The organism is Micromonospora sp. C28SCA-DRY-2 (assembly GCF_030519475.1).
GTDB lineage: Bacteria > Actinomycetota > Actinomycetes > Mycobacteriales > Micromonosporaceae > Micromonospora.
Map to the genome: position 1 here is coordinate 1074869 of NZ_JAUMKD010000001.1, position 115343 is coordinate 1190211.

The following is a 115343-nucleotide window of genomic DNA, read 5'->3' on the forward strand; positions in this document are numbered from 1 at the left end:
TCGTCCCAGAGGTCGGGGGCGGACGCCTCCTGCTCCAGGCGGGCCTTGTCCGCGCGGAGCCGGTCGATGTCGAGCACCGACTCGATGTTGCGCAGGGTGGCGTCGAGTTCCTTGAGCTGTTCGGCGTAATCGGCAGCGGTCACGACTGACAAGCGTACTGCGCGAGCGAGGAGTGAGCTTGCGAGCCCCGCAGTCGCGCGCCAATTCGGCACCGCGCGAGCGAGGAGTGAGCTTGCGAGCCCCGCAGTCGCGCGCCAATTCGGCACCGCGCGGGGGCGGGATCGGCGTGCGGGCCCCGCGGTTGGGGGCGGGCGGGTCGGCCGGCGGTCACCCGACGGGGGCGCTCTTGAGCCACGACAGGGCGGCCTTGTGGTACGCCACGGCGAACTCCAGCGCGCTGGCGTCGTACGTCTCGCCCTCCTTCTTGGCGTTCTTGACCTGCTCCCGGACCCGGGCGAGGGCCTCGGTGTGGTACTCGTTCGCCGCCGCCTGGAGGTTCTTGAGCTGGCTGGGCGAGTGCAGGTCGCCGAAGGCGATACGCAGCGCTATCGGGTTGCGGATGGTGTCCCGGCCGGGATCCTCCGCGAGCCAGCGGGAGAACGTCCGTTTTCCGGCTGCCGTGATCGCGTACGGCTGGCTCATGCGCGGGCCGGGCTTGCCCATCCGGACGAGCCCGCGCTCGGCCAGCACCGGCAACTCGCGGTAGACCTGGCTGCGGGTCATCGACCAGTACGGCGCCAGCCGGCGCTCGGCGGCGGCCATCAACTGGCCACCTGTCATGGGGCCCTCGTGGAGCAGCCCGAGCAGGGCCGCCGCCGTGGGGTTGACTCCGGAATCCGCCATGCCCCTCACGCTGCCACTTTGCCGACCCTCCGTCCAGGATTTCACGGTTTCGCCACCCGGTAGGGGTTCCTATGTGCACTGTCGGCGCGAGACAGTCCCTGCCGGAGTTGTCGATGTCTTACAGCCGGCTGCGCAACTCCCACAGCTCCGGGTAGAACCGGGTCTCCACCCGGGAGCGCAGGTACGCGCCGCCGGCCGAGCCGCCGGTGCCCGGTTTGGTGCCGATCTGCCGTTCGGCCATCAGCACGTGCCGGGCCCGCCACAGCGAGAACGCCTGGTCGTGGGCGACCAGCGCCTCGGCGAGGTCCCACAGTGCGCCGAACCGCTCCCGGTCCGCCGCGATGGCGGCGTACGCGGCGAAGCGCGCCTCCGCCGTGGCCACGTCGAAGCCGGCCCGGTCGAGCACGGCCAGGAAACCGTCCCAGAGGCTCGGCTCGGCCAACCGGCGCTCCAGCCGCTCCCGCTCCGGGGCGGCCAGCCCCCGGAACCGGCGCAGGAAGTCCGGGTCCTTCAGGCCGGAGAGGAACTCGATCTCCCGGAACTGCACCGACTGGAAGCCGGACGCCGGGGCGAGCTTGGTGCGGAAGACCAGGAAGTCCTGCGGGGTCATCGTGTCGATCACGTCGACCTGGCCGATCAGCACCCGCTCCACCACGTGGCAGCGCTCCAGCCGGATCCGGGGCAGGTAGGTCTCGCCGGCCAGCAGCCGGTCCCGGGCGTCGGTCAGCTCGGACAGCAGCAGCTTGAACCAGAGCTCGTAGACCTGGTGGATGGTGATGAAGAGCAGCTCGTCGTGGGAGGCCGGGTCGGACTCCGGCACCTGCGCGGCGAGCAGGTCGGTCAGTCGGAGGTAGTCGCTGTAGGTGAGCAGGCCACCCTGCTCACCGAACCGGGGGTCGTACGCGGGGGTGGGGTGGCTCATCGCGCCACGCTACCGCCGCGTCCGGACTCCCGCCGACCGCCGACCGAGCGGCCGGACCGGAGCCCGCCGGCGGCGCGCAACACGTGCCGCCGGCGGGCCGCCGCCGGTTCAGCCCATGTGGGGGTACGTGTGGTCGGTCGGCGGGACGAAGGTCTCCTTGATCGTCCGCGGCGACATCCAGCGCACCAGGTTGTGCCAGGAGCCGGCCTTGTCGTTGGTGCCGCTGGCCCGGGCGCCGCCGAATGGCTGCTGCCCGACCACGGCCCCGGTCGGCTTGTCGTTGATGTAGAAGTTGCCGGCCGCGTACCGCATCTTCTCCGCCACCGCGTCGACCACCTGGCGGTCGGTCGCGAAGATCGAGCCGGTCAGCGCGTACGGGGCGATCGACTCGGCCTGCGCGACCACCTCGTCGAACCGGGCGTCGTCGAAGACGTGCACGCCGAGGATCGGGCCGAAGTACTCGGTGGTGAAGGTCTCGTGGGCCGGGTCGGTGCACTCGAACAGGGTGGACCGGACGAAGTAGCCGACCGAGTCGTCGGCGGTGCCGCCGGCGATGATCCGGCAGGTGTCGTCCCCGCTGATCAGCTCCAGCGCGGCGGTGTGCCGGTCGAACGCCTTGGCGTCGATCACCGCGCCACCGAAGTTGCTGAAGTCGGTGACGTCACCGTAGGTGAGGGCGTCGGCGGTGGCGGCCAGCCGGTCGCGCAGCCCACCCTCCCAGATCGACCGCGGCACGTACGCCCGCGACGCCGCCGAGCACTTCTGGCCCTGGTACTCGTAGGCGCCCCGGATCAGGGCGGTGTGCAGGGCGTCCACGTCGGCGCTGGAGTGCGCGACGACGAAGTCCTTGCCGCCGGTCTCGCCGACCAGCCGGGGGTAGCCCCGGTAGCGGGAGATGTTGTCGCCGACGGTCTTCCACAGGTGCTGGAAGACCTTGGTGGAGCCGGTGAAGTGGATGCCGGCCAGGTCGGGGTCGGCCAGCACCACGTCGGAGACCTCCTCGCCCCGCCCGGTGACCATGTTGATCACACCGGGCGGCAGGCCGGCCGCCTCGAACAGCCGCATGGTGAAGTGCGCGGCGAACTGCTGGGTCGGGCCCGGCTTCCAGACCACCGTGTTGCCGAGCAGGGCCGGCGCCGAGGGCAGGTTGCCGGCGATCGCCGTGAAGTTGAACGGGGTGATCGCGTAGACGAACCCCTCCAGCGGCCGGTGGTCGAACCGGTTCCAGGTGCCCGGCGAGGAGAGCGGCTGCTCGGCGAGGAGCCGGCGCGCGAAGTGCACGTTGAACCGGAGGAAGTCGATGAACTCGCAGGCCGAGTCGATCTCGGCCTGGATGGCGGTCTTGGACTGGCCCAGCATGGTGGCCGCGTTCAGGGTGTCCCGCCAGGGGCCGGCCAGCAGCTCGGCGGCGCGCAGGAAGATCGCCGCGCGCTCCTCGAACGGCAACGCCCGCCACATCGGGGCGGCGTCCTTGGCGGCCTTGACCGCCGCGCGCGCGTCGTCGTGGGTGGCGTGCGCGGTGACCCCCAGCACGTGCGCGTGCTTGTGCGGCTGGACCACGTCGATCGACTCGCCGCCCGCCATCCGCTGCTCGCCGGCGATGGTCATCGGCAGGTCGATGCGCTCGGCCGCCAGCTCGGCCAGCCGCCGTTGGAGCCGTTCCCGGTCGGCGCTGCCCGGCTCGTAGTTGCGTACCGGCTCGTTGCGGGGCTCGGGTACGGAGAACACGGCGTCCATCAAGGCTCCTGGCGATCTCGACAGCGGTGGCGAAACCGGACCCGCTGGCGCGCGGCCGGGTGACCTGCGCCGGAACGCCGCGCGGCGGTAGCCGGTCGCGGCGGCGGGACCGAGCCCAATCTTCCCACGCGACCCCCTCCCCACCACCCTCCCCCGGACCCCTGCCCGTTGATCGCGGGGTGGGGGCTCGGGATGCGCGCCGGTCCCGACCCCGACCCATCGATCACCGCGGCGGCCGGGGGACGGCGGCGGGACGGGTGGGGTGGGTGAGCGCGTACGCTGGGGTGCCGGTGACCTGCCTGCCCCGGCCCGGCCGACCGCCCGGATGCCGGCCCGCCTCGAAGGGGAGACGATGACCAAGCAGCCCGGCGGCTCCGCGGCCGCGGAGTCGGACCAGCCGGTGGCCGACGACCCCACCACGGCTGCTGGATCCGGCGCCTCCACGACCGGCGCGACGACCGCCGCCGCCGTCCAGCGGGCGACCGGAGCGGACCGGGCGGGCGAGGCCGGCGACCCCGACACGGCCGACGCCGACCGGGACGCGGCCACCGACGACGAGCCCGCCGCGGTGCGCGGGCCGGCGCCCGTGCCGGGGGCGGCGCTGCTCGCGCTGCTCGCCCTGGGCTGGCTGGCCGCCATGCTCTGGTCGACCCGTGAGGCGATCACCTCGGCGGCGGCCGGGGTCACCGCGATCAGCCTCTCCGCCTTCGCGCTGCCCGGGGTGATCTCCGCCGCGCTGGTCGCCGGGGCCGCCTTCGCCCTCTTCGGCGTCGACCTGCTCGGTCACCGGGTCGGCGACCGGGCCACCCTGCGCTTCCTCGCGGCGATCGGCGCCGGCCTGTTGATCGGGCTGGCCACCGCGTTCGCGATCAACCTGACCTACGCCGACAACGCGACCACCAACGTGATCGCCGGCACCAGCGCCGCCGCGGCGATCATCGGCGGGGCCGCCGCCGGCGCGCGCAGCGCCCCGACCGTCGGCGCGGTGGTGGCCGCCGCGCTCGGCACGCTGGTCTTCGTGGTGGCGTTCAGCCGGGCCCGCGACCCGCTGTTCGACCTCTTCGGGGCCGGGGGCACCCAGGAGTCCCTGGTGAACGCGGCCAAGTGGGTGTCGCGTACCGAGTCGCTGCTCGCCGGGGTGGTCGCCGGCCTGCTCGCCTTCGGCTACCTGGCCTGGGCGCGCCGCCGGGCCGCCCGGCGGGACCCGGACGCCCCGGCGCTGCGCTGGCCGGCGTACCTGGCGGCCGGGGCCGGCCCGGGCCTGCTGCTGCTCGTCGCCGAGGTGATCATCCGGGTCGGCGGGCGCTCCCTGCTCGACCTGGCCGCCGCGCTGAGCGAGGCGGACGCGGTGGCCCAGACGTCGCTGGGCACCTCGCGGGTGGACAACGGCATCTGGGTGCTCTTCGTGGGCGCGCTGACCGCGCTGATCGCGTTCGGCCGCACGCTCGGCCCGGCCGCCGGCGACGACGACGAGCCGGTGGAGGTCACCGAGCGCTGACTCCGCCCGCCGTCAGCCGGCGGTACGCAGCAGCAGCTCCAGCTCGGTGACGTCGTACCACTCCAGCTCGTGGTCCTCGGCGCCGTCGACGGTGAACTGCGCGTCCGGGTCACCGGCGAGCGCCTCGGCGACCACCTCCGCGGCGGCGGCCACGTCCTCGGTCGCCTCCGACCCGTCCACGTGGATCGCCGCGACGGCGTCGATCGGCACCGGCCGGGTCAGCTCCACCGCGCTCGACCCCAGCTCGCCGTCGCCCCGCCCGACCGCGGCGGCCGGCAGGTCGGCCGAGACCACCACCCGGCGGCGGGGCGCGTCCGGGTCGGCCCGGAGCAGCTGCAACGCGTCCTGGGCGGCACGGGTGAAGGCGACGTACTCCAGCTCCTCCTCGTCGCCCTCGGCGTACCACTCCCGCAGGGCCGGGGTCACCGCGTGCGCCCGCTCCGCGCTGAGCCCCTGCTCGCGCAGCCGGGCCAGGATCGGGACGGTCGCCGGCACGTACACCCGGACAAGGTCGTCGGTCACCGGTGTCTCCCTGCTGAGATCCTCCGCCGGCGTCCACCGGCCCGGGCGCCGATCATGCCGTACGCCGTGACCGTCATACACCCCGCACCGCGCTGGTGGAAGTTCCGCCCCGGTGTGTCCCGCCCGGACGTCGCCCGGGCGGCCGGTCGGACGCTGGGCGGCGCGGGCGGGCGATGGCAAACTGAGCCAAACGACGCCAACCCCGGGAGTTTCCGTGGAGCCGAGGTTCCTGCTCCTCTCCGACGTGGCCGCCGAGCTGAACGTGTCGGATTCGCAGGTCTACCACATGGTGCGCAGCGGCGAACTGCCGGCGATCAAGATCGGCGGGCGTGGCCAGTGGCGCGTGGAGCGGGCCCAACTGGAGGAGTACATCCAGCGCAAGTACGCGGAGACCGCCGAGTGGGTACGCAGCAACCCGCTCGCCGACCGCGACCAGGAGTGACCCGACCAGTGCGCGGAGCCATTGACCACAGGCTTCGCCATGCCCAACAATGAGACTCGTTCGGAGGCAAACGAAGGCAAACGCAAGAACAAGGGGGTAGCGCGATGACGGACTCCCGCCGACCCGGCCCGTCGCGACCGCCGGTGCGGCTGCGGCCCGCGCCCTCCTTCGAGCCGCCCTACGCCGACGAGGACGGCAGCCACTGGCCGTCGCCCGGGCCGGGCCAGCTCGCCCTCGACCTGTTCGAGGCGGCCCGCCGCGAGCCCGGCCGCCCGCCGGACCGGCGACTGCGGGCCGGGCCGACCCCCGCCCGCCCCGGTCGGCACACCCCCGGCCCGCTGCCCCCCGGCGCCCTGGTGACCGCCACCCCGGAGGCGACCCGGGCCGCCCACCGGTTCGTCGGTACCTGCCTCGAAGTGCTCAACGGCTACCGCCCACCCGGCCAACTCCGGCCGCTGCTCGATCCCGGCCGGGCCGCCGAGCTGCTGCCCGAGCTGGCCCGGGCCGGCACGCGGACGGGCCCGGTACGCCGCCGGTCCACCCGGCCCGCGGTGCGGCTGCGCCGGCTGCGGGTCTGCGAACCCCGGGCCGCCGCCGTCGAGGTGGCCGCGGTGCTGGCCGGCGGCAACGGCCACACCTGGGCAATGGCGCTGCGCCTGGAACACCGCCGCGGCGCCTGGCTCTGCACCGCCCTCCAGGTCCTCTGACCCGGGCCCCCACCCCGGCCGCGGACGGCCACCTGTTGATCCACTCCGGATGCGGCATCCCGGGGCTTCCCCGCGACGAAAGACCACCAGATGCCGCACGCCGCGTGGGTCACCCGGTGCCGCCGTAACCGGTCGTCGGTCCCGCCGGCTCGGCGGCCGTTGGACCGCCCGGGGCGTCCACCTGGCTCGGTCGGTGGACGTCCCGGGTCTCCAGCTCTCCGCACGGCCGGCCGGGTGCGGATGGACCCGGGAACGCCGACGGGCCCCGGCCAGGTCGGCCGGGGCCCGTCGGGGCGACTGTCGGATCAGGCGCCGCCGTTGGGGGCACCGTGGCAGCGCTTGTACTTGCGGCCGGAACCGCACGGGCAGGGCGCGTTGCGGGACGGGCCGTTGCTCGCCTCCGCCTGCCCCGGGGCGGCCCGCCGGGCCGAGTTCGACGCCACGGCCGGGCCGCGCAGCCCGCTCGTCGGACGCTGCGGGGCGCTCGGCGCGGTGGTGCCCGGCCCGGCCGGGGCGGCCTTCGCGCCACGCCCGATGCCCAGCGCCGGCGCCTGCTCGTCGGCCTGCTCGACGGCCACCGAGCCGCGGCCCGCCTCGCCGTCGATGGTCGGCGCGGAGTACTGCAGGCCCTGCTGCTGGGGCGCCCGGTTCAGGCCCTTGGCCCGGATCTCCACCGGCTTGTCGAGCAGCTTGACCTCTTCGGCCTCCGGCTCCGGCTCGGCGACCTGGACCTCCAGGTTGAACAGGAAGCCGACCGTCTCCTCCTTGATGCCGTCCATCATGGTGGCGAACATGTCGAAGCCCTCGCGCTGGTACTCGATCACCGGGTCGCGCTGGGCGTACGCCCGCAGGTTGATGCCCTCCTGCAGGTAGTCCATCTCGTAGAGGTGCTCACGCCACTTGCGGTCGATCACCTGGAGCAGCACCATCCGCTCCAGCTGGCGTACCGCCTCCTCGCCGAGCTGCTCCTCCCGCCGGTCGTACGCGGCGTGCGCGTCCTCCTTGAGGCGGGACATCAGGAAGTCGGCGTCCATGCCGGCCCGGGAACCGCCGGCCTCCTCCTCCAGCTCCTCGATCGTGACGCCGACCGGGTAGAGCTGCTTGAGGCTGGACCAGAGCTGCTCGAGGTCCCAGTCCTCGCCGTAGCCCTCGGCGGTGGCCCCCTGCACGTACGCCTCGACGACGTCGTCGATCATGTTGCGGACCTGGTCGGAGAGGTCCTCGCCGTTGAGCACCCGGAGACGCTCGGCGTAGATCACCGTGCGCTGCTTGTTCAGCACCTCGTCGTACTTCAGGACGTTCTTGCGGATCTCGGCGTTCTGGCCCTCGATCTGGGCCTGCGCGTTCTTGATCTGCCGGGTGACCATCTTCGACTCGATGGGCACGTCCTCCGGGATGTTGAAGCGGTCCATGACCGCCTCGACCGCGCCGGAGCGGAACCGCTTCATCAGCTCGTCCTGCAGGGACAGGTAGAACCGGGACTCGCCCGGGTCACCCTGCCGGCCGGAACGACCGCGCAGCTGGTTGTCGATCCGCCGGGACTCGTGCCGCTCGGTGCCCAGCACGTAGAGGCCGCCGGCGGCGGCCACCTCCTCCGCCTCGGCGTCGCAGGCCTGCTTCCACTTGGGCAGGACCTCCTCCATCGCCTTGGCGTACTCCTCCTCGTGCTCGATCGGGTCGAGGCCGCGCTGGCGCAGCTCGCTCGCGGCGAGGAACTCGGGGTTGCCGCCGAGCAGGATGTCGGTGCCCCGGCCGGCCATGTTGGTGGCCACCGTGACCGCGCCCTTGCGCCCGGCCTGGGCGACGATCTCGGCCTCCCGGGCGTGGAACTTGGCGTTCAGCACCGAGTGCGGGATGCCCCGGCGGCGCAGCAGCTGGGAGAGGATCTCGGAGTTCTCCACCGAGACGGTGCCCACCAGCACCGGCTGCCCGGCCTCGTGCCGCTCGGCGATGTCCTCCACCACGGCGTTGAACTTGGCCTTCTCGGTCTTGTAGATGACGTCCGGGCGGTCCTGCCGGATCATCGGCCGGTGGGTCGGGATGGTCACCACGCCGACCTTGTAGACCTTGTTGAACTCGCCCGCCTCGGTCTGGGCGGTACCGGTCATGCCGGAGAGCTTCTCGTAGAGGCGGAAGTAGTTCTGGAGGGTGATGGTGGCCAGGGTCTGGTTCTCCTGCTTGATCTCCACCCCCTCCTTGGCCTCGATCGCCTGGTGCATGCCCTCGTTGTAGCGGCGGCCGTGCAGGATGCGGCCGGTGAACTCGTCGACGATGAGGACCTCGCCGTCGCTGACGATGTAGTCCTTGTCGCGCTTGTAGAGCTCCTTGGCCTTGATCGCGTTGTTCAGGTAGCCGACCAGCGGGGTGTTCACCGACTCGTACAGGTTGTCGATGCCGAGCCGGTCCTCGACCTTGGCCACGCCGCGCTCGGTGACCGCGATGGTCCGCTTGGCGTAGTCGACCTCGTAGTCGCCCTCGCCGTCCTTGCCGGGCTGGAGCCGGGCCACCACCGCGGCGAACTCGCCGTACCAGCGGGCGGAGTGCTCGGCCGGGCCGGAGATGATCAGCGGGGTCCGGGCCTCGTCGATCAGGATCGAGTCGACCTCGTCGACCACGGCGAAGTTGTGCCCGCGCTGGACCAGTTCCTCCCGGGACCAGGCCATGTTGTCGCGCAGGTAGTCGAAGCCGAACTCGTTGTTGGTGCCGTAGGTGATGTCGCACTCGTACGCGGCCCGGTGCTCGCTGGCCGGCCGGTTGGGCAGCACCACGCCGACGGTGAGGCCGAGGAACTCGTGCACCCGGCCCATCCAGGCGGCGTCGCGCTGGGCCAGGTAGTCGTTGACCGTGACCACGTGCACGCCCTTGCCGGAGAGCGCGTTGAGGTAGACCGGCATGACCGAGGTCAGGGTCTTGCCCTCACCGGTCTTCATCTCGGCGATGTTGCCGAAGTGCAGCGCCGCGCCGCCCATCACCTGGACGTCGTACGGGCGCTGGCCGAGCACCCGGGCGGCCGCCTCCCGGCACACCGCGAAGGCCTCGGGCAGCAGGTCGTCGAGGGTCTCGCCGTCGGCCAGCCGCTCCTTGAACTGCACGGTCATGTCGCGCAGTTCCTCGTCGGTGAGGTTGACGTAGTCGTCCTCGATCGAGTTGACGGCGGCGGCGATGGCCTTGAGCCGGCGCACCATACGGCCCTCGCCCGCGCGGAGGACCTTTTCCAGAATCGACACGGATCAACGCTCCCCTAGACAGTCTCGAACCATCGTAGGCGCTCCATCGGGGCGATGGTCACTGGTGGCGGCGGTCCGGCCCGGCGAAAACGACATAACGCGCAGCCGATCCGCCAGCGCCGGGATTATCCGTTACGCCGTCCGCGAACGATCCGGCACGATGACCCGGTGGACCCCGTGGAGATCACCGAGGACGGCCTGTTGCTGCGCCCGTGGCAGGCCACCGACGCCGACGCCGTGCACCGGGCGTGCCAGGATCCGGACATCCAGCGCTGGACCACCGTACCTCGCCCGTACCGGCCCGAACACGCCAGCGCGTTCGTCACCGAGGTGGCGCCGGGCGACTGGGCGGCCGGCCGGGGTGCGCCGTTCGCGGTCTGCGACGCGGTCACCGGTGAGCTGCTGGGGTCGTGCGGGCTGGTCTCCATCGACCCCGTCCTGCGCTCCGGCGAGATCGGCTACTGGGTCGCCCCCTGGGCCCGCGGGCGCGGGGTCACCGTCCGGGCCGCCCGGGCGGTCGCCCGCTGGGCCTTCGACAGCCTCGAGCTGCGCCGGCTGATCTGGCAGGCCGAGGTCGGCAACCACGCGTCCCGGCTGGTGGCGCTCCGCACCGGGTTCCGGATCGAGGGGCGGCTGCGGCTGGCGGACCCGACCCCGGAGGGCGGCAACCAGGGCTGGATCGGCTCGCTGCTGCCCGGCGAGGTGCCGGCCCCCGGCAGCACCGGTCCCGCCGGCCCCGGCACCCTGGAGGCCCGGCGGGCCGCCGTCTTCGGCCGCCCGCAGCCGGTCCTCTTCGCCACCGCCGGCGCCACCGAGCTACGGCTGCGCCCGGTGGAGGAACGCGACCTGGACGCCATCGTGGCCACCTGCCGAGACCCGGAGACGGTCCGCTGGACCACGGTGCCCGACCCGTACCAGCGCGAGCACGCCGAGGGGTTCCGCCGGGACGTCGCGGAGGCGGGCTGGGCGGGAGGCACCGGGGCGACGTACGCGATCGCCGACGCCGATGACCGGTACGCCGGCTCGATCGACCTGCGCATCTCCCCGGCCGACCCGCTGGTGGCCGACGTCGGCTTCATGACCGCCCCGCACGCCCGGGGCCGGGGCTACCAGCCGGCCGCCCTCGCCGCGCTCTGCGCCTGGGGCTTCGCCACGCTCGGCCTGGCCCGCGTCGAGTGGCGGGCCGACGTGGGCAACACCGCCTCCCGCCGGGTCGCCGAGAAGGCCGGCTTCACCGTCGAGGGCACCGCCCGGGGCGGGGTCAACCACCGCGGCCAGCGGCTGGACGTCTGGGTCGCCGGGCTGCTCGCCGAGGACCTGACGTGACGCCGAAGGTCATCGAGGCGTACGGGGTGCGGTTGCGGGAGAACCGGGCGGACGACGTCGCCGACACCGCCGCCGCCTGCGCCGACCCGTTGACCCAGCGCTTCATCTCCGGCCTGCCGTCGCCGTACACCGAGGCGGACGCCCGCTGGTGGGTCACCGAGGGGGCGCCCGCGGCCTGGGCCAGCGGCGGGGCCGCCTACGTGGTGGCCGACCCGGACACCGACCGGCTGCTCGGCGCGGTCGGGCTGGGCCACCCGGTGCCCTACCGGAGCCAGGCCGAGATCGGCTACTGGGTGGCGCCGTGGGCGCGCGGGCGGGGCGTGGCCAGCGCGGCGACCCGGGCGCTGGCGGAGCACGCGTTCGCCACCGGGACCGCCCGGCTGGAACTGTTCACCCACGAGGAGAACACCGCCAGCCAGCGGGTCGCGCTCGCCGCCGGCTTCCGCTACGAGGGCGTACGCCGCGCCGCCAGCCCGAACCGTGACGGCGGCCGGCACGACCTGCTCGCCTGGGTACGCCTCGCCGGCGACCCGCCCGGACCGGCCCCGCGCCCGCTGCCCGACCTGGCCGACGGCCGGCTCACCGACGGCGCGGTGACCCTGCGCCGGCTCGCCCCGGACGACGCGGACCTGATGTTCCGGCTGCACACGCTGCCCGAGGTGGTGGCGAACCAGGCACCACCCGTGCCGCCCACCCGGGACGCGATCGAGCGGCGTTGCCGACTCTCGGAGAGCGCCTGGCTCACCGGCGCCATCGCGCGGCTGCTGATCGTCGACGCGACCACCGGCGAACCGCTGGGCAGCTGCGGATTGTCGTACACCGACCTGCCGGCGGGTGAGGCGAGCCTCGGCTACGCGCTGCTGCCGGCCGCGCGGGGTCGCGGCCTCGCCACCCGGGCCGTCCGGCTGCTCGCCGGCTGGGCGTTCGGGCCGACCGGCATCGCCCGGCTGACCGCCGGCACCATGCCCGACAACATCGCCTCGCACCGGGTGCTGGAGAAGGTCGGGTTCCGCCGCGAGGGGCTGCTGCGCGGGCGGCTGCCCGGCCTGGCCGGAACGCGGATCGACGACCTGGTCTTCGGCCTGCTACCGGAGGAGCTGCGCTGACCCGCGCGGTCGCCGGGGGCGGTGCCGCCGCCGGCGACCGCGGACCGTCGAGCGGTGCCCACCGGGCCGCGCGGCCGGTCGTGGTGGCGGTCGGGTGCCGCCACCACGACGGCGCTCGACTGCTCAGATCGCCAGCGAGATGATCCCGTAGTCGTAGGCGTGCCGGCGGTAGACGACGCTCGGCCGGCCGGACTCCTTGTCCTGGAACAGGTAGAAGTCGTGGCCGACGAGCTCCATCTGGAACAGCGCGTCGTCGACGGTCATCGGCTCGGCGGGGTGCACCTTCTCCCGCGCGATGTGCCAGGGCTGGTCGTCGTACTCGTCCTCGGTGTCGACCCGTTCGGCGACCGCGGTGGCGGTGGCCGCGCTGGCGCCGTTCACCGGGGCGGACAGCGGCGGGGCGTCGAGATCCGCCACGGGCAGGCCGGCGGTGGCGGCGGCCACGGAGAGCGGCGCGTGCCGACCCCGGTGGACCCGACGGCGGTCGGCCGCCCGGCGCAACCGGGTGTCGAGCTTGGCGATCGCCGCGTCGAGCGCGCTGTAGAAGTCGTTCGTGCACGCCTCGGCCCGGATCACCGGGCCACGGGACACGCAGGTTATCTCCACTCGCTGGCAGTGGTCCGCCTGGCGCGGGTTGCGCTCGTGGAACAGCTCCACATCGACCCGAATGAGTTTGTGATCGTAGCGTTCGATCTTCGCGAGTTTCTCCGCGACGTGCACCCGGTAATGGTCGGGAACTTCGACGTTCCGGCCCTTGACCACGATGTCCACGTGACCTCCTTGCTCGGATGGTCGTTCGATCCGGCATCCGGTCGCACGCCCCGGGGAGGTCCCACTCGGCGTCGACCGGTCGATACGGCTACGCCTCCTTTCACCGCCGGGGGCGGGTGGGAAAGACCTCCTACCCCCGACAGCAAAACGCTAACTCCTGTTCCAGGCACAGTCACCCCTGGTTGCCGAGACGGCTCAGGAATTTTCACAGCTCGTACACCATCGGGTGAAACGGAAACACGAACGGTTACGACTGTTGCCGTTTCTCGGTCGCCGCGAGCACCGCGGCCACCGTGGGTGACAGTCCGGTCGCAACCAGCTCGCGGCTGACGGCGGCGATCGTGGCGCCGGTGGTGACGATGTCGTCCAGCACCACCACGGCGGTCCCCGGCGGCGCCGGCGGCACCCGGCCGCGCGACCGGAACGCCGACTCGGCCGCCGCGGCCCGGCCCGCGCTGTCCAGCGTCACCGAGTCCGGGCGGGGCAGGGCGCGCAGCGGGCGCGAGACCCGCACCGGCCAGCCGGCCCGCCGCAGCCGGTACGCGCAGTGCCGGGCCAGCCGGCCGAGGTGGTCGCCGTAGCGGGCCCGGGCCGCCGCCGCCGTGTCCGGCACCGGCACCAGGGTCACCGGGCGCGGCCCGCCGAGCGCGGTCGCCACCACCTCGGCGAGCAGTCCGCCCAGTGGCCGGGCCAGGCCGTGCCGGCCGTGTTCCTTGTAGGCCAGCAGCGTCTCCCGCAGCGGCCCGGCGTACGGGCCGAGGGCGACGCAGGGCGGCAGGCCGGGCGGGGCGGGTGTGGGTCGCGCCGGACGGGGCCGCAGCGCCTGCAACAGCCCGGCGCACGCCGGGCACACGCCGTGCCGCAGGCCGGGCCGGCGTTCCCGGCAACCCGCGCAGTCGGCGGGCAGCACCAGGTCGGCGAGGTCCGCCCAGAGCGCGCCGACGTCCCGCACCGGGATCAGTAGAGGAAGAAGGGGGCGGTCGGGTTGCCGGAGCGGTCCCCGGTCGGGTCCGGGTTGACGTCGAGCACCTGGTCCGACTGGATCCGCGTCGACCCGCTGTAGGAGACCCCGTTGGCCTCGTACATCACCGCGCTGGGCTGCGGTGCCACCGGGTTGACCGGGTACGCCACCAGGTGGGTCACCCGGGCGCCCACGTTCTCCTGCAGCGCGGTCTGCCGGGCGCCGTCGACGCTGACGTCGTAGACCGCCGGGCGGTCGGTCGAACCGCCCACCACCAGCCGGTCCTCGCCGGCCCAGTCGACCGCCGAGAGCGCGGTCAGCGAGGTGAACACCCGCCGCGCCGGCCCGACGGTGACGCTGTCGCCGTCCATGTCCACGGCGGCCACGTAGAGCCCGCCGCCGACGATGAGCGCGATCCGCTGGCCGTCCAGCGACGCCGCCACGGCGGTGACCGCCCCGGTCACGCCGTTGAGCTGCACCCTGCTCATCCGCGCGTCGCGGTCGAAGAGGTAGAGGCTCCCGTCGGCCACCACCAGCCCGCGCGGCTGCAGCGGGTCGAGGGTACGCAGCCAGACCGGCCGGCCCACCGCCGTGTGTACGGGCCCCTTGCGCAGGCCGGCCAGCGGGGCGGCGCCGCTGCCGACGGCCAGCCGCTGCCGCTTGTCCGGGCCGGTGACCACCAGCGCGGCCAGCGTCCGGTCGTTGATCCGGTCGAAGTTGGCCGACACCACGTTGCGGTTGTCGCCCTCGGCCAGCGGCACCGTTCCGGGCTCCCCCACCACGGCGAGCGGGTGCACGGCGCCGTCGTAGACGCAGAACCGGTGCGGGTTCTGCGCCAGCTCGTAGACCGGGTTGGCCCGCCGCTGGCCGGCCAGGTCGACCACCCGGCGGGACTGGTTCTGCACCTTCAGTTCCACCTGCCCGTCGAGGTTGGGCAGCGACCAGGCGAGTTGGGTCGCGAACTGGTCCAGCCGCTCCTCGTCGTTGGCGGGCAGCGCCAGGTTGACCTCCCACCGGTCGGCGCTGCCGGTGGCGTTGTTGATCAGCTCGGTGCGGTCGGGGAGCGGGACGACCGCCGTGCGCAGCCAGTCGGACGGGCCGCCGATCAGCCAGCGGACCACCTCGGTGACCTGCCGCTCCTCCGGCACCGCCTCGGGCAGGTAACGCAGGTCGGGCACCAGCCGGGCGCGGTCGGAACTCCAGAAGTAGACCGAGGACTCCTTGTAGTACTGGGCCAGCGCCACGTCGCTGAGCAGCAGCGCGTTCGGCGGGTCCTGCACGTACAGGCCGGCCTGCTCGACGTCGCCCTGGCCGGGGACGGCCGCGCTGACCAGCTTGAACTCGTAGCTGCGCTCGGTGGCCACCGGGGGCAGCAGGGTGCCGTTCGCCCGCAGCAGGCCGACCTGCTGCACGTTGATGGTCACCTTCGTGCTGTCGACGTCGGGCGTGATCACCGGATCGTCGGTCAGCCGTACCACGGTGAGGGCGACCTCGCTGCCCTGCTTCTCCTGGAGCCGGTCGTGGTGCCGCGGGTCGATGAACTCCTTGACCCGGTCGTAGGCGCGGTCCGGCTCGCCGGCGGCGGCGGCCAGGAAGTTGTTGACGAACGTCTGGGCGTTGCTCCCGGCGGCCGTCCGGGCCGGCGGCTGGAGGCTGCCGCCGCTGACGGACCCGGCCCCGGCCGTGGAGACCCGGCGCTCCACCTCGACATCGGTGCTGGCCGGGATGCCGCAGCCGGTCAGCCCGAGGGCGAGCAGTGCGACGCCCGCGACGCCGGTCAGCAGCGGGCGCCTCACGACCGCGCCTCCGCCCGCTCCCCGGCCGTCCCGTCACCGGCGGGCGCCGGCGTGACGGCCAGCGCGCCACCGGCGCCCGGCCCGATGGCCAGCAGCCCACCGTCGCGCGGGCCGCCGAACGGCAGCGCCGCGTCGGCCGGCACCAGGCGCAGCGGGGAGGTGGTGAGCCGGTCGCCGGCGCGGGCCGGCAGGGTGAGCCGGAACTGGGCACCCTGCCCCGGCGCCCCCCACGCCTCCAGCCAGCCGCCGTGCAGGCGGGCGTCCTCCAGGCTGATCGACAACCCGAGCCCGGTGCCACCGGTCTGCCGGGCACGGGACGGGTCGGCCCGCCAGAACCGGTTGAAGACCAGCTTCTCCTCGCCCGGCTTGAGCCCCACCCCGCGGTCCCGGACGGTGATCGCCACCGCTGTCTCGTCCGCGCCCAGGGTGATCAGCACCGGCTTGCCCTCGCCGTGCTCGACCGCGTTGCCGACCAGGTTGCGCAGCACCCGCTCGACCCGGCGCGGATCCACCTCGGCGATCACCGGGGCGGTCGGCACGTCCAGCTCGATGGCCACCCCGACCCGCTCCGCCAGCCCGGCCAGCCGGTCGGCGACCCGGTGCACCACCGGCACCAGGTCGGTCGGCTCGGCGTCGAGCATGGCGAAGCCGGCGTCGAAGCGGCTGATCTCCAGCAGGTCGGTGAGCAGTTCCTCGAACCGGTCCAGCTCGGCCTGGAGCAGTTCGGCGCTGCGGGCGACCGCCGGGTCGAACTCGTCGCGCTCGGCGAAGATCAGGTCGGCCGCCATCCGGACCGTGGTCAACGGCGTCCGCAGCTCGTGCGACACGTCCGAGGTGAAGCGGCGCTGCAACCGGGACATCTCCTCCAGGCGGAGGATCTGCCGTTGCAGGTTGGTGGCCATCTGGTTGAAGGAGGCGGCGAGCAGTGCCAGGTCGTCCTCGCCGTTGACCGCCATCCGCTGGTCGAGCAGCCCGGCGGAGAGCCGCTGCGCCGTCCGGGCGGCCACCCGTACCGGGGTCACCACCAGCCGGGTGACCAGCGCGGCCAGCAGGCCGAGCAGCAGCACCAGGGCGACACCGGTGGCCGCCACGGTGGTCCGGGCGTCGGCCGCGGCGGCGTCCTGCCGGGCCAGCGGTACGAAGTAGTAGATCTCGATCTGGCCGAACTCGGTCGGCACCGGGGAGCCGTACACCAGGTACTTCGTGCGCTCGCCGGTGAGCCGGCCGGTGCGGATCTGCTTGGCCACGTTGCCGTCGGCGACCGCGGCCCGCAGCTCCCGGCTGATCAGCGGCCGGACGTCGATCGCGGGCGAGCTGCGGGTCTGCAGGATGCCGGGGTGGTCGTCGGCGGTGATCGCCACCACCACGCCGCTGGTCTGCTGCGGGTCACCGCCGGCCAGGTAGTTGACGGTGCCCTCGATGGTGTCCTGGAGCTGGGCCTCCTGCGGCTGGCTGAAGAGCGAGACCTGCTTGGCGGTGTAGTCCGCCCCGCTGGTCAGCCGCAGCCGGGTGTCGGTGACCGCGTTCTCCAGCAGGATGTCGGTGATCTTGTTGGCGATCACGTACGCGAACCCGCCCACCAGCAGGCTGGAGGCGACCAGGGTGATGGTCACCACCCGCAGCTGCAACGAGCGCCGCCAGGTCTGGTGCAGGCCGGCGAGCAGCCGGGCACCGCGGGCGGCGAGCCCGCGCCACAGCTCCCACGCGGCGCCGCGGCGGCGGGGAGCTGGTGACGGGGAGTCCTGGACCGGGGAGGTGACCACAGTGCGACCAGGCTATCCGGTCCCCGCCTTGTAGCCCACGCCGCGAACCGTGAGGATGATTTCCGGCCGCTCGGGATCCGGCTCGATCTTGGCGCGGAGCCGCTGCACGTGCACGTTGACCAGCCGGGTGTCCGCCGCGTGCCGGTAGCCCCAGACCTGCTCCAGCAGCACCTCGCGGGTGAACACCTGGCGCGGCTTGCGGGCCAGCGCGACCAGCAGGTCGAACTCCAGCGGGGTGAGCTTCACCTCCTCGCCGTTACGGCTCACCGTGTGCGCCGGGACGTCGATGGTGATCTGGTTGCCGGGCGGCCCGATGGTCAGCATCTCCGGGGCGGCGTCCTCGCCGCGCCGCAGCCGGGCCCGCATCCGGGCGACCAGTTCCTTGGGCTTGAACGGCTTGACCACGTAGTCGTCGGCACCGGACTCGAGGCCGAGGACCACGTCGACGGTGTCGCTCTTGGCGGTCAGCATGACGATCGGAACGCCCGATTCGGCGCGGATCGACCGGGCCACGTCGATACCACTCATACCGGGCAGCATCAGGTCGAGCAGCACGATGTCGGGCCGATTGTCGCGGAAGGCGGCCAAGGCCCGCTCCCCGTCGGCCACGAACGAGGGCAGGAAGCCCTCGCTGCGCAGGACGATGCCGAGCATCTCGGCGAGCGCTGGGTCGTCGTCGACCACCAGTACCCGGGCTCTCATGGGATTAATTTTCCATCCCCGTTCAGTTCGGTGGGATCCACGTCACCCGGCACGGTACTGCCGCGGGACGCCGTCGCCCAGCAACCGGCCCCCCGGACACCGCCCGGCGTGCGGGTCCACCTCGGCGGACCGCGCGTGACACCATGATCCCCGCGTGCGCCGTCACGCGCCACCACCGTTCGTCCACCAGGAGTACGCGTGCCCGACGCCGGCCCGACCGCCGTGCTCCCGCGTCGCCCGCTCACCGTCGGTGAGCTGCTCGACTCGGCGGTCCTGCTGCTGCGCGACCACGCCCGGGTGCTGGTCCCTCTCGCCGCGGTGCTGGCCGCGGGCGAGCAGCTGCTGCTCCTGCCGGTACGCCTGGCGGCCGGCACGGAACCGCCCGTCTGGTTCGTCGAGTTCGGCCGGTTCGGCTGGTACTGGCTGCTGCTGGTCATCGGCGCGGCCACCGAGTCGATGATCATCGCGCTGCTCGGCAACCCGGCCGCACGGGCCGCCGGGGCGGCGCTGCTCGGCCGGCGCGCCGGCGCCCGGGACCTGCTCCGCCCCGCCGGGGCACGGTGGGGGGCGACCCTGCTGCTGGTGCCGGTGGTGGGTGCGGTGATGACCACCGCCGCCCTGCTCGGACCCACCTGGATCATCGGTTTCGCCCTGCTCGGCGCGGTGACCCCGGCGCTGGTCGTGGACCGGGTGCACCCGCTGCGCGCCCCGCTGCGCTCGGCCGCGCTCGCGGTCCGCGCCGGGGGCCGGGCCGGCGCCGTCCGGTTGCTCGGCTACCTCGCCTGGTGGCTCGTCCGGGTCGGCCTCGGGGTGGGCGTCTACTACGGGCTGGACGGGCTCGACCTGCTGCCCGAGGCGTGGCAGATCCCGGTGTCCCTGCTCGTCTGGGCGGGCGTGAACAGCGTGGCGTATCCGGCGATCGCCTGCCTGGACGCGGCGGTCCACCTGGAGACCCGGATCCGCACCGAAGGGCTGGACATCCTGCTCGCCCGCGCTCCGGCCGGCACGCCGGACGCCGCGCTGCTGGCGGCCGGGCGATGAGCTTCAGCCGGTGGTGGACCGAGACCACGGCGTCCCTCGGTGACCGGGTACCGCTGCCCCTGGCCGCGCTGCTGCTGGTGCTCGCGGCGGTGCTGGTCGCCGTCGCGTGGTACACCTACCCGGCCTGGGTGCCCCGCCGGCTGCCCCGGCTGTGCCGGCGGAGACGCCGGGCCCGGCCGGGCCCGGCGACCGCCGCGCCGGTCGTGCCCGCCGCCCGGGAGCCGGCCGAGGAGCCGGCGGCGGCCGTCCACCTGTCCCTGGCCGACCGGCTGGCCGCCGAGGGCCGCTACGCCGAGGCGGTCCGCGAGCGGTTGCGGGCCATGCTCCGCGAGCTGGTGACCCGCCGGATGGTGCGGCTGCGCTCCGGGATGACCGTCACCGAGGTGATCGCCACGGCGAGCGAGCACCACCCGCCGGTCGGCCCGCCGCTGCGCGCGGCCGGCGCGATCTTCTCCGAACTCTGGTACGCCGAGCGCCCCGCCACCGCCGAGCACGACCGCCGGATGCGGGAGCACGCCGGCGAGCTGCACCGGGTGCTGGCCGGGCCGGCCGAGCGGGAGGACCGGCCGTGACCGCGACGACGACAGCCGGCGCGCGGACCGGGGCCACCACCACCGCCAAGGGGCGCGGCGGGCGGGGCCGGCGGTGGCACCGGATCGTGATCCCGCTCGGGCTGGCCGCGCTGCTGCTCACCACCACCCTGGTCACCCATGCCGTCGACCAGCCCGATCCGGACGCCGGCTTCCTCTCCCCGGTGGCCACCGGCGACCACGGGGGCAGCCGCCTCGCCGCCGCCCTGCGCGAGCGCGGGGTCACCGTGCAGCGGGAGACCACCACGGCGGCGGCACTGGCGGCCGTCCGGTCCGCGCCGGCCACGCTCTTCGTCCCCGCGCCGGCGCTGCTGCGCCGGGAGACCGTCCGGGCCCTGGACCGGCTTCCGGCCCGGACCCGGCTGGTCCTGGTCGACCCGGCCCGCCCGGTGCTGGTCTCCGCCGGGCTGCCGCTGCTGCCCGGCGAGCGCCGCTGGGCGGCGCAGGCGCTCGGCCCGGCGGCCGGCGGGCTGCCCTGCCAGCTGCCCGAGCTGGGCGGGGTCGGCAGCGCGGCCGTCGGCCTGCAGCGCTACACCGCCGGCTCCTACCGGCCGGAGCAGGTCCAGTTCTGCTTCGCCGGCGCGCTGGCCCGGGTGTCCGGGGCGGTCGAGCAGGTGGCGGTCGGTGCCAGCGACCCGTTCCGCAACGACCGGATCGCCGAGTGGGACAACCTCGCCTTCGCCACCGGCCTGCTCGGGGTGACCGGCCGGGTGGTCTGGCTGGACCTGGCCGAGCCGGAGCCGCCGCCGGCCACCGGCACCGGCCGCCCGTCCCGGACGCCGGCCACCGAGGACGGTCCGGGCACCGGGACCGGTGACGGCAGCGGCGACGGCACGGGCACCGGCGACGGCCGGGGCGGCCCCGGAGAACCCGGCCAGCCCGGCGGCCCGGGCGGGGGCGACCAGTCCGGCTCCGGTGACGGCGACGGCGAGGCCGCCGACCGGGACGACCCGCCGAACCCGCTCTGGGCCGCCTTCCCGCCCTGGTTCTGGGCGTTGCTGGCCCAGCTCGCGCTGGCGGTGCTGTTCCTGGCGCTCTGGCGGGCCCGCCGGCTCGGCCCGCCGGCGGCGGAGCCGCTGCCGGTGACCGTCCGCTCCGCCGAGACGGTCCTCGGCCGGGCCCGGCTCTACCAGCGGGCCGGGGCGCGCGAGGCGGCCGCCCGGACGCTGCGGGAGGCCGCCCTGACCCGGCTGCTCCCCCGGCTCAACCTGCCGGCGGACGCGGCGCCGGACCGGGTCGCCGGCGCGGTCGCCGCCCGCACCGGCGCCGAGCCGGCCGCGACCGAGGAGCTGCTGTACGGCGGCGAGCCGGAGACCGACCAGGACCTGCTGGAGCTGGCGCGCGCGCTGGACGGGGTGACCCGTACGGTGGCACCGCCGGCCTCCCCCGACGTGCCACTGCCCGACCGAACCGAAGGAGAACCGCGGTGACCCGACCCGCCGGAACCGCCGAGCCGCAGATCGCCGACCCGGACGCCGCCCGAGCCGCCCTGCACCGGCTGCGCACCGAGGTGGCCAAGGCGGTCGTCGGGCAGGACGCGGTCGTCACCGGCCTGGTGATCGCCCTGCTCTGCCGCGGCCACGTACTGCTGGAGGGCGTGCCCGGGGTGGCCAAGACGCTGCTCATCCGCACCGTGGCCACCGCGCTGCACCTGACCTCGAAGCGGGTGCAGTTCACCCCCGACCTGATGCCCGGCGACGTCACCGGGTCGCTGATCTTCGACCCGCACACCGCCGCGTTCACCTTCCGGGAGGGGCCGGTCTTCACCAACCTGCTGCTCGCCGACGAGATCAACCGGACGCCGCCGAAGACCCAGTCGGCGCTGCTGGAGGTGATGGAGGAGCGGCAGGTCTCGGTGGAGGGCGACCGGCGGCCGCTGCCCGAGCCGTTCATCGTCGCCGCCACCCAGAACCCGATCGAGTACGAGGGCACCTATCCGCTGCCGGAGGCGCAGCTGGACCGGTTCCTGCTCAAGCTCACCGTGCCGCTGCCCAGCCGGGAGGAGGAGCTGGGCGTGCTGCGCGCGCACCACGCCGGCTTCGACCCCCGCGACCTGGCGGCGGCCGGCGTACGACCGGTGGCCGGGGCGGCCGACCTTGCCGCGGCGCGGGCCGCGGTGGGCCGGGTGCACGTGGCGGAGCCGCTCCTCGGCTACCTGGTCGACCTGTGCCGGGCCACCCGGGCCACCCCGGCGCTGGAGCTGGGCGCCTCGCCCCGGGGCGCGACCGCGCTGCTCGGCACGGCCAAGGCGTGGGCCTGGCTGGCCGGCCGGGACCACGTCGTGCCGGACGACGTCAAGGCGGTCGCCCGGCCCACCCTGCGGCACCGGCTGCGGTTGCGACCGGAGGTCGAACTGGAGGGCGTCAGCGTGGACGCGGTGCTGGACACGGTGCTCGCCACCGTGCCGACCCCGCGATGACCTGGCGGGCGGCGCTCCTGCTGGCGGCCGGTGCGCTGACCCTGCCGGCCTGGCCGTCGCCGCTCGCCGGGATGCTGGTGATGACCGGGGCGGTGCTGCTCCTGGTGGTGCTGGACCGGGCGCTGGCGGTGCCGCCGAGCGCGCTGACCGCCACCCGGGACGGGGACCGCACGGTCCGGCTCGGCGGCACCGCCACCGTCGTGCTGCACCTGGGCAACCCCTCCGCCCGTACGCTGCGCGCCCAGGTCCGCGACGCCTGGGTGCCGTCGGCCGGCGCCCGTCCGGACGTCCCGCCGACCCGGCTGGTCCGGGTCGAGCCCGGCCGGTCCGCCGCGCTGCCCAGCCGGCTCACCCCCACCCGCCGCGGTGACCGGCCGGCGGTGGCGCTGACCGTCCGCTCCCTCGGCCCGCTCGGGCTCGGATTCCGCCAGCGCTCGGAGCGCCCGGCCACGCCGCCGTGGACGCTGCGCGTGCTGCCCCGCTTCGACTCGCGCCGGCACCTGCCGGAGAAGCTGTCCCGGCTCCGGGTGATCGACGGCACCCAGGTCACCCGGGGACGCGGCCAGGGCACCGAGTTCGACACCCTGCGCGAGTACGTGGTCGGCGACGACGTGCGCTCGATCGACTGGCGGGCCAGCGCCCGCCGGGCCGACGTGCTGGTGCGCACCTGGCGGCCGGAGCGGGACCGCCGGCTGGTCTGCGTGCTGGACACCGGCCGCACCTCGGCGATCCGGGTCGGCGACGAGCCCCGGCTGGACACCGCGATCGACGCGGCGCTGCTGCTCACCGCCCTCGCCGCGCGTGCCGGCGACCGGGTCGACCTGCTCGCCGCCGACACCGCCGTACGGGCCACGGTGACCGGGACCGGGCGGCCGGCCCTGCTGCCCCGGCTGGTGCACGCGCTGGCCCCGCTGCAACCGGCCCTGGTGGAGACGGACTTCGACCTGATCGCCGGCGAGCTGTTGCGGCGGCAGCGGCAGCGCAGCCTGGTGGTGCTCTTCACCGCGCTGGAGGCCGGTGCGCTGAGCGCGGGCCTGCTGCCGGTCCTGCCCCGGCTGGCCGCCCGGCACCGGGTGCTGATCGCGGCGACCCACGACCCGGTGCTGACCGCGCTCACCACGGCCGTACCGGCGCAGCCCCGGGACGCCTACGCGGCGGCGGCCGGCTGGCGGGCGCTGGCCGAGCGGGACCGCATCCGCGCCGCCCTGGCCCGGCACGGCGTCCTGGTCGTCGACGCCCCCGCCGGCCGCCTGGCCCCCACCCTCGCCGACACCTACCTCCGCCTAAAATCCCAAGCCCAACTCTGACCACCCCACCCCACCCCACCCCGCCCTGCGGTACGGCTGGTTGATCATGAGGTTAGCGGCGGTTCTGGAGATCGAGAACGCCGCTAACCTCATGATCAACCGGGGTGGGGGTGGGGGTGGGGGTGGGGGTGGCGCGGGGGCCGAGGGTGAGGATGTAGGCGAGGAAGGCGAGCCAGATGGCGGCGCCGGCGGCGATGCGGAAGGGGATCGGCACGGGCGCGGGGGTGATGAACGCCTCGATGACGGCGGAGACCGCGAAGAGCCCGACCAGCCCGACGGCGACCAGGATGGCCTGGCGCCCGGCCCGGGCCACCGCCTGCCCCCGGGTCAGCCCGGCCGGTGGCGAGATCCACGCCCAGCCGGTCCGCAGCCCGACGCCGGCGGCCACGAAGACCCCGGTCAGCTCCAGCAGCCCGTGCGGGGTGATCAGGCCGAAGAAGACGTCGGCCCGGCCGTGGGAGACCATCACCCCGCCGGTCACGCCGATGTTCAGCGCGTTCTGCCACAACAGGTAGAGCACCGGGACGATGAGCACCCCGGCGGCCAGGCAGCGGGCGGCCACCCAGGCGTTGTGCGTCCAGAGCTGGACGGCGAAGGTGGGCGCGGAGTACTCGGTGTAGTAGTCGGCGAAGCCGGAGTCGGCCAGTTCGGCGGCCGCCTCCTCGCCGATGAACGCCGCCGCGGTATCGGGATTTCCGGCCACGAACCAGATCAGGAAGAAGCTGAGCAGGGTGAACCCGGTCGCCACACCGCACCACCACGGCCAGGCCCGGTAGACCGCGCCGGGGAAGCCGGCCACCAGGAAGCGACCCACCGCCGCCCAGGACGGCCGGGGTCGTCCGGTGAGCCGGGCCCGGGCCCGGAGCACCACCTGGGAGAGCTGGCCGACCAGCGCCGGGTCGGGCGAGCGGCTGCGCAGCACCGAGAGTTGCGTGGCGGCCCGCTGGTAGAGCACTACCAACTCGTCGATCTCGGCGGCGTCCAACCGCCGCCGGTCGGTCAGCGCCTCGAGCCGACGCCACTCCCCGCCGTGCTCCGCGACGTACGCGTCGAGATCCACCGTCCACCCCCGTTCGCGGATCATAGTGTTCACTGTCGGGGTGAGCGCGCAACCACGACCGCCGGCCCCGGGCTGGGGTGACGCCGGACTGGTCAGCGGAGAGGCCGTGGCGCTGGACGTGCGGGTCGCCCGGATCGGCTCCCGCGCGCTGGCGCTGCTGCTCGACGTGGTGACCCAACTGCTGCTCGCGCTGGTCCTGGCCATGCTGGTCGGCATCGTGCTCGCCGCGCTGCCGATGCGCCTGGTGGACGCGGCGCTGAGCAACGCCGTCGGCACCGTCGCGCTGGTGTCCGTGCTGGTCGGCTACCCGGTGCTCTTCGAACGGTTCAACCACGGCCGGACGCCCGGCAAGATGGCCGTCGGGTTGCGGGTGGTCAGCGCCGACGGCGCGCCGGTCGGCGTCCGGCAGTCACTGACCCGCGCGCTGGTCGGCGTCGCGGTGGAGTGGCCCGGGCTGGTGCTGCCGCTGCTGAGCTGGGTGGCGGGCGTGACGGTGATGCTGACCGACCGGCACGGCCGGCGGCTGGGCGACCTGGTGGCCGGCACGATGGTCGTGCACACCCGGTCGGCGATCATCTGGCGGCCGGTGCCGACCTCGGTGCCGGCGCTGGTCGGCTGGGCGCACACGCTGGACCTGAGCCGGCTCGACGACGGTCTGGCGCTGGCCGCGCGGCAGTACCTGGCCCGGGTGCACCAGTTGGCCGAGCCGGCGCGGGACCGGCTGGCCCGTGGCCTGTGGGCCGAGGTCGCGGCGGTGATCACCCCACCCCCGCCGCCCGGCCTGCCGGCGACGGTCTACCTGGCGGCGGTGCTCGGTGAGCGGCACCGCCGGGCGCGGCTGCGGCTGGCCCGGGGACGGGCGGTCACCGCGGCGCTCTGGCCGGAGCTGCTGCCCGGCCCGGCCACCCCACCGGCCCCCACCGCCACCTCCCCGGCCGCCAGCGCCGTTTCCCCGGCCCCCACCGCCGCCGCGCCGGCCGCCGGCGCCGCTTCCCCGGCCGTCGGGTCCTCTGCGGCCGGTGCCGCCTTCCTGGCCACGGCCGGCGCTGGGTCGACGCCCTCGGTGGTCGCACCGGCGGCGGCCGTCCGGCCGGCGGCGCCCGGCGCGGCGCCGGTGGCCGTGCCGGCGCAGGCCGGCCCGCCCACGGTACGACCGGCGACGGCGCCCGGAGACCGTCCCGACCGCTGACCACCGCCGCTCGCCGGTCGACGCCTCGGCCTGGCAACGCCGCCACGGCCGCGCCCCGGCCGGACAACACCGCCCCGGCCGCGCCCGCCGGGCAACGCTCCGCCGGTCGACGCCCCGGCCGGGCAACACCGCGCTGGTCGGGCTCCGGCCGGACACCGCCGCCCCGGCCCCGCCCCGGCCGGACAACGCCGCGCCGGCCGCGCTCCGGCCGGGCAACACCGCGCCCCGCCGGGCAACACCGCCCCGGGCGGGCAACGCCTCGACGGGGGCGGTGCCTCGGCGGCCCGCTGGCTCCCGCCCGGCGGGCGGTCCGCCTGGACGGGCCGGGTGTGGCAGTATCCGGCCTGCCCCTACCGCAGACAGGACGACCCGTGGCCGACGACCTGTTCACCCCCACCATCGCCCCGGCGGCGTACGAAGCGCGGCGCCCGCCGTGGCGTCCCCAGTCGTTGCTCTTCCCCGCCGTCTTCGGCGGCCCGACGGCGGTCACCGTGCTCGCCCTGGTCAACGCGGCCCGGTTGGGCCTGCCCGGCCGGGCCCGGCTGGCGGTGGCCGGCGCCGGGATCGCCGCGCTGGCCGCCCGGGTGGCGGTCACCCTGACGGTCTTCTCCGGCTCGGCGGACCGGCCCGTCCGGCTGATCGGCGCGCTGGCCGGCGCCCTGGTCTGGCTGGTCGTCTCGGTCACCCAGAAGGGCCGGTTCCGGGCGTACGAGCTGCGCGGTGGTGAGCCGGCGTCGCTCTGGCTGCCCGGCATCGCCGCGGTGCTGCTGCTCGGGGTCGCCGAGGCCCTGCTGATCGTCCTGCTGGCCGCCGCATGAGCGAGCGGATCGCGACGGCGCCGCACGGTGGCCCGGCGGGCACCGGGGTACCGGCGTGAGCGCCCCGGAGGCGGTGCTCATGCGGGCCGCCCAGCTGCTGGAACTCAACCGGGCCGAGCAGGCCCTGGCCGAGCTGAGCCGGCTGCCCGCCGCGCTGGCCACCGACGTGGCCGCGTTCCGGCTGCGCGCCGCCGCGCTGTCCGACCTGGACCGCTGGGCGGAGGTGGCCACGGTCGCCCGGCAGGGTCTCGCCGAGACCGGCCCGGACGCGGAACTGCTCGGCCGGCTCGGCCTCGCCCTGCGCCACCTCGACGAGTACGCCCCGGCGGAACGGGCGCTGCTCGACGGGCTGGCGGTCGAGCCGCAGAACCCCTGGCTGCTCTGCCAGTACGCCGACCTGTGCAGCGCGGTGGGGCAGACCGACAAGGCGGAGCGGCTGGTGGCCCGGGCCGCCGCGCTGGCCCCGGAGGCGCCGCCGGTCTTCGCCTCCCGCTTCCAACTGGCGTACGCCCGGGGCGACGACCGGGCTGCCGAGCGGGTGGCCCGGGAGTTCCTCGGCGCCTGGCCCGGCCATCCGGTGGCGCTCGCGCTGCACGGTGCCGCCGCGGCCCAGCGGGGCCGGGTGGACGCGGCGCACCGCTCGTTCGGCCAGGCGGTGGCGCACGATCCGACCGACGCCGACTACGCCGACGCGGCCTGGGAGTCCCGGGTGTACACCCATCCGCTGCTGCTGCCGCTGCGCCCGCTCTACCGGCTCGGCATCCTGCGCACCTGGCTGATCGCGGTGGGCGTGATCGTGCTGCTCAACCTGGCCGGGCTGGACCTGCTCGCCGGCCTGTTCGGGCTGGCATGGCTGCTGTTCTGCGTCTGGTCGTGGGTCGCGCCGCCGCTGGTGCGGCGGCTGGTGCGTGGCCGGTGGCGGGCGTGAGGGCGTTCGGGCCGTGGCTGGCGGTGCTGGCCGTGGTGCTGCTGCTCAGCGCGCTCCGGCTGCGGACGCTGGCCACCGTCGTGTCGCTGGCCTGGCTCGCCTGGTGCGTGTGGACGTGGGTCCGCCCCACCCGCCGCGACCCGCGCTGACCAGCCGGACGCTGGCGGGCACCACGGGGCGAGCCGGACGCTGACGGGCACCACGGGGTCGAGCCGGGCACGCACGGGCACCCCCGGGTCGAGCCGGTCGCCGGGCATCGGACGGGCCCGGCGGTGTCCGGCCGGAACGACGGACCGGGCCGGCCGCGGGTGCGGCCGGCCCGGTCGCCGAGTGCGTCGGATCAGTAGCGGTAGTGCTCCGGCTTGAACGGGCCCTCCACCGAGACGCCGAGGTAGGCGGCCTGTTCCTTGGTGAGTTGGGTGAGTTTGGCGCCGAGGGCGTCCAGGTGCAGGCGGGCGACCTTCTCGTCGAGGTGCTTGGGCAGCACGTACACGCCGATCGGGTACTCGTCGGTCTTGGTGTACAACTCGATCTGGGCGATGGTCTGGTTGGCGAACGAGTTGGACATCACGAAGCTGGGATGCCCGGTGGCGTTGCCCAGGTTCAGCAGCCGACCCTCGGACAAGACAATGATCGCGTGCCCGTCGTCGAAGCGCCACAGGTCGACCTGCGGCTTGATGTTCTCCCGGGTCACGTCCGAACGCTTGGCCAGCCCGGCCATGTCGATCTCGTTGTCGAAGTGACCGATGTTGCCCACGATCGCCTGGTGCTTCATCCGCGCCATGTGCTCGTTGGTGATCACGTTGAAACAGCCGGTCGCGGTGATGAAGATGTCCGCCTGCTCCACCACGTCATCCAACGTCGCGACCTGGTAGCCGTCCATCGCCGCCTGCAACGCGCAGATCGGGTCGACCTCGGTCACCACCACCCGCGCACCCTGACCCCGCAACGACTCCGCGCAGCCCTTACCCACGTCGCCGTAGCCCATCACCACGGCCATCTTCCCACCGATCAGCACATCGGTGGCCCGGTTGATCCCGTCGATCAACGAGTGCCGGCAACCATACTTGTTGTCGAACTTGCTCTTCGTCACCGAGTCGTTCACGTTGATCGCCGGGAACAACAGCGTCCCGGTGCGGTGCATCTCGTACAGCCGGTGCACACCGGTGGTGGTCTCCTCCGTCACGCCCTTGATCCCGGAGGCGATGCGGGTCCACCGCTGACCGTCCTCGGCCAGCGACCGGTGCAGCAGGCCGAGGATGACCGCGAACTCCTCCGAATCGGCGGACTCCACCGGCGGCACCACACCCGCCTTCTCGTACTCCGCGCCCTTGTGCACCAGCAGCGTGGCGTCACCACCATCGTCCAGGATCATGTTCGGGCCCTGACCGTCCGGCCAGGTCAACACCTGCTCGGTGCACCACCAGTACTCCTCCAGGCTTTCGCCCTTCCAGGCGTACACCGGCACACCCGCCGGCGCCTCCGGCGTGCCGTCCGGGCCGACCACGATCGCCGCGGCCGCGTGATCCTGGGTGGAGAAGATGTTGCACGACGCCCACCGCACCTGCGCACCCAACGCGACCAGGGTCTCGATCAGGACGGCGGTCTGAATGGTCATGTGCAGCGAGCCGGTGATCCGGGCCCCGGCCAGCGGCTGCGCCTCGGCGAACTCACGACGAATCGCCATCAGACCCGGCATCTCATGCTCGGCGAGGCGAATCTCCTTGCGCCCGAACTCGGCGAGCGACAGATCCGCCACCTTGTAGTCGCCCTCGGCGAGGGTGCGCGGCCGGGCCTCGGACGGCGTGCCGCTGGCGGACGCCGGGAGGGTGCTGGTCATGAAAGCTCCTGTCGAACGTTGTCCTGCGCGACCCCCCACCTTACGCGCGTCGGTGGACGGCGCAGGGGGCGGCCGGCGGACAGCGGCCAGGGGCGGTCGGGGTGGGCCCGACGGGGACGCCGGTGGACAGCGCACGGGGCGGTCGGTCATGGACGGACTTTCCGTCCACTCGCCGGCCGCCCCGTGCATCCCCCCGGTTTGGTTCCCCCGCGCGTTCTCGGACCGTCGTCGCGATAACGCTGCGCACTCATAGAGTCACACTGGGCGAGCACCGCGTCAAGCTATTTCGGGAAAGTCGGACTTGCCGCAGCGCTGTTCGCCGCCGGCAACCGCCAGCCGGCATTCGGCGGAGCGGGCGGACCGCTCAGCGCTGACCGGCGGTCGCCACGTACGCGTGGCCCGCGCCGGTGACCACCAGCGGCCCGCCGGCAGCGGACCCGACAGCGGCCCGGCCCGGCTCCAGCTTCACCGCGCCCGAGCCGTCGTCCACCACCAGTTCGCCACCGCAGCAGAGCACCACCCGGGGCCCGGTCAGCGTCAGCGTCACCTCGGGCACCTCCTGGTCCACGGTCACCCGGTGCAGCGCGAAGTCGTCCACCGGGACCGGCCAGCACACCACCCCCGGTGCCACCACCCGCGGCGTGACCACCGGGTCGGCCAGCACCTCGAACCGCAGCACCCGGAGCAGCTCGGGCACGTCCACGTGCTTGGGCGTCAAGCCGCCGCGCAGCACGTTGTCACTGGCCGCCATGATCTCCACGCCGGTGCCGCGCAGGTAGGCGTGCAGGTTGCCGGCCGGCATCCAGATCCCCTCGCCCGGCGCCAGCCGCACCCGGTTGAGCAGCAGCGCGACCAGCGCGCCGGGATCGCCCGGGTAGGCGGTGGCCAGGTCACGGGCCAGCTCCGCGTCCGGCCCGGTGATCCCGGAGCCCCGTACGGCCGCCAGCAGCTCGTCGCACTCCGCGCGCGGCCAGGTGAGCAGCAGCTCCACCGCGTCGCGCAGGCCCGCCGGCCCGGTGCGCAGCGCGGCCACCACCGGCTCCAGCTCACGTACGCCGAACGCGGCCAGCGCGGCGGCCGACACCACCGGGTCCCGGAAGCCGCAGAGCGCCTCGAACGGCGAGAGCGCGACCAGCAGCTCCGGCTTGTGGTACGGGTCCACGTAGTTGCGGTGCCCGTCGGTGCGGAGCGCGTCGGCGGCGTGGCCGGCGCGGGCCTGCGCGGCGTCCGGGTGCGCCTGCAGGCTCAGCGGCGCGTCGGCCGCGAGCACCTTGAGCAGGAACGGCAACCGGGCGCCGAACCGGTCGACCACCCGCGCGCCGAGCCAGTGCCCCGGCTCGGCGCGCAGCAGCTCGGCCAGGCTGACCCGGGCGCCGTCGCGGTCGACAGTGGCCGGGGCGCCCGGGTGGGCGCCCAGCCACAGCTCGGCCTCGGGGCCGTCGGCGGGCGCCGGGCGCCCCTGGAGCTCGGCGAGCGCCGAGCGGGAGCCCCAGGCGTAGTCCTTGATCGGCCCGTACAGCGGTTCCACGGTCAGCTTCCGGGCCGCCCGGCGGCCTCGTCCGGCTCGGTCTCCGGCTGGGGCACGGCGGTGTGCGCCACCGCGCCGGTGCCCGCCTGCGCGGCGGCGGCGCTGTAGATGTCCGGCTCGAGGTAGATGACCCGGGCGATCGGCACGGCGGCACGGATCCGGTTCTCCACGACGTTGATGCCCCGGGCCAGTTCCTCGGCGTTGTCGCACGCCGGCACGCCGATCTTCGCGGCGACCATCAGTTCCTCCGGGCCCAGGTAGAGCGTCTTCATGTGGATGATCCGCTCGACCTCGGGACCGTCGGTGATCGCCTTCTCGATAGCGGCGACGTCGTGCGCCTCGGCGCCCTCACCGAGCAGCAGGCTCTTGGTCTCGATGGCCAGCACGATCGCGATCACGACCAGCAGGATGCCGATCATCGCGGTGCCGATCGCGTCCCACTCGCCGTTGTGGGTGATCAGCGTCATGGTGACGCCGAAGAGCGCGAAGATCAGACCGACCAGCGCGCCGAGGTCCTCCAGCAGCACGACCGGCAGTTCCGGGGCCTTGGCCCGGCGGACGAAGTGCACCCAGGACTGGTTGCCCCGGACGTGGTTGGACTCCTTGATGGCGGTACGGAACGAGAACGACTCCATGATGATCGCGACCACCAGCACGGTCACCGGAACCCACTGCCACTCCTCGATCGGGTGCGGGTCCGACCACTTGTGCCACGCCTCGTAGAGCGCGAAGAGGCCACCGACGCTGAACAGCACGATGGACACGATGAACGCGTAGATGTAGCGCTCCCGGCCGTAGCCGAACGGGTGCTGCGGGGTGGCGGCCCGCTTGGCCCGCCGCCCGCCGAGCAGCAGCAGCGCCTGGTTGCCGGAGTCGGCGACCGAGTGGATCGACTCGGCCAGCATCGACGACGAGGCGGTCAGCAGGAACGCGATGAACTTGGTGATCGCGATGCCGACGTTGGCCAGCAGGGCGGCGACGATCGCCTTCGTCCCACCGTTGGCGCTCACGCCGCCGCTCCGCTCCGCTGCGCGGCGGCGCGCGGCGCCACGCTGCTGAGCCGGATGGCTCGCTCACTGCGTTCGCTCACTGGTTTGCCAGCTCCTTCATCTCGGTGATGGCGGGCACCGCCATCGGGTCCAGTCCGTGCGCGAGGGCGAGGTAGATCGAGGCGAAGTCGGGCACCGCGATCAGCGACGCGAGCCGCTCCAGCGCCGATCCGCCCTCGGCGGTCACCACGTCGCAGCGCACCCCGCGCCGCTCGGCGAGAGTCTGCACCGCCTCCGCGCGGCGCTCCTCGACGGCGAGCGGCTCGTCGGCGTCGTCCTCGGGGTTGAGACCGCCGTCGCGCAGCAGCACCAGCCGCAGCCGGGTGGCATCGCCAGCGCTCTCGTCCGGGTCGGCGAAGATGTCCCGCGCCCCCTCGACCAGCCCGCCGAAGACGCCGTCGAGCAGGCCGACCCGACCCCGGCCGGCCTCGCCGAGGGCCCCGCTGACCACCGGGTAGCGGGCGTTGGCGGAGAGCGTGTCACCGAACCGGCGGGCCGCGACGGTGGCCAGCGGCGACGACCCCCACACGATCGGGATCGAGCCGGCCAGGCCGAGCGCGAGGGACTTCGCCGGGTTGACGAAGGACTCCGCGGTGGGCCGGCACCGGTCGGCGTCCGCGTCCAACCGGGCCGCGGTCTCCGCCAGGTCCGCCTCGTTGACCTTGACCAGGCCGAGCGTACGGGCGGCCAGCAGGACCGGCACGGTGAGCGCCCAGAGGCTGGCCCGGGCCGGCGCGCGGCGCGGCACCGGGATGAACGGGGCGCGGGCCCGCTCGGCCACCGACTGCAACTGCGAGTCCGGCGCGCCGACGGCGACCAGCCGGGCGCCCCGGCGGTGCGCGGCCTCGGCGGCGCCGAGCGCCTCGGGGCTGCGACCGGAGGCGCTGACCGCGATCACCACGTCGGCGGCGCCCACCCAACCGGGCACGCCGGCGCTGCGGTGCGGGATGACCGGCACCGGGCAGCGCGGCCCGGCGACCGTGGCGAGCACGTCACCGGTACGACCGGCGGTGCCGATGCCGGCGATCACCACCGCCCGGGGCCGCCCCTCGTCGGCGAGTACCTGGAGGTTCGCCTCGGCGGCCAGGGCCGCGGACTCGCGGACCTGCGCCCCGGCGGACGCGGTGTGCCGCAGCATGCCGCCCGGGTCGCGCTCGGCGAGCGTCTCCGGGTCGTCGAGCAGTGCCTCGTCGGCGTCGCGCTGGCCGCTGACCCCGGCCGTACCGTCGATCACGACTGCTCCGTGGGGCGGCGCGCCTCGTCCAGCAGCAGCACCGGCACGTCGTCGCGGACCTCGAAGATCCGGCCGCACTCGGTGCAGGTCAGCGTCTGCGCCTGCGCGTCGTAGTCGAGCGGGGCGTGGTGCGTGTCCGGGCAGGCGAGGATTTCCAGCAACTGCGGGTCCAGGGCCACGGCGCGGCTCCTTCCACGTGTGCGGCATGACCGGACGGCGGTGCCGACCGGCGCAGGCGATCTTATCGGCGAACCCGGTCGAGCACCTCGTCACGGAGGGCGATCATCCGCTCCGTGGTGGGGGCCTCGACGTTCAGCCGCAGCAGCGGCTCGGTGTTGGAGGCACGCAGGTTGAACCAGGCGCCGTCCGGGAAGCGCAGGGTGAGCCCGTCCAGTTCGTCGGCCTCCGCGTCCGGGTACGCGGCCCGCACCTCGGCGACCTTCGCCGCCTGGTCGGACACCGTGGAGTTGATCTCACCCGAGGCGACGTACCGCTCGTACTCGCTGGCCAGCACGGAGAGCGGCTGCGACTGCTCGCCGAGCGCGGCGAGCGTGTGCATGGCGGCCAGCATGCCGGTGTCGGCGAACCAGAAGTCCCGGAAGTAGTAGTGCGCCGAGTGCTCGCCGCCGAAGATGGCGTTGGTGCGGGCCATCTCGGCCTTAATGAACGAGTGGCCGACCCGGGCCACCACCGGCTCACCGCCGTGCTCGCGGATGATCTCCGGCACCGCGCTGGAGGTGATCAGATTGTGGATCACCGTGGCGCCGGGGTGCTTGGCCAGCTCGCGGGCCGCGACCAGGGCGGTGATCGCCGAGGGCGAGACCGGCTCGCCGCGCTCGTCCACCACGAAGCAGCGGTCGGCGTCACCGTCGAAGGCGAGCCCGATCTCCGCGCCGTGCTCGACCACCGCCCGCTGGAGGTCGACCAGGTTGGCCGGGTCGAGCGGGTTGGCCTCGTGGTTGGGGAAGGTGCCGTCGAGTTCGAAGTAGAGCGGCACGATCTCCAGCGGCAGCGCCGGCAGGGCGGCGTCGCCGAGCACCGTCGGGACTGTGTAACCGCCCATCCCGTTGCCGGCGTCGACGACCACCTTCAGCGGCCGGATACCGGAGAGGTCGACCAACTTGCGCAGGTACGCCGCGTAGTCCGGAAGCAGGTCGCGCCGCTCGGCCGGGGCGGCCGGCTCGCCGGCCGGAGCGGACTCACCCTTGTCGAGCCGGGCCTGCGCCCGGTCGCGGATCTCGGCCAGCCCGCTGTCCTGCCCGATCGGGCGGGCGCCGGAACGGCACATCTTGATGCCGTTGTACTGGGCCGGGTTGTGGCTGGCGGTGAACATCGCGCCCGGCAGGTTCAGCGAGCCGGAGGCGTAGTAGAGCATGTCGGTGGAGGAGAGCCCCAACTCGATGACCGTGCGCCCCTCGGCGCGTACGCCGGCGGCGAAGGCGGCGGCCAGGCCGGGCCCGGTGGCGCGCATGTCGTGCGCGATGAGGACGGCCTCGCCCGGCTCACCGGAGCCGTTGAGCACCTGGGTGAAGGCCGCCCCGAGCGCCTCGGCGACACGCTCGTCCCACTGGTCAGGCACCGTCCCACGGACGTCGTAAGCCTTCACGATCTGGGACAGATCAGACACCGGTTCCACTCCTCGGCCGCTCGTCATCGACGGCCTGAGCGTATCGGAGGGTCACCGCGCCGCCCGGCTCAGCTGGGTAGCCGGGGCATGAAGACGGTGTGGTCGCCCCCGCCCTCGGCCTCGGGCGGGGTGCCGGGCTGCCCGGGAGGCGCGGAGGTCGGCTCGGCCGGCGACGCTCCGGGCTGCCGGGGCGCGGGCTGCTCCGCCCGGCCGGCCCACGGCTCGGCCGGCGGCGAGACCGGCCGGCTCGGCGGACCGGAGACCGGCGAGGTCGGCGCCCAGCGCTCCGTCGGCGGACCGGAGACCGGCGAGGTCGGCGCCCGGCCGTCCGCCGGAGAACCGGAGACCGGCGCGGCCGGCGCCCAGCCGTCCGCCGGAGAACCGGAGACCGGCGAGGCCGGCGCCCAGCGCTCCGTCGGCGGTCCGGAGTGCGCGGCGGGCGAGCCAGAGGGCGGGGCGGGCGAACCGGAGACCGGCGCGGCTGGCGAGCCGAAGGGGGCGGCGGGCGAACCGGGGACCGGCGGAGTGGGGGCGGCGTGCCGGCCGGGCATCACCTGGGTCGCCTCGGGGGTCGGCCGTGCGCCGTAGACGCCGCCGGTGGGACGCGGGGCGGACGGGCCGCCGTACACCGCGCCGGGGGCCGGCGGCTGCTGGCCGTACACCTGGCCGGGTCGGACCGGGGCGGCGGCCGGGCCCTGCGCGGAGCGGTAGGTGGTGCCGCCGGGGTTGCCCGGCAGCGGGACCGGCGGCACGGCGTCGACCTGTTCCTTGTCGGCGCGGGAGCGGCGGAACAGCAGCACGATGAGCAGGATCCCGACGGCCACCATGGCGATGCCGAAGAACATCACCACGGAGCCGAAGCCCGACGACCCCTCGGCCGCGTTCGAGGTGTTGCCGGCCGGATTGGCGAGCGCGGCCACGGGCGTGACGTCCTCGACGTTCTCCTCGGCGGCCACCGCGCTCGGGGTGGGCGACGGCTTCTTCGACGGCGTCGGCGACGCGGTGGCGCGACCGCCGACCACCCGGGAGGCGGCCGAACCACGGCCCAGCAGTTGGCCCATGGCATTGGTCGCCTCGGCGGTGACCGTGAGCCGGCCGCTCGGCGCTGCGGCGGTGAACGCCACCCGGTAGCGCACGGTGATGCTCTTGCCCTTGCACAGCCGCGGGTTCGGCGGCGAGGTGGTCGTGCTGGCCACGCTGCCCGCGCCGCCGCCCAGCGGCACCGGGAACCACTGGCCGTTGTAGCCGACCTGCACGCGCACCTGGTCGGCCCGGACACCGGCGAGGCGCAGCCCGAGCGCGGTACGCAGCAGCACACAGCCGTCCTTGCGCCGGCGTACCTCCATCGAGACGCCCTCGGCCGAACCACCGGCGGTGAAGCTGCCCGCGGAGCGCACCCGGACCTGGTCGTCGTCGGCCAGCGCCGGCGACCCGCCGAGCGCCACCAGGCCGCCCAGCAACGCGCCGACCGTCACCACCCGCACCGCGTGCCGACGCACCGCCATGATCACCTCGCCGTTCCTCCCCCGGGAGCGGGGGACCGTCGGTCAGGCTACTACCAGGGCCGGACAGCCCCTGGTCATAGAGCGCCCCAGATGTGTGCCGTATTACCCACCAACTGCGACACCGAAGCCCAGGTCGCGGCGGCCCTGCCGGCGCTCACTGTCGACGCCGGCGGGGCAGGTCGCGGTCCTGGCCGCTGGGGCGGGACGTCACGGCGACGCGGCGGCCAGGGCCTCGCGGCAGAGCCGGTCGGCGGTCCGGGTGGTCTCCGGCAGCCGGAAGCGCGGGGTCAGGGCCAACACCCGGGCGGTGGCATTGTCGAGACTCATCCGGTGGCCGACACTGACGAAGACCGGCTTCACCCCGGTCCGGGTCCGCAGCACCCGCCCGACCACCTCGCCGCCGTCGTGCAGCGGCGACCAGGCACCCCGGACGTCAGCCGGCGGCGTCCACTCGCCGACCAGCGGCGTCTTGCCCACCCCGATCGCCGGCAGCCCGGTCACCACGCCCAGGTGGCAGGCCAGCCCGAACCGTCGCGGGTGGGCCAGCCCGTGCCCGTCGCAGACCAGCAGTTCCGGGCGGGTGGCCAGCCGGTCCAGCGCGTCGAGCAGGGCAGGCAACTCGCGGAAGGCGAACAGCCCCGGCACGTACCCGAACGCCGGCCGGCCGACGACGACCGCGCTCTCCACCACGGCCAGGGTCCGGGCGTCCAGCACCGTGACGGCCGCCGCGAGCCGGTCGCCGCTCTCGGCGTACGCGACGTCGAGGCCGGCCACCGTCGCGGGCGCGGCGGGCCCCGGCCCGACCAGATCCACCAGCGTCCGCAGCCGATCCTGTACGGCCACCGCCTCCGCCACACTCCCCGGCACGCTGACCCCGCCCGGCGCGCCGGGCGCGGTCGGCGGGGTCGGCCCGGCCGGCGGTGGAGCTGGCACGGCCTGCGGAGTCGGCCCGGCCGGCGACGGAGTCGGCGCGGCCTGCGGGGTCGGCGCGGCCTGCGGGGTCGGCGCGGCCTGCGGGGCCGGCGCGGCCTGCGGGGCCGGCGCGGGCGGCGGGGCCGGCGCGGGCGGCGGGGCCGGCGCGGGCGGCGGGGCCGGCGGGGTGATCCACTCCGGTTCCCGGATATTGCGGTATCCCGACCGTCTGGACACCGCCACATCCGGGATCTCGTGTCGGTCACTACCCTGGCGGCCCGTCATGGGGTCTTGTCCGGCTCCTGCTCGTCGCCGCGGTTGCGGGAGGTGGCGCCGAGCGCGAGCGCGAAGGCGATCCCGATGGCGATGCCGAACGCGACACCGCCGGCGCCGCCCAGCGTCAGCAGGCCGATCACCAAGCCGAGCATCATCCCGACCAGCCAGGCCCAGAAATTCGACCCGCCCTGCGCCGACGAACCCTCCGACTTCGACGGCCCGTCCTGCGTCCGCGGCCCGGCGAGCGTCGGCGGGCCGTCAGGCCGGGACGGCTCGGTCGGATCCGGCGGCCCGTCCGTTGGCGGCGGCCCGTCCGGCCGCGGCGGTTCGACCGGGTCCGGTGGTCCGGCCGGCCTCGGCGAGTCCGCCAGCGCTGACGGTCCGTCCGGTCGTGGTGGCTCTGCTGGGGTCGGCCGCTCGTCCTTCTGCGCCATCGCCTGAGCGTATTCCGGCCCGGCAGCCGGACGCCCGGCGAGGACGGTCAACCGGACACGGCGGCCCGGTCCGGTCCGCGTGCCCGTCCGCGAGACCCTCCCCCTCGCTGCTTCGCCAGTCTCCGCCGCCTCGTTACCCCTCCGGCTCTTCCGAGTCGTCCTGCGCCGCGAGGTACGCCAGCCCGATCAGGTCCGCCGCGACGCCCGCGGCGAATCCCCGTTCCCGCCACTCGCGTCGGCTCGGTGAACAGCCCCGAGCGCGCCGACCCGGCCGGCACCGCAACGGTTTCGGCGGGAACTAGCCCTCGCTGGCCAGGGACGGATCGGCACCCGGGTCGCCAGCCCGCTGGAGCTGCTCCTCGAACATCACGAAGGTCCGGCGCCGGATGCCGGCAACCAAGGCAATCTCCTCTGGCGTGGGATAGCGCCGCTCGCTCGCCTGAGCGTCGGTGATCGCCCTCACGGTCTCGTACAGCGCGAAGATCGGACCGTCGCCGCGCAGGTAGTACCCGCGGTCATGCTCCGTCCGCTGAATGAACTCGTTGCGAGTCAGCCTGTTGACCTCGTCGTCTTCGATGAAGAGCAGTTTGTCGATGAGTTCATTGGCTGGCTTCCAACCGCCGCTGTCCTTCGACAGGCGCCAGGCAGCAATGCCACCGTCCGCCGTCTCCACCAGCTTCACTGGTGAGTCGTAATAGCTGAAGAAGGCAGGAAGCACGAGTCCCTTCGGTCGACTCACCGTCCCGATGCCTCGCTTCCCTCGTCACCCAGCGCGCGCCAGAAGGCCTCCTGCTCCCGTCGGAGCAGGCCATCCCTGATCGCCCGTTCACGCGCGGTGAGCGGGCGATCGTGAATCTCGGCGAGCGCTTCGAGATCCCGCCTGATCTTGTACAGAGCATGCTCCCACTCGGCCACCCGATCCAGCCGGTCGAGGTGCAGCCGGAGTTCCGCGACGTGCCCGTTGGACATGCGCAATCTCAGTAACACATCGCGGTATCCACTTCTCACCGGGTCGAGGAAGCGGTCCTCGATGCCGATGACCACGACATCCGGGTCGCGTCCCAACTCCCGGAGCGCGTCATAGAGGTCATCGAGCCGTTGAAACTGCACCTTTGCGGCCGCCAGGTCCTTCAGCCGTGAGGCGTCGTTCTCGTACTCGACGAGCTTGTCGAGCACCCGGCGGTGGTCCTTCGGTGCTCTTCTCCAACCAGCCGTACCCCGCCCGCCCGCCAACCGCAGAGCGACCCGGTTCAGCTCGCGCTGAGCAACCTCAGCCTGCGCGTAGAGCACCCTGACGTAGCCCAGCCGGTATTCCTCGTCGTTCCGCCGAGACCCATCAAAGTTCGGCTGGAGGGCCGCTTGTTCACGCGCCCGCAGGTCCACGCTGACGTGTCGTTGCTCGGCCGTCAGCAGGGTCGGCTGCGGCTTGGGTGTCCCGTCCGCGGCGACCGCCTCCGCCCCACGGCACGAAATCTCGCGCAACGTGTCGCCGAGGACGTCGATTGCCTGCTGGTGGCTGGCGAGGTGATGCAGGGTCAGCGGCCGCGCCGTCAACGAGGCCGACAGCTCCGGCGTCGCCAGCACCATCCGCACCAGGTCGGGCCGCTCGACCAGTTGCCGGACCAGCGTCTCGGCGAGCATCGGCTCGCCGCGGGGCGGCTCGCGCCAGGCGCGGTCCAGCATGTCCCGGACCCGTGGGTCGGCGAAGAGGCGTACGAGGTCGTCCGCCGCTGCCTCGTCCAGATCCGGTGTGAGCCGGCGCAGCGTCGGCTGGTCCACCTCCACGGCCAACTCGTAGGGGGTGACCCCGGCGGCGAAGACCTGGTCGAGCACCCGGCTCTCCGCGATCACCGCGCTGACCGGCGTCCCTGCGGACAACCGGTGACCCCGCGCCCGCTCGCGCTCCTCCCGCAGCCGGCCGGGCCGATCGCCATCCGTCCCGCCTGGTTCGCCATCGCCAGGCCCGATGGCGTCAGGGCCGGTGGGCACGGCGGAGCCGGGGCCGTCCAGCAGGTGCATGCGGTTGACGTACGGCTCGCCGTACCCCTCGTCGTCCACGGCCAGCGGGTATTGCGGCAGGTCGGGCCGGGCGCTGAACCGTCCCCGGCGCAACCCGGCCATCGGCATCGGCCGGCCGTCCGGGCCGAGGACGAGGACGTCGGCGTCCACCGCGTTACGCGGTTGCGGGGCGCCCGAGTGCCGGTACAGCGGCTGGTCGCCGATCCGGCCGGTCTGCGGGTCGAGGTAGAGCACCGTCCCGTGCTGGTTGAGGGCCACCCAGATGTGGGATCCGCCCTGTTCCCAGCTGTTGATGACGAAGGCGAAGCTGCCGTGGCCGCCGAGGATCAGCTGGTCGTGGAGGTTCCGGTAGCCGGTCTCCATGGCGTGCCGCCGCTCGCCGGCCGTCATCGCGCTGCCGGGCTGGCACAGCCGCTGGAAGCGACCGCCGGTGACGTCCTCGATCCGCCCGACGCCGTCGCGTTCACCGTCCAGCGGGCGGGTGACGTCGCCGTCCTGGTAGGCGTCGAAGGTACGGGGAGCCGACACCCGGGGCCGCCCGTGCACCCAGGTGTCGAAGAGGGACAGGGTGCAGTCGAGGCAGTTGATGCCGCGGGTCGGGTCGGCGGCCGGTCCGCCGTCGTTCAGCAGCCGGAACCAGTCGCCCCGCCGCGGATCGGCGGTGCGGGTGACGCTGCCGTCCGGCTCACGGGGCATCCGCCGCTCGACGTCGGTCTGGTGCAACGCCAACGGCGGGCGCAGCCCGCCCGGGCGGCCGTAGTGGCGGGACCGGTCGATCGGCGGTGGGTCGTCGTCGCCGGTGACGGCCGACCGGTCGGCCGTCTCGACCGCCCCGACGGCGAGATCGCCCACGTCGTCGTTGATCCGACGGAAGTCCAGCGGGTCGTGCACGCCCACCACCGACGGTACGGCGGTGCCGGCCAGCACCTCGTCCGCGAGGTCCAGGCACTCCCCGTACGCCCGGGTCTCGTCGTCGGCGTAGCGCTGCCACCTGTCGGCCAGGTACGGCTGGCCCGCGTGGTCCAGCCGGCGGGCCTGGATGGTGTAGTCCCGCGCCCGCTGGTGGTGTTCCTCCGCCCGGCCCCGCAGTCGCGCCGCCTCGTCCAGCCGGCGCTTCTCCTCGAACCAGGCCCGTTGGGACTCGTAGTAGCCCCGGTACCGGCGCCGCTCGAACGCCTCCCGGTCGATGGTCCACCGTTCGGCCCGCCGGTCGGCAGGGCCCGGCCGGGGCGGACCGCCGTGCTCCGGCGCGGTGGGGCCGGCGTGCGTCGGTGGTCGCACCGGAGCGAGCGCGGCGAGCAGGGGGAACCGGGTGGTCGGTGCCGGCGGTCCCGGGTCGATGGTGCCGCCGGCCGCCGGCGTCGGGAGGGTGACGGCCCCGGCGCTCGGCGGCAGGGACCGATGCGCCTCGCCGCCGGGCGTGGGCACACCCGCCGCCGGTGGCGCCGGCCGCGCCGTCGCCCCGCCGCCCACCGTGGTAACGCTCGCCGCCGCGGACACCGGACCGTTCGCTGCCCCGCCGCTCGACCCACTGCCCGCCGTAGGCACGCCCGCCGCACCGGACACCGGACCGGTCGCCGCCACGCCAATCGACCCGCTGCCGGCGGTGGGCATGCCCGCCGCAGGAGACACCGGACCGGTCGCCGCCGCGCGACTCGCCCCGCCACCTGCCGTGGTCGCACCCTCAGCAGGAGACGGACCGGTCGTCGCCACGCCGCTCAACCCGCTCCCGGCGGCAGTCACGCCCGCCGCGGCGGACACCGGCCCAGCGGTCGCCACGCCGCTCGACCCGCTACCGGGCATGGTCGACGCCGGACCGCCCGTCGCCGGCAGGCCGGCGCCGCCCCCCGCGTCCGCACCCGACGCCACCGAACCACCGGTCAGCGCCCCGGCCGCCGGCTGGGCCGGCGCGGCCGCCGACAGGGCCGGACCGGCCTGGGACGGAGCACCGTCCACGGTCGGGCTGCCGGCGAAGCGAGCGCCGTCCGCCACGGAAGCGCCGGCCCCACCGGACGCCGACGTAGCCGGCGCGGCACCGCCCGCGTCGGCAGCCGAAGGGCTCTGGTCGGCGGAGCGAGCGAGATCGGCCGCCGGCGCCGGGGACGACACCGTCTCGACCCCCGACCCGCTCCGCTGCGCCGGAACCACCCCCTCCGCCGGGAGCGCGGGCACCGGAGGCGCCGAGGGCTCCGCGTCGAGCCGGGCGGCAGGGGTGGGCAGGCTTCCCGCCGCCCCGGCCAGCGCGCTCAACTGCCCGTCCAGCCGGCTCCGCAGCGCCGCGTCCGCCTGCCCGGTGACCGAGCCGCGCGCCCCCGAGACGGCGGCGCGCGCGGCGTCCTCGACCGACGTGAGGCCCTGGCCGGTGGCCAGGCTGGCGGCCTGCTCGGCCAGCACCTCACCGGCCATCTCCCGGGTCAGGTGCTCGCCGACCCGCGCCGCGGGCCCGCTGGCATGCCGGCCCAGCCCGGCCAGCGGCGCCACCGCCCCGCCGGCCAGGCCGCCGACCGCCGAGGTGCCCAGGTCGGCGACATCCAGGCCGTGCCGGCGGCCGGTCGTGTTCTGGTACGCCTGGGTGGCGAGGTTGACCCCCGACTCCTCCCCCGCCTCGGCCAGCCCGCCGAGCGCGGCGCGCCGGGCCAGCCCTCGGGCGCCGTCCCGGGCGACCTCCTTGGCGGCCCGTTCGCCGGCCTCCTGGAGCCCCTGCCGCAGCGACTTGCGGGCCAGCTGACCCATCAGCCGCTGGAAGATCCGCTGCACGATCAGCCGGCTGGCGGTGATCGCCGCCCCGGCGGCCGGCGATGCCGCACCGGCGGTGAGCACGGTGGCGACGGCCAGCGTGAGCAGCTCGACCACCAGGATGCCCAGCTCGATCCAGACCTCGAGCTTGGCGGCCTCGATGTCGCAGCCGCACTCCTCCACCAGGCGGCCCAGGTCGGCGCTGATCGCCAGCAGCACCGGCAGCGGGGCGTCGTCCCCCTCGGCCACCCGGCGCCAGGCGGTGTCGAACGCGGCCGCGACGGCACCGACGCCGCCGTAGCCGTCGCGCACCTCGGTCGCGGCGGCGACCGCGTCGGCCCGCGGCCCGGCGAGGGCGGCGGCCACCGCGTACCACTGGTCGGCCAGGTCCCAGACCGCCCGCTCGTTCCCCTCCGGCCACTCCACCCCGACCACCCAGTCCAGGGCCTCGTAGACCCAACCGGGCAGCTCCCAGGGCGAGTAGTCGAGCGGGTGCGGGACGGGACTCGGTAACAGACTCATCCGGCTCTCCAGGAGGGGATCAGCGCTGGTGCGGCCGGTCCAGCCGGCCGGCGGCGGCCGCGTCGGCCGCCAGGTTGGCCTCGACCGAACCGACCACGTCGGCACCCAGCCCGGTCAGCTGGCGCCCGACACCCGCCCAGGCGCGCAGCACCGTCTCCTCGAACCCGCGGTACCGCTGCTCGAACGCGGCCCCGAGGTCGTCCCGGCCCCAGGGCCGCTGCGCGCTGGCCGCCGCGATCGCCCCACCGAGCCGCTCGCGGCGCGCGGTCACCGCCTCGCCCGCGTGGGTCAGGTCGGCGCCGCCGCGCCGGGCCCGCTGCGGGTCGAGCCAGAGCTGGCCGGCCATCACCGCTCCCCGCGCAGCGCGGCGTCGGCCCGGCCGAGCAGCGCCCCGAAGTCACCGGTACGCACGAAGTCGAGCGACCCGGAACCGGCGGGCAGGTAGCCGGCCACCAGTTCCTGGGTGGCGGCCACGGCCGCCGTGCTGGCCCGGTGCACGGTCTCGGTGATCTTACGGCCCAGCCCGGCCGCGTCCCGGTCCCGGTAGACCGCCGGACTCAGCTCCACCGCGATCAGCTCGCCCCGGGCGCCGACGGTCGCGGTGACCTGGCCGTCGTCGGAGTGCCGGGTGATCCGCAGCTCGGCGAGCTTGGCCTGCAGCTCGTCCAGACCGGACCGCAGCCGTCGGTACTGCCCGTACACCTCGTCGAACCGCGCCCGCAGCGCACGGTTGGCGTCGCGGTCCACGCTCTCTGCCAACGCCGGCCTCCCCGTCACCGTCAGTAGGGCGAACCATACCGGCTGCCACGGAATCTCGTTGTCCGGTAGGTTCGCAGGGGTGATCGACCGTCATCAGGCCGAGCAGCTCGCCGCGGTGTGGGCGCGTCGCGACTCACAGCGACTGGGATACGAGTGCACCCCGACGGTCGACGAGTTCGACCTCGGCTACGTCATCACGTCCACAGTGGCGCTGGCGGCGCGCACCGTGCCGGGCGACCTGCCGACCACCGTGGTCGACAAGGAGACCGGCGAGATCAGCACCTGGCCCCGGGTGCCGGTGCCGGCGGTGGCGGAGATGTACCGGCGCAGCCGGGCGACCGGGCCGGCCGCCCCGCGCACCGTCGACCCGGCCGGCCGGCTGCGCCGCGAGATCCGCCGGATCCCCACCCCGGACACGGCCGCGCACCTGACGATCGACGGCCGGATCTTCACCGCCCGGGGCGCCAAGGGCGACCTCACGCTCCACCACCACCCGCTGGTCCGGCGCTACCTGGACGGCCTACCGCCCGGTCATCTGGTCCGCGGCGCCGACCGGCACGCCGAACTCGTCGTCGTCTCCGACGTGCTGCACGAGTACGACCACCGCCGGGCCGCCGAGGGCATCGCCCCGATGGGCACGGCCGAGGCGCGGGATCTGCTGCGCTCGGCCCGGTTCGAGGTGTTCCGGGTGCGGGAGCCGGGCGACCCGCACGGCGGCCCCGCCGACCGTCCCTGCGACTCCTGCGTGGACGCGCTGGTCGAGTTCAACGTCCTGCCCTGGTCCGAGCGGGGCTACACCGTGCCGTGGCGTCCCGAGCCGCAGCCGGATCCGGAACCGGGTCGCTTTCCACCCGACGTCGCGCAGGCTCTCGTGGCGGCCGGCTGGCGCCCGCACGAGGGCGACATGATCGTCGCCGCCTCGGCCGTCCGGGACGTCAGCGCGGTGCGCGGCCGGGCCCACCGCCACGCCGCCTTCCCGGCCGCCACCTCGACCCTCACCGAGTTCCCCAGCCTGGTCGGCGCGCGGCGCGGTCCGGGCGAACAGGTGTGGATCTCCCGGTTCGACATCCGCCCGCGCCAGGTCGCGCACACCGCCGACACGCTGGCCGACTTCGCCGCCGTGCTCGGCGCGCGGCTCTTCCCGATCGGCACCGAGCGGCAGGACAGCATCATCGCCGTCGACGAGCACGGCCGGATCTTCGCGCTCGACCAGGCCGGTGAGTGGTTCCTCGGCGCCGACATCGACGCGGCGCTGACCACCCTGCTGCTCGGGCGCGCCCCGGCCCGGGTCCGCGAGGACGGCACCTGGTGAGCTAGAGGGTCACCCCGGTCAGCACCATGACCCGCGGCTCGGTGTAGTCCTCCATCGCGCTGCGCAGCCCCTCGCGCCCGACGCCGCTGCCCTTCACCCCGCCGTACGGCATCTGGTCGGCCCGGTACGACGGCACGTCGCCGACGATCACCCCGCCCACCTCCAGCGTCCGGGCGGCACGGAAGGCCGTCTGGAGGCTGTGCGTGAAGACGCCGGCCTGCAACCCGTACGCCGAGTCGTTGACCGCGGCGAACGCGGCCTCGTCGTGCTCGACCCGGGCGACCACCAGCACCGGCCCGAACACCTCCTCGGCGCTGACCTTGGCGTCCGCCGGCACCCCGGACAGCACGGTCGGCGGGTAGGTCGCCCCCTCGCGCCGGCCGCCCACCTCGATGGTGGCGCCCGCCGCGACCGCCTCGTCCACCCACGCCTCGACCCGGCGCGCGGCGTCCTCGGACACCAGCGGCCCGACGTCGGTCAGCTCGTCGGACGGGTCGCCGGTGCGCAACTCCTGCACCGCGGCGAGCAGCCGGGGCAGGAAACCGTCGTAGAGCCACTCGTGCACGTAGACCCGCTGCACGGCGATGCACGACTGCCCGGCCTGGTAGTTGGCGAAGGTGGCGATCCGGTGCGCCGCGAAGGTCAGATCCTCGTCGCTGTTCCAGTCCTCGCAGATCACCGTGGCGGCGTTGCCGCCCAGTTCCAGGGTGACGTGCTTGTCGGGCACCGACCGGCGGATCGCCGCGCCGACCGGCCCGGAGCCGGTGAACGACACCACCGGCAGCCGCGGGTCGGCGACGAGTTCGGCGGCCCGCTCGTTGGGCAGCGGCAGCACCGAGAACATCCCGGCCGGCAGCTCGGTCTCGGCGAGCAGCTCGCCGAGCAGCAGGGCCGACAGCGGGGTGGCCGGGGCCGGCTTCACGACGATCGGCGCGCCCACCGCGATGGCCGGCGCGACCTTGTGCGCGACCAGGTTGAGCGGGAAGTTGAACGGCGCGATGCCGAGCACCGGGCCCTTCGGCACCCGCCGCACCAGGGCGATCCGCCCGGTGGCGGCGGGGTCGGTGTCGAGCCGTTGCAGCTCGCCGGAGAACCGCCGGGCCTCCTCGGCGGCCCAGCGGAACGTGGAGACCGCCCGCCCCACCTCGGCCCGGGCCCACTTCAGCGGCTTGCCGTTCTCGGCGGTGATCAGCCGGGCCACCTCGTCGGCCCGCTCGGCGAGCCGCCGGGAGACGTGGTCCAGGGCCGCCGCGCGGGCGTGCGCGGGCAGGGCCGCGGCCGCCGCGGCCACCTCGGCCGCCGCCGCGACGGCGGCCTCGACCTGGTCGGGCGTGGCCTGGGTGGTACGACCGACAGCCCGCCCGTCGTACGGGTGGTGCACGGTCAGCTCGCCCTCGCCGTGGGCGGGACGGCCGGCGACATAGAAGGCAACGGGCTCCACGCTGAGCAGCCTAGACGACCAACCTGCCGACGGAAACAGTCGCGTTAACCCTTGTCTGCCGCGAATTCAGTAGCGAAGATGGCACACAGACTGCGATTACCGCCGCAGACCCGCACCCCCGGCCCCCCTTCGGAGAGATCGAGTCATGAGTGACCAGCAGAAGCTGCGCAACTTCGTCAACGGCGAGTACGTCGAGCCGGTGGACGGCGGCTACGCCGACCTGATCGACCCCTGCACCGGTGAGGTCTTCGCGCAGGCCCCGGTCTCCGGAGCCGCCGACGTGGACGCGGCGATGAAGGCCGCCGCCGACGCGTTCGAGGGCTGGCGGGACGCCACCCCGGCGGAACGGCAGAAGGCGTTGCTCAAGCTCGCCGACGCGGTCGAGGCCCGGGCGGCCGAACTGGTCGACGCGGAGGTGCGCAACACCGGCAAGCCGCGCCAGCTCACCGCCGACGAGGAGCTGCCGCCGGCGGTGGACGAGTTCCGGTTCTTCGCCGGCGCGGCCCGGCTGCTGGAGGGGCGCTCGGCCGGCGAGTACCTGGCCGGCCACACCTCGTACGTGCGGCGCGAGCCGATCGGCGTCTGCGCCCAGGTGACGCCCTGGAACTATCCGCTGATGATGGCGGTCTGGAAGATCGCCCCGGCGCTGGCCGCCGGCAACACGGTGGTGCTCAAGCCGTCCGACACCACCCCGGTGTCCACGCTGCTGCTGGCCGAGATCGCCGCCGAGTTCTTCCCGCCGGGGGTGTTCAACGTGGTCTGCGGCGACCGGGACACCGGTCGTACCCTCGTCTCGCACCCGACCCCGCAGCTGGTGTCGATCACCGGCTCGACCCGGGCGGGCATGGAGGTGGCCGCCGCGGCCGCGCCGGACCTCAAGCGGACCCACCTGGAGCTGGGCGGCAAGGCGCCGGTGGTGCTCTTCGACGACGCCGACGTGGCGGCGGCGGCCGAGGCGATCGCGGTCGGCGGCTACTTCAACGCCGGGCAGGACTGCACGGCGGCGACCCGGGTGCTCGCCGGCCCCGGCATCCACGACGACTTCGTCGCGGCCCTCACCGAGCAGGCCCGCAACACCAGGACCGGCGCCCCGGACGACGAGGACGTGCTCTACGGCCCGCTGAACAACGCCAACCAGCTGGCCCGGGTCCGTGGCTTCGTGGACCGGCTACCGGACCACGCGAACGTCGAGACCGGCGGCTCGCCGCTCGGCGAGCGCGGCTACTTCTACGCCCCGACCGTGGTCTCCGGCCTGCGCCAGCAGGACGAGATCATCCAGGACGAGGTGTTCGGGCCGGTCATCACCGTGCAGCGGTTCACCGACGAGGACGAGGCGGTGCGCTGGGCCAACGGCGTCGAGTACGGCCTGTCCGCCTCGGTCTGGACCCGGGACCACGGCCGGGCGATGCGGATGACCCGCCGGCTCGACTTCGGCTGCGTCTGGGTCAACACGCACATCCCGTTCATCTCCGAGATGCCGCACGGCGGCTTCAAGCACTCCGGGCACGGCAAGGACCTCTCGGTCTACAGCCTGGAGGACTACACCCGGATCAAGCACGTCATGCACAACATCGAGGGCTGACCCGTGGCGTCGAGCGAGGAGCTGCACAAGCGGCGCGGGGCGGCGGTCGCCCGGGGCGTCGGCAGCGTCATCCCGTCCTACGTGGACCGCGCGAGCGGCGGTAAGCTCACCGACGTCGACGGGCGGGAGTGGATCGACTTCGCCGCCGGCATCGCGGTGACCAACGTCGGCAACTCCGCCCCGCGGGTGGTCGAGGCGGTACGGGCGCAGGTCGAGCGCTTCACCCACACCTGCTTCATGGTGGCGCCGTACGAGTCGTACGTGGCGGTCTGCGAGCAGCTCAACGCGCTCACCCCGGGCGGGTTCGAGAAGCGCTCGGCGCTGTTCAACTCCGGCGCCGAGGCGGTGGAGAACGCGGTGAAGATCGCCCGGCACGCCACCGGGCGGCCGGCGGTGGTGGTCTTCGACCACGCGTACCACGGCCGGACCAACCTGACCATGGCGCTGACCGCGAAGAACATGCCGTACAAGCACCGGTTCGGGCCGTTCGCCGGGGAGATCTACCGGGTGCCGATGTCGTACCCGCTGCGCGACGGTGGCCTGCCGGGCGCGGAGGCCGCCGCGCGGGCGATCGAGCTGGTGGAGAAGCAGGTCGGCGCGGAGAACGTCGCCGCGCTGCTGATCGAGCCGATCCAGGGCGAGGGCGGGTTCGTCGTGCCGGCGCCGGGGTTCCTGCCGGCGCTGCGCGAGTGGGCGACCGCCGCCGGGGTGGTCTTCGTGGCCGACGAGATCCAGACCGGGTTCTGCCGCACCGGTGACTGGTTCGCCTGCCAGCACGAGGGAATCGAGCCGGACCTGGTCACCCTGGCCAAGGGCATCGCCGGCGGGCTGCCGCTGGCCGCGGTGACCGGCCGGGCCGGGCTGATGGACGCGGTGCACGTCGGCGGCCTCGGCGGCACCTACGGCGGCAACCCGATCGCCTGCGCCGCCGCCCTGGCCAGCATCGAGACCATGCACGAGCTGGACCTGGCCGGCGCCGCGCGGCGGATCGAGGCGACCATGGTGCCCCGGCTGCAGGCCATCGCCGAGCGCACCGGGGTGGTCGCCGAGGTACGTGGCCGGGGCGCGATGCTCGCCGTGGAGATCGTCCAGCCCGGCACGCTCACCCCCGATCCGGTCACCACGGCGGCGGTCTCGGCGGCCTGTCACGCGGCCGGCCTGCTCACCCTGACCTGCGGCACGTACGGCAACGTGCTGCGCTTCCTGCCCCCGCTGGTGATCTCCGCCGCCGAACTGCGCCGGGGCCTGGACATCCTGGACGCGGCCTTCCCCGGCTGAGCCCGGCGGGTCCGGCCCGGGGCCCGCGGCAGACAGCCGTCGGCCCCGCCGTACGCCGGAGGGCCCCTCGCCGCACCCGAGGGGCCCTCCGGCTGCCGGGCGAGCCGGCGGAGCCGCCCGATCAGCTCCGTGGGGCCGCCCGGCCGGTCAGCGGAGCACCTCGACCACGTTGCGCCGGATCACGTTCTTCCCCGGCTCGCGCACCTGGTCCATGGCGGCCGCGTTGAGCAGCACGCAACTGCCGGACGGGCCGGTCACCGTCACCGTGGTCGACCGGTTGTTGTCCAGGTTGGTCACCCGCAGCCGGGTGCCCACCGGGAACCGGCCGCTGGTCGCCGCCGGGGCGCCACCCTCGGCCGAGAAGGTGACCGAACCCGGGCACGCGGAGGCGGCACCGGGCTGACCGCCGCCCGGCTGCGCCGCTCCACCGCCCGGCTGGGCGGCGCCGGAGCCGGGCTGGCCACCGCCGGGCTGCGTCGCGCCCCCGCCGTCCAGGCGTTCCACCACGTTGCGGCGGATCACGTTCTTGCCGGGTTCCCGGACCAGTTCCATGGCGGCCGCGTTGAGCAGCACGCAACTGCCGGACGGGCCGGTCACGGTGACGGTCGCCGACCGGTTGTTGTCCAGGTTGGTCACCCGCAGCCGGGTGCCCACCGGGAACCGGTCGCTGGTCGCCGCCGGCGCGCCACCCTCGGCCGAGAAGGTCACCGAGCCCTGGCACACCGAGGCGCGCGCCGGCGCGCTGTCCGCGAACCCGAGCCCGGTGCCGACCGCCACCACCGCCGTGGCGACCACCGCCACCCCCGCCGCCAGCATGTGCTTCCGCTGCACCCTCACCGTTGTCTCTCCCGTCGTCGGTGTCACCTACGACGCCTGGTACGGCGTGGGAGCGCTGCCCCGTTCACCGCGATCCGCGGGTTGACCTGAAGTCGGCTTCAGGTCCTAGCGTCGGGACAGGCGATCGAGGAGGTGCCATGACGTATCTGGTGACCGGCGCGACGGGCCGGGCCGGCCGGCGGGTGGTGGCCGAACTGGTGGCGCGCGGGGTGCCGGTACGCGCCCTGACCAGGGATCCGGCCCGGGCGACCGGGCTGCCGGACGGGGTCGAGGTGGTGGCCGGCGACCTCACCGACCCGGCCACGCTGCCGGCGGCGTTCGAGGGTGTCACCGGCGTCCACCTGTTGACCACCGCTGGTGACGACTACGCGACGTTGCGCACCGGGCCGGAGATCGTCGCCCTGGCGGAGCGCGCCGGCGTGCGGCGGCTGGCCGTGCTCTGGAACGGCCAGGACGGCCCGGTCGAGGAGGCGGTCCGGGCGGGGAGCCTGGAGTGGACGATCCTCCAGCCGGTGGACTTCATGAGCAACGCCCTCGGCTGGGCGGAGTCGATCCGTGCGGCCGGCGAGGTACGCGAGCCGTTCGCCGACGTCCGCAGCGCGGTGGTCGACGAGGCCGACGTCGGGGCGGTCGCCGCGGAGGTGCTCACCGGCGACGGGCACGCGGGCCGGTCCTACCCGCTCACCGGCCCGCAGGCCCTCACCCCGCGGCAGCGGGTGGCCGCCGTCGCCGCGGCCATCGGCCGGGAGGTGCGGTTCGTCGAGCTGACCGAGGAGCAGGCCCGCGCCCGGTGGCGGCAGGCCGGCTACGACGAGGAGCTGATCGACCTGCTCGCGTCCTGGCAGGGCAACCCGCCGCCGGCCGCGTACACGGTCAGCGACACCGTCGAGCGGCTGGTCGGCCGGCCGCCGCGTACCTTCGCCGACTGGGCGCGCGCGCACGCCGACGCCTTCCGCTGACCACCCGCCCGTCACACCGGGCCGTAGCGGGTGTGCGGGGCGCCGGTCAGCAACGCCCAGTACCGGTCGCCGTAGGACCAGTGCCACCACTCGGTCGGGTAGTTCACCAGGCCCGCCCCGCGCAGCGCGGCACCCATGATCCGCCGGTGTCGCCGCGCGGTCGCCGAGACGGCCGGCGAGTCGGTGAAACAGGCGTCGGCGCTGGCCTCCGGGGTGGCGTCGACGGCGGTGCCCAGGTCCAGCTCGACCCCGTCCTCGGTGCACAGGGTCAGGTCGACCGCCCCGCCGGTGCTGTGCGGTGCCACCTCGACCGGCGAGACGAACTTGGTGGTCTCCCGGTGCAGCCGCTCCGGCGACCAGTCCGGGTGCGCCCGGCGCAGTTCCTCCCGGTAGCCGGTGAAGATCTCCAGCTGGGCCCGGTACGGGCGGTACCCCTCGACGACCAGCAGGCGCAGGCCGGCCGGCAGCGCGCGCTGCGCGGCCAGCAGCCGGTCCGCGACCCCCCGCCGCACCCGGGCGTACGCGCCGGCCGGGTCGGCCGCCCGGCTGTCCAGCCGCAGTTCCGGCAGGTCGCGCAGGTCCACCAGCGGGTCGCCGTCGTCGGCGCTGGGCACGGCCGCCACCCGGGGATCGGCGAGCAGGATCATCGCGCCACCCCGGTGACGGCGCCGGCGGTGGCGGAGCGCTCCGCGTGGCGGGCGAAGGCCAGCTCCACCAGCCGGTCCACGATCTCCCGGTAGCCGACGCCGACCGCCGCCCAGACCTTCGGGTACATCGAGTGCGCGGTGAAGCCGGGCATGGTGTTCAGCTCGTTGACGTAGAGGTCGCCGGCCGCCTCGTCGTAGAGGAAATCGACCCGGGCCAGTCCCCAGCCGCCGATCGCGGCGAACGCCCGCAGCGACAGCTTGCGGATCCGGTCGGTCACGTCCTCGGGCAGCGCGGCCGGGACGACCATCGGGTCGGCGTCGCCGAAGTACTTCTGCCGGTAGTCGAACCAGCCGCCGGAGACCCGGACCTCGCCCACCGCCGACGCCTCCGGCCGCCACCCGCCGAGCACCGCGCACTCCAGTTCCCGGCCGGTGACGCCCTGCTCGACCACCACCTGCTGGTCGTGGCGCAGCGCCTCCTCGATCGCGGCCGCCAGGTCGTCCCCCTCGGCCACCCGGGAGATGCCGATCGACGAGCCCATGCTGGCCGGTTTGACGAACAGCGGCCGGCGCAGCCCCAACACCAGCTTCTCCGGGTCGTCGATCGTCCGGTACGTCTGCGCGTCGAATGCCACGTGCGGGGTGATCGGCACCCCCTCGGCCCGCAGCGCCCGCTTCATCGCCACCTTGTTCATGCCGACCGCGGCGGCGAGGATGCCGCACCCCACGTACGGCACGCCCAGCGACTCGAGCAGTCCCTGGACCACCCCGTCCTCGCCGAACGGGCCGTGCAGCACCGGGAAGACCACGTCCAGTTCGGCGTGCACCGCGCCGGACGCGTTCGCCGCGGTCACCACCGCCGTCGCGGGCCGGCGGCCCGGCCGCAGCTCGACCGGCGGCCCGGTGACCGTCAGCCGGTCGTCGATGGCCCGGTCCGCGCCGGCGCCGTCGCGCAGCTCCGCCAGCACGGCGTCCGGTACCAGCCGCAGCCCACCGGTGCGGGTCACCCCGATGGCGACCGTGCGGTAGCCACCGCCGGCCAGGGCCCGGGCCACGCCGAGGGCCGAGGCGCAGGACACCTCGTGCTCCGCGGACGGGCCGCCGAACAGGATTCCGATCCGGACCGGCGCGCTCATGCCGCCACCCCTTCCACGCTCGTGACCTCGGCGAGCCGGTGGGCCGCCAACCGGGCCACCAGTTCCGCCTCGACATTTCCGCCGGTCAGCACGACGCCGACGGTGTGGTGCCGGCCGTCGGCCGCGATCCGCAGCGCCCCGGCCAGGCCGGCCGCTCCGGACGGTTCGGCCAGCACCTTCAGCTCCAGCAGGAGCAGCCGGAACGCCTCGGCGATCCGCTCGTCGTCGACCCGGACCACCCCGCGCAGCGCGGTGCGCAGGATCGCGAACGGCAGCTCGCCGACACAGGCCGGGCGGAGCCCGTCGGCGATCGTGGGCGCCGGCGGGACCGGGGTCGGCCGGCCGGCGGCCAGGCTCCGGGCCAGCGAGTCGCAGCCGACCGGCTCGACGCCGTACACCTCGATCGGGCGGCCGGTGGCGGCGAGGCAGGCGCCGGCGGCCCCACCGCCGCCGCCGACCGGCAGCACCAGCGCGTCCAGCGGGGTGCCGGCCCGCTCGGCGTCCTCGATCAGCTCCAGGCTGGCGGTGCCCTGCCCGGCGATCACGTCCGGGTGGTCGTACGCGTCGACGACCGGGTGGCCGGTGGCGGCGCTGAGTTCGCGGGCCAGCGCGAGCCGCTCCTCGGCGGTGTCGGCCAGCACGATCCGGGCCCCCGCCGCCCGCGCCCGGGCGACCTTGGTCGGCGCCGCGTCCGCCGGCAGCACCACGGTGGCGGACATCCCGTGCCGGCGGGCCGCCAGCGCCACCGCCACCGCGTGGTTGCCGGTGCTCTGCGCGACGACGCCGCCGTGCCCGCCGGCTTCGGCGAGCCGCCCGACCGCCAGCGACGCGCCGCGCATCTTGTACGAGCCGCCGTGCTGGAGGTTCTCCGCCTTGATCAGCACCCGGACGCCGGCCAGCCGGTCGATCGCCGGGGAGCGCAGCACCGGGGTGCGCACCACCTGGCCGGAGAGCCGGCGGGCGGCCTCCTCGACGTCGGCCCGGACCGGGCCGGCTGGGGCCGGCGGGTCGATGCGGGACATCTCGTCTCCTTCCGTTTCGTGGCCGGCGGGCGCTGGGCGCCCGGCCGTACCGGGTCGCAGGTCGGGCGGCACCGGTTTTCGGGCACGCCGGATGTAGGGGTGCCGCGTCGCGCGGCCCCCGACGAGGGGCGTGGCTGGATGTGTGCCGGCCGGTCGGCCGGGTCAGTGCGGCAGTCGGACCTCGACCCGCAGGCCGCCGTACTCGGCGGGCCGGGCGGCGATGATGCCGTCGTGCGCCTGGGTGATCGAGCGGGCGATGGCCAGGCCGAGGCCGGCGCCGCCGCCGTGGCCGGTACGGTCCGCGGCCAGCCGCCGGAACGGCTCGAAGAGGCCGGCCACCGCCTCGGCCGGCACGAACTGGCCGGTGTTGACCACGGTCAGCGCCGGGGTGTCGCCGACCGCGACGGTGAGGGTGCCGCCGGGCCGGTTGTACTTGATCGCGTTCTCCACCAGGTTGCTGACCAGGCGCTCCAGCAGCACCCGCTCCCCAGGCACCACCCGGGGCGTGAGGTGGCTGTCGACCGTCACGCCCGCCTCCCGGGCCCGGTCCTGGTAGCCGGCCAGCACCCCGGCCACGATCTCGTCGAGCCGCTGTGGCGTACGCGAGCGCAGGCCCTGGTCGCTCTCGCTGAGCGTGAGCAGCCCTTCGATCAGCCGCTCGTTGCGCTCGTTGGTCTCCAGCAGTTGGGCGGTCAGCAGCTCCGTCTGCTCACCGGTGAGCGTCCGGGCCATGCCGACCTCGATCAGCGTCCGCTGCACCGCCAGCGGGGTGCGCAGCTCGTGCGAGGCGTTCGCGGCGAACCGCCGCTGCCCCTCGTACCCGGCGGAGATGCGCTCCATCATGTCGTCGATGGCCCCGGTCAGCCGGGCCAGCTCGTCCCGGCCCGGCCGGCGGATCCGGTGGCCGAGGTTCTGCGGGCCGACGTGGGCGATCGGCTCGGCGAGGTCCCGCACCGGGCGCAGGCACCAGATCGCGGCGGCCCAGATCGCCACCACCGCGGCCACCAGCACCGCGAGCATGATCAACGGGTACAGGGCGACGCCGAGGTCGCGCGCCGGCTGGCACACCAGCCCCGACCCGGGCAGCGGCAGGTCACAGAACTCCCGGCCGCGCAGCCACACGGTGGCCAGCAGCCACTTCTCCAGGCCGGGCCGGAAGTAGCCGACGAGCAGCGCGAGCACCCCGACCAGCAGGATGCGGCGGCGCGGGGTCACTCCGGGCCGCCGATCCGGTAGCCGGCCTTCGGCACGGTGTGCAGGACGGCCGGCTGGCCGAGCTTCTTGCGCAGCGTCATCACGGTGACCCGTACGGCGTTGGTGAACGGGTCGGCGAACTCGTCCCAGGCCTGTTCCAGCAGCTCCTCCGCGCTGACCACCCGGCCGCCCGCGCGCATCAGCACGTGCAGCACCGCGAACTCCTTCGGGCTCAGGTTGAGCGGGTGGCCGTCCCGGGTGGCCACGTGCCGGGCCACGTCGAGCACCACCCCGTGCCGCGCCAGCACCGGCGGCAGGGCGGGTGCGGAGCGCCGGCCGAGCGCCTGCACCCGGGCGACCAGCTCGGCGAAGGCGAACGGCTTGGTGAGGTAGTCGTCCGCGCCCAGCCCGAGCCCCTCCACCCGGTCCCGGATGCCGGCCGCCGCGGTGAGCAGCAGCACCCGGGTGCCCGCGTCCGAGTCGGCGATGCTGCGGCACACCTCGTCGCCGGTGCGCCCGGGCATGTCCCGGTCCAGCACGGCGACGTCGTACCGGTTCACCCCGACCCGCTCCAGCGCGCCGTCGCCGTCGTAGCAGACGTCGACAGCCATGGAGAGGCGGCGCAGCCCCTCGGCGACCGTGTCCGCCAGCAACCGCTCGTCGTCCGCCACCAACACCCGCACGCTTGCTCTCCCCGTGGTTCCTCGTTGTCCGGAACACCGTCTCAGGCTGGAGTTAAGGGTTCTGTAAGCACCCGCCGGAGCCATCCTCCACGGCGGCGATCCCGGGACAAACGCCCGTGAGCCGGACGGGTGCGCTTGCCGCCCCGGTACGCCGTCTGGGGCGGTCCGTCCCCGGTCCGCGGCCGCACTTGGCGATCCGGGGTGAGCTGCGTCACGATGGGGCGCGAGGAGGTCGCCGATGGCCGACCCGTGGCTCGCCCTGGAATTCGGCGTCGATCCGGCGGAGCGGATCGCGCAGGTCGGTGCCGCCCACGAGGCGTTCCTCGCCGGTGGGCCGGAGGCGGCCCGGCGTACCGACCGGCGGCTGCGGGAGGTCGTCGCCCACTCCTGGCGCCGCTCGGCGGCGCTGCTCGATCCGGAGACCACCCCACCGGTCGAGCTGACCGACGACGCGCTGGAGAGCTATCGCGCCGGCCACCCCCTGGCCCGGGTGCTGCCGCTCTTCCGCGACCTGCTCGGCGGCATCGCCCAGGACGGCGCGCACCTGATGGCGGTCTGCGACGCGCACGGGCGCCTGCTCTGGGTGGAGGGGCATCCGGGGGTGCTCCGGCACGCCGAGCGGATGAACTTCGTGCCCGGGGCCCGCTGGGACGAGCCGCACGCCGGCACCAACGCCCCCGGCACCGCCCTGGCCATCGACCACAGCGTGCAGATCTTCGCCACCGAGCACTTCAGCCGGCGGGTGCAGCGGTGGACCTGCGCCGCCGCGCCGATCCACGATCCGGCCACCGGGCGGCTGCTCGGGGCGGTCGACATCACCGGCGGCGACCACCTGGCCAACCCGCAGAGCCTGGCGCTGGTCCGGGCCACCGCCCGGGCGGCCGAGGCGCAGCTCGCCGCCGACCGGCCGGTCGAGCCGGGCGTGGTCACCGTCGCCGCGCTCGGCCGGGACGAGGCGGAGCTGCGGGTCGACGGGCGCCGGATCCGGCTCGGCCGCCGGCACAGCGAACTGCTGGTGCTGCTGCTCGACCACCCCGAGGGGCGCACCGGCGAGCAGCTCGGCCTCGACCTGTACGGCGACGACCGGCTGCACCCGGTCACCCTGCGCGCCGAACTGTCCCGGTTGCGCCGCATCCTCGGCCCCGACCTGCTCGACTCCCGGCCGTACCGGCTGCGCGGCACCGTCCGGGCCGACTTCCGTACCGTCGGCGAACTGCTGGAACGCGGCGATCCGGCGGGCGCGCTCGACGCGTACGCCGGACCGCTGCTGCCCGGCTCGGACGCACCGGGAGTGACCCGGCTGCGCCGGCTGGTCGACGGCCAGCTCCGCGCGGCCGTGCTGGCCACCCGGGACCCGGCGCTGCTCGCCGCCTGGACCGCGACGCCCGCCGGCGCCGACGACCTGACCGCCTGGCAGGCGCTGGCCGCGGCGTCGCCGCCGGGCGCGCCGCGCCGGCCGCTCGCGCTGGCCCGGGTCGACCAGCTCGCCCGGGAGTACGACCTGCCGCGCGCAACGTTGCTGCAACGTCCCGGAAACTAGCTTCTCCGCCGTCAACCGACCCGATCGGACGGCGGAGGTAACCATGCCGCGCTACGACGCGCCCACCCACTGGCAGTCCCGCTACGACCACTTCATCGGCGGCGAGTACGTCACGCCGCACTCCGGCCGCTACTTCGAGAACCCCACCCCGGTCACCGGGCAGACCTTCTGCGAGGTGGCCCGGGGCACCGCCGAGGACGTCGAGAAGGCGCTCGACGCCGCGCACGGCGCCGCCGACGCGTGGGGGCGCACCCCGGTCGCCGAGCGCGCGCTGATCCTCAACCGGATCGCCGACCGGATGCAGGAGAACCTGGAAGCCCTGGCGGTCGCGGAGACCTGGGAGAACGGCAAGCCGGTCCGGGAGACCCTGGCCGCGGACATCCCGCTGGCGATCGACCACTTCCGGTACTTCGCCGGGGCGATCCGGGCCCAGGAGGGCTCCCTCGGCGAGTTGGACGACGACACCGTCGCCTACCACTTCCACGAGCCGCTCGGCGTGGTCGGGCAGATCATCCCGTGGAACTTCCCGCTGCTGATGGCCACCTGGAAGCTCGCCCCGGCGCTCGCCGCCGGCAACGCGGTGGTGCTCAAGCCGGCCGAGCAGACGCCCGCGTCGATCCACTACTGGCTCTCGCTGGTGGCCGACCTGCTGCCGCCCGGCGTGGTCAACGTGGTCAACGGCTTCGGCGTCGAGGCGGGCAAGCCGCTGGCGTCCTCGCCGCGGGTGGCAAAGGTGGCGTTCACCGGCGAGACCACCACCGGGCGGCTGATCATGCAGTACGCCAGCGAGAACATCAAGCCGGTCACCCTGGAGCTGGGCGGCAAGAGCCCGAACATCTTCTTCGACGACGTCAGCGCCGCCCGGGACGACTTCTTCGACAAGGCGCTCGAAGGGTTCACCATGTTCGCCCTCAACCAGGGCGAGGTCTGCACCTGCCCGTCCCGGGCGCTGATCCAGCAGGGCCACTACGCCGACTTCCTCGCCGCGGCCGTGGACCGGACCAAGGCGGTACGCCAGGGGCACCCGCTGGACACCGACACGATGATCGGCGCGCAGGCGTCGAACGACCAACTGGAGAAGATCCTGTCCTACCTGGACATCGGCCGGCAGGAGGGCGCGAAGGTGCTGACCGGCGGCGCGCGGGCCGACCTTGGCGGCGAACTCTCCGGCGGGTACTACGTGGAGCCGACCATCTTCGAGGGCGACAACTCCATGCGGATCTTCCAGGAGGAGATCTTCGGCCCGGTGGTGTCGGTGACCTCCTTCGCCGACCTGGACGACGCCGTGAAGATCGCCAACGACACGCTCTACGGGCTGGGCGCCGGCGTGTGGACCCGGGACATCAACACCGCGTACCGGGCCGGGCGGTCGATCCAGGCCGGCCGGGTCTGGACGAACTGCTACCACGCCTACCCGGCGCACGCGGCGTTCGGCGGCTACAAGCAGTCCGGCATCGGCCGGGAGAACCACAAGATGATGCTGGAGCACTACCAGCAGACCAAGAACCTGCTGGTCAGCTACTCGCCCAAGAAGCTCGGCTTCTTCTGATGGGTGACGTGGTGGCGGTGACGCCGGCCGCGGCCGAGCTGATCCGGTCGCTGCGGGAGCAGCACGGGCCGCTGATGTTCCACCAGTCCGGCGGCTGCTGCGACGGCAGCGCCCCGATGTGCTACCCGGCCGGCGAGTTCCGCACCGGCTCGTCCGACGTCCTGCTGGCCTCGCTGGCCGTCGACGGCGTTCCCGAGCCGGTCGAGTTCTGGATGTCCGCGGCGCAGTGGGAGCTGTGGAAACACACCACGTTGACCATCGACGTGGTGCCCGGCCGGGGCAGCGGCTTCTCCCTGGAGGCCCCCGAGGGAGTCCGCTTCCTCACCCGCTCCCGCCTCGCCTAACCCCTCCCGGTCCCCCGCGATCTTGCACTTTGGGCCGTAGAGACGCGACGAATGCCCGGAAAGTCGGGGCAGAAAGTGCAAGATCGCGGGGAGCTAGGAGAGGGCGGCGCGGATGGTGGTGATGATGTGGTGGGGACGGCGGTAGAGGTCCTGGTCGGTGAAGTAGCGCATCCGCCAGCCATTGGCGTCGAGCCAGTTCACCCGCTCCCGGTCGCGCCGAAGGCGCTCCCGGTCCAGGTGGGACATTCCGTCATATTCGATGCCGATCCTGCGCTGCCGATAGCCCAGATCAAGCCGGTACCGGCGGATGCCGTACGAGTCGTACACCCACAGCTGCGGCTCGGGCGGCGGCAGCCGGCCGTCGAGCAGCACCAGTCGCAGCTGGCTCTCCTGGCGACACTCCGCCCGTCCGTCCGCCAGCGGCACGAGATCGCGCGCCTGCCTCACGCCCCGCAGGGATCGGTGGGCCGGCAACTCCGCCGCCAACTCGTCGTGCGTCACGGCTCCGCACCGGAGAGCGGCGTCGAGCACCGGCAGGGCGTCGAGCCGTCGCACGGTGCGGGTGAGGTCGACCGCGCAGCGGGCGGCCGGAACGCACGGCACTCCGCCGACGAGAACGGGTTGCACGGGTAGGACTGAATGGTGAACGACCAGCCCGGGTAGCCGAGGCCGGGGCACATGGGGTGGTAGCTGGATGTGGACCTGGTTCTCCCGCAGCACCCCGAAGCCGTGACGACGTGCCGCACTCTGCCGGGTCAACGCGGCGCCCTCCGGCAGGCACATCAGGAGTGCCCGCAGTTCGTCCTCATCCCCGCAGGGCTCGGCCGCGTAGATCCCTCTCCGCACCCGGATCAGCTCCTCCTTGCTGACCCGCGTCCGGATGCGCTTCACGGTCAGGCTCCGCAACAAGTCCTCGACGCGCCACAGCTGAGTCGCCACGCCGGGCAATATGCCGAACCCCCACCCCCGCCCGCCCCCTTCTCACCCACCCCTGTGGACAACCCACCCCCCTGTGGACAACCCCCACCACCCCCACCCCTCTGCTACACGCCACCCGCCCTTCCTCCGCGATCTTGCACCTAAGGCCCTAGATTTGCCCGAGATGGCCCGATAGGTCGGGGCAGGAAGTGCAAGATCGCGGGAGGAAGGGGGGTCAGCGGTCGTCGAGCAGGGGTTGGCGGGGGTTCCAGGGCGGGCCGCCGGCCGCGTCGTGGCGACGGCGGGCGATGGCCGACAACGCCTCCAGCACCACCCGGTTACCCAGGTACGCGGTGATGTCCGCGTGGTCGTACGGCGGGGCCACCTCGACCACGTCCACGCCGACCACTGGCAGCTCGTAGCAGCACCGGCGGACCGCGTCGAGCAACTGGCGGGAGGTGAGCCCGCCCGGCTCCGGGGTGCCGGTACCCGGCGCCATGCCCGGGTCGACCACGTCCACGTCGACGGAGAGGAAGACGCCCTCGCACTCGTCCACCGCGATCCCGAACGCCTCGGTCAGGCACTCGTCCAGGCCGCGCGACACCAGCTCGGTCATCTCGTACGAGCGCATCCGCTGGTCGGCCATCCAGCGCAGGGTCGGCGGGTCGGGCCAGTAGCCGCGCAGGCCGATCTGGAGGAACCGGTCGCCGCGCACCGCGCCGGACTCGATGAGCCGGCGCATCGGCTGGCCGTGCCCGTGCAGCGAGCCGAACTCGATGTCGCCGGTGTCGGCGTGCGCGTCGAAGTGCACCAGCGACACCCGGCCGAGCCCGTGGTGCCGGGCCACCCCGGTGGCGTCGGGTAGCGCGATGGAGTGGTCGCCGCCGAGCACGATCGGGATCGCCCCGGCCGAGGCGACAGTGAAGACGGCGGACTCCAGCGCGGCCAGCGACCGCTCGATGTCGCCGGAGAACATCTCCACGTCGCCGGCGTCGTACACCCGCAGGTCGCGCAGCCCGTCGACGCGCAGCGCGAGCGACGGGCGGGAGCCGTCGTGCGGCAGGTAGCAGGCCTGCCGGATGGCGGACGGGCCGAACCGGGTGCCGGGCCGGTGCGAGGTGCCGCCGTCGAAGGGCGCGCCGACGACGACCACGTCCGCGTCGGCGAACGTGGCCGGCTCGTCCAGCGTGCAGCGGGGCACCCCGAGGAAGGTGACGTCGGGGCCGAACATCGGGCCGTACCGGCTCATCGCTCCTCCATCCCCCACGGTGAACCGTAGCCGCTGAGCAGGTCCAGGAACGGCCTCGGCGGCAGCGCCTCCGGGCCGAGCACCCCCACCCCCGACCACGCGCCGGCGGCCAGCAGTTCCAGCGCCACCACCGGGTTCACCGCGGTCTGCCAGACCACCGCCTGGTGGCCGTACTCGGTCATCGACCACTCGTTGTCGACCACGTGGTAGAGGTAGACCTCGCGCGGCCGGCCGTCCGGGCCGGTCCCGCGCACCCAGGTGCCGGCGCAGGTCTTGCCGCGCATCCGGTCGCCGAGGGTGGCCGGGTCGGGCAGGCAGGCCGCCACCACGTCGCGCGGGGACACGGAAACCGCGCCGACCCGCACCGGCGCGGTCGCGTCCAGGCCGAGCTTGTGCAGCGTCTTGAGCACCTCGATGAACTCGTTGCCGAGGCCGTACTTGAAGGTGACCCGCCTGGCGTCGACCCAGCGCGGGATGAGCAGCACCTCCTCGTGCTCGACGTTGACGCACTCGACCGGCCCGATCCCGCCCGGGAACCGGAAGACCTCGGGCTCGGAGAAGGGCGGGGTGGTGTACCAGCCCCGGCCGGCCTCCCAGACCACCGGTGGGTTGAGGCACTCCTCGATGGTGGTCCAGATGGAGAACGACGGCGCGAAGTCGTAGCCGTCCACCGTCAGGTTGGCCCCGTCCCGCACCCCGATCTCGTCGATCTCGGCGAACAACTCGTCGGCGGCGTACCGGGCGAAGACGTCGGACAGGCCCGGCTCGACGCCGATGCCGCAGAGCGCCAACCGCCCCGCCGCGGACCACTCGTCCGCGACCGCGAACTGCTCGTCGCCGAGCTTCACGCCGGTCTCGGCGTACGGCCGATCGGGGTGCGGTCGGGACAGCGACATGGCCATGTCGAGGTAGTCCGCGCCGGCCGCGAACGCCCCGTGGAAGATCGGCATGACGAAGCGCGGGTCGACCGCGTTGAGCACGTGGGTGATCCGGTGCTCCCGGCAGAGCGCGGCCACCGCGTCGGCCGAGGAGGCGTCCACCGTGGCGGCGACGAACCGGTCACCGTGCCCGGCCACCGCCCGGGACGCCCGGCCGGGGTCGTGGTCGGCGACCACCATCCTGTCGAAGAAGGTACGGCGGGCGGCGATGGCGACCGCGGCGGAGCCGACCCCGCCGGCGCCCACGAGCAGGATGCGCATCAGGAATCGAACCCCAAACCGAAACGATCGAGCGTACGGAGCCAGAGGTTGCGCCGGCCCTGCCGCCCGTCGGCGCGGGCCAGCGACCAGCGGGTGAGATTGATGCCGACCGCGCGGGCCGGCTCGGGCGGGAACGGCAGTGGCTTGCGGCGTACCAGGTCCAGCCGGGTCAGCGGGGTCTCCGCGCCGCCGAGCAGGTCGAGCATCACCCGGGCGGCGAACCGGGTGGCCCCGACGCCGAGCCCGGTGAACCCGGCCGCGTACGCCAGCCGGCCCTCGTACGCGGTGCCGAAGAACGGGCAGAACCGGGTGCAGGTGTCGATCACGCCGCCCCAGCGGTGGCTGAACCGCAGCCCGTCGAGCTGCGGGAAGGTGGTGAAGAAGTGCTCGGCGAGGGTGCAGAAGGTGTCCCAGCGCTGCTCCAGCGACGGGGCCATCCGGTTGCCGAAGTGGTAGACGGCGTCGTAGCCGCCGAAGAGGATCCGGTTGTCGGGGGTGATCCGGTAGTAGTGGAACTGGTTGGCGGTGTCCGCGAGCCCCTGCCGGTTCGCCCAGCCGATCGAGCGCCGCTCGTCGTCGGCGAGCGGCTCGGTCATCAGCGCGTAGTCGTAGACCGGCACCACGAAGGCGCGCAGCCGGCGCAGCAACGGCGGGAACGCGTTGGTCGCCAGCACCACCCGCCCGGCGCGGACGCTGCCCGGGGCGGCGTCCCGGCCACCGGTGGTGGTGGCCCGCAGCGCCGCGCCGTCGCGGCGCAGCCCGGTCACCCGGGTGTGCTCGACGATCCGCACCCCGACGCCCAGGCAGGCGCGGCGCAGCCCCCAGGCCAGCTTCGCCGGGTCGAGCAGCGCCGTGCGGTCCCGGTCCCACATCCCGCCCAGGTACGTCGGCGAGTTCACCTCGGCGCGCACCTGGTCGGCGTCGAGCAGCCGCACGTCGTGGCCGTACCGGCGGCCCAGCTCCGCGTCGGCGGCCAGCCCGTCGAGCTGGTACGGCTCGACCGCGACGGCCAGTTCGCCGGTGCGCTCGAAGTCGCAGTCGATGCCGTACTCGGCGACGGTCGCGGCGATGGCGTCCAGGTTCTCCCGGCCGAGCCGCTCCAGCACGTCGATCTCGTCCGGGAAGCGCTCGACGCCGTTGGCCAGCCCGTGGGTGAGCGAGGCGGCGCAGAACCCGCCGTTGCGCCCGGACGCCGCCCAGCCGCAGGTGCCCGCCTCGACCAGCAGCACGTCCCGCCCGGGGTCGGCCCGCTTGGCCAGCAGCGCGCTCCACAGCCCGGCGTACCCGCCGCCGACCACCAGCAGGTCGGCGCTGTCGGAGCCGGTCAGCGGCGGCAGCGGGTCGGGCCGTTCCGGGCGGTCCAGCCAGTACGGCACGGGCGCCGCGTCGGCCAGCGCCCGGCCGGGATGCGGCCCGGTCATGACGGTCGCCGCGCCGGCCCGGTGCCCGCCGCCACCCGCAGGGCGGCGCGGCGGCCCCGCCGGCCGCGCAGCATGCTGGCCAGCACCAGCAGCAACGCGATCACGAACATCGCCGTGCCGATGACGTTGACCTGCGGCGGGATGCCCCGCTGGGCGGCGCCCCAGACGTACATCGGGAACGTGACGGTGGTGCCGGCGTTGAAGTTGGTGATGATGAAGTCGTCGAACGACAGCGAGAAAGCGAGCAGCGCGGCGGCCACGATGCCGGGCATCACCAGCGGCAGGGTGATCCGCCGGAAGGTCTGCCACTCGCTGGCGTAGAGGTCCATCGCGGCCTCCTCCAGCCGGGAGTCCATCCCGGCCAGCCGCGCCTTCACGGTGACCACCACGAACGACACGCAGAACATCACGTGCGCGATGACGATGGTCCAGAACCCCTGCGGCACCCCGGCGGAGACGAAGAGGGCGAGCAGCGAGGTGCCCATCACCAGTTCCGGGGTGGCCATCGGCAGGAAGATCAGCACGTTGATCCCGGACCGGCCGCGGAACCGGTGCCGCACCAGCGCGAACGCCATCAGGGTGCCGAGCACCGTGGCGACCACGGTGGCGATGAACCCGATCTGGACGCTGCGCACCACCGCGTCGCACATGTCCGAGGTGGCGCACGGGTTGCGCCAGTTGTCCAGGGTGAACTCGTGGAAGTCGTACGACAGCCGGCTGGACGGGCGGTTGAAGGACAGGCCGGCCACCACGGCGATGGGCAGGAAGAGGTAGCCGAGCACGAGCAGCCCGACGCCCAGCACCCAGTGGTCGGCCAGCCAGCGACCGATGCGGTGGGCCACGGTCACTGAGCCCCCCTTCCGTTCGCGACTGCGGGGCTCGGCCGCGCTGCGTTCCTCGCGCTCACAGGACCTCCTCGGTGCCGGCGCGGCGCAGGTAGACGAAGACCACCGCGAGGATCGCCGCCATGAGCAGGAAGGACAGCGCCGCGCCCTGCGGGTAGTCCAGCCGGACCAGGAACGCCGAGTCGATGACGTTGCCGATCATGTATTCGTTCGGGGTGCCGAGCAGCTCGGCGTTGATGTAGTCGCCGCTGGCCGGGATGAAGAAGAGCAGCGTGCCGGCGACCAGGCCGGGCATGGAGAGCGGCAGGGTGACCCGGCGGAACGCGCGCACCGGGCTGGCGTAGAGGTCGCTGGCCGCCTCCAGCAGCCGGTGGTCCAGCCGCTCCAGGCTCGCGTAGAGCGGCAGCACCAGGAACGGCAGGAAGTTGTACGTCAGCCCGAGCACCACCGCGACCGGGGTGGCCAGCAGCCGGCCGTCGGAGGCGAGCAGGTGCACGTCGCGCAGCAGCCCGACGAGCCAACCGTTGTCGGACAGGATGGTCTTCCAGGCCAGGGTGCGCACCAGGAAGCTGGTGAACATCGGCGCGATCACGCAGACCAGCAGCAGGTTCTTCCACCGGCCGGCCTTCTGCGCGATCGCGTACGCCAGCGGGTAGCCCATCAGCAGGGCCAGCACCAGCGCGATCCCGGCGTAGCGGAACGACCGGGTGAACTGCGGCCAGTACGCCGCCAGCGCGTCCGGGTAGTTGCCGAACGCCCAGGTCAGCGCGTACCCGGTGGAGAGCGAGCCGCTGGGGTCGTAGAGGCTGGCCGCGGCGAGCTGGAACAGCGGCACGGCGAAGAACAGGAACAGCCAGGCCGCGCCGGGCAGCAGCAGCAGGTACGGCAGGAACCGGTACCGCCCGGACCGGACGGCCCGCTCCGGCGCCGCCGGCTGCCCCGATCCGGTCGGCACGTGGGCCAGGGCTGTCACGAGGTGGCCCCCACCGGCTCGTCCAGCGCCGGGCTGGTCCGGTCGTCCGCGCCGGGCTCGCGGGGCAGCAGGAAGGCGTGCCGCGGGTCCCAGTGCGCCACCGCCTCGGTGCCGACCGGCAGCTGCGCGGTCGCGCCGCTGTTCGCCACGAAGACCGACAGCTCGCTGCCCCAGCCGGTGCGCAGCAGGTACTGGGTGCTGACCCCGACGTAGGAGGCGTCGCTGACCACCCCGGTGACGTGCTGGCGCCCGGCGGGGACCTGGTCGGCGGAGCCGACCAGGTGCAGCTTCTCCGGGCGTACGCCCAGGTAGACCGGGCCCCGGTCGACCCGGGCCCGGTCGGCGGGCACGGCGAAGCGGGAGCCGTGCGCGGAGACCGGCACCTCGCCCCCGGCGGCGCCGGCGGCCTCGCCGGCGAGCAGATTGGACTGGCCGAGGAAGTTCGCCACGAACGCGGTGGCCGGGAACTCGTAGAGCTCGGCCGGTGCGCCCAGCTGCTCGATCTTCCCGGCGTTCATCACCGCGACCGTGTCGGCCATCGTCATGGCCTCCTCCTGGTCGTGCGTGACGTGCACGAAGGTGATGCCGACCTCGGTCTGGATCCGCTTCAGCTCGATCTGCATCTGCCGGCGCAGCTTCAGGTCGAGCGCGCCGAGCGGCTCGTCCAGCAGCAGCACCTGCGGGTGGTTGATCAGCGCGCGGGCCAGCGCGACCCGCTGCTGCTGGCCGCCGGAGAGTTGGGCCGGCCGGCGCCGGCCGTACCCTTCGAGCTGCACCAGCGCCAGCATCCGCTCGACCTGGTCGTCGACCTTGCGGATGCCGCGCCGGCGCAGCCCGAACGCCACGTTCTCGAAGATGTCCAGGTGCGGGAAGAGGGCGTAGCTCTGGAACACGGTGTTCACCGGCCGCTTGTACGGCCGCAGCCGGGCGATGTCCCGGTCACCGAGCAGCACCTGCCCGCTGGTCGGTTCCTCCAGCCCGGCGATCATCCGCAGGGTGGTGGTCTTGCCGCAGCCGGACGCCCCGAGCAGGGCGAAGAACGAACCCTGCGGGATGGTCAGGCTGAGGTCGTCGACAGCGGTGAAGATGCCGAACCGCTTGGTGAGGTTGGCCAGCCGCAGGTCGCCGGCCGGTGTCTCGCGCCCCACAGATGCCACGCCCACTCCCGTCACGCCCCGATGACCTGCTGGAACTTGCCTTCGTACTCGCGTTCCTGCTTCTCGTCCAGGGCCATGAAGACCTTGGACTTCGCGAGCATCGCGTCGTCGGGGAAGATCAGCGGGTTGGCCGCCAGCTCCGGGTCGATCTTCTCCATCTCCGCCTGGGCGCCCTGCACCGGGCAGATGTAGTTCACGTACGCGGCGAGCTGGGCGGCCACCGCCGGGTCGTAGTAGTAGTTCATCAACTGCTCGGCGTTGGCCTTGTGGGTGGCCTTGTTCGGCACCAGCATGTTGTCCGACCAGAGCATCACGCCGGACTCGGGCACCACGAACTTGACGTTCTCGTCCTCGAAGCCGAGCTGGATGACGTCGCCGGACCAGCCGACGCACGCGGCGATGTCGCCCTTGGCCAGGTCGGGCGCGTAGTCGTTGCCGGTGAACTTGCGGATCTGCCCGGAGTCGACGGCCTTCTTGAGCTTGTTCAGCGCGTCGTCGAACTGGGCGGCGGTGAAGTTCGACGGGTCGTGGCCGTTCGACTGGAGCAGCAGGCCCATGGTGTCGCGCATCTCGGACAGGGCGGTCACCTTGCCCTTGAGGTCGGGGCGGGTGAGCAGCTCGTCGACGGTACGGATCTCCTTGGTCACCTTGCCGTTGTAGGCGAGGCCGGCCAGGCCGGACTGCCACGGGATGGCGAGCTGGTTCTCCTTGTCGAAGGAGCGGCCGCGCAGCGAGGAGAGCAGGTTGGCCTCGACGTTGGGCAGCTTCGACTTGTCCAGCTTCTGGACCCAGCCGAGCCGGATCATCCGGGCCGCCATCCAGTCGGTGAGCACCATGATGTCCCGCTCGGTCGGCTGGCAGCCGGCGAGCTGGTTCTGCACCTTGCCGAAGAACTCGTTGTTGTCGTTGACGTCCTCGGTGTAGGTGACCGCGATGCCGGACTTGGCGATGAACGCGTCGAGGGTCGGCCGCTTCGACTCGTCGGACTCATCGACGTCCATGTACTGCGGCCAGTTGGAGAAGGCGAGCTTCTTCTCGGTGCCGGAGAGGTCTTCGCTGACGCAGCCGGTCTCGGTCTGCTGGGCGCCCTTGGTGCCGCAGCCGGCCAGGGCGCCGCCGGCGGCGACCAGCGCCGCCGAGCCGAGGGTACCGGTGAGCAGTCCACGCCGGGTGAGGGGCCGAAGGGGAGTTCGCATGTGACGACTCCTAGGGGTCATTCGTCGGCGGCAGGACGGGGGTGGCGCGCCGGCGGGGAGGGTCAAGTGCGGTGGACGACTGATCCTGACATGAGGTGACCTCCCTTACAAGGGATTCCGTTGCGGGATTAGCTCTGGACGACGAAATACGCCACACTGCGCGGGGGCATTAGGCTCAGCCCGGGAACGGACATGGGGAGCGGTCGATGACGAACCGGCAGCAGGACACCGGCAACGGCGGGCGGCGGGTAACCGTGCGTGAGGGCGCCAGTCACGCTCTGCTCGACGACGTGGCGAAGCAGATCATCGAGCAGCTCCAGGAGGACGGCCGCCGGCCGTACGCCACCATCGGCAAGGCGGTCGGGCTCTCCGAGGCCGCGGTGCGGCAGCGGGTGCAGCGGCTGCTCGACGCCGGGGTGATGCAGATCGTCGCGGTGACCGATCCGCTCCAGCTCGGCTTCCCCCGCCAGGCCATGATCGGCCTGCGTACCGACGGTGATCTGGAGGCGGTGGCCGACCGCCTCGCCGAGCTGGAGGAGGTCGACTACGTGGTCATCACGGCCGGCTCGTTCGACCTGCTCACCGAGGTGGTCTGCCGCAACGACGACCACCTGCTGGAGATCCTGCAACGGCTGCGCGCGGTCGAGGGCGTGCTCTCCACCGAGGCGTTCGTCTACCTCAAGCTGCGCAAGCAGACCTACACCTGGGGCACCGCCTGATCAGTCGGCACCTCCGGGCCGCCCGACGCCCCCCGCGTTGATCCACTCCATGTCGCCGATGTGGCGGTATCCGAGCCAGTGCGACACCGCCACATCGGCGAACCAGAGTGGATCTTGTCGCGACGGTGCGAGGCGCACTCAGCCCGAGATGCGGATTCCGTCGCCTGCCCTCTAGCTCCTCGCTGATTCCGTTGTCGTTCCGGCCATAGACCACCGATCCCACTTGCTTTCCGGGCTCGGGCTGTGGGATAACCGTGGGCAGTGCGGCCGGTGTCCCCTGACCGGCCCGAGACCCGATGGGGCTGACATGGCCAACGCCACCGACCACCTCTGGATGCACTTCACCCGGATGGCGAGCTACTCCGCCGGCGAGGTGCCGACCATCGTCCGCGGCGAGGGCGCGTACGTCTGGGACGCCCAGGGCCGCCGCTACCTCGACGGGCTCGCCGGGCTCTTCGTGGTCAACGCCGGCCACGGCCGCGCGGAGCTGGCCGAGGCCGCCGCCAAGCAGGCCGGCGAGCTGGCCTACTTCCCGCTCTGGTCGTACGCCCACCCGAAGGCGGTGGAGCTGGCCGAGAAGATCTCGGCACTCGCCCCCGGCGACCTGAACCGGGTCTTCTTCACCACCGGCGGCTCGGAGGCCGTCGAGGCGGCCTGGAAGCTGGCCCGGGCCTACTTCAAGCGCACCGGCCAGCCCAACAAGTACAAGGTGGTCAGCCGCTACATCGCCTACCACGGCACCTCGATGGGCGCGCTGTCGATCACCGGCCTGCCCGGCATCAAGAGCGACTTCGAGCCGCTGGTGCCCGGTGGGATCAAGGTGCCGAACACCAACTTCTACCGGGCGCCCGAGCACGGCGACGACCCCGAGGCGTTCGGCCGCTGGGCCGCCGACGAGATCGGCCGCGCCATCGAGCGGGAGGGGCCGGACACGGTGGCGGCGGTCTTCCTGGAGCCGGTGCAGAACTCCGGCGGCTGCTTCCCCCCGCCGCCCGGCTACTTCGAGCGGGTCCGCGAGATCTGCGACGCGTACGACGTGCTGCTCGTCTCCGACGAGGTGATCTGCTCCTGGGGCCGGCTCGGCGAGTACTTCGGCGCCGTCCGCTACGGCTACCAGCCGGACATCATCACCACCGCCAAGGGCATCACCTCCGGCTACGCCCCGCTCGGCGCGATGATCGCCAGCGACCGGCTGATGGAGCCGTTCCTCACCGAGACCGGCATGTTCGCCCACGGGGTGACCTTCGGCGGGCACCCGGTCTCCTGCGCGGTGGCCCTGGCCAACCTGGAGGTCTTCGCCCGCGAGGACCTGGTCGGGCACGTCCGGGCCAACGAGGCGGCGTTCCGCGCCACCCTGGAGAAGCTGCACGACCTGCCGATCGTCGGTGACGTCCGGGGCGACGGCTACTTCTACGGCATCGAGCTGGTCAAGGACAAGACCACCCGGGAGACCTTCGACGAGGCAGAGTCGGAGCGGCTGCTGCGCGGCTTCCTCTCCACCGCGCTCTTCCAGGCCGGGTTGTACTGCCGCGCCGACGACCGGGGCGACCCGGTGGTGCAGCTCGCCCCGCCGCTGATCGCCGAGCAGCAGCAGTTCGACGAGATCGAGCAGATCCTGCGCGGCGTGCTGACCGAGGCATGGGCACGCCTCTGACCGGCGGGTCCGGGCCTCCGCCCGCTGCCGAGTCCCGGTCCGCCGGGGCCCGCTCGCCGGCCGACGCCGAGGTCGGGCGGACGGCGCGCACCCGCGTACGCCGACTGCCCGACCTCGCGGCGCACGACCGGGCGAGCCTGTACGCGGTGCTCGACGCCGGCCGGGTCGGCCACCTGGCCATCGTGGAAGGCGACCAGCCGTACGCGCTCCCGGTCGGCTACGCCCGCGACGGCGACCGGGTGCTGGTGCACGGCGCCACCGGCAGCCGGCTGTTCCGGCACCTGGCCGCCGGCGCGCCGGCCTGCCTCACGGTCACCCTGCTGGACGGGCTGGTGCTGGCCCGCAGCGCCTTCGAGTCCTCGATGAACTACCGCTGCGCGATGGTGCTCGGCACCCTGGCCAGCCTGGCCGGCGACGAGAAGCTGGCCGCGCTGGAACGGCTCTCGGAGCACCTGCTGCCCGGCCGCTGGGCGGTGATCCGGCCACCGTCGGCGAAGGAACTGGCGGCCACCCTGGTGCTCGCGCTGCCGCTGACCGAGTGCTCGGTGAAGATCAGCGCCGGGCCGCCGGACGATCCGCCCGAGGACCTCTCGCGCGAGGTCTGGGCCGGCGTGGTGCCGGTGGTGGAGTCGCTCGGCCGCCCGGAGCCCGATCCGGCGCTCCGCTTCGACCTGCCGCCCCCGGAGTGGTGATGCGTTACCCGGAGCTGTCGTACTGGCTGTCCACGGTGGACGAGCCGCTGACCCCGCGCCCGCCCCTGCCGGGCGACGCCGAGGCCGATGTGGTGATCGTCGGCGCCGGCTACACCGGGCTGTGGACGGCGTACTACCTGGCCGGGGCGGACCCGACGTTGCGGATCACCGTGCTGGAGGCCGAGATCGCCGGGTACGGCGCGTCCGGGCGCAACGGCGGCTGGTGCTCCGCGCTCTTCCCCACCTCACTGCCCGCGCTGGCCCGCCGGCACGGCCGGGACGCCGCGCTCGCCATGCAACGCACCATGCAGGCCACGGTGCGCGAGGTCGGCCGGGTGGTCGCGGCCGAGGGCATCGACTGCGACTGGGCGTACGGCGGGACGGTGGTGCTCGCCCGGACCGGTCCGCAGCTCGCCCGGGCCCGGGCGGCCGTCGAGGAGGCCCGGGAGTTCGGACTCGGCCCGGAGGACCTGGCGCTGCTGGACGCCGGCGAGGCGACGGCCCGGTGCGCCGCCGAGGGGGTGCTCGGCGGGACGTACACGCCGCACTGCGCGGCGGTGCACCCGGCGCGGCTGGTCCGCGGCCTGGCCCGGGCGGTGCAGCGGCGCGGGGTGACCATCCACGAGCGCACCCCGGTGACGGCGATCCGGTCCGGCGCGGCGGTGACCCCGGCCGGCACGGTACGCGCGCCGGTGGTGATCCGGGCCACCGAGGGCTACACACCGCTGCTGCCCGGGCAGCGGCGCACGGTCGCGCCGGTCTACTCGCTGATGGTGGCCACCGAGCCGCTGCCGGCGCGGACCTGGGAGCGGATCGGGCTGGCGGAGCGGGAGACCTTCTCCGACCACCGGCACGTCATCGTCTACGGCCAGCGCACCGCCGACGGGCGGCTCGCCTTCGGCGGTCGGGGCGCCCCGTACCACTTCGGGTCCCGCGTGGTGCCGGGGTACGACCGGGAGCCGCGGGTCTTCGCGGCGCTGCGCCGTACGCTCGGCGAGCTCTTCCCGGTGCTCGGCCCGGACGTGCCGGTGACGCACACCTGGGGCGGGCCGCTCGGGGTGGCCCGGGACTGGGCCGCCTCGGTGGGCTACGACCCGGCCAGCGGGCTCGGCTGGGCCGGCGGGTACGTCGGCGACGGCGTCGGCACCAGCAACCTCGCCGGCCGTACGCTGGCCGACCTGATCCGGGGTGAGCGCACGGAGCTGACCGCCCTCCCCTGGGTCAACCACCGCTCCCCGAGGTGGGAGCCGGAGCCCCTGCGCTGGCTGGCGGTCAACGCCGCCCTGCGCCTGATGCTCTCCGCCGACGCCGCCGAACTCCGCTCCGGCCGCCCCTCCCGCCGAGCCACCACCGTCTCCCACCTCCTCGGCCACTAACCCCCCACCCCCGCCGCCCACCCCGTCGATCATGGGGTTGGCGGCAGCATGGGAGATCGAAAACGCCGCCAACCTCATGATCAACGGCGGGAACCCCGGGCGCGGGGGGAGGGGGCGCGGTGGGGGGGTTAGTGGTTGGGGGGGATTACGCGGAGGTGGCCGCGGCGGGCGGTGTGGCCGGGGGTGGGGAGGTTCTGGTCGTCCTCGGGGGGACGGGGGGTGGGGCGGGCGGCCTCGCGGACCGCCTCGGCCAGCGCGACCAGGTCGTCGGTGGTGGGCGGCGGGGGCTCGAACTCGCCCTCGTGGCGGACCACGTCCCAGCCCCGCGGCGCGGTCAGGCTCCGGGCGTGCGGCTCACAGAGGTCGTACGTGTGGGGCTCGGCGAAGGCCGCCAGCGGGCCCACCACGGCGGTCGACTCGTTGTAGACATAGGTCAATGTGGCGACCGCTTGCCGGGGGCAGCCGTTACGGGAGCAGCGCCGTGGTGACCTCACGGCGGCAGGGTATCTCCATTACCGGCTCCGGCGCACCGCTTCGCGTTGCGACACGCCCGTCATGGTGATCACAATTCGCCCGGCGTGGCCGCGCCGCGCCACGGGGGCGGCACTGCCGCAGGCCAGGCCGGCCCGGGGACTACCCTGGCCTCATGACGAGCCCGGAACACCGCCGCCCCGGCTCCGGCCGGCGCGCCCACCGTGACCGGCACGGGCGCGGGCTGCGCGGACGGCTGGTGCCGGCGACCGTGCCGCTGGCCCGGACCAAGGCGGAGGTCTTCGACGACCTGGTCCTGGACACCGTCGAGACGCTGGAGCGGCGGTTCGCCAAGGAGTTGGCCGGGGTCGAGTTCGCGGTGGAGGACGTGCCACCGGAGCTGAATGTCTACGACTCCGACGTGCTGGAGGACGGCGAGGTGCCGCTGGCCCGGCTGCTGCCCGGCCGTCCCGGCCGGCAGGAGGTGCCGCCCCGGATCGTGCTCTACCGCCGCCCGCTGGAGTTCCGCGCGATGGACCGCGAGGACCTCGCCGACCTGGTACATGACGTGATCATCGAGCAGGTGGCGAACCTGCTCGGCGTCGACCCGGACGAGTTGGCCTGACCCGCGCCAGCGCGGACCGGAGCCGGCCGGGCGAGCGCGTCACCGCCCGTCGGGACGCCGTGGCGCCCGGGCCCGAGCCGGGCGGCCCCCACCGCCCCGGCCCGGCACCGCTCAGGCGGCCCGCCGCTTCAGCTTGCGCCGCTCCCGCTCGGAGAGCCCACCCCAGATCCCGAACCGCTCGTCGTGACCGAGAGCGTATTCGAGGCATTCCGTCTTGACCTCGCAGCGCGAGCAGATCCGCTTCGCCTCGCGGGTCGAACCGCCCTTCTCGGGAAAGAACGCCTCCGGGTCGGTCTGCGAGCACAGCGCCCGCTCCTGCCACTCCGGCGCGTTTCCGAGCAGGTCGGCCACCTCAAGCTGGCCGTCCATCTGATGCCTCCTTGTCGCGCACCGGCGTCATCGCCGCTGCAACCCCCCACGCGAAAGGCGTGCGTGTCCGTCCGGTCCCGTTTTGTTGCGTTCCGTGCGAACAACCCCATTCAAATTACACGCGTGTAATGCGTGCGCCGTCAAGCCAAACTTGATAATGGAGTCGCCCTCCCGACACGCATCCGGGCGGCCACCGCGACCACCCGGCCTCGCAACCTGCCCTATCGATTCAGACCCCGACCGAGTAACGCCCTCTCCGGCGAGTTGCCCGAGTTTTCTCCCGTGGCGTTTCCGCGCCGGCCCGGGACGAGGGCGCCGGCGAGGACTCCCGGGAGATCACCCGCCAAGTTGGTGATCTTGATGGGTGCCAGGTTAACCCGACTTCGCCAGGGCCGCCCGTCGAGCCGGAAACGCCGACCGCGCTCCGCCCACAATGTGGACGGAGCGCGGTGCCCGACGAGCCGGCAGAGGTCAGCCGCCACCCGGCGGGACCCTGGTCGGCCAGACGAACTCGGCGACCGAGCCGCCGCTGACGGTGACCGCGCCGGCCGGCGTACGGTCGTCCCACCAGACGGTATAGAGGCCGGCGGGCAGGTCCGGGTAGACGGCACTGTGGAAGGTGCCGTCGCGTACCCGCCGCTCCCGCACCGCCGAGTGGGTACGCGGCGAGCCGTCGGCGGTCGCCGCCGAGTCGGCGGTGCGGCTGATCTCGATCTCCCGCCCGTGCAGATCCCGTCCGGTGTAGATGATCAGGGCCCCGGTGTCCCCGCCCAGGTCCAGGACGACGCTGCCGGTCTCCGACGGCCCGTACGCGTGCTCGGTCATCCGCTCCCCCGTCACCCCGCCGCCGACGGGTTGGTGAACCCGTCGTACGGCGTGCCCAGGTAGGGGAAGTTCGGCAGGAACCCGGCGGTCACGTCGGCGGCGCTCAGCCCCGGGGTGACCGCTGCCGCCGCCGCGTCCGGCCGGAACGTCCGGTCGACCAGCGGCACGGTCAGCCCGGCGATCGCCCGCAGCGCGATGGTGACCACGTCGTCGACGGGTCGGCGGCCGTTCGGGAAGCCGGCCAGGTCGCCGCCGAGCACGCCGAACCGGTCCGGCCGGCGGCTGGGCGGGATCGCCGTGTTCAGCCGGAGCATGTCGGCCTGGATGTCGCCGGTGGCGTTGGCGAACCCGTCGATCAGCCCCGCCGGTACGCCGGTCAGCAGGAGCGCCACCAGGTCGGCCCGGGGCTTCTTGGCCTTGTTCAGCCGGTCCAGGTTGGCGAAGACGCCCGGGTAGAGCGCCGGCAGCAGGGCGGCGAGTTCCGGCTGCTCGACGAACTGGGCGAACCGCTTGTCCTCCGTCGGCGGCAGCGAGTTCCACAGGTCCTTCCTGGACATCGGCACGATGACCTCGTTGAACAGCGGGTTGCCCAGCCGGGACACCTGGGCGAACGGCCCGGCCGCCACGCCCCGGCCAGGTTCGCTGCCGATCACCCGGGCCTGCCGGCGCGCGGCCGAGGTCCAGACGCCGATCACCGACGCCTGGTCGGTGACCCCGTAACGGTTGGCCCGCCGGCGCACAGTGCCCAGCGGCACCTGCAGCGCGATGCTGTGCACGTTCATCCGGTCGGTCGCGTTCACCGGCTCGCCCTCGGCCCGGAAGACCTTCCGGCCGGCCACGTGCAGCTGCTGGAACGGGCGCAGCGTACCGAGGTCGAAGACCGCGCCGAGGTCGACGAAGAAGCCGTCCGCCCGCTGCCCGGCGAAGACCCGCTCGCCGGTGGAGAGGCTGTACGTGGCCTGCCGGACCAGCTCGGTGTAGTTCGGCGTGGAGAGCGGGCCCACGTTGCACGGCGGGCAGGGCAGCTTGTGCGCCAGGCGGTGCTCCCGGCCGCCGGCGATCCGGGTCAGGCTGTAGAACTGCCGCCGGTTCCAGTTCTCGCTGTCCAGCGAGTCGATCGGGCCGGTGTTGTACAGAAAGCTGTTCGGATTGGTGATCTCGGTGGTGAATTCGAAACGGTAGACGACATCGGCGCGGCCGTCGCCGTCGTTGTCGATATTGATGTCGTACTGCACGTCGTCGCCGAACTCGAAGAAGTTGGGCCCCCCGGACGGCAGTTGCAACGGCACGTAGTTGGCGATCAGCGTCACCGTGTCGGGCCGGTCGGGGCTGACGAACGCGTACAGGTCGGACGAGTCGGCGACCGGATCCTTGGCTATCTCCGGTGCCTCGCGGTGGGAGGACATGTGACCAACCTCCGCTCAGGCCCGGCCGGCGGCGCGGCGCAGCCGGTCGGCCAGGCCGCGGTCGCGTACCTCGATCCGGGTGGTGCCGACGAAGACGTCCAGCCTCCCGGCGGCGGCGTCCCGCAGGTGCACGACGATCGGCTCGTCGGCGCCCGCCTCCGGGGCGTTCTGCGCGGCCGACAGGCCCGGCACGGTGAGGGCGGCCGCGCCGAGCGTGGCGCTGGCCGCCGCGGTCAACGTCTGCCGGCGGGTCAGTCGCGGCCAGGGCCGCTTCCGCTGATCACTGGTCATGGGCAACCTTTCCGGCTGCGGCGCGGGCGCGCCCGGGTGGCGGACCAGGGCCGGCGCCGCGCCGCGGAACGACGCCGCCGGGCCCCTGCGGGGGATGCCGGCGGCGGTCCTCGCCGCGACCGCCGCCGGCATCCAGTGGTACGGCCGGCGGCGGGGAAAGGTTCGACGCTACGGGCGCGGGTGACCGTACGCGGTGGTGCGCTTGCGGGCCGGCCGGCCGGCCTTCGCCGCGATGGCCCGCAACTGCTCCTCGGTGCGGGCGGACCCGTTGGCGGAGCCGGCCATCCGGGAGATGGTCTCCTCCATCAGCGTCCCGCCGAGGTCGTTGCACCCGCCGCGGAGCATGGCCACCGTGCCCTCGTCGCCGAGCTTGACCCAGGAGCACTGGATGTTGTCGATCCGCCCGTGCAGCAGCAGCCGGGCCATCGCGTGCACCACCCGGTTCTCCCGCCAGGTCGGCCCGGGCCGGGCGATGCCGGCCAGGTAGATCGGGGCGTTGGTGTGCACGAACGGCAGCGCCACGAACTCGGTGAACCCGCCGGTGCGGTCCTGCACGCCGGCCAGCACCCGGAAGTGCGCCAGCCACTGACCGGGATGGTCGACGTGGCCGTACATCATCGTGGAGCTGGACCGGATGCCCAGCTCGTGGGCCGTGCTGACCACCTCGACCCAGGCGGCGGCCGGCAGCTTGCCCTTGGTGAGCACCCAGCGCACCTCGTCGTCGAGGATCTCCGCGGCGGTGCCCGGGATGGTGTCCAGCCCGGCGTCGCGCAGCAGGCCCAGCCACTCCCGCACCGGCACGCCGGCCTTCGCGGCGGCGGTCACGATCTCCATCGGCGAGAACGCGTGCACGTGCATCCCGGGCACCCGCGCCTTGATCGCGCGGACCAGGTCGGCGTAGCCGGTGACCGGCAGCTTCGGGTCGATGCCGCCCTGCAGGCAGACCTCGGTCGCGCCGGCCGCCCACGCCTCCTCGGCCCGGTCCGCGACCTGGTCCACCGAGAGCCGGTACGCGTCCGCGTCCCGCTCGCGCTGGGCGAAGGCACAGAACCGGCACCCCACGTAGCAGACGTTGCTGAAGTTGATGTTGCGGTTGACCACGTAGGTCACGTCGTCGCCGACGGTGTCCCGGCGGACGTCGTCGGCCAGCCGGCAGAGCTCGTCCAGCGCCGGCCCGTCGGCGGCGAAGAGCGCCAGCGCGGCGTCGGTGTGCCGCGGGTCGAGCAGTGCGCCCGGGTCGTCCGCCGCCAGCCGCAGCCCGGCCCGCAGGTCGGCGTCGCCGCCGCCCGACCCGGCCGGCGCGGCACCGACCTTCGTGGCCACCTCGGACCAGTCGCCGTAGACGCTGTCGAAGTCGCCCCGCCGGTCGCCGGTGCGGCCGGTGGTGTCGATGGTGGCGTGCAGGTCGGTCCGCCCGCCGAACACCTCATCCGGCTCCTGCCACGGGCGGCCCACCGGCCGGGCCTGCTCGACGGCGAGGCCGGTGGCCGGGTCGGCCAGCGCTGTCACGTGCGGCAGCAGCCGCGGGTCGAGCCACGGGTCGCCGGCCCGGACGTACTCCGGGTAGATGGTCAGCCGCTCGCGCAGGGTGAAGCCGGACTTCTCGGTGTGCCCGGCCAACTCGTCGAGCTGCGGCCAGGGCCGCTCCGGGTTGACGTGGTCCGGGGTCAACGGTGACACCCCGCCCCAGTCGTCGATGCCGGCGCGCAGCAGCAGGTCGTACTCGCCGGCGATGAGGTTGGGCGGGGCCTGGATCCGGGCCCTCGGGCCGAGCAGCACCCGGGCCACCGCCACCGTGGCGGCGAGGTCGTGCAGCTCCGCGTCGGGCATGCCGCGCATCGCGGTGTCCGGCTTGGCGCGGAAGTTCTGCACGATCACCTCCTGGAGGTGGCCGTACTCGCGGTGCGCCCGGCGGATCGCGAAGATCGCGTCGACCCGCTCGGCGGGGGTCTCCCCGATGCCGATCAGGATGCCGGTGGTGAACGGCACGCCGACCCGGCCGGCGTCGTCGAGCACCCGCAGCCGGACCGCGGGCTCCTTGTCCGGCGAGCCGTAGTGCGGGCCGCCCGGCTCCGACCAGAGCCGGGTCGCCGTGGTCTCCAGCATCATCCCCATGCTCGGCGCGACCGGCTTGAGCCGTTGCAGCTCCGCCCAGGAGAGCACGCCCGGGTTCAGGTGCGGCAGCAGCCCGGTCTCCTCCAGCACCGCCACCGCGCAGGCCCGCAGGTAGTCCAGGGTGGAGTCGTACCCGCGTTCGTCCAGCCAGCGGCGGGCCGCCGGCCAGCGCTCCTCGGGACGGTCGCCGAGGGTGAACAGGGCCTCCTTGCAGCCCTGGGCCGCGCCCGCCCGGGCGATCGCCAGCACCTCGTCGCGGTCCAGGAAGGCCGCCGGCAGCCGGTGCGGCACGGTGGCGAAGGTGCAGTAGTGGCAGCGGTCCCGGCAGAGCCGGGTGAGCGGGATGAAGACCTTCTTGGAGAACGTGATGACGCCGGGCCGCCCGGCCTCGCGCAGGCCCGCGTCGCGTACGGCGGCGGCGATCCGGAGCAACTCGTCCAGTGCGGAGCCCCGGGCGCTCAGCAGTGCTGTCGCCTCGTCGACGTCCAGCGCCCGCCCGGTCTCGGCCCGGCGCAGGGCCCGGCGCACGCTCGCGTCACTCGGGCCCGGGTCGGTGCGATCAACCATCCGCTCAGCCTATGCGGTGATCGGCCCCGCCCCACCCGCCCCGGCCACCCGGTGGGAAACCCCACCCCGCCCACCACTCCCCACCCACCCCGGCTCCGGCCGGCCGGGGCGCGGCCGCGCCGACGGGGGCGGGCACGGCGAGGGGGCGGGCCGCACTTTCAGTGAACAAGGGGCTTCAGCGACGCGCGAGGCCACTCTTTCAGTGAACGTGCGACCACGCCCCGGCACCGGCACCGGCAGCGCCGCGCGGGCACGGGCCAGGCCGCGCCGACGGGGCGGGCCGCTCTTTCAGTGAACGCGGGGCTTCAGCGACGGGGGAGGCCCCTCGTTCAGTGAATGTGCAGGCGTTCGGCCTGGTTCGACGGTGCGGACAGGGGGGTGGAAGGCGGCGCGCCCCGCGCCGCGGGTGCGGCGCGGGGCGCGGGTGGTGGTGCGGCGCGGGGCGCCGGGTCAGCGGGGTTGGTCGGGGTTCTCGCCCGGGTTGATCCGCTGGGTCCGGTCGCTGTCGCCGTCGCGCGGGATGGCCTGGGTCGGCTCGGCGGACTGGCGCGGGATCGCCTGGGTCGGGTCGGCCGAGGGCGGCTGGCCGAACGGCGGCGCCGACTGCGGCTGCCCGAACCCCGGGACCGGGTTCTCCGACTGGCCGAACCCGGGGACCGGGTTGGCCGGCGGCGCGGACTGCGGGGCCGGGGGCGCCGACTGCGGGGCGTACGGCGCGGCGGGCTGGCCGCCGTACTGACCGGGGGCGGTCCAGCCGCTCGGCTGGCCGGGGGCCGGGTAGGCGCCGGGCTGGCCGGGCACCGGGTAACCGCCGGGCTGCCCCGGCGCCGGGTAGCCGCCCTGCTGCTGCGGCCAGCCGGGCTGGGGCTGGCCGTAGACGCCGGGCTGCGGCTTGGGCTTCGGTACGTAGTAGAGCTTGCGCCAGACGGTGTAGACGACGTAGGCGGCGACCGCGAAGACGGCCAGCCAGGCCACCCGGGCGAGCAGGCCGAGCAGCGAGTCGAGCACCTCGCCCTCGGCCAGCCGGCCGACCGTCCAGATCAGGAAGGTCAGCACGCCGAACAGGGCGCTGACCGCGTATTCGACGAGCGCCACCTGGGTGATCAGTTTCGCCTTGGCGACCGCCGGCTGCACGTGCGTGGCCAGCAGCACGGCCAGCACCGGCAGCACCACCGCCTCCCAGCCGACGAACGCGTAGAAGGCGCTCCCGGCCCGGCCGGTGAAGGTGCCGTACTCGGTCGGGGTCAGCAGCCGGATCAGGCCGACGAACAGCAGCACGGCGTTCGCGCCGAGAAGCACGAGGGCGGCCGGTTCACGGAACGGCTTGGTCAGCTGGCTGGCCCGGGTCGCGTCGGTGGACGCGGGCTCGGCGGGGCTGGTCACGAAGATCCCCCTGGGGGCGAAAGCGGACAGTTGCCGACGTGAGCCTAGTCTCCCCGGCCTCCGGCGGACCGACGGCGTCACGTGCGCGAGGATGGTCGGCATGCGCATCGTGGTTCTGACCGGCGGCATCGGAGGCGCCCGCTTCCTGCTCGGCGTCCGGGCGTACGCGCGGGAGGTCGGCGCCGAGGTGACCGCCGTGGTCAACGTCGGCGACGACCTGCTGCTGCACGGCTTGAAGGTCTGCCCGGACCTGGACAGCGTCATGTACACCCTGGGCGGCGGCGCCGACCCCGAGCGGGGCTGGGGACGCGTCGGGGAGAGCTGGACGGTCAAGGAGGAACTGGCCGCGTACGGCGCCGAGCCGACCTGGTTCGGCCTGGGTGACAAGGACGTCGCCACCCACCTGGTGCGCAGCACGATGCTCAACGCCGGCTACCCGCTGCACGCGGTGACCGAGGCGCTGGCCACCCGCTGGCAGCCCGGCGTACGGCTGCTGCCGGCGACCGACGACCGGCTGGAGACGCACGTGGTGGTCGACCTCGACGGCGGCCAGCGGGCGATCCACTTCCAGGAGTGGTGGGTGCGGTACCGGGCCCAGTTGCCCACCCACCGGTTCGTCTTCGTCGGCGCCGAGACGGCCAAGCCGGCGCCCGGCGTGGCGGAGGCGATCGCCGGCGCGGACGTGGTGCTGATCGCGCCGAGCAACCCGGTGGTGAGCGTCGCGCCGATCCTGGCGGTGCCCGGCTTGCGCGAGGCGGTGACCGACGGGCCCGCCCCGGTGGTCGGCGTGTCGCCGATCATCGGTGGCGCGCCGGTCCGCGGGATGGCCGACCGCTGCCTGGAGGTGCTCGGCGTCGAGTGCAGCGCGGCCGGCGTGGGCCGGCTCTACGGCGGCCGGGCCGCGGGCGGGCTGCTCGACGGCTGGCTGGTCGCCGAGGAGGACGCGGGCACCGTGGTGCCGGAGGTGACGGTCCGCGCGGTCCCGCTGCGGATGACCGACGAGGCGGCGACGGCGGCAATGGTCCGCGCCGCGGTGGAGTTGACGTGAGGCTGGAGATCCTGCCGGTGCTGGGCATCGGCGACGTTACCGAGGGCGACGACCTGGCGGCGCTGATCGCCACCGCGGCGCCCTGGCTGCGCGACGGCGACGTGCTGGTGGTGACCAGCAAGATCGTCTCCAAGGCGGAGGGGCGGCTGGTGGACGTCCCGGCGGACGGACCGGACCGGCTCGCCGCGCGGGACGAGGTGCTGGCCGCGGAGACCGCGCGGGTGGTGGCGACCCGGGGCACCACCCGGATCGTGCAGACCCACCACGGGTTCGTGATGGCGTCGGCCGGGATCGACGCGTCCAACGTCGACAAGACCCGGCTGGTGCTGCTGCCCAAGGACCCGGACGCCTCGGCCCGGGCGCTGCGGGCCGCGCTGCGCGAGCGCTACCACGTCGACGTCGCGGTGATCGTCAGCGACACCATGGGCCGGCCCTGGCGCAACGGGCTCACCGACGTGGCGCTCGGCGTGGCCGGGATGGACGCGATCCGCGACCACCGGGGCGAGACCGACCCGTACGGCAACGAGCTCCAGCTCACCCAGATGGCGGTGGTCGACGAGTTGGCCGGCGCCGGTGAGCTGGTCAAGGGCAAGTGCGACCAGGTCCCGGTCGCGGTGGTGCGCGGCTACCTGCACGCGGCCGGGCCGGACGACGGGGCCGGCGCGGCGACGCTGGTCCGGGACGCCTCGATGGACCTCTTCTCGCTCGGTACCGCGGAGGCGCGGGCCGCCGGGCTGGCCGCCGCGGCCACCCTGCCGGACGGCCCCGGCGCCACCCCGCCCGACCCGGCCGCGGTACGCCGGGCGATCGCCGCGGTCGCCGAGGTGGTCGCCCCCGGCACGACCTTCACCCTGGTCACCGACGAGGAGGTACGCGCCGGACTGGTCGCCGCGGTGCCCGGCTGGCCGGCCGACGCCAGCACCCTGGTGCTCGGCGCCCCGGCCACCCCGGTCGCCCCGGCCGACCTGGTCCGCTTCGGCGCCGACCTGCAACGCCTGCGCACCGCGCTGGCCGCCGAGGGCATCGGCTCCACCCTCCTCCCGCCCCCCGCCCACACCACCGCCACCGCCGCCCTCGCCCTCTGACCCGCTCCCGCCCCGTTGGCCATGAAGTTGTTGTCGCGACCCGCCGAGGCGACCGGCGACAGCTTCATGATCGGCGCACGTCGACCCGGGTGGGGTGGGTCAGGCGTCGAGCATGGCGCGGCCGAGGGGGGTGAGGGTGTGCAGGACGGTGTTGCGGTCGCGCTGGCTGACCAGGAGGCCGGCGTTGCGCAGGACGGTGGCGTGCTGGCTCGCGGCGGCCGGTGAGATCCGCAACCGGCGGGCCATCTCGCCGGTGGTGCAGCCGTCGTCGCTCGCCTCCAGCACCGCGGCCCGGGTGCGGCCGAGCAGCGCGGCCAGCGCCTCCCGGCCGGCGGCGGACCCGGCCCCGCCCGGCTCCAGGCCACCCAGCCGGTCGACCGGGTAGACCAGCACCGGCGGCAGCGCCGGGTCGAGCAGCGCCACCGGGGTACGCGCGCAGAAGAACGACGGGACCAGCAGCAACCCGCGCCCGTCCAGGTGCAGCTCCCGGCTGTCCGGATAGTCACGTACCTCGAGCATGCCGGACTCCCAGCGCATCGCCGGCCGCAGGCTGCCCAGCAGCCCCTCGACCCCGCCGTCGAGCAGGGCCCGGGCCCGGCGCGTCCGGTCCGCCTCCACCGCCGCCTGGATCCGCGCCCAGTACGGGTTGATGGCCAGCGACCGGTACTGCTCCATGGCGGCGGTGAGCTGGCGCAGCGCCTCCGGCTCGCCCCGGGCCAGCGCGGACGCCGTCTCGGGCAGGGTGGTGCCGGCGGCCAGCAGGGTCAGGTCGCGCTGGAGCAGCGGGATCGGCGTGCCACGGACCGCGTCCAGGCCGGCCTCGAACCCGTCGACGCTCTGGTAGGGGGTCAGGAAGTCGGGAAAGTAGCCGCGCGGCGGGTTCAGCGCGAGCAGCAGGCGGAGCCGTTCGGAGGCGCTCTCCTGGCGCAGCCCCTGGGCCACCGAGCGCCGCCAGTTGGCCATCAGCGGGTCACGGCTGCGTCCCTGTAGCAGGTGCAGGCTGAGGACCAACTCCCAGACCGGGTCCGCGCCCGGGGCGACCCGGGTCCGGAGGATGTCCTCCCCGGAAAAGTAGATCTTCAGCATGGTGCGCTCCCGCGCCGCCGGGTCAGGGGGGATGGCGGGCGACCCTTCGCACTGTACCTGGCCGGCACTTATCTCCATCTTTAAGCGTGGGCTGAAAAACCTCGACGCCTCCGGGGACGGTTAGGCATGCTTCCAGATGCCCGACGAGGCCGGCGCGTCGACGACGCGCCACGTGCCCTGGGCGCCGGGACCGGGGGAGGAACCGGTGACCGGGCGGCACCACGAGGGTCTGCGGCCCATGCTCCGCAGGGGTGCCGTCCGGTCGTCTCGTCCCGGCTGACCCGCCGGTTCAGCCGACCCAGAGTGCGACCCGGTGGTCCTCGTCGGTGACGTAATAGCACCGCCCGTCCAGCTCCGCCAGCCCCTCCACGTGGTGGAACGGCGCCAGGTCGGCCACCAGTTCGCCGGTGACCAGGTGGCCCTGCGGGGGCAGCCGGAACCGGACGTGCCGCGAGGTGACGTCCCCGCCGGCCGGATGGTCGTCCAGCAGCACCGAGCCCTTGCCCAGCGCGTCGATCGAGCCGATCACCGCCGCGTACCCGCCGTCGGGCGTCGGGGCGAAGGCCCGGAAGCCGGTGAGCGCGCCGCGCGGGGTCACCCCGGTCAGAGCGTACGCGGCCACCGCGGTCGGCCAGGCCGGCGGGTCGGCGAACATCTCCGGCACACCGGCCAGCTCCACCAGGATCGGCTCGCCGTCGACGGTCACCGGGAACCGCAGCCCGAGCAGCACCGTGCCGGCCGGGGTGAACGCCGCCGCCTCGACGTTCAGCGGCAGGTCGTCCGGGGTCAGCCGGTTCACCCAGCCCTTCGCCCGGGCGGTGCCGCGCGCCAGGGTCGCCTCGACGAACCGGGACCGGACCCGGTCACCGAGCGGCAGCGGGGTGAACGCCGCCTTGGTGAGCGCGTCGTTGACCGCCCGGTGCAGCCGGAAGCGGTTGCGCACCACCCGCACCGGCAGCACCCCGGTGGCCGCGTCGTCCTCCCGGAACCGCGCCACGAAGGCGCGCCGCGGGCGCAGCGGCCCGCCCTTGGAGCCGAAGTGCGAGCCGAAGACGTAGACCCAACCGTCGTGGTGGGCGAGCGCCTCGCCGTCCTCGGTCCGGCCGTTCTCCGTCCCCGCGTCGGCGCTGACGTGGTGGGCCGTCCACCGGCCGTCGTCGAGTTCCAGCAGCAGGGCCAGGCAGTGCTCCACCGGGCCCTCGTCGAGCACCGTCCAGAACCCGCGCCGGGCACCGTGGGCGCGCAGCAGCGCCGCGGAGCGGACCGGCAGCAGGTCGCTGGCCTCGTTGCCGCCGACCACGAACTCGAGCAGTCGCAGGGTCACCCGGCCAGGGTACGAACCGGCGGCTCGTACAGTGTCGGGATGCCGGACGCACCGACCGCCACCCGCACCACCGACCCGGCCGGGCACCCGGCGCTGCACGCCGACGCGCTCGCCGTGCTCGCCGGCTGGGCCCCGACCAGCGCGGCCGCCGCCGCGGCCCGGGACCGCACCCTCGACCTGCTCGGCGCGGGGCCGGTGGCGATGAGCCGGGCGCACCGCGCCGGGCACGTCACCGCGAGCGCCCTGGTGCTCGACCCGACCGGCGAGCGGGTGCTGCTCTGCCTGCACGGCAAGTTCCGGCGCTGGGTGCAGCTCGGCGGGCACTGCGAGCCGGCCGACCGGACGCTCGCCGGCGCCGCGCTGCGCGAGGCGACCGAGGAGTCCGGGATCGCCGGCCTGCGGGTCGACCCGGTGCCGATCGACGTGGACATCCACCCGGTGGCCTGCCAGGGCGGCTCGCTGCACTACGACGTCCGGTTCGCCGTCGTCGCCCCGCCCGACGCGGTGGAACGGGTCAGCGACGAGTCGGAGGCGCTGGGCTGGTTCCCGCCGGAGCGGCTGCCGCAGCCGCTGGCCGGCGGGACCGCACAGCTCGTCGCGCCGGCCCTGGCCGCCCTCAGACGAGCCCCTCTTCGCCCCGCTCCTTGAGCTCGTCGACGACCTTCTTGACGTCCTGCGCCCGGTCGCGGGGGCAGACCAGCACCGCGTCCGGGGTGTCGACCACGATCAGGTCGTGCACCCCGACGGTGGCCACCAGCCGGCCGGAGTTCGGCACCACCACCAGGTTGCTGCTGTCCCGCAGCAGCACCCCCGGCTTCGCCGCGCCCAGCACGACGTTGCCGTCGGCGTCGGCCGGCAGCACGTCGCCGAGGGTGTGGAAGTCGCCCACGTCGTTCCAGCCGAACTCGCCGGGGACGGTGGCCACCCGCCCGGCCGCCGCCGCGCCCTCCATCACCGCGTAGTCCACGGAGATCCGGGGCAGCGTCGGCCAGACGGTGCCGAGCACGTCGTCCTGCTCCTCGGTCCCCCAGGCCGCGGCGATCGCGGTGACCCCGGCGTGCAGTGCCGGCTGCTGCCGGGCCAGTTCGGCGAGGAAGACGTCCACCCGCCAGACGAACATGCTGGCGTTCCAGAGGTGGTGCCCGGAGCGCACGTACGCCTCGGCGACCTCGGCGCTCGGCTTCTCCTTGAACTCGGTGACCGGGCGCATCGGGCCGTCGCCGACCGGGTCGCCGGTCTGCAGGTAGCCGTAGCCGGTCTCCGGGCGGGTCGGGGTGATCCCCACCGTCATCAGCCGCCCCTGCTCGGCGCCGCGGACCGCCTCGCGGACCGTCGCCACCCAGCGCTCCGGGTGGGCGATCAGGTGGTCGGCGGCGAACGAGCCCATCACCGCCTCCGGGTCGCGCAGCGCGATCACCGCCGCGGCCAGCGCGATCGCCGCGCACGAGTCCCGCGGCGAGGGCTCGACCAGGATGTTCTCCTCCGGCAGGCCGGCCAGCTGGCGGGCCACCGCGGCCACGTGCGCGGCCCCGGTGACCACCAGGGTGCGCTCGGGGCTGGTCAGCGGCGCCAGCCGCTCCACCGTGGCCTGCAGCAGCGAGGCGGTGGTGCCGGTCAGCGGGTGGAGGAACTTGGGGTGGCCGGCGCGGGACAGCGGCCACAACCTCGTGCCGCTGCCGCCCGCCGGGATGACGGCGTAAATCACCCGCACATCATGCCCGATTCGCCCGGCCTGGTACGTCGCGGTCGCCGACCGCCGGCCGCGACCGCCCCCAGCCGGCCCCGCGCGGCGAGACCCGCCGGGACGGCCGAGGCCCCCGACGGGCGGTCAGGTCCGGGCCCGGGACCACGCCGCGATGTGCACCTCGGCGCTGGACTCCCAGGTGAACTCCTTGGCCCGGTCGAACCCGGCCTTGGCCAGGGTCACCCGGCGCTGCTCGTCGTCGAGCAGGGCGGCCAGGTCGGTGGCGATCTGGTCGGCGTCCTCGCTGGTGTAGGCGACGGCGTCGCCACCCACCTCCGGCAGCGACAGCCGGGGGGTGGTGAGCACCGGCGCGGCGCACGCCATCGCCTCCAGGATCGGCAGGCCGAAGCCCTCACCGTAGGAGGGGTAGGCGGCCACCAGCGCCCCGCCGAGGAAGCCGGGCAGGTCGGCGTAGCGCAGGTAGCCGGGGCGCAGCAGGCGCAGGTGCGAGGGGACCTCGGCCACCGCGCGGTCGATGTCGTCGTCGTGGCCCTGGCCGCCGGCGATCACCAGGGCCGGCGGGTCGGCGCGGTCGGCCACCGCCCGGGCCCAGCCCCGGATCAGGTTGGGCACGTTCTTGCGCGGCTCCTTGGCGCCGAGGAACGCGACGTAGCTGCTGCTGCCCAGGCCGAGCCGGGCCCGCACCCGGGCCTTCTCCTCCTCGCTGGGCGCGTGGAAGGCGGCGTGGTCGACCCCGTGGTAGGCCACGTCGATCCGGGTCGGGTCGGCGTCGAGCAGCCGGATCAGCTCGTCCCGGGTCGCCTTGCTGGGCACGATCACCCGGTCGGCGCGGCGCAGCGAGGTCTTGATCGCGCTGCGGAAGAACGTGCGGCGGGACTTGTCGTAGTGCTCCGGCTCGGTGAAGAAGGTGGCGTCGTGCACGGTCACCGTCACCGGGCAGCCGGCCCGCAGCGGGCAGGTGTAGAAGGGCGAGTGCAGCACCTGGGCGCCCACCTGCTGGGCGAGCAGCGGCAGGCCGGTCTGCTCCCAGGCCAGCCGGGCGGGGCGGTGCGCGACGGCGGCCGGCGCCGGGATGATCTCCGCGCCGGGCAGCATCCGGGTGTAGCGCTCGAGGTCGGTGCGGAGGCTGACCACCGCCAGCTCCACCCCCGACCCGCACACCTTGCCGAGGGCGCCGAGCAGGCCGTCGACGTATCTACCGACGCCGCCACGGTCGGCGGGGACACTCGTGGCGTCGATGAGCACGCGGGGCGGGCGACCGGCGGTCACGGGGCGACTCCTTGAACTGGCGGGTCTGTGGGGAACAACACTCCGGGCAAGCCTACGCCGGAGCCCGGGGCGGACGCTGACTGCGACCCGACGGTACGCCGACTTGACGTCTCCATCGAGTACGGCCCGCGGGGGCGTATCGTTCGCGTCGATGGCCGACAACATTGCCCGGGTGTTCGCCGGCGCGATCGCGCCCGACCCCACCCGCCCGCTGCTGACCTGGTACGACGACGCCACCGGCGAGCGGACCGAGCTGTCCGGCGCGACGCTGGCGAACTGGGTGGCCAAGACGGCCAACCTGCTGGTCGACGGGGCGGCGCTCGGCCCGGGCGACACCGCCGGGGTGCTGCTGCCGCCGCACTGGCAGACCGCCGGGGTGCTGCTCGGCTGCTGGTCGGCCGGGCTGGCGGTGGCCCGGGAACCGGGGCCGGTCGGTGCGCTCTTCGCCACCCCCGACCGGGCCGGCGAGGCGGACGCCTGGCCGGCCGACGAGCGGTACGCGCTCGCCCTGCACCCGTTCGCCCTGCCGCTGCCCCAGGTGCCGCCGGGCTTCGCCGACTACGTGGTGGAGGTACGCGCGCACGGCGACCAGTTCACCCCGTACGCCCCGCCGGGGCCGGGCGAGACGGAGCTGATCGCCCGCGCGGTCGGGCGCGCGGCGGAGCTGGGCATCGCCCCCGGCGACCGGGTCCTGGTCGACACGGCCGCGCACCCCGACCCGGTCGACTGGCTGCTGGCCCCGCTCACCGCGGCCGCCAGCACGGTCCTCTGCGCCAACCTCGATCGCACCCGCCTCCCGGCGCGCGCGGAGACCGAGAAGGTGACCCGCAGCCTGGCCTGAGCGCCGCCCCGCCGCCGCGGGTCAGGCCGGGGTGGGGTGGTCCTCGGTGGCGCGGCGCTGGGCGAAGGTGGCGAACGCCGCCAGCGACTCGGGGTTGGCCAGCGCGCCCTTGGCGGCCGCCGAGTCCACCGGCGTGCCGGTGAGGATCTTCTTGACCGGCACCTCCAGCTTCTTCGCCGACAGGGTGCGCGGCACCGCCCGGACCTGGTGGATCTCGTCGGGCACGTGCCGCGGCGACAGCGCGGTGCGCAGCTCCCGGCAGATCCGGGCGCGCAGCGCGTCGTCGAGTTCCAGGCCCTCGGCGAGCACCACGAAGAGCAGCAGCTCACCGGCGCCGCCCTCGTCGTCCTCCAGGTGCACCACCACCGAGTCGACGACCTCGTCCAGCCCCTCGACCACCGAGTAGAACTCGGCGGTGCCGAGCCGGACGCCGCCCCGGTTCAGGGTGGCGTCGGACCGGCCGGTGATCACGCAGCCACCGCGCTCGTCGATCGTGATCCAGTCGCCGTGCCGCCAGATCCCCGGGTAGAGGTCGAAGTACGCCTCCCGGTAGCGGGTGCCGTCCGGGTCGTTCCAGAACCCGACCGGCATGCTGGGCATCGGCTCGGTGATCACCAGCTCGCCCAGCTCGCCGATGACCGGGGTGCCGTCGCCGGAACGCGCCTCCACCTTGGCGCCGAGCGCCCGGCAGGTGATCCGCCCGGCGTGCACCGGCAGCAGCGGCACCCCACCGACGAAGCCGGTGCACACGTCGGTGCCGCCGGAGAGCGACTGGAGCTGGAGGCTGTCGCCGACGGCGGCGTACACCCAGGTGAAGCCCTCGGCGGGCAGCGGCGCGCCGGTGGAGCCGAGGCCGCGCAGCGCGGAGAGGTCGGCGATCTCCTTCGGCACCAGGCCGGCCTTGCGGCAGGCCAGCAGGAACGGCGCCGAGGTGCCGAAGTACGTGGTGCCGGTCTCCTCGGCCAGCCGCCAGAGCGCCCCCAGGTCGGGGTGGCCCGGGTTGCCGTCGAAGAGCACGATCGCCGCGCCGACGGCCGGCCCGGAGACCAGGAAGTTCCACATCATCCAGCCGGTGGTGGTGAACCAGAAGAACCGGTCGGCCGGGCCCAGGTCGTGGTGCAGGGCGAGCATCTTCAGGTGCTCCAGCAGGATGCCGCCGTGGCCGTGCACGATCGGCTTCGGCAGGCCGGTGGTGCCGGAGGAGTAGAGCACGTAGAGCGGGTGGTCGAAGGGGACCGGGGTGAAGGTGAGCGGCTCGTCGGTGGCGGCGGCCAGCTCCGACCAGGCCAGGGCGTCCTCGGGAGGAGGCCCGGCCGGGTCGAGGTAGGCGATGCCGACGGTGTGCTCCAGCGACGGCAGCGCGGCCCGGATGGCGGCCACCTCGCCCCGGCGGTCCACCGGCTTGTCGCCGTAGCGGTAGCCGTCCACCGCGACCAGCACCTTCGGCTCGATCTGCTGCCAGCGGTCGGTGACGCTGCGGGTGCCGAACTCGGGCGCGCAGGAGGAGAAGACCGCCCCGAGGCTGCTGGTGGCGAGCAGCAGCACGTACGTCTCCGGGATGTTCGGCGCGTACGCCGCCACCCGGTCGCCGGCGGTCACGCCGAGCCGGCGCAGGCCGGCCGCCACCCGGCGGACCTGCTCGCGCAGCCCGGCGGCGGTGAGGGTGACCGGCCCCCGGGTCTGGCCGTGCGCGATGACCACCGGGTCGCCGTCGGCGCGGCCGGGCATCCGCAGCACGTTCTCGGCGTAGTTGAGCGTGGCGCCGGGGAACCAGCGGGCGCCGGGCATCCGCCGGTCGGCCAGCGTCGCGGTGGGCGGGGTGTGCGCGACGACCTCGAAGTGGTCCCAGATCGACCGCCAGAACGCGTCCAGGTCGGTGACCGACCACCGCCACAGCGCGTCGTAGTCGGCGAAGTCCAGCCCCCGGTGCTCGCGCAGCCAGCTCAGGTAGGTCCCGATCCGGGACCGCTCGCGTACGTCCGCCGGCGGCGTCCACAGCACGTCAGTCACTGCTCCACCCTCCCCTGGCCCCGCACGACGCTGTGAAATGGGCCGTGGCGCCATCTTGCCCTACCTCAGATCGTCATTCTGCGCACCGGGTGCCGTCCAGGGCGCGTGGCCGGGCCACATGCCGGACCGGACGGATGTGTGGATCCCGACCGCCCGCCGCCCGCCCGCCGGCCGCCGGCCGGACCCGCCCGGTGCCGGCGGCTCAGCCGGCGCGGTGGGCCTGGATGGCGCGGCGGCGGGCCAGCCGGTGGGCGCGGCGGATCTCCGCCTCCCGGAACCGGCGCTCGTCCTCCGGGGTCTCCGGCAGCACCGGGCGCACCGGGCGGGGCGCGCCGCCCACGTCCACGCCGACGAAGACCAGGTACGCGGTGGCCACCCGGACCGGCTCGTCCTCGGCCGAGTCCCAGCGCTCGGCCACCACCCGCACGCCCACCTCCATCGAGGTCTGCCCGGTCCAGTTGACCTGGGCGTGGGCGTGCACCAGGTCACCCACCCGCACCGCCTCGGAGAAGACGATCTCGTCGATCGCCGCGGTGACCGCCGTGCCGCCGCTGTGCCGGGCGGCCGCCGCGCCGGCCACGTCGTCGACGAACTTCATCAGCACGCCGCCGTGCACGGTGCCGTAGAGGTTGACGTCGACGGCCGTCATGATCCGGCTCAGCGTGACGCGGGAGTACGACGTCGGCTTGCCCGACGGTGCGGCGGAGGGGTGCTCTGTCATGTCGGAAACGGTACGGTGCGCGGATGCGACATCTCTGGAGCTTCCTCGCCGGATTGGTGGTGGCACCCGTCACGTGGGTGCTGGTCGCCCTCGGGCAGGACGGGTCGGCCGGCACCGTCGACCGCTGGGTGGAGATCGGCACCTTCAACACGGCCAACCTCATCGAGCCGGCCGTCTACCTCGCGGTCGGCGGGATCCTGCTGGGCCTGCTCGCCACGCTGCGCACCTCCCCGCTCGGCCCGCTGACGGCCGGGCTGTTGCTGGCCGTCCCGTACGTGGGGCTGTTCGTCGCGCCGTTCCAGGTGCGCAACCGCATCCCGGACGACTGGAAGGCCTTCGGTGATCCGCTCCCGCTGCGCCTGCCGGTGGAGAACGGCACGCTGTTCCTGATCGGCCTGCTGCTGCTGATGGCGGTGTTCAGCGGGCAGCGCTGGCGGCAGTGGCCGCGACCGGCGACCGAGCCGGCGCCGGTCGCCGGGCCGACCGGGCAGGACTTCACGCTGACCGACTGGTCGTCGGGGACGCCGGACCGGGACACTGCCCCGCTCACCCTGGGCTACCCCGACCCCACGCCGACCGAGCCGCTGCCCCGCCGGACCGCCGGCGAGTCGCCCTGGTCGGCGCCGCCCCGCTCGACTGGCCGTACGGAGGACACCACCACCGAGATCAAGTGACGGACGGGCGGGCCGGGTGACCGGCCCGCCCCGGACCCGCCGGCGACCGCCGGTTCCCCGACGGCCGCGGCGGCGGCCCCGCTAGGCCAGACCCTTGAGCAGCTGGCGGGCCATCACGATGCGCTGCACCTGGTTGGTGCCCTCGTAGATCTGGGTGATCTTGGCGTCCCGCATCATCCGCTCGACCGGGTAGTCCCGGGTGTAGCCGTAGCCGCCGAGCAGCTGCACCGCGTCGGTGGTGATCTCCATGGCCGCGTCGGAGGCGAAGCACTTGGCGGCCGCGCCGAAGTAGGTCAGGTCGGCGTCGCCGCGCTCGGACCGGCCGGCCGCGGCGTACGTCAACTGCCGCGCCGCCTCCAGCTTCATACCCATGTCGGCGAGCATGAACTGCACGCCCTGGAAGTCGGCGACCGGCTTGCCGAACTGCTTGCGCTCCTGCACGTACCCCTTGGCGTAGTCGAGCGCGCCCTGCGCGATGCCGACCGCCTGGGCGGCGATGGTGACCCGGGTGTGGTCCAGGGTCTTCATCGCGGTGGCGAAGCCGGTGCCCTCCGCGCCGATCATCCGGTCCGCCGGGATCCGCACGTTGTCCAGGTAGACCTCGCGGGTCGGCGAGCCCTTGATGCCGAGCTTCTTCTCCGGCGCGCCGAAGCTGACGCCGGAGTCGGACTTCTCGACCACGAAGGCGGAGATGCCCCGGGAGCGGGCGGCGGGGTCGGTCACCGCGAAGACGGTGTAGTACTCGGACACCCCGGCGTTGGTGATCCAGCGCTTCACGCCGTTGAGCACCCAGTGGTCGCCGTCGCGGACCGCGCGGGTGGTCATCGAGGCCGCGTCGCTGCCCGCCTCCGGCTCGGAGAGGCAGTACGAGAACATCGCGTCACCGGAGGCGACCCTGGTCAGGTAGCGGCGCTTGAGCTCGTCGGAGCCGGCCAGCAGCAGCGGCATGGTGCCGAGCTTGTTCACCGCGGGGATCAGCGAGGAGGAGGCGCAGGCGCGGGCCACCTCCTCGATCACGATCGCGGTGGCCAGGGCGTCCGCGCCGGCGCCGCCGTACTCGACGGGGATGTGCGGGGCGTGGAAGTCAGCGGCCCGCAGCGCGTCGTAGGACGCCTTCGGGAACTCACCGGTCTCGTCCGCCTCGGCGGCGTGCGGCGCCACCTTGGCCGCACAGACCTCACGGACCGCCTCCCGGATCGCCTGGTGCTCCTCGGGCAACCGGTAGACGTCGAACGACTCCTCTGCGGCCATGTCGGCCCCTCCCCTTCACGGCTATCATGCGCAGTCGGTAGCGTCACCTGACCGCCCGACCGCGCAGACTGAAGGATAGCGACCGGTTCAGCAGATGTTACCGCCGCGTAGGCTTGGACCTGACGGAGCGCCCACGCCGCTCGGCGATGATGGAACAGACAGGCATAGAGTCCCTCTGGTGCCCGGCCCAGGCGCCGCAGCGGCAGAACGCGACGCGACGAAGCGCCGCCAGTGCGAGCGGAGAAGACAGGCGTGACGATCCCGTACCCGAACATCCAGCCGGTACCCGCCATCGCCGCGGTGACGCCCCCCTCCGGGGCGCCCCGGCCGCGGGTCACCTTCCTGGGCACCGGCTACCTCGGCGCGACGTACGCCATCTGTTACGCCGAACTGGGCTACGAGGTGCTCGGCTTCGACGTCGACGCGGACAAGATCGCCAAGCTGAACGCGGGCGAGGTGCCGATCCACGAGCCCGGTCTGGACGAGCTGCTCAAGCGCAACCTGGCCGCCGGGCGGCTGCGGTTCAGCACCGACATCGCCGAGACCGCCGACTTCGGTGACGTGCACTTCATCTGCGTCGGCACCCCGCAGCGGGCCGACGGCATGGGCGCCGACCTGTCGTACGTCGAGGCGTCGGTGACCAGCCTCGCCCAGCACCTGACCCGCAAGGCGCTGATCGTCGGCAAGTCCACCGTCCCGGTCGGCACCGCCGAGTGGGTCGAGCAGCTGGTCGGCAAGCACACCCCGGCCGACCTCGGCGTCGAGGTGGCGTGGAGCCCGGAGTTCCTCCAGGAGGGCTTCGCCGTCGACGACGTGCTGCGCCCCAACCGGATCGTGGTCGGCGTCAAGAGCGAGTGGGCCAACGGCATGCTCTACGCCGCCCACAAGGGCGTCTTCGACCTGGCCGCCACCGAGGACCGCGAGGTGCCCCTGGTGGTGACCGACTTCGCCACCGCCGAGCTGGTCAAGGTCGCCGCGAACGCCTTCCTGGCCACCAAGATCTCGTTCATCAACGCGATGGCCGAGGTCTGCGAGGCCTCCGGCGGCGACGTGACCCAGCTCGCCCGGGCCATCGGCTACGACCCCCGGATCGGCAACCGGTTCCTCCAGGCCGGCCTCGGCTTCGGCGGCGCCTGCCTGCCCAAGGACATCCGGGCGTTCCAGGCCCGGGCCCAGGAGCTGGGCGCCGGGGAGGCGCTGCGCTTCCTGCACGAGGTCGACCTGATCAACCTGCGCCGCCGGACCCGGGTCCTCCAGCTCGCCGCGGAGCTGCTCGGCCGCCGCTCCGGGCCGGCCGGTCCGGACCTGTCCGGCACCCGGATCGCCGTGCTCGGCGCCACCTTCAAGCCCAACACCGACGACGTACGCGACGCGCCCGCGCTGGCCGTCGCCGCGCTGCTGCACAAGGCCGGCGCCGACGTGCACGTCTACGACCCGCAGGGCACCGAGAACGCCCGCCGGGTGGCGCCCGAGCTGACCTACGAGGCCAGCATGAACGACGCCGTCACCGGCGCCGACCTGGTCTGCGTACTGACCGAGTGGGCCGACTTCCGCAACGCCGACCCGGTCGCCCTCGGCGAGCTGGCCGCCGGCCGGAAGGTGGTCGACGGCCGCAACTGCCTCGACTCCGCCCTGTGGACCCAGGCCGGCTGGGAGTACCGCGGCATGGGCCGCCCCTGACGGTCCCCCATCCCGACACCGACGGCCGGCCGCGGAGCGCGCTCCGCGGCCGGCCGCGTCACTGGTTTGCCCCGGACCCGCCGTCAACTGTCGAATTCCGCGCCGCCATTGGGCATGCTGCGACAGTGGGAGTCCACAGTGCGGGTGGAGGGGTGTCGTGGCGACCTTTCAGTGCTCCTCGTGCGGCCGGGAGATCAAGCCGGCCGTCCGCTGCCCGCACTGCGGGGCCGAGCAGCCACAGTGGATCGAGCACCTGGCGGAGATCGAGCGGTCCATCGCGGAGATGAAGGCCCGCGAGGCCGCCATCGCCAGCGAGCAGCGGCAGATCGCCGCCAAGATGCAGGCCGCGCTCTTCCAGCGGGACATCCTCGCGCACGCCGGTGAGGAACGGCTCAAGCAGGCCACCCGGCCCCGCCGGGTGCTGCGCCGCCGGCCGGGCCGCCGACCGCCGACGGCCACCACCGGAGCCCCGCCCCGGGTGCCCCGGCAGGGCACCCCGCCGCCCGGCCCGGAGGAGCCGCCGCCCCCCTCGACCGCCACCTGGCTCGACGCCGACAACCCGGAGCACCCGCCGGAGGCGTCCTCCCGCGAGGTGCAGAACATCCCGCTCGGCCTGGGCGCGCTGCTGCTCGGGGTGGCCGCGGTGGTCTTCGCCGCGGTGGCGACCAGCTCCATGGACGCGCTGGGCCGGCTGGGCATCCTGCTGCTCGCCACGGTGCTGATGCTGCTCGCCCCGCCCGCGCTGGCCCGCCGGGGGCTCACCTCCACCGCCGAGACCATCGCCGCGGTGGGGCTGCTGCTGGTGCCGCTGGCCGGGTACGCGCTCTGGGCGGTCGACCGGATCGGTGGCAGCGGCGCCTCCGGGGCGGTCTTCGCCGGGCTGGTCTTCGCGGTCACCGCCGGCGTCGCCTTCGGCTACGCCAACTGGACCGGCCTGCGCGCCCCGCGGTTCGCCACCGTGCTCGCCGCCCAGCCCGTGGTGCCACTGTTCGCGTACGACCGGATCACCGGACCGGCCGGCTGGGCGCTGGCGCTGACCGTGGTGGCCGTCCTCGACCTGTGGCTGGCCCGCACCCCGGTCACCGTGGAACGGCCGGTGCGCCGTGACCTCCCGTCGCCCGCCCCGGCGGAGGCGGCGGATCCGGCCGAGCCGGCCGAGCCGGCCGCCGCACCGGCGGCGCCCCGGCAACGGCAGCCCGAGGGCCGGCCGGAGGGCGCGCCGGAGGAGGCCGGCGAGGTGCTCACCGGCACCAGCCCGGCCGGCCCGGACGCCGCGCCGACCCGTCCGGTGCCGTGGCTGCGCGAGCTGACCTGGCTGCTGCACGCCGTCGCGGTCGCGGTCGCCCTCGCGTACGCGGTCACCGCGCTGCTGCGCGCGCAGACCGTGCCCACCGCGGTCGGCGCCGGCACGGTGCTGCTGCTGGCCGCCGCGGTGGCGCTGGCCGGGACGCTCGCGCTGGGCCGGCCGCCGCTGCCGGACGTCGGCGCCGGCATCCTCACCCTCGCCGTGATCGGGGCGCTGGGCCGGGTCGCCTCGGTGGCCCTGCCCGGCCGGTCGCTGCTGCTGATCGCGGCGGTGATCACGGCGACCGGGCTGGCCGTGCGCGCGCTGCCGGAGGCGGCCCGGCGCGGCCCGCAGTTCGCCTCCGCGGTGGCGCTGACCGTCAGCGGTGTGGTGGTGGCCGGCGGGGCCCTGCGGGCCGGCGTGGCCCCGGTCCGCGCCGCGCTGCCCGCCTGGGCCGCCGACCTCGACCGGTATCCGGCCGAGCTGGCCGCCGCGGTCGGCCCGGCCGCCTGGCAGCTCGCCGCGAGCGCCTTCCTGCTCACCGTCGCCGCGGTGCTGGCCCTGCCACCGGAGATCCGTCGGGAGTTCGCGGTGGTCGGCGCGGCGCTGACCGCGCTCGCCGTCCCGGCCTCCTTCGGGCTCGACTGGGCGGTGGCGCCCTGGCCGCTGGTGCTGGCCGCGGTCGGCATCGGCGTGGCCGGGCTCTCCGCCCGGACGGAACGGGCCGCGCTGGCGCACGCGCTCACCGCCGCCGCGGTGGGCCTGTTCGGCGCGGGTGCCGCGCTGGCCCGGCCGGCGTTGACCACCGCCGTGCTGCTCACCCTCTTCGCGGCGGGCGTCCTGGTCGCGCTGGCGCCCCGGGTCCGGCTCGCGCCGGCGGCGACCGAGACCCTCGCCGCCTGGGCCGCCGGCGGCGCCGCGTTCGCGCTGCCCGGGGCGGTGGCGGCCTTCGTCGCCGCGACGGTGCCCAGCGGACCCACGCCCACCCCGGCCAGCCTGCGCGAGGTGACCGTGCCGGTGCTCGCGGCCGCCTTCCTCGCGGTCTGCGTGACCCTCGGCTACGCCGCCATCGTGCAGGTCTCGCAGCGGCAGATCCCGGCCCCGCTGGCGGTGGGCACCGGGCTCGGGGCGCTGGTCGTCACCGCTGCCGCGTTCGGGGCACCCGGCGCGACCGTCGCCGACGCCTGGGTGGGCGCGCTGCTGCTGGTCGCCGCGGTGCTGCTCTTCCTGGCCCCGTCGATCGACGCGGGTCGGCGCTCCGACCTCACCCTCGACGGGTCCGACCTGGCGGCGGCCGCGGTGACCGCCGCCCTGATCGCCACCCTGGTCCGGGTGGCCGCCGTGCTCGCCCCGGGCGGTCAACTGGCGGTGGCCGCCGCGCTGGTGCTGGTGGTCGCGGTCGCCGCCCGGGCGATGCCGGCGGAGTGGCGGCGCGGGCCGGTGCTCGGCATCGCCCTCGGCGGGGCGCTGATCGGGGTGCTGGCCGGTTGGATGGCGCTGCGCGGCGGGGTGGGCGTCCTGGCCACCCCCGGGCCGATCTGGGCCGGGGACCTGAGCGGCTGGCCGGCCGCGCCGACCGGCGGCGCCACCTGGCAGGCCCCGGTCGCGCTGGCGCTGCTCGGCGTCGCCGCCGCGATCCTCCTGCCGCCGCCCTGGCGGTACGACGTGTCCGGGGTGGCCGCCGTGCTGGCCACCATCGGCGCCCCGGCCGCGTTCGACCTGCCGTGGTGGTCACCGGTGCTGGTCGGGGGCATGGTCGCCACGGTCTTCGGGATGGCGGCGGTGGCCTCGGTCGACCCGCGCGCCGGGCTGTCCCGGGCCACCGTGGCCGGCGTGGTGGCGCTGCACGCGGCCGGCGCCGGGCTGGTCCGGCCGTGGACCACCGCGCTGGCGCTCGGCAGCATCGCCCTGATCGGGATGGTGGTGGCGGCGCTGGCCCGGTCGCTCGCCGAGCCGCTGGTGCCGGACATCGAGGCCGACGGGATGCCGCCGTACCTGGCCCAGATCGGGGGCGCCGCGGCCGGGGCGGCGGTACTCGCGCTGCCCGGTGCGGTCGCCGCGCTGGCGGCCGAGTTCGGCCGCTCGCCGCAGGTGGTGCTGACCGCCGCGCTGGCCGCGTCCAGCCTCGGTCTCGCCGGGGTGGCCGCGGTACGCCGCCAGGTGCCGCAGTACCTGCCCTGGACCAGCGCGGCGGTGGTCGGCGGCGCCACCATCAGTGCCCTGGCCGCCGTCCCCAGTGGCCTGCCGGTGGGCGTGTACGCCGCCGCCGCGGGCCTGCTCGGGGTGCTGGCCGAACTGGTCCGTGGGGCCACCGAGCCACCGGCCGGCTCGGCCCAGCCGGTACGGCGCTGGTCCGTGCTGCTCGACGGGGCGCTGCGGCGGCTGCCGGACGACGGCACCCGGCGCCGCTGGCGGGTCAGCCCGGCGGCCGGCGCCCTCGCCGCGGCCGCCCTGCCGACCGTCATCGCGCTGGTGTCGATCGCGCCGGCACTGGTCGTGGCGCTGGTCGAGCCGCACGCCACGCTCTCCCGGGTGTGGCAGGGGCCGCCGCCCGGGCTGCTCAGCCCGCCGCCCGACGCCGTCGACCCGGCGCACGTGCTGACCGCGCTGCTGCTGACCGCGACCGCGGCGCTGGCCGCCACCGGGTTCAGCGGCGGGCGCCGGTCCCGGGCGGTGCCGGTGGTGCTGCCCGGCGCGGCGGTGACCCTGCTGATCACCCCGACCGCGCTCGGCAGCGGCTGGCCGACGAGCACCCTGGCCGCGCTCTCGGTCTTCACCATCTCGATGCTCGGTCTGGCGCTGACCCCGCCCCCGCCGCTGGTCGAGCCGGCCCGCTCGCTGCGGCTGGCCCGGGTGCTGGTCTTCGCCATCGGCCTGGCGGCCGGCGGCGCCGGGCTCGCCGGCAGCCTGGCCACCCGGGACCTGACCCTCTTCACGCTCGGCGGCGCGGTCGGTGTCGGCACGGTCGCCGCGCTCTTCGGCACCAACCAGCGGGCGCGCATCCTCGGCTGGCTCTTCGCCTCGCTGATGGCCCAGCTCTTCGTGCTCACCGCCGGCCTGGTCGCCGGGCTGGCCGCGGTCTGGTCCGCGTTCGGCGTACTCGCCGTCGGGGCGGCGCTGCAGGTGTTCGCGGCCACCCTGCCCCGGCTGCGCCGCCCCGAGGCGCAGCGCGAGGCGGCCACCGTGGAGTGGAGCGGGCACGCCGCCGCGCTGATCGCCCTGGCGCTGGCCTTCGACTCGCCCCGGCACATCGCCGCCCTGCTGGCCGCCTGGGGTGCGGTCCTCGGGGTGGCGGCGACCCGTCCGGGCCGCCGGCCGGTGGAGCGGCGGATCCTGTTCTGGGCGGTGGTGGCCTGCGAGATCAGCGCCTGGTGGATCCTGATGCGGGTCGCCGACGTGGCGCTGCCCGAGGCGTACACGCTGCCGTTCGCGGCGCTGGCCCTGCTGGTCGGCGTCCTGGAGCTGCGGCAGCGCGCCGACCTGAGCAGTTGGGTGGCGTACGGGCCGGCGCTGGTCGCCGCGTTCCTGCCGACCCTGGCGATCGTGCTGGCCACCGACTCCAGCACCCTGCGGCAGGTGCTGCTGCTGCTCGGCGCGGTGGCCGTGCTGGTCTTCGGCTCGATGAGTCAGCAGCAGGCCCCGGTGATCGTCGGCGCGACGGTCACCGCGATCACCGCGATCCACGCGCTGTTCGCCTTCGGCCCGTGGCTGGCGCTGATCCCGGTCGGCATCCTGCTGCTGGTGCTCGGCGCGAGCAACGAGCGGCGCCGCCGGGCCCAGGAACGGTTGCAGACCGCGCTGCGCGGCATGCGGTGAGGCGGAGGGGCCCGGTGGGCCTCGGCCCGGGCGGGCAGCCGACGCGGCTGCCGCCGGGGCCGCGCCCGCCGGGCCGCCGCCACGAGTGCGGGTTCCGACCCCCGCCCTACTGCCAGCCGGCGGTGTCGGGGTCGATGCCGTGGGCGCGTGCGCTGGCGTCGATGCTCTGCCGGAACCAGGTGGCCAGGCCCGCGCGGATGCCGTCGTAGTGGGCGGCGAAACCCGGATCGGCCTCGAACGTGCGGCCGAGACAGACCTGCATCTGCCGGGTGAGGGGGAAGTACGCGGCGAACACCTCACGGTGCCGCTCGACCAGGTGGTTCGCTTCCGGGCTGCCCGGCGCGACACCGGCGTCCATCGCGTCCGCGAGGGCCCTGTCGAGGTCGGCAACCGTGTCGGCGACGGCCCGCCACTCCTCCGGACTGCGGGAGGCCGAGCGTTCGGCGTACTGCTGCCACTGCGCCGTGTCGCCGTAGCGCTGACGGGCCTGGGCGGGCCAGTCCGGGTTCCACTGGGGGCCGAAGATCGCGGCCTGCTGCTCGGCGGTCAGCAGCAGGCCGCGCTCGTGGGCGGCGATCATCCGGTCCAGGCCGGCGCTGAGCTGCTGAAGGCGGTCGATCCGCTGGGCGACCTGGGCGCGCTGCGCGCGCAGCGCGCCCGGCACGTCCGCGGCCGGGTCGTCCAGGACGGCCCGGATCCGCTCCAGCTCCAGGCCGATCTCCCGGTAGACCACGATGCGCTGCAGGCGTTCCAGGTCACCGGCGGTGTAGAGCCGGTATCCGGCGGGCGTGCGCAGCGACGGCCGCGCCAGACCGATGTCGTCCCAGTGGTGCAGCGCGCGGACGGTCACCCCCAGCCGCGTGGAGACCTGACCGACGGTCAGGCCGTCGGCGTCAGTGGCCGCCGGCATGCTCCGCGTCGTCGCCGCGACCGACGCCCGGTGGGGTGATCCCGATGGCTGCAAGGTTCCGCGCCTCCTGACTGGCTGGATCGAACGGCTTCGCCGCGGTGAAGATGATCCGTGCGTTCTCGGGGGTGACCACCTCCACGTCGCGGGTGTTCCAGGGAGTGTCCCGCGGGCCGTCGACCGAGTCCGGGTTCACCGCGCGACAGGCCTCGACGATGGAGTCGACCTGGCTGAGCACGCACGCGAAGCTGAGGCTCAGCGCCGGCGCCTGCGCCGGAACGCTCTCCGCCGAGACCAGGAGTACGTCCTGGAACGCCCACCGGCGCAGATGCACCAGCGTGCCGGGGATGCTGAACAGCTCGAAGAACCCGAGCCCACGCACCCAGAAGTCCACCGACGCCGCCAGATCGCTGGTGGGGATCGTCGCGAACGCGGGCATCCCGTAGATGCCCCGGAACGGCTCCGGCGCCACCGCGTCCGGGCCGGGCGCGGGCACGGGACTCATCTCGAAAGCGTTGTAGTAGTCGCTCATGCACCCCACCCTCCGGCCTCACGCACCGTGAGGGTCAAGCCGGATCCGGGAAGCCGTCCGGGCGAACGCGATGGCCGGGCACGCCCGAACCGGCGGCGGTGCCAGGGCCCGGCGGGTCAGGCCAGCGAGGCGCGGAGGGCGGCGTCCTTCTCGGCCACCAACTGCTCCAGGTCGGCCTGGTAGGCCGACATCCGGTCGAGCAGGGCCCGGTCGGCGGCGGCCAGGATCCGGACGGCGAGCAGCCCGGCGTTACGGGCGTTGCCGATCGACACGGTGGCCACCGGCACGCCGGCCGGCATCTGCACGATGGAGAGCAGCGAGTCCATCCCGTCCAGGTGCTTCAGCGGCACCGGCACGCCGATCACCGGCAGCGGGGTGACCGAGGCGACCATGCCGGGCAGGGCCGCCGCACCACCGGCCCCGGCGATGATCACCTTCAGGCCGCGGTCGGCCGCGGCCCGGCCGTACTCGATCATCTTCACCGGCGTACGGTGCGCCGAGACGACCTCGACCTCGTAGGACACCTCGAACTCGGCCAGCACCTCGGCCGCCGCCTTCATGGTGGGCCAGTCCGAGTCGCTGCCCATGATCAGCCCGACCGTGCTCACTGGTGCCTGCCTTTCGTTCGCGACTGCGGGACTCGCAAGCTCACTCCTCGCGCTCACCGCGACCCTCCCGCAGCCAGCGGGCGGCCCGCGCGGCCCGGGTCCGTACCTCGTCCAGGTCGTCGCCGAGCAGCGTGACGTGCCCGATCTTCCGCCCGGGGCGTACCTGCTTGCCGTAGAGGTGCACCTTCGCCCCCGGCTCGGCGGCGAAGAGGTGGTGCAGCCGCTCGTCGATCGACATCCCGCCCGGCTCGCCGCCGAGCACGTTCGCCATCACCACCACCGGCGCGGTCAGCGCGGTGTCGCCCATCGGGTAGTCGAGCACCGCCCGCAGGTGCTGCTCGAACTGCGAGGTGCGGGCGCCCTCGATGGTCCAGTGGCCGGAGTTGTGCGGTCGCATGGCCAGTTCGTTCACCACGATCGCCGGGCGGCCGGCGGAGTCGACGACCTCGAACAGCTCGACCGCGAGCAGGCCGACCACGCCGAGCGCGGTGGCCAGGTCGATGGCGAGCTGCTGGGCGGCGACCGCCAGGTCCTCGGGCAGGTCGGGCGCCGGGGCCAGCACCTCGACGCAGATGCCGTCCCGCTGCACCGTCTCGACCACCGGGTACGCGGCCACCTGCCCGAACGGCGAGCGGGCCACCTGCACGGCGAGTTCGCGGCGCAGCGGCACCCGCTCCTCGACGATCAGCCGGGTACCGCCGGCCAGCAGGGTGCCGGCCAGCTCGGCGGCCTGCGCCGGCCCGTCCACCACCCAGACGCCCCGGCCGTCGTACCCGCCGCTGGCCGCCTTGAGCACCACCGGCCAGCCCACCTCGTCGCCGAAGCCGACCAGGTCGGCGGGCTCGCCGACCGGCCGCCACGCCGGGTTGGGCGCGCCCAGCTCGGTCAGCCGCTCCCGCATCGCCCGCTTGTCCTGGGCGTACCGCAGCGCCTCGGCCGGCGGAAAGAGCTTCACGCCCTCGGCGGCCAGGGTGCGGATGTGCTCGTTCGGCACGTGCTCGTGGTCGAAGGTGACCACGTCGCAGCCCTTGGCGAAGGTGCGCAGCGCGGCGAGGTCGGTGTGGTCGCCGTACTGGACGTCGGCGGCGACCAGCGCGGCGCCGTCGTCCGGGGCGAGCGCCAGCACGCGCAGCGACTGGCCGAGGGCGATCGCGGACTGGTGGGTCATCCGGGCCAGCTGGCCGCCGCCCACCATGCCGACTACAGGCAGACCGGTACGGGAATCCATAGCGGCGCCAGCCTATCCGGCCGGGCCGCCACCCTCCCTACCGGCCGGCGAGCTGGGCGATCAGGTCGTCCACGTCGGTGACCGGGCGATCGCAGACGAAACCCCGGCAGACGTACGCGGTGGAGCGCCCGTCGAGCATCGGCCGGTCGGCGAGCAGCGGCACGCCCGGCTGGTCGGCCCGGCCCGCCACGATCACCGCCCCCGGTGGGGCGTGCCGGTGCGCCGCGGCGACCAGCGGGTCCCCGGCCGGCTCGTCGGTGACCACCGCGATCTCGTACGGCCCGGAGAGCAGCGCCTCGCCCACGGTGGCCGCGTACCCGGTGAACCGAGCGTGCCGGCCGACGATCGGCGCGACGGTGCCCAGCGCCGCCTCGGCCGCCTCCCGGTAGCGCGGCTCGCCGGTCAGCGCCGCGTACGCCACCAGCGCGGCGACGATCGCCGACCGGCCGGACGGGGTGGCGTTGTCGGTGGGGTCGGCCGGCCGGGTGACCAGCCGCTCGGCGTCGTCGGCGGTGTCGTAGAAGCCGCCACCCGGTGCGGCGAACCGGTCCAGCGCGACGTCCAGCAGCCGGCCGGCCAGTTCCAGCCAGCGTCCCTCGCCGGTGAGCTGGTGCACGGCGCAGAACGCCTCGGCGACGCAGCCGTAGTCCTCCAGCACCCCGGCCGGCTCACCGACCACGCCGGCCCGGGAGACCCGGCGCAGCCGGCCGTCCACCAGGTGCCGGTCGGCGAGCACCTCGGCGATCCGGGTCGCCGCGGCGGCGGTCACCGGGTCGCCGGTGAGCGCGGTGTGCTCGACCAGCGCGGTGACCGCCAGCCCGTTCCAGGCGGCGACCACCTTGTCGTCGCGGGCCGGCTGCGGCCGGCTGTCGCGCACCTCCCGCAGCCGGGCCCGGACCCGCGCCCAGCGGTCGGCCACCGCCGGGTCCACGTCGTCGGTGTCCCGGGCCAGCCGCAGCACGCTGGTGCCGTGCTCGAACGAGCCCTGCTCGGTGACCGCGAACAGGTCGGCGGCGAACCGGCCGTCCTCCTCGCCCAGCGCCTCGACCAGCTGGGCCGGGGTCCAGGCGTAGGTGAGCCCCTCGACCCCCTCGGTGTCCGCGTCCAGCGCGGAGGCCAGCCCGCCCTCGGGGGTGCCCAGGTCGTCGATCATGAAGGCGGCCGTCTCGGCGGCGATCCGGGCGGCGAGGGGGTCGCCGGTGAGCCGCCAGAGCTGGGTGTACGCCCGCAGCAGCAGCGCGTTGTCGTAGAGCATCTTCTCGAAGTGCGGCACCGTCCAGTGCGCGTCCACAGAGTAGCGGGCGAAACCGCCGGCGAGCTGGTCGTAGATGCCACCCCGGGCCATCGCCTCGCAGGTGTGCCGGACGATCTCCAGGCTGCGCGCCGAACCGGTGCGCTGGTGGTGCCGGAGCAGGAAGAGCAGGTTCATGTGCGGCGGGAACTTCGGCGCCCCGCCGAAGCCGCCGTTCGTCTCGTCGTACTCCGTGGCGAGCTGCTCGGCCGCGGCGTCGAGCAGCCCGGCGTCCAGCGGCGCGGTGGGCCCGCCCACGGCCTGGGCGCCGCCGATCGCCTCGACCACCGCGGCGCCCTGGCGCAGCACCGCCTCGCGCTGGTCGCGCCACGCGGTGGCCACCGACTGCAACAGCCGGACGAAGTTGGGCCGCGGGTAGTAGGTGCCGCAGAAGAACGGGGTGCCGTCCGGGGTGGCGAAGACGGTCATCGGCCAGCCGCCCTGGCCGGTCATCGCCTGGGTCGCGGTCATGTAGACCGCGTCCACGTCCGGCCGCTCCTCCCGGTCCACCTTGACGCACACGAAGTCGTCGTTCATCAGCGCGCCGACCTGCTCGTTCTCGAACGACTCGTGGGCCATCACGTGGCACCAGTGGCAGGCGGCGTAGCCGACCGAGACGAGCACCGGCACGTCCCGCCGCTTCGCCTCGGCGAACGCCTCCTCACACCACGGCCACCAGTCGACCGGGTTGTCGGCGTGCTGGAGCAGGTACGGGCTCGTGGCGTCGGCGAGTCGGTTCACCCGACGACCATAACCAGCCCCAGCCGAACCCGCCGGTCGGTCAGGAGGCGTCGTCGGCGCGCAGCGGGAAGACGTTGGGGCGGGCCTCGTCGAGCAGGGTGCCGAGGACGGCGCCGATCTTGTCGGCCGGCATCGGCTTGAAGAAGTGGTAGCCCTGGGCGGCGGTGCAGCCCAGCTCGGCCAGGGCGGTCCGCTGCTCGGCGGTCTCCACCCCCTCGGCGACCACCCGCAGCCCCAGCTCGTGGGCGAGCCCGACGGTGGTCCGGACGATCGCCGCCGCCTCCGGGGAGTCCGCCATCCGGATCACGAAGGACCGGTCCACCTTGAGCTCGTCCACGGCGATCCGGGTGAGGAAGGTGAGCGAGGAGAAACCGGTGCCGAAGTCGTCCACCGCGAGCTGCACGCCCATCGCGCGGAGGGTGGCGAGCACCTCGTCGATCACCTCCAGCTCGCTCATCACCACGGTCTCGGTGATCTCCAGAACCAGCCGGTGTGGCGGGACCTGGTGCCGGCGCAACGCGTCGGCGATCTCGCTGGGCAACCGCGGGTCGAGCAGGCTGCGCGCCGAGAGGTTCACCGAGATCGGGATCTCCAGCCCTTCGCGGGCCCAGCCGGCGGCCACCGAGAGCGCCTTGTCCAGCACGTAGCGGGTGAAGGTGCCCAGCTGCTCGCTGTTCTCCACCGGACGGATGAAGTCGTGCGGGCCGAGCCAGCCGCGGCGCGGGTGCCGCCAGCGGATCAGCGCCTCCACCCCGGTCGGCGCCCCGCTGGCCAGGTCCACCGCCGGTTGCAGGGCCAGCACCAACTGGTCGTCGGCGGCCAGCGCCTCGCGCAGCTCGGCCAGCAGGGCCAGCTGGTCGGTGCTGGCCGCGTCCCGGGCCGAGTCGTACGCGGCGACGCTGCCGCCGCCCTCCTTGGCCTGGTACATCGCGATGTCGGCGCGGCGCAGCAGCTCGGTCAGGTCGGCGGTGCCGGCGTCGGCGACCACCACGCCGACGGAGACCTCCACGGACATCCGCACCCCGGCCACCTCGGTCGGCGCGGCCAGCCGCTCGGCGATCTCGCGGGCCTGGCGCAGCGCGTACGCCATCGGCGCGGTCCGGCCGCCGAGCACCGGCACCGAGGTGAGCAGCAGCGCGAACTCGTCCCCGCCGAGCCGCCCGAGCAGGTCACCGGGGCGGGCCAGGGTGCCCAGCCGGCTGGCGGTCAGCCGCAGCAGCTGGTCGCCGGCCGCGTGCCCGAGGGTGTCGTTGACCTCCTTGAACTGGTTGATGTCCAGCAGCAGCAGGGCGACCGGGTGGTCGTGCGCGAGCTGCCGCAGCGCCTGGTCGCCCTTGCTGAGCATGGCCGCCCGGTTGACCAGGCCGGTGAGCTGGTCGTGCACCGCCTCGTACGACGAGCGGGCGGTGACCAGCCGCAGCTCCCGGTGGGTCGCGGCGTCGTGCAGCGCGGCGGCGAGGGCGTCGCCGAAGGCGGCCACCGCGTCGTGTTCCCGGGAGCTCGGCGGCGCCGACCGGGGGAACCGGACCCGCAGTTCGCCGACCCGGGCGGTGCCCACGGTCAGGGCCCGGACCAGCTCGTGCTCGTCGGGCTCGGCGGGCCCGGGCGGGCCGACCTCGCGGTCCACCACCTGGCCGGCGGCGTCGGCCCGGTAGCGGCGCCAGCGGCCGTCGCCCCGGGCCACGTCGACGTCGACCAGTTCGGCGTTGAACAGGGTCACCGCGCCGGTCACCGCCGCGGTGGCGACCCCCCGCTCGTCGAGCTGGTTGAGCGCGGCGGTGGCCTCGGCGAACGCCCGCCAGGCGCGCCGCTCCCGGTCGGCCCGCAGCCGGTGCCGGTAGGTCTGCTGGAGCAACCAGAGCGGCGGCGGGAGCAGCAGCAGCCAGTGCGCGTCGAGTTCCAGCAGGGTCACCACGGTCAGCCCGACGGCGACGTTGCCGACGAACATCAGCAGCTTGCCGCGGAGCGCGGCGAGCAGCGGCGGCCCGATCGGCACGCCGTGCCGCAGCGCCAGGGTGACCCCGCCCAGCCAGGCGCTGGCGAGCAGGTAGGTGACCGAGCCGGCGACCACGGCGAGGGCGAGCGCCGGCGTCGGCGTGGCCAGCAGCGGCTGGCCCAACGCGGTGGTGACCGACACGGCCAGCGCGGTGGCGGCACTGAGCGACACCGCGATGCGGACCACCTCGAGGGCGCTGCGGCGCTCGCCGAACAGCGAGATCACCGACCAGGCCAGCCCGGCGCCGAGCAGGGTGGCGGCGGGGAGCCAGCCGGCCGGCACCAGATAGAGGCAGATGATCAGCGCGGCCTCGCCCCAGGTGATGCTGACCATGCCGGCGGCGGCGCGGAACCGCAGCCGGGCCAACTGGGCGAGGGCGAGGACGGCGACCGCGACGCCGAACCGGGCCGGGCCGCCGAGCGGGTCGTCGGCCGGCAACCGGGCCGGCAGGGTCAGCCCCACCGTCGCGGCGACCAGCGCGGTGACCGCGACGGCGGCGGTGAGCAGGAGCACCCGTGGCGGCGTGCCGCGCAACCCGAGCCGGTCGAACTCCTCGCCGGCCCGATCGGAGGTCACCGACCCCCTCCCGCCCACCTGCGGAGGGTACGGCGGGCGGCCGCGACTGTGACGGTCATCGGCGCCCCCTCCCGCGCACGGCTCGGGGACGCGTGGTCCCCCCGGCGGAAGGCTAAGCCAAACCCGGTGACCGCAACAGGGGGCGACGACCCGGTTCGGCGTGAATCATGCCGGGACTAGCCGTTGCGCTCCTGCTGGCGCCCGTTGGGAGCGGTCGAGGATGAATCCTGCGAGGCGGTCCCGTCTGTCGGATCGGCGACTGCGGCGTCCGCCCGACCCGGCTCACCCGACTGCGCCTGGCCGGGGAACCGGTCCGGCAGCCGGCGCAGCCGGGAGTTCATGTTGCGGATCAGCAGAATGGTGGCGGTGCCCAGCAGCAGGATGAGGAAGAGGCCCATCGGGCCGGCCAGGCCACCCGTGCGGGTGTCCCCGAAGTTGTTCTGGGCGAGCACCTGGGCAGCGGTCAGCATGGCGATCCTCCGATGTGCGACTGGCACCCAGCGTAACGCCGGGCCGGGTCAGCGGGCATGCGCCGTCTCGCGTACGCCCGCGAAGAGGTCCGACTCGGGCAGCGGGCTGTCGACCATCGACCGGGCGAGCTGGAAGTCCTCGGTGGGCCAGGCGCGCCGCTGGAGCTCCATCGGCACCTGGAACCAGAACCCGTCCGGGTCGACCTGGGTGGCGTGGGCGCGCAGCGCGTCGTCGCGGACCGGGAAGTATTCGGCGCACTCGACCCGGGTGGTGATCCGGCTGCCCTTGTCGGGCCGGTCCTCCCAGCGCTCCAGCCACTCCTGGTAGGGCGACTCCAGGCCGGCGGCCAGCATCGCCTCGTGCAGGGCCATGATCTTGCCCTTGGAGAAGCCGACGTCGTAGTAGAGCTTGAGCGGCTGCCACGGCGCGCCCAGCTCGGGGTAGCGCTCCGGGTCGCCGGCCGCCTCGAAGGCGGCCACGCTGACCTTGTGGCACATGATGTGGTCGGGGTGCGGGTAGCCGCCCTCCTCGTCGTAGGTGGTGACGACGTGCGGACGGAACTCGCGCATCAGGCGCACCAGCGGCCCGGCGGCCACCTCGACGTCCTGCAGGGCGAAGCAGCCCTCGGGCAGCGGCGGCAGCGGGTCGCCCTCGGGCAGCCCCGAGTCGACGAAGCCCAGCCAGGCCTGCTCGACGCCGAGGATCGCCCGGGCGGCGTCCATCTCGGCGCGGCGGATCTCGCCGATGTTGGCCCAGACGTCGGGCCGGTCGAGCTTCGGGTTGAGCACGCTGCCGCGCTCGCCGCCGGTGCACGTCACGACCAGGACGTCCACCCCCTCGGCGACGTACTTCGCCATGGTCGCGGCGCCCTTGCTCGACTCGTCGTCCGGGTGGGCGTGGACGGCCATGAGTCGCAGTTGCTCTGCCAACGTGCGCTCCTCGTTCGTGCCCAGCGGCGGGCCCGCGCCCGGGACCGCCTGCTGGCCTGGTGACCTGCCGAAATCCTCCCCCGCCCCGAGGACCGCCGGCACCGAGGTGTCATCCTTGAGTGGCGAAGCCGGGCCGGGAGGATGGACTCTCATTCTTGCCGATACCGCCGACAACAACGCCAGGAGATACCCGCCGGTGACCGAGACGCACGCCACAATCCCCCCGGGCACGCCCGTCTTCCCGCCCGGGCGGTACGGCCGCCGCCGCCAGCCCGGCCGCCGCCGCCCGCTGCTGGCGGCGCTGCTGGCGGTGGTCCTGCTGGCGCTGCTCGGCCTGGTCTCGGTCCGGCTCTACCGGCAGTACGGCGATCCGAACTACCAGGCCCAGGTGATCACGTACACCGACATCACGGACAACCAGGTGATGGTCAACTTCCGGGTGACCGTGCCGGACGGCGGATCGGCGGTCTGCGTGCTGCGGGCCCGGGACCACGCCGGCGCCGAGGTGGCCCGCGAGGAGGTGACCGTGTCCGCCCCGCCCGGCGAGCGGCACGTCAGCACCGTGCACCGCCTGGCCACCAGCGGCCGGCCCTTCATCGGCGAGGTGCTGCGCTGCCGCCCGGCCGGCTGAGCCGGCGCGGTACGGCCGGCGCCCGGAACGGGCACCGGTGGTGATCGGCGACACCTCGTGTCGTACCGCACTGGTAACTTGGAAGTTCACCTGTCAGCCAGCCACGCACATCTGAGGAGATCGCCTGTGTCCAACGGCAACGAGGCGGCCGCCACCTGGCTGTCCCAGGACGCTTACGACCGCCTGAAGGCCGAGCTCGACGAGCACATCGCGAACCGGCCGGTCATCGCCGCGGAGATCAACGCGCGGCGCGAGGAGGGCGACCTGCGGGAGAACGGCGGCTACCACGCGGCCCGCGAGGAGCAGGGCAAGGCCGAGGGCCGCATCCGCTACCTCCAGGAGCTGCTGCGCACCGCCAAGGTCGGCGAGGCGCCGTCCGCCGACGCGGTGGCGCCCGGCATGGTCGTCACGATCTACTTCGACGACGACAAGGACGACACCGAGACCTTCCTGCTCGGCTCGCGGGAGATCGCGTCCACCACCGACCTCACGGTCTACAGCCCCGAGTCCGCGCTCGGCAAGGCCATCCTCGACTGCAAGGCCGGCCAGACCTGCACCTACACGGCGCCCAGCGGCGCCGACATCAAGGTGACAGTGGTCAGCTTCGAGCCGTTCTCCGGCTAGGCCACCGCCGGGCACGCGCCCGGCGGCATCGCGTACGACCGAGGCGTGGCACCGGCGGGTGTCACGCCTCGGCCGCGAAGACCACCTGGTAGCCGCTGGCCCGCAGGGCGCTGATCAGCGTGTCCGAGTGCTCCACCCCGCGGGTCTCCACCGACAACGCCACCTCCACCTCGCCCAGCCGCAGGTGCGGGTTGACCCGCTGGTGCTCCACGTCCACCACGTTCGCCCGGTGCTCGGCGATCTCGCCGAGCAGCGAGGCGAGCTGGCCGGGACGGTCCGAGCAGCGCACGGTGAACCGCAGGTAGCGGCCGGCGGCCGCCAGACCGTGCTCGATCACCCGCAGCATCAGCAGCGGGTCGATGTTGCCGCCGGAGAGCACCGCGACCACCGGCGCCTCGACCTGCACCGCGCCGGCCAGCAGGGCGGCCACCCCGACCGCGCCGGCCGGCTCCACCACCTGCTTGCCCCGTTCCAGCAGCATCAGCAGCGCCCGCGAGATGTCCTCCTCGGAGACGGTCACCACCTCGTCGACCAGCTTGCGGACGTGGGTGAAGGTGATCTCGCCCGGCCGGCCCACCGCGATGCCGTCGGCGATGGTGGCGAACGCGGGCAGGCGTACCGGCTCGCCGGCGGCGAGCGAGGGCGGGAAGGCGGCCGCCCCGGCCGCCTGCACCCCGATGACCCGGACGTCCGGGCGCAGTGCCTTGGCCGCCACCGCCATGCCGGAGATCAACCCGCCGCCGCCCACCCCGGTGATGATCGTCTTGACGTCCGGGCACTGCTCCAGGATCTCCAGCGCCACCGTGCCCTGCCCGGCGATCACGTCCCGGTGGTCGAACGGGTGGATCAGCACCGCGCCGGTGCGCTCGGCGAAGGTCTGCGCCGCGACCAGCGCCTCGTCGACGTTGTTGCCGACCAGCTCGACCTGCGCGCCGTACCCCTTGGTGGCGGCCACCTTCGGCAGCGGCGCGTTCACCGGCATGAAGACGGTGGCGTGCGTGCCGACCAGGCCGGCGGCGAGCGCGACCCCCTGGGCGTGGTTGCCGGCGCTCGCCGCCACCACGCCGCGGGACCGTTCCGCCTCGGACAGCCGGCAGATCCGCACGTACGCGCCGCGCACCTTGTACGAGCCGGCCCGCTGGAGGTTCTCGCACTTCAGCCACGCCGGCCCGCCGAGCGCCGCGCTCAGCGGGCGGGAGGGTTCCAGCGGGGTGGTGCGGGTGACGCCGGCGAGCAGGTCCCGCGCGGCCCGTACGTCGGCGAGCCCGACCAGTTCCGTCATGCCCCCGATCGTGCCACCCGCCACCCCCGCCCCCACCACCGACGCCCCGCGCACCCCGCGTCTCCGCGATGGTGCGGGTGTGGCCCGCGGAACGCACCGGCTGCCCCGGTTCGCCGGGGCGGGACGTGCGAGATCGGCGAGGTCAGACGGCGGCGGGGATGCGCGGGTAGCCCGGGGCGTGGCGGGTCCAGGGGGCCTGCAGCTCGAACTGGCCGGCGACGCCGAGGAGCAGCAGCTCCGAACCGGGCGGGCCGACCAGCTGCACGGCCACCGGCAGCCCGTCCGGGCGGCGGCCGACCGGCACCACCAGCGCGGGCAGGCCGGCGATGTTCCACGGCGCGGCGTACGGGGCGTAGCGGATGTTCGCCACCATGTTGGCCCGCCAGGACCGGCCGGACCACTGCTCGGCCTGCGGCGGCGGGCCGGCCAGCGCCGGGGTGAGCAGCAGGTCCACCGAGTGGTCGGTGAAGAAGCCGATGGACCGGTCCCGCCAGGCCGCCCGGTCGGCCTCCCGCACGTACCCGCGCCGCTGCGCCCACTCGCCGAGCGCGACGTGCCGGCGGCTGCGCGGTTGCAGGCTGCGCCGGTCCAGGCCGGCGGCGCGCGCGTCGGCGGCCGCCGCGGCGAACCAGGTGGCGATCCCCTGCAGGCCCAGCCGGGTCGGGTAGACCGGGTCGGCGGGGACGGTGTCGTGCCCGGCGGCGGCGAGCAGCCGGCCGGCGGCCGCCACCGCGTCCCGGTTCGGCTGGTCGATCCGGACCCCGCGCACCGGCGAGCGGAGCGAGACACCGACCCGCAGCCGCTGCGGCGGCACCAGCTTCTCCGGCCGGCGACCGGCCAGCACCGAGAAGCCGACCGCCGCGTCGGCGACCGTGGTGGCCAGCATGCCGTGCTCGGTGAGGCCGAACCAGTCGTCCGCGCCGAGCTGGCAGGGGACCACGCCCCGGCCGGGCTTGAGCCCGACCAGGCCGCAGCAGGCGGCCGGGATGCGGATCGAGCCGAGGCCGTCGTTGCCGTGCGCGATCGGCACCAGGCCGGCGGCGACCGCGGCGGCCGCCCCGCCGGAGGAGCCACCGGGGGTGCGGCCGGTGTCCCAGGGGTTGCGGGTCACCGCCGTCTCGTCGTCGGTCAGGCCCCAGAGGCCGAGTTCCGGCATCCGGGTCACCCCGAGGATCACCGCGCCGGCGCCGCGCAGCCGGCGGACCACCTCGTGGTCGGCCTCCGCCACGCCGGTACGCACCGCGGCCGACCCGTTCCAGGTGGGCAGCCCGGCGACCGGGGTGTTCTCCTTCACCGCCACCGGCACCCCGGCCAGCGGCAGGTTGGCCAGGTCCTCCTGCTCGTCGACCTTCTCCGCCTCGGTGATCGCCTCCCCGCCGCGCACCGTGCGGAACGCGGCGAGGTCGGCGTCGGCGCGGGCGATGTGGTCGAGGTGGTCGGCGACGACCTGGGTGGCCGTGACGTCGCCCCGACGCACGCCGCGGGCGATCTGCTTGGCGGTCGCCCCCACCCAGGTCGGCATGATGTCCTGCACGGCCACCCTCCCCAGCCAGCGGTCAGCCCAGCGCCTGCTCCAGATCGGCGAGCAGGTCGTCGACCGTCTCGATGCCGACAGACAGTCGCACGAGATCGCCGGGAACTTCAAGCGGCGAGCCGGCAGCACTTGCGTGTGTCATCCGGCCCGGGTGCTCGATCAGGGATTCCACCCCGCCGAGCGACTCGGCGAGCACGAAGAGCTTCGCCCGGTTGCAGATCTCCACCGCGTGCTCCTCGCCGCCGGCGGCCCGGAACGAGATCATGCCGCCGAACCGGCGCATCTGCTTCGCGGCCACCTCGTGCCCCGGGTGCGCGGGCAGGCCCGGGTAGATGACCTGGGCGACCTTGGCGTGCCCGTCCAGGTAGGCGGCGATCCGCTCGGCGTTGTCGCAGTGCCGGTCCATCCGTACGCCCAGGGTCTTGATGCCGCGCAGGGTGAGCCAGGCGTCGAACGGGCCGTTGATCGCGCCCATCGCGTTCTGGTGGTAGCGCAGTTCCTCGCCGAGCGCGGCGTCGGCCACCACCAGCGCCCCACCGACCACGTCGGAGTGGCCCCCGATGTACTTGGTGGTGGAGTGCACCACCACGTCGGCACCGTGCGCGATCGGCTGCTGCAGGTACGGCGAGGCGAAGGTGTTGTCGACCACCAGCAGGGCGCCGGCGTCGTGCGCGACGGCGGCCAGCGCGGCGATGTCGGCGATGCCGAGCAGCGGGTTGGTCGGCGTCTCCACCCAGACGATCTTCGTGGCGCCGGGGCGGATCGCGGCCCGGATCGCGTCCGGGTCGGAGACCTTGGCCGGGGTGAAGTCCAGCCCCCACCGCTCGGCGACCCGGGCGAAGAGGCGGTACGTGCCGCCGTACGCGTCGTCCGGGATCACCACGTGGTCACCCGGCTCGCAGACGGTGCGCAGCAGGGTGTCCTCGGCGGCCAGGCCGCTGGCGAAGGCGAGCCCGACCGGGCCGCCCTCCAGCGCGGCGAGGCACTCCTGGAGCGCGTCGCGGGTCGGGTTGCCGGAGCGGCTGTACTCGTAGCCCTGGCGGGGCGCGCCGACGGCGTCCTGGGCGTAGGTGCTGGTCTGGTAGATCGGTGGGATCACCGCGCCGG

At 74.4% G+C, this 115343-nt stretch carries 100 protein-coding genes (2 of these 100 running past the window's edge); 35 read left to right on the forward strand and 65 right to left on the reverse strand.

Features of this window, described 5'->3' with window-relative positions; all coding sequences use genetic code 11:
• The 4 genes from prfB to pruA all read right to left on the reverse strand — a co-directional run.
• Window positions 1-143, reverse strand: partial view of a peptide chain release factor 2 gene (gene prfB, locus Q3W71_RS04985; RefSeq protein WP_302918079.1) — the beginning only. 979 nt of this gene lie to the left of the window's left edge; 143 of the gene's 1122 nt are visible here — the first part of the coding sequence; it begins with the start codon at window positions 141-143; its stop codon lies off the left edge, out of view.
• Between the two features lie 184 nt (window positions 144-327).
• Window positions 328-843, reverse strand: coding sequence for a PadR family transcriptional regulator (locus Q3W71_RS04990; RefSeq protein ID WP_302918080.1), 516 nt, complete (start codon window positions 841-843; stop codon window positions 328-330).
• 118 nt (window positions 844-961) lie between these two features.
• Window positions 962-1765 carry a tryptophan 2,3-dioxygenase gene (locus Q3W71_RS04995; RefSeq protein ID WP_302918081.1) on the reverse strand — a complete coding sequence of 268 codons (804 nt, stop codon included), beginning with the start codon at window positions 1763-1765 and terminating at the stop codon, window positions 962-964.
• A 108-nt stretch (window positions 1766-1873) separates the two neighbouring features.
• Entirely contained in the window at window positions 1874-3502 is a 1629-nt protein-coding gene (pruA, locus tag Q3W71_RS05000; protein ID WP_302918082.1) for an L-glutamate gamma-semialdehyde dehydrogenase, read from the reverse strand.
• Window positions 3503-3854: 352 nt separating this feature from the next.
• On the opposite strand from pruA, the gene Q3W71_RS05005 reads away from it, so the two are divergent.
• Window positions 3855-5000: a hypothetical protein gene (locus Q3W71_RS05005; protein ID WP_302918083.1), complete on the forward strand. Its 1146-nt coding sequence runs from the start codon at window positions 3855-3857 to the stop codon at window positions 4998-5000.
• A gap of 12 nt (window positions 5001-5012) precedes the next feature.
• Here Q3W71_RS05005 and Q3W71_RS05010 read toward each other — a convergent pair whose 3' ends face one another.
• Entirely contained in the window at window positions 5013-5522 is a 510-nt protein-coding gene (locus Q3W71_RS05010; RefSeq protein ID WP_302918084.1) for a hypothetical protein, read from the reverse strand.
• A 214-nt stretch (window positions 5523-5736) separates the two neighbouring features.
• Between Q3W71_RS05010 and Q3W71_RS05015 the strand changes: the two genes are divergently transcribed.
• Both Q3W71_RS05015 and Q3W71_RS05020 read left to right on the forward strand, forming a co-directional pair.
• Window positions 5737-5964 carry an AlpA family transcriptional regulator gene (locus Q3W71_RS05015; RefSeq protein WP_302918085.1) on the forward strand — a complete coding sequence of 76 codons (228 nt, stop codon included), beginning with the start codon at window positions 5737-5739 and terminating at the stop codon, window positions 5962-5964.
• Window positions 5965-6068: 104 nt separating this feature from the next.
• Entirely contained in the window at window positions 6069-6671 is a 603-nt protein-coding gene (locus Q3W71_RS05020) for an Rv3235 family protein (protein ID WP_302918086.1), read from the forward strand.
• Between the two features lie 305 nt (window positions 6672-6976).
• Here the strand turns inward: Q3W71_RS05020 and secA are convergent, their stop codons facing one another.
• Window positions 6977-9898, reverse strand: a complete 2922-nt coding sequence (secA, locus tag Q3W71_RS05025; RefSeq protein ID WP_302918087.1) for a preprotein translocase subunit SecA — start codon at window positions 9896-9898, stop codon at window positions 6977-6979.
• 168 nt (window positions 9899-10066) lie between these two features.
• Between secA and Q3W71_RS05030 the strand changes: the two genes are divergently transcribed.
• Together Q3W71_RS05030 and Q3W71_RS05035 are read left to right on the forward strand one after the other, a co-directional pair.
• The gene (locus tag Q3W71_RS05030) at window positions 10067-11224 is read left to right on the forward strand and encodes a GNAT family N-acetyltransferase (RefSeq protein ID WP_302918088.1); all 1158 of its coding nucleotides are present in this window, start codon (window positions 10067-10069) and stop codon (window positions 11222-11224) included.
• On the forward strand, window positions 11221-12330 hold the full coding sequence (locus tag Q3W71_RS05035; protein ID WP_302918089.1) for a GNAT family N-acetyltransferase: 1110 nt from the start codon (window positions 11221-11223) through the stop codon (window positions 12328-12330). The genes Q3W71_RS05030 and Q3W71_RS05035 overlap by 4 nt, the downstream gene beginning before the upstream one ends.
• Window positions 12331-12453: 123 nt before the next feature.
• On the opposite strand, the gene raiA is transcribed toward Q3W71_RS05035, so the two are convergent.
• The 5 genes from raiA to mtrA form a co-directional block, all read right to left on the reverse strand.
• Entirely contained in the window at window positions 12454-13101 is a 648-nt protein-coding gene (gene raiA, locus Q3W71_RS05040) for a ribosome-associated translation inhibitor RaiA (RefSeq protein WP_302918090.1), read from the reverse strand.
• Window positions 13102-13348: 247 nt separating this feature from the next.
• Window positions 13349-14053, reverse strand: coding sequence for a ComF family protein (locus Q3W71_RS05045; protein WP_302918091.1), 705 nt, complete (start codon window positions 14051-14053; stop codon window positions 13349-13351).
• Window positions 14054-14058: 5 nt separating this feature from the next.
• On the reverse strand, window positions 14059-15858 hold the full coding sequence (locus tag Q3W71_RS05050) for an LpqB family beta-propeller domain-containing protein (protein ID WP_302918092.1): 1800 nt from the start codon (window positions 15856-15858) through the stop codon (window positions 14059-14061).
• Window positions 15855-17621 carry an MtrAB system histidine kinase MtrB gene (gene mtrB, locus Q3W71_RS05055; protein ID WP_302918093.1) on the reverse strand — a complete coding sequence of 589 codons (1767 nt, stop codon included), beginning with the start codon at window positions 17619-17621 and terminating at the stop codon, window positions 15855-15857. Before mtrB ends, Q3W71_RS05050 begins: the two co-directional genes overlap by 4 nt.
• A 12-nt stretch (window positions 17622-17633) precedes the next feature.
• On the reverse strand, window positions 17634-18323 hold the full coding sequence (mtrA, locus tag Q3W71_RS05060; protein ID WP_088995875.1) for an MtrAB system response regulator MtrA: 690 nt from the start codon (window positions 18321-18323) through the stop codon (window positions 17634-17636).
• Between the two features lie 198 nt (window positions 18324-18521).
• Here mtrA and Q3W71_RS05065 point away from each other — a divergent pair, with 198 nt between their 5' ends.
• Genes Q3W71_RS05065 through Q3W71_RS05085 form a run of 5 tightly spaced genes read left to right on the forward strand, consistent with a single transcriptional unit; the run spans window position 18522 to window position 23680 of the window.
• The gene (locus Q3W71_RS05065) at window positions 18522-19364 is read left to right on the forward strand and encodes a hypothetical protein (RefSeq protein ID WP_302918094.1); all 843 of its coding nucleotides are present in this window, start codon (window positions 18522-18524) and stop codon (window positions 19362-19364) included.
• On the forward strand, window positions 19361-19936 hold the full coding sequence (locus tag Q3W71_RS05070) for a DUF4129 domain-containing protein (protein ID WP_302918095.1): 576 nt from the start codon (window positions 19361-19363) through the stop codon (window positions 19934-19936). The genes Q3W71_RS05065 and Q3W71_RS05070 overlap by 4 nt, the downstream gene beginning before the upstream one ends.
• Window positions 19933-21384, forward strand: coding sequence for a DUF4350 domain-containing protein (locus Q3W71_RS05075; protein ID WP_302918096.1), 1452 nt, complete (start codon window positions 19933-19935; stop codon window positions 21382-21384). Before Q3W71_RS05070 ends, Q3W71_RS05075 begins: the two co-directional genes overlap by 4 nt.
• The gene (locus Q3W71_RS05080; RefSeq protein ID WP_302918097.1) at window positions 21381-22373 is read left to right on the forward strand and encodes a MoxR family ATPase; all 993 of its coding nucleotides are present in this window, start codon (window positions 21381-21383) and stop codon (window positions 22371-22373) included. Before Q3W71_RS05075 ends, Q3W71_RS05080 begins: the two co-directional genes overlap by 4 nt.
• Window positions 22370-23680 (forward strand): DUF58 domain-containing protein, encoded by a 1311-nt coding sequence (locus tag Q3W71_RS05085; protein WP_302918098.1) that lies wholly within the window; start codon window positions 22370-22372, stop codon window positions 23678-23680. Before Q3W71_RS05080 ends, Q3W71_RS05085 begins: the two co-directional genes overlap by 4 nt.
• Before the next feature lie 52 nt (window positions 23681-23732).
• Here Q3W71_RS05085 and Q3W71_RS05090 read toward each other — a convergent pair whose 3' ends face one another.
• Window positions 23733-24764 carry a stage II sporulation protein M gene (locus tag Q3W71_RS05090; protein ID WP_302918099.1) on the reverse strand — a complete coding sequence of 344 codons (1032 nt, stop codon included), beginning with the start codon at window positions 24762-24764 and terminating at the stop codon, window positions 23733-23735.
• A gap of 16 nt (window positions 24765-24780) precedes the next feature.
• Here Q3W71_RS05090 and Q3W71_RS05095 point away from each other — a divergent pair, with 16 nt between their 5' ends.
• The 4 genes from Q3W71_RS05095 to Q3W71_RS05110 all read left to right on the forward strand — a co-directional run bounded on the left by Q3W71_RS05095 (window position 24781) and on the right by Q3W71_RS05110 (window position 27824).
• Window positions 24781-25929 carry an RDD family protein gene (locus Q3W71_RS05095; protein WP_302918100.1) on the forward strand — a complete coding sequence of 383 codons (1149 nt, stop codon included), beginning with the start codon at window positions 24781-24783 and terminating at the stop codon, window positions 25927-25929.
• 371 nt (window positions 25930-26300) lie between these two features.
• Entirely contained in the window at window positions 26301-26747 is a 447-nt protein-coding gene (locus tag Q3W71_RS05100) for a hypothetical protein (protein WP_302918101.1), read from the forward strand.
• Window positions 26748-26802: 55 nt separating this feature from the next.
• The gene (locus Q3W71_RS05105) at window positions 26803-27675 is read left to right on the forward strand and encodes a hypothetical protein (RefSeq protein WP_302918102.1); all 873 of its coding nucleotides are present in this window, start codon (window positions 26803-26805) and stop codon (window positions 27673-27675) included.
• Window positions 27672-27824: a hypothetical protein gene (locus Q3W71_RS05110; RefSeq protein ID WP_302918103.1), complete on the forward strand. Its 153-nt coding sequence runs from the start codon at window positions 27672-27674 to the stop codon at window positions 27822-27824. Before Q3W71_RS05105 ends, Q3W71_RS05110 begins: the two co-directional genes overlap by 4 nt.
• Window positions 27825-28015: 191 nt before the next feature.
• Here Q3W71_RS05110 and ahcY read toward each other — a convergent pair whose 3' ends face one another.
• The 13 genes from ahcY to Q3W71_RS05175 all read right to left on the reverse strand — a co-directional run bounded on the left by ahcY (window position 28016) and on the right by Q3W71_RS05175 (window position 44116).
• Window positions 28016-29515 carry an adenosylhomocysteinase gene (ahcY, locus tag Q3W71_RS05115; protein WP_302918104.1) on the reverse strand — a complete coding sequence of 500 codons (1500 nt, stop codon included), beginning with the start codon at window positions 29513-29515 and terminating at the stop codon, window positions 28016-28018.
• Window positions 29516-29879: 364 nt separating this feature from the next.
• Window positions 29880-31043: a mannose-6-phosphate isomerase, class I gene (gene manA, locus Q3W71_RS05120; RefSeq protein WP_302918105.1), complete on the reverse strand. Its 1164-nt coding sequence runs from the start codon at window positions 31041-31043 to the stop codon at window positions 29880-29882.
• Window positions 31044-31045: 2 nt separating this feature from the next.
• On the reverse strand, window positions 31046-32053 hold the full coding sequence (locus tag Q3W71_RS05125; RefSeq protein WP_302918106.1) for a cation diffusion facilitator family transporter: 1008 nt from the start codon (window positions 32051-32053) through the stop codon (window positions 31046-31048).
• 76 nt (window positions 32054-32129) lie between these two features.
• Window positions 32130-33326, reverse strand: a complete 1197-nt coding sequence (locus Q3W71_RS05130) for an SIS domain-containing protein (RefSeq protein ID WP_302918107.1) — start codon at window positions 33324-33326, stop codon at window positions 32130-32132.
• Window positions 33323-33505 (reverse strand): Trm112 family protein, encoded by a 183-nt coding sequence (locus tag Q3W71_RS05135; protein WP_302918108.1) that lies wholly within the window; start codon window positions 33503-33505, stop codon window positions 33323-33325. The genes Q3W71_RS05130 and Q3W71_RS05135 overlap by 4 nt, the downstream gene beginning before the upstream one ends.
• Window positions 33506-33567: 62 nt before the next feature.
• Window positions 33568-34953, reverse strand: a complete 1386-nt coding sequence (locus tag Q3W71_RS05140; protein ID WP_302918109.1) for a phosphomannomutase/phosphoglucomutase — start codon at window positions 34951-34953, stop codon at window positions 33568-33570.
• A gap of 68 nt (window positions 34954-35021) precedes the next feature.
• Entirely contained in the window at window positions 35022-36464 is a 1443-nt protein-coding gene (locus Q3W71_RS05145; RefSeq protein WP_302918110.1) for a hypothetical protein, read from the reverse strand.
• 201 nt (window positions 36465-36665) lie between these two features.
• Window positions 36666-37325 (reverse strand): deoxyribonuclease V, encoded by a 660-nt coding sequence (gene nfi, locus Q3W71_RS05150; protein WP_302918724.1) that lies wholly within the window; start codon window positions 37323-37325, stop codon window positions 36666-36668.
• A 326-nt stretch (window positions 37326-37651) separates the two neighbouring features.
• On the reverse strand, window positions 37652-38131 hold the full coding sequence (locus Q3W71_RS05155) for a hypothetical protein (RefSeq protein WP_302918111.1): 480 nt from the start codon (window positions 38129-38131) through the stop codon (window positions 37652-37654).
• Window positions 38132-38378: 247 nt separating this feature from the next.
• On the reverse strand, window positions 38379-38762 hold the full coding sequence (locus Q3W71_RS05160; protein ID WP_302918112.1) for a hypothetical protein: 384 nt from the start codon (window positions 38760-38762) through the stop codon (window positions 38379-38381).
• Window positions 38763-38815: 53 nt separating this feature from the next.
• Window positions 38816-43357, reverse strand: a complete 4542-nt coding sequence (locus Q3W71_RS05165) for a toxin glutamine deamidase domain-containing protein (protein ID WP_302918113.1) — start codon at window positions 43355-43357, stop codon at window positions 38816-38818.
• A gap of 19 nt (window positions 43358-43376) precedes the next feature.
• Window positions 43377-43703, reverse strand: coding sequence for a hypothetical protein (locus tag Q3W71_RS05170; protein WP_302918114.1), 327 nt, complete (start codon window positions 43701-43703; stop codon window positions 43377-43379).
• Entirely contained in the window at window positions 43703-44116 is a 414-nt protein-coding gene (locus tag Q3W71_RS05175) for a YbaB/EbfC family nucleoid-associated protein (protein WP_302918115.1), read from the reverse strand. Before Q3W71_RS05175 ends, Q3W71_RS05170 begins: the two co-directional genes overlap by 1 nt.
• A gap of 79 nt (window positions 44117-44195) precedes the next feature.
• Here Q3W71_RS05175 and Q3W71_RS05180 point away from each other — a divergent pair, with 79 nt between their 5' ends.
• A complete protein-coding gene (locus tag Q3W71_RS05180) occupies window positions 44196-45428 on the forward strand; it encodes an SUKH-3 domain-containing protein (protein WP_302918116.1) in 1233 nt (410 codons plus the stop codon).
• 1 nt (window position 45429) lies between these two features.
• On the opposite strand, the gene Q3W71_RS05185 is transcribed toward Q3W71_RS05180, so the two are convergent.
• Entirely contained in the window at window positions 45430-46869 is a 1440-nt protein-coding gene (locus Q3W71_RS05185; RefSeq protein WP_302918117.1) for an aldehyde dehydrogenase family protein, read from the reverse strand.
• Between the two features lie 145 nt (window positions 46870-47014).
• On the opposite strand from Q3W71_RS05185, the gene Q3W71_RS05190 reads away from it, so the two are divergent.
• Both Q3W71_RS05190 and gabT read left to right on the forward strand, forming a co-directional pair.
• Window positions 47015-48451, forward strand: a complete 1437-nt coding sequence (locus tag Q3W71_RS05190) for a gamma-aminobutyraldehyde dehydrogenase (RefSeq protein WP_302918118.1) — start codon at window positions 47015-47017, stop codon at window positions 48449-48451.
• Between the two features lie 3 nt (window positions 48452-48454).
• Window positions 48455-49729 carry a 4-aminobutyrate--2-oxoglutarate transaminase gene (gene gabT, locus Q3W71_RS05195; protein WP_302918119.1) on the forward strand — a complete coding sequence of 425 codons (1275 nt, stop codon included), beginning with the start codon at window positions 48455-48457 and terminating at the stop codon, window positions 49727-49729.
• Between the two features lie 147 nt (window positions 49730-49876).
• Here the strand turns inward: gabT and Q3W71_RS05200 are convergent, their stop codons facing one another.
• A complete protein-coding gene (locus Q3W71_RS05200) occupies window positions 49877-50566 on the reverse strand; it encodes a hypothetical protein (protein WP_302918120.1) in 690 nt (229 codons plus the stop codon).
• A gap of 137 nt (window positions 50567-50703) precedes the next feature.
• Here Q3W71_RS05200 and Q3W71_RS05205 point away from each other — a divergent pair, with 137 nt between their 5' ends.
• On the forward strand, window positions 50704-51525 hold the full coding sequence (locus tag Q3W71_RS05205) for an NAD(P)H-binding protein (protein ID WP_302918121.1): 822 nt from the start codon (window positions 50704-50706) through the stop codon (window positions 51523-51525).
• A gap of 11 nt (window positions 51526-51536) precedes the next feature.
• Here the strand turns inward: Q3W71_RS05205 and Q3W71_RS05210 are convergent, their stop codons facing one another.
• The 5 genes from Q3W71_RS05210 to Q3W71_RS05230 form a co-directional block, all read right to left on the reverse strand.
• Window positions 51537-52172, reverse strand: coding sequence for a M15 family metallopeptidase (locus tag Q3W71_RS05210; RefSeq protein WP_302918122.1), 636 nt, complete (start codon window positions 52170-52172; stop codon window positions 51537-51539).
• The gene (locus Q3W71_RS05215) at window positions 52169-53308 is read right to left on the reverse strand and encodes a D-alanine--D-alanine ligase family protein (RefSeq protein ID WP_302918123.1); all 1140 of its coding nucleotides are present in this window, start codon (window positions 53306-53308) and stop codon (window positions 52169-52171) included. The genes Q3W71_RS05210 and Q3W71_RS05215 overlap by 4 nt, the downstream gene beginning before the upstream one ends.
• Window positions 53305-54330, reverse strand: coding sequence for a threonine/serine dehydratase (locus tag Q3W71_RS05220; protein WP_302918124.1), 1026 nt, complete (start codon window positions 54328-54330; stop codon window positions 53305-53307). The genes Q3W71_RS05215 and Q3W71_RS05220 overlap by 4 nt, the downstream gene beginning before the upstream one ends.
• A gap of 162 nt (window positions 54331-54492) precedes the next feature.
• Window positions 54493-55545: a HAMP domain-containing sensor histidine kinase gene (locus Q3W71_RS05225; protein WP_302918125.1), complete on the reverse strand. Its 1053-nt coding sequence runs from the start codon at window positions 55543-55545 to the stop codon at window positions 54493-54495.
• The gene (locus tag Q3W71_RS05230) at window positions 55542-56207 is read right to left on the reverse strand and encodes a response regulator transcription factor (RefSeq protein ID WP_302918126.1); all 666 of its coding nucleotides are present in this window, start codon (window positions 56205-56207) and stop codon (window positions 55542-55544) included. The genes Q3W71_RS05225 and Q3W71_RS05230 overlap by 4 nt, the downstream gene beginning before the upstream one ends.
• A 238-nt stretch (window positions 56208-56445) precedes the next feature.
• Between Q3W71_RS05230 and Q3W71_RS05235 the strand changes: the two genes are divergently transcribed.
• The 3 genes from Q3W71_RS05235 to Q3W71_RS05245 are packed head-to-tail and all read left to right on the forward strand — an operon-like array spanning window position 56446 to window position 59640.
• Window positions 56446-57747, forward strand: coding sequence for a GAF domain-containing protein (locus Q3W71_RS05235; protein WP_302918127.1), 1302 nt, complete (start codon window positions 56446-56448; stop codon window positions 57745-57747).
• 43 nt (window positions 57748-57790) lie between these two features.
• The gene (gene adh, locus Q3W71_RS05240) at window positions 57791-59296 is read left to right on the forward strand and encodes an aldehyde dehydrogenase (protein ID WP_302918128.1); all 1506 of its coding nucleotides are present in this window, start codon (window positions 57791-57793) and stop codon (window positions 59294-59296) included.
• Window positions 59296-59640, forward strand: coding sequence for a DUF779 domain-containing protein (locus Q3W71_RS05245; RefSeq protein ID WP_302918129.1), 345 nt, complete (start codon window positions 59296-59298; stop codon window positions 59638-59640). Before adh ends, Q3W71_RS05245 begins: the two co-directional genes overlap by 1 nt.
• A gap of 93 nt (window positions 59641-59733) precedes the next feature.
• Here the strand turns inward: Q3W71_RS05245 and Q3W71_RS05250 are convergent, their stop codons facing one another.
• From Q3W71_RS05250 to Q3W71_RS05285, 8 genes are all read right to left on the reverse strand, one after another.
• A complete protein-coding gene (locus tag Q3W71_RS05250) occupies window positions 59734-60579 on the reverse strand; it encodes a DUF559 domain-containing protein (protein ID WP_302918130.1) in 846 nt (281 codons plus the stop codon).
• Window positions 60580-60793: 214 nt separating this feature from the next.
• Window positions 60794-61807, reverse strand: coding sequence for an agmatinase (gene speB, locus Q3W71_RS05255; protein WP_302918131.1), 1014 nt, complete (start codon window positions 61805-61807; stop codon window positions 60794-60796).
• Entirely contained in the window at window positions 61804-63006 is a 1203-nt protein-coding gene (locus tag Q3W71_RS05260) for a saccharopine dehydrogenase family protein (RefSeq protein WP_302918132.1), read from the reverse strand. The genes speB and Q3W71_RS05260 overlap by 4 nt, the downstream gene beginning before the upstream one ends.
• Entirely contained in the window at window positions 63006-64427 is a 1422-nt protein-coding gene (locus Q3W71_RS05265) for an FAD-binding oxidoreductase (RefSeq protein ID WP_302918133.1), read from the reverse strand. Before Q3W71_RS05265 ends, Q3W71_RS05260 begins: the two co-directional genes overlap by 1 nt.
• Complete coding sequence (locus Q3W71_RS05270; RefSeq protein WP_302918134.1) at window positions 64424-65275, reverse strand: ABC transporter permease; 852 nt, start codon at window positions 65273-65275, stop codon at window positions 64424-64426. Before Q3W71_RS05270 ends, Q3W71_RS05265 begins: the two co-directional genes overlap by 4 nt.
• Before the next feature lie 55 nt (window positions 65276-65330).
• On the reverse strand, window positions 65331-66245 hold the full coding sequence (locus Q3W71_RS05275; protein ID WP_302918135.1) for an ABC transporter permease: 915 nt from the start codon (window positions 66243-66245) through the stop codon (window positions 65331-65333).
• Complete coding sequence (locus Q3W71_RS05280) at window positions 66242-67402, reverse strand: ABC transporter ATP-binding protein (protein ID WP_302918136.1); 1161 nt, start codon at window positions 67400-67402, stop codon at window positions 66242-66244. Before Q3W71_RS05280 ends, Q3W71_RS05275 begins: the two co-directional genes overlap by 4 nt.
• A gap of 11 nt (window positions 67403-67413) precedes the next feature.
• Window positions 67414-68598 (reverse strand): spermidine/putrescine ABC transporter substrate-binding protein, encoded by a 1185-nt coding sequence (locus Q3W71_RS05285; protein ID WP_302918137.1) that lies wholly within the window; start codon window positions 68596-68598, stop codon window positions 67414-67416.
• Window positions 68599-68804: 206 nt separating this feature from the next.
• Here Q3W71_RS05285 and Q3W71_RS05290 point away from each other — a divergent pair, with 206 nt between their 5' ends.
• From Q3W71_RS05290 to Q3W71_RS05305, 4 genes are all read left to right on the forward strand, one after another.
• Window positions 68805-69317, forward strand: coding sequence for an Lrp/AsnC family transcriptional regulator (locus Q3W71_RS05290; protein ID WP_302918138.1), 513 nt, complete (start codon window positions 68805-68807; stop codon window positions 69315-69317).
• A gap of 307 nt (window positions 69318-69624) precedes the next feature.
• Complete coding sequence (locus tag Q3W71_RS05295) at window positions 69625-70971, forward strand: aspartate aminotransferase family protein (protein ID WP_302918139.1); 1347 nt, start codon at window positions 69625-69627, stop codon at window positions 70969-70971.
• Complete coding sequence (locus Q3W71_RS05300; protein WP_302918140.1) at window positions 70956-71663, forward strand: pyridoxamine 5'-phosphate oxidase family protein; 708 nt, start codon at window positions 70956-70958, stop codon at window positions 71661-71663. Before Q3W71_RS05295 ends, Q3W71_RS05300 begins: the two co-directional genes overlap by 16 nt.
• Window positions 71663-73039 carry an FAD-binding oxidoreductase gene (locus Q3W71_RS05305; protein WP_302918141.1) on the forward strand — a complete coding sequence of 459 codons (1377 nt, stop codon included), beginning with the start codon at window positions 71663-71665 and terminating at the stop codon, window positions 73037-73039. The genes Q3W71_RS05300 and Q3W71_RS05305 overlap by 1 nt, the downstream gene beginning before the upstream one ends.
• Window positions 73040-73167: 128 nt before the next feature.
• Here Q3W71_RS05305 and Q3W71_RS05310 read toward each other — a convergent pair whose 3' ends face one another.
• The gene (locus Q3W71_RS05310) at window positions 73168-73533 is read right to left on the reverse strand and encodes a DUF3499 domain-containing protein (protein ID WP_302918142.1); all 366 of its coding nucleotides are present in this window, start codon (window positions 73531-73533) and stop codon (window positions 73168-73170) included.
• Between the two features lie 152 nt (window positions 73534-73685).
• Between Q3W71_RS05310 and Q3W71_RS05315 the strand changes: the two genes are divergently transcribed.
• The gene (locus tag Q3W71_RS05315) at window positions 73686-74135 is read left to right on the forward strand and encodes a metallopeptidase family protein (RefSeq protein ID WP_076471216.1); all 450 of its coding nucleotides are present in this window, start codon (window positions 73686-73688) and stop codon (window positions 74133-74135) included.
• Between the two features lie 111 nt (window positions 74136-74246).
• Here the strand turns inward: Q3W71_RS05315 and Q3W71_RS05320 are convergent, their stop codons facing one another.
• From Q3W71_RS05320 to Q3W71_RS05345, 6 genes are all read right to left on the reverse strand, one after another.
• Window positions 74247-74504, reverse strand: coding sequence for a WhiB family transcriptional regulator (locus Q3W71_RS05320; protein ID WP_007455784.1), 258 nt, complete (start codon window positions 74502-74504; stop codon window positions 74247-74249).
• Between the two features lie 471 nt (window positions 74505-74975).
• On the reverse strand, window positions 74976-75329 hold the full coding sequence (locus Q3W71_RS05325; protein ID WP_302918143.1) for a phospholipase: 354 nt from the start codon (window positions 75327-75329) through the stop codon (window positions 74976-74978).
• A gap of 11 nt (window positions 75330-75340) precedes the next feature.
• Window positions 75341-76735, reverse strand: a complete 1395-nt coding sequence (locus Q3W71_RS05330) for a DUF4331 domain-containing protein (protein ID WP_302918144.1) — start codon at window positions 76733-76735, stop codon at window positions 75341-75343.
• A 15-nt stretch (window positions 76736-76750) separates the two neighbouring features.
• Complete coding sequence (locus tag Q3W71_RS05335) at window positions 76751-77026, reverse strand: hypothetical protein (protein WP_302918145.1); 276 nt, start codon at window positions 77024-77026, stop codon at window positions 76751-76753.
• A 168-nt stretch (window positions 77027-77194) separates the two neighbouring features.
• A complete protein-coding gene (locus tag Q3W71_RS05340) occupies window positions 77195-79708 on the reverse strand; it encodes a bifunctional FO biosynthesis protein CofGH (RefSeq protein WP_302918146.1) in 2514 nt (837 codons plus the stop codon).
• Window positions 79709-80158: 450 nt separating this feature from the next.
• Entirely contained in the window at window positions 80159-81091 is a 933-nt protein-coding gene (locus tag Q3W71_RS05345) for a hypothetical protein (RefSeq protein ID WP_302918147.1), read from the reverse strand.
• 100 nt (window positions 81092-81191) lie between these two features.
• On the opposite strand from Q3W71_RS05345, the gene cofD reads away from it, so the two are divergent.
• Entirely contained in the window at window positions 81192-82139 is a 948-nt protein-coding gene (gene cofD, locus Q3W71_RS05350) for a 2-phospho-L-lactate transferase (protein ID WP_302918148.1), read from the forward strand.
• Window positions 82136-83224: a coenzyme F420-0:L-glutamate ligase gene (locus Q3W71_RS05355; protein WP_302918149.1), complete on the forward strand. Its 1089-nt coding sequence runs from the start codon at window positions 82136-82138 to the stop codon at window positions 83222-83224. The genes cofD and Q3W71_RS05355 overlap by 4 nt, the downstream gene beginning before the upstream one ends.
• Before the next feature lie 99 nt (window positions 83225-83323).
• Here the strand turns inward: Q3W71_RS05355 and Q3W71_RS05360 are convergent, their stop codons facing one another.
• Entirely contained in the window at window positions 83324-84310 is a 987-nt protein-coding gene (locus Q3W71_RS05360; RefSeq protein ID WP_302918150.1) for a helix-turn-helix transcriptional regulator, read from the reverse strand.
• A gap of 289 nt (window positions 84311-84599) precedes the next feature.
• Window positions 84600-85634 (reverse strand): hypothetical protein, encoded by a 1035-nt coding sequence (locus Q3W71_RS05365; RefSeq protein WP_302918151.1) that lies wholly within the window; start codon window positions 85632-85634, stop codon window positions 84600-84602.
• Between the two features lie 39 nt (window positions 85635-85673).
• On the opposite strand from Q3W71_RS05365, the gene Q3W71_RS05370 reads away from it, so the two are divergent.
• Window positions 85674-86282 carry an NUDIX hydrolase gene (locus Q3W71_RS05370; protein ID WP_302918152.1) on the forward strand — a complete coding sequence of 203 codons (609 nt, stop codon included), beginning with the start codon at window positions 85674-85676 and terminating at the stop codon, window positions 86280-86282.
• On the opposite strand, the gene Q3W71_RS05375 is transcribed toward Q3W71_RS05370, so the two are convergent.
• Both Q3W71_RS05375 and Q3W71_RS05380 read right to left on the reverse strand, forming a co-directional pair.
• Complete coding sequence (locus tag Q3W71_RS05375; RefSeq protein WP_302918153.1) at window positions 86251-87339, reverse strand: mannose-1-phosphate guanylyltransferase; 1089 nt, start codon at window positions 87337-87339, stop codon at window positions 86251-86253. The genes Q3W71_RS05370 and Q3W71_RS05375 overlap by 32 nt on opposite strands.
• Window positions 87340-87462: 123 nt before the next feature.
• Window positions 87463-88608 (reverse strand): glycosyltransferase family 1 protein, encoded by a 1146-nt coding sequence (locus Q3W71_RS05380; protein ID WP_302918154.1) that lies wholly within the window; start codon window positions 88606-88608, stop codon window positions 87463-87465.
• Between the two features lie 151 nt (window positions 88609-88759).
• Here Q3W71_RS05380 and Q3W71_RS05385 point away from each other — a divergent pair, with 151 nt between their 5' ends.
• Window positions 88760-89449, forward strand: coding sequence for a TIGR03089 family protein (locus Q3W71_RS05385; RefSeq protein WP_302918155.1), 690 nt, complete (start codon window positions 88760-88762; stop codon window positions 89447-89449).
• 21 nt (window positions 89450-89470) lie between these two features.
• Here Q3W71_RS05385 and Q3W71_RS05390 read toward each other — a convergent pair whose 3' ends face one another.
• Both Q3W71_RS05390 and Q3W71_RS05395 read right to left on the reverse strand, forming a co-directional pair.
• Window positions 89471-91459, reverse strand: coding sequence for an acetoacetate--CoA ligase (locus tag Q3W71_RS05390; RefSeq protein ID WP_302918156.1), 1989 nt, complete (start codon window positions 91457-91459; stop codon window positions 89471-89473).
• 202 nt (window positions 91460-91661) lie between these two features.
• The gene (locus Q3W71_RS05395) at window positions 91662-92180 is read right to left on the reverse strand and encodes an acyl-CoA thioesterase (protein ID WP_167181792.1); all 519 of its coding nucleotides are present in this window, start codon (window positions 92178-92180) and stop codon (window positions 91662-91664) included.
• 23 nt (window positions 92181-92203) lie between these two features.
• Here Q3W71_RS05395 and Q3W71_RS05400 point away from each other — a divergent pair, with 23 nt between their 5' ends.
• On the forward strand, window positions 92204-92854 hold the full coding sequence (locus tag Q3W71_RS05400) for a hypothetical protein (protein ID WP_302918157.1): 651 nt from the start codon (window positions 92204-92206) through the stop codon (window positions 92852-92854).
• Between the two features lie 81 nt (window positions 92855-92935).
• Here the strand turns inward: Q3W71_RS05400 and Q3W71_RS05405 are convergent, their stop codons facing one another.
• Window positions 92936-94105 (reverse strand): acyl-CoA dehydrogenase family protein, encoded by a 1170-nt coding sequence (locus tag Q3W71_RS05405; protein ID WP_302918158.1) that lies wholly within the window; start codon window positions 94103-94105, stop codon window positions 92936-92938.
• Between the two features lie 252 nt (window positions 94106-94357).
• On the opposite strand from Q3W71_RS05405, the gene Q3W71_RS05410 reads away from it, so the two are divergent.
• Window positions 94358-95785 carry a UDP-glucose/GDP-mannose dehydrogenase family protein gene (locus Q3W71_RS05410; RefSeq protein ID WP_302918159.1) on the forward strand — a complete coding sequence of 476 codons (1428 nt, stop codon included), beginning with the start codon at window positions 94358-94360 and terminating at the stop codon, window positions 95783-95785.
• 157 nt (window positions 95786-95942) lie between these two features.
• The gene (locus tag Q3W71_RS05415; RefSeq protein WP_302918160.1) at window positions 95943-100886 is read left to right on the forward strand and encodes an SCO7613 C-terminal domain-containing membrane protein; all 4944 of its coding nucleotides are present in this window, start codon (window positions 95943-95945) and stop codon (window positions 100884-100886) included.
• A 106-nt stretch (window positions 100887-100992) separates the two neighbouring features.
• Here the strand turns inward: Q3W71_RS05415 and Q3W71_RS05420 are convergent, their stop codons facing one another.
• The 8 genes from Q3W71_RS05420 to mca all read right to left on the reverse strand — a co-directional run bounded on the left by Q3W71_RS05420 (window position 100993) and on the right by mca (window position 110165).
• Window positions 100993-101796 (reverse strand): MerR family transcriptional regulator, encoded by an 804-nt coding sequence (locus Q3W71_RS05420; RefSeq protein ID WP_302918161.1) that lies wholly within the window; start codon window positions 101794-101796, stop codon window positions 100993-100995.
• Window positions 101780-102325, reverse strand: a complete 546-nt coding sequence (locus tag Q3W71_RS05425) for a hypothetical protein (protein ID WP_302918162.1) — start codon at window positions 102323-102325, stop codon at window positions 101780-101782. Before Q3W71_RS05425 ends, Q3W71_RS05420 begins: the two co-directional genes overlap by 17 nt.
• Window positions 102326-102441: 116 nt before the next feature.
• Window positions 102442-102933 (reverse strand): 5-(carboxyamino)imidazole ribonucleotide mutase, encoded by a 492-nt coding sequence (purE, locus tag Q3W71_RS05430; RefSeq protein WP_302918163.1) that lies wholly within the window; start codon window positions 102931-102933, stop codon window positions 102442-102444.
• A 40-nt stretch (window positions 102934-102973) separates the two neighbouring features.
• The gene (locus Q3W71_RS05435) at window positions 102974-104161 is read right to left on the reverse strand and encodes a 5-(carboxyamino)imidazole ribonucleotide synthase (protein WP_302918164.1); all 1188 of its coding nucleotides are present in this window, start codon (window positions 104159-104161) and stop codon (window positions 102974-102976) included.
• A 37-nt stretch (window positions 104162-104198) separates the two neighbouring features.
• On the reverse strand, window positions 104199-106193 hold the full coding sequence (locus Q3W71_RS05440) for a thioredoxin domain-containing protein (protein WP_302918165.1): 1995 nt from the start codon (window positions 106191-106193) through the stop codon (window positions 104199-104201).
• 40 nt (window positions 106194-106233) lie between these two features.
• On the reverse strand, window positions 106234-108723 hold the full coding sequence (locus tag Q3W71_RS05445; protein ID WP_302918725.1) for a bifunctional diguanylate cyclase/phosphodiesterase: 2490 nt from the start codon (window positions 108721-108723) through the stop codon (window positions 106234-106236).
• 218 nt (window positions 108724-108941) lie between these two features.
• Window positions 108942-109235, reverse strand: coding sequence for a hypothetical protein (locus Q3W71_RS05450; protein ID WP_302918166.1), 294 nt, complete (start codon window positions 109233-109235; stop codon window positions 108942-108944).
• Between the two features lie 48 nt (window positions 109236-109283).
• Window positions 109284-110165, reverse strand: coding sequence for a mycothiol conjugate amidase Mca (gene mca, locus Q3W71_RS05455; RefSeq protein ID WP_302918167.1), 882 nt, complete (start codon window positions 110163-110165; stop codon window positions 109284-109286).
• 196 nt (window positions 110166-110361) lie between these two features.
• Between mca and Q3W71_RS05460 the strand changes: the two genes are divergently transcribed.
• Both Q3W71_RS05460 and greA read left to right on the forward strand, forming a co-directional pair.
• Window positions 110362-110796, forward strand: coding sequence for a DUF4307 domain-containing protein (locus tag Q3W71_RS05460; protein WP_302918168.1), 435 nt, complete (start codon window positions 110362-110364; stop codon window positions 110794-110796).
• Window positions 110797-110922: 126 nt separating this feature from the next.
• Entirely contained in the window at window positions 110923-111420 is a 498-nt protein-coding gene (gene greA / locus Q3W71_RS05465; RefSeq protein WP_302918169.1) for a transcription elongation factor GreA, read from the forward strand.
• A 61-nt stretch (window positions 111421-111481) separates the two neighbouring features.
• Here the strand turns inward: greA and ilvA are convergent, their stop codons facing one another.
• The 3 genes from ilvA to Q3W71_RS05480 all read right to left on the reverse strand — a co-directional run.
• Entirely contained in the window at window positions 111482-112702 is a 1221-nt protein-coding gene (ilvA, locus tag Q3W71_RS05470) for a threonine ammonia-lyase (protein WP_302918170.1), read from the reverse strand.
• 142 nt (window positions 112703-112844) lie between these two features.
• Window positions 112845-114242: an amidase gene (locus Q3W71_RS05475; protein ID WP_302918171.1), complete on the reverse strand. Its 1398-nt coding sequence runs from the start codon at window positions 114240-114242 to the stop codon at window positions 112845-112847.
• A gap of 16 nt (window positions 114243-114258) precedes the next feature.
• Window positions 114259-115343: the 3' portion of a cystathionine gamma-synthase gene (locus Q3W71_RS05480; RefSeq protein ID WP_302918172.1), read on the reverse strand. 58 nt of this gene lie beyond the right edge of the window; only the last 1085 of its 1143 coding nucleotides appear in the window; its start codon lies off the right edge, out of view; it ends in the stop codon at window positions 114259-114261.

Excerpts from the sequence above, each read along its gene's own strand:
- Q3W71_RS04990 (WP_302918080.1), bottom strand. The coding sequence starts at position 843 with ATGGCGGATTCCGGAGTCAACCCCACGGCGGCGGCCCTGCTCGGGCTG.
- Q3W71_RS04995 (WP_302918081.1), bottom strand. The coding sequence starts at position 1,765 with ATGAGCCACCCCACCCCCGCGTACGACCCCCGGTTCGGTGAGCAGGGT.
- pruA (WP_302918082.1), bottom strand. The coding sequence starts at position 3,502 with ATGGACGCCGTGTTCTCCGTACCCGAGCCCCGCAACGAGCCGGTACGC.
- Q3W71_RS05005 (WP_302918083.1), top strand. The coding sequence starts at position 3,855 with ATGACCAAGCAGCCCGGCGGCTCCGCGGCCGCGGAGTCGGACCAGCCG.
- Q3W71_RS05020 (WP_302918086.1), top strand. The coding sequence starts at position 6,069 with ATGACGGACTCCCGCCGACCCGGCCCGTCGCGACCGCCGGTGCGGCTG.
- mtrA (WP_088995875.1), bottom strand. The coding sequence starts at position 18,323 with ATGAGAGCCCGGGTACTGGTGGTCGACGACGACCCAGCGCTCGCCGAG.
- Q3W71_RS05070 (WP_302918095.1), top strand. The coding sequence starts at position 19,361 with ATGAGCTTCAGCCGGTGGTGGACCGAGACCACGGCGTCCCTCGGTGAC.
- Q3W71_RS05085 (WP_302918098.1), top strand. The coding sequence starts at position 22,370 with ATGACCTGGCGGGCGGCGCTCCTGCTGGCGGCCGGTGCGCTGACCCTG.
- Q3W71_RS05090 (WP_302918099.1), bottom strand. The coding sequence starts at position 24,764 with ATGATCCGCGAACGGGGGTGGACGGTGGATCTCGACGCGTACGTCGCG.
- ahcY (WP_302918104.1), bottom strand. The coding sequence starts at position 29,515 with ATGACCAGCACCCTCCCGGCGTCCGCCAGCGGCACGCCGTCCGAGGCC.
- Q3W71_RS05165 (WP_302918113.1), bottom strand. The coding sequence starts at position 43,357 with ATGAGTCTGTTACCGAGTCCCGTCCCGCACCCGCTCGACTACTCGCCC.
- Q3W71_RS05170 (WP_302918114.1), bottom strand. The coding sequence starts at position 43,703 with ATGGCCGGCCAGCTCTGGCTCGACCCGCAGCGGGCCCGGCGCGGCGGC.
- Q3W71_RS05190 (WP_302918118.1), top strand. The coding sequence starts at position 47,015 with ATGAGTGACCAGCAGAAGCTGCGCAACTTCGTCAACGGCGAGTACGTC.
- Q3W71_RS05205 (WP_302918121.1), top strand. The coding sequence starts at position 50,704 with ATGACGTATCTGGTGACCGGCGCGACGGGCCGGGCCGGCCGGCGGGTG.
- Q3W71_RS05210 (WP_302918122.1), bottom strand. The coding sequence starts at position 52,172 with ATGATCCTGCTCGCCGATCCCCGGGTGGCGGCCGTGCCCAGCGCCGAC.
- Q3W71_RS05215 (WP_302918123.1), bottom strand. The coding sequence starts at position 53,308 with ATGAGCGCGCCGGTCCGGATCGGAATCCTGTTCGGCGGCCCGTCCGCG.
- Q3W71_RS05220 (WP_302918124.1), bottom strand. The coding sequence starts at position 54,330 with ATGTCCCGCATCGACCCGCCGGCCCCAGCCGGCCCGGTCCGGGCCGAC.
- Q3W71_RS05235 (WP_302918127.1), top strand. The coding sequence starts at position 56,446 with ATGGCCGACCCGTGGCTCGCCCTGGAATTCGGCGTCGATCCGGCGGAG.
- adh (WP_302918128.1), top strand. The coding sequence starts at position 57,791 with ATGCCGCGCTACGACGCGCCCACCCACTGGCAGTCCCGCTACGACCAC.
- Q3W71_RS05245 (WP_302918129.1), top strand. The coding sequence starts at position 59,296 with ATGGGTGACGTGGTGGCGGTGACGCCGGCCGCGGCCGAGCTGATCCGG.
- speB (WP_302918131.1), bottom strand. The coding sequence starts at position 61,807 with ATGAGCCGGTACGGCCCGATGTTCGGCCCCGACGTCACCTTCCTCGGG.
- Q3W71_RS05260 (WP_302918132.1), bottom strand. The coding sequence starts at position 63,006 with ATGCGCATCCTGCTCGTGGGCGCCGGCGGGGTCGGCTCCGCCGCGGTC.
- Q3W71_RS05265 (WP_302918133.1), bottom strand. The coding sequence starts at position 64,427 with ATGACCGGGCCGCATCCCGGCCGGGCGCTGGCCGACGCGGCGCCCGTG.
- Q3W71_RS05285 (WP_302918137.1), bottom strand. The coding sequence starts at position 68,598 with ATGCGAACTCCCCTTCGGCCCCTCACCCGGCGTGGACTGCTCACCGGT.
- Q3W71_RS05290 (WP_302918138.1), top strand. The coding sequence starts at position 68,805 with ATGACGAACCGGCAGCAGGACACCGGCAACGGCGGGCGGCGGGTAACC.
- Q3W71_RS05295 (WP_302918139.1), top strand. The coding sequence starts at position 69,625 with ATGGCCAACGCCACCGACCACCTCTGGATGCACTTCACCCGGATGGCG.
- Q3W71_RS05300 (WP_302918140.1), top strand. The coding sequence starts at position 70,956 with ATGGGCACGCCTCTGACCGGCGGGTCCGGGCCTCCGCCCGCTGCCGAG.
- Q3W71_RS05305 (WP_302918141.1), top strand. The coding sequence starts at position 71,663 with ATGCGTTACCCGGAGCTGTCGTACTGGCTGTCCACGGTGGACGAGCCG.
- Q3W71_RS05315 (WP_076471216.1), top strand. The coding sequence starts at position 73,686 with ATGACGAGCCCGGAACACCGCCGCCCCGGCTCCGGCCGGCGCGCCCAC.
- Q3W71_RS05320 (WP_007455784.1), bottom strand. The coding sequence starts at position 74,504 with ATGGACGGCCAGCTTGAGGTGGCCGACCTGCTCGGAAACGCGCCGGAG.
- Q3W71_RS05325 (WP_302918143.1), bottom strand. The coding sequence starts at position 75,329 with ATGACCGAGCACGCGTACGGGCCGTCGGAGACCGGCAGCGTCGTCCTG.
- Q3W71_RS05330 (WP_302918144.1), bottom strand. The coding sequence starts at position 76,735 with ATGTCCTCCCACCGCGAGGCACCGGAGATAGCCAAGGATCCGGTCGCC.
- Q3W71_RS05335 (WP_302918145.1), bottom strand. The coding sequence starts at position 77,026 with ATGACCAGTGATCAGCGGAAGCGGCCCTGGCCGCGACTGACCCGCCGG.
- Q3W71_RS05340 (WP_302918146.1), bottom strand. The coding sequence starts at position 79,708 with ATGGTTGATCGCACCGACCCGGGCCCGAGTGACGCGAGCGTGCGCCGG.
- cofD (WP_302918148.1), top strand. The coding sequence starts at position 81,192 with ATGCGCATCGTGGTTCTGACCGGCGGCATCGGAGGCGCCCGCTTCCTG.
- Q3W71_RS05360 (WP_302918150.1), bottom strand. The coding sequence starts at position 84,310 with ATGCTGAAGATCTACTTTTCCGGGGAGGACATCCTCCGGACCCGGGTC.
- Q3W71_RS05370 (WP_302918152.1), top strand. The coding sequence starts at position 85,674 with ATGCCGGACGCACCGACCGCCACCCGCACCACCGACCCGGCCGGGCAC.
- Q3W71_RS05385 (WP_302918155.1), top strand. The coding sequence starts at position 88,760 with ATGGCCGACAACATTGCCCGGGTGTTCGCCGGCGCGATCGCGCCCGAC.
- Q3W71_RS05395 (WP_167181792.1), bottom strand. The coding sequence starts at position 92,180 with ATGACAGAGCACCCCTCCGCCGCACCGTCGGGCAAGCCGACGTCGTAC.
- Q3W71_RS05400 (WP_302918157.1), top strand. The coding sequence starts at position 92,204 with ATGCGACATCTCTGGAGCTTCCTCGCCGGATTGGTGGTGGCACCCGTC.
- Q3W71_RS05405 (WP_302918158.1), bottom strand. The coding sequence starts at position 94,105 with ATGGCCGCAGAGGAGTCGTTCGACGTCTACCGGTTGCCCGAGGAGCAC.
- Q3W71_RS05420 (WP_302918161.1), bottom strand. The coding sequence starts at position 101,796 with ATGCCGGCGGCCACTGACGCCGACGGCCTGACCGTCGGTCAGGTCTCC.
- Q3W71_RS05425 (WP_302918162.1), bottom strand. The coding sequence starts at position 102,325 with ATGAGCGACTACTACAACGCTTTCGAGATGAGTCCCGTGCCCGCGCCC.
- Q3W71_RS05435 (WP_302918164.1), bottom strand. The coding sequence starts at position 104,161 with ATGGATTCCCGTACCGGTCTGCCTGTAGTCGGCATGGTGGGCGGCGGC.
- Q3W71_RS05450 (WP_302918166.1), bottom strand. The coding sequence starts at position 109,235 with ATGCTGACCGCTGCCCAGGTGCTCGCCCAGAACAACTTCGGGGACACC.
- ilvA (WP_302918170.1), bottom strand. The coding sequence starts at position 112,702 with ATGACGGAACTGGTCGGGCTCGCCGACGTACGGGCCGCGCGGGACCTG.